Annotated in this window: 98 protein-coding genes and 2 tRNA genes (2 of these 100 only partly in view); 47 read left to right on the top strand and 53 right to left on the bottom strand. The window is 71.3% G+C overall.

Translation table 11 applies throughout. The features are described from left to right. From GQ466_RS13750 to purD, 6 genes are all read right to left on the bottom strand, one after another. Nucleotides 1-60 carry the 5' portion of a transcriptional regulator gene (locus tag GQ466_RS13750; protein WP_161103886.1) on the bottom strand. Its footprint begins 1,197 nt before the window's first position, so only the first 60 of its 1,257 coding nucleotides appear in the window; its start codon is at nt 58-60; its stop codon lies beyond the left edge, outside the window. A 567-nt stretch (nt 61-627) separates the two neighbouring features. Then, a complete protein-coding gene (murA, locus tag GQ466_RS13745) occupies nt 628-1,917 on the bottom strand; it encodes a UDP-N-acetylglucosamine 1-carboxyvinyltransferase (RefSeq protein WP_161103241.1) in 1,290 nt (429 codons plus the stop codon). 406 nt (nt 1,918-2,323) lie between these two features. Further along, the gene (locus tag GQ466_RS13740) at nt 2,324-3,106 is read right to left on the bottom strand and encodes an MOSC domain-containing protein (RefSeq protein WP_161103240.1); all 783 of its coding nucleotides are present in this window, start codon (nt 3,104-3,106) and stop codon (nt 2,324-2,326) included. A 24-nt stretch (nt 3,107-3,130) separates the two neighbouring features. Next, nucleotides 3,131-4,441: an adenylosuccinate lyase gene (purB, locus tag GQ466_RS13735; protein WP_161103239.1), complete on the bottom strand. Its 1,311-nt coding sequence runs from the start codon at nt 4,439-4,441 to the stop codon at nt 3,131-3,133. Next, complete coding sequence (locus GQ466_RS13730; RefSeq protein ID WP_161103238.1) at nt 4,438-5,586, bottom strand: low temperature requirement protein A; 1,149 nt, start codon at nt 5,584-5,586, stop codon at nt 4,438-4,440. Before GQ466_RS13730 ends, purB begins: the two co-directional genes overlap by 4 nt. 232 nt (nt 5,587-5,818) lie before the next feature. Continuing rightward, complete coding sequence (gene purD / locus GQ466_RS13725) at nt 5,819-7,063, bottom strand: phosphoribosylamine--glycine ligase (protein WP_161103237.1); 1,245 nt, start codon at nt 7,061-7,063, stop codon at nt 5,819-5,821. A gap of 383 nt (nt 7,064-7,446) precedes the next feature. Here purD and corA point away from each other — a divergent pair, with 383 nt between their 5' ends. Further along, on the top strand, nt 7,447-8,547 hold the full coding sequence (gene corA / locus GQ466_RS13720; RefSeq protein WP_161103236.1) for a magnesium/cobalt transporter CorA: 1,101 nt from the start codon (nt 7,447-7,449) through the stop codon (nt 8,545-8,547). Nucleotides 8,548-8,578: 31 nt separating this feature from the next. Further along, nucleotides 8,579-10,216, top strand: coding sequence for a ribosomal protection-like ABC-F family protein (abc-f, locus tag GQ466_RS13715; protein ID WP_161103235.1), 1,638 nt, complete (start codon nt 8,579-8,581; stop codon nt 10,214-10,216). A 1-nt stretch (nt 10,217) separates the two neighbouring features. Here the strand turns inward: abc-f and GQ466_RS13710 are convergent, their stop codons facing one another. After that, on the bottom strand, nt 10,218-10,829 hold the full coding sequence (locus GQ466_RS13710; protein WP_161103234.1) for a TetR/AcrR family transcriptional regulator: 612 nt from the start codon (nt 10,827-10,829) through the stop codon (nt 10,218-10,220). An 89-nt stretch (nt 10,830-10,918) separates the two neighbouring features. Here GQ466_RS13710 and GQ466_RS13705 point away from each other — a divergent pair, with 89 nt between their 5' ends. Both GQ466_RS13705 and GQ466_RS13700 read left to right on the top strand, forming a co-directional pair. Further along, on the top strand, nt 10,919-11,668 hold the full coding sequence (locus GQ466_RS13705) for a glucose 1-dehydrogenase (RefSeq protein WP_161103233.1): 750 nt from the start codon (nt 10,919-10,921) through the stop codon (nt 11,666-11,668). Nucleotides 11,669-11,759: 91 nt separating this feature from the next. Then, nucleotides 11,760-12,506: a glucose 1-dehydrogenase gene (locus GQ466_RS13700; protein WP_161103232.1), complete on the top strand. Its 747-nt coding sequence runs from the start codon at nt 11,760-11,762 to the stop codon at nt 12,504-12,506. Here the strand turns inward: GQ466_RS13700 and GQ466_RS13695 are convergent. Both GQ466_RS13695 and GQ466_RS13690 read right to left on the bottom strand, forming a co-directional pair. Next, nucleotides 12,503-13,069 (bottom strand): HD domain-containing protein, encoded by a 567-nt coding sequence (locus tag GQ466_RS13695; protein ID WP_161103231.1) that lies wholly within the window; start codon nt 13,067-13,069, stop codon nt 12,503-12,505. The genes GQ466_RS13700 and GQ466_RS13695 overlap by 4 nt on opposite strands. Beyond that, nucleotides 13,066-13,692, bottom strand: coding sequence for an SDR family NAD(P)-dependent oxidoreductase (locus GQ466_RS13690; RefSeq protein WP_161103230.1), 627 nt, complete (start codon nt 13,690-13,692; stop codon nt 13,066-13,068). Before GQ466_RS13690 ends, GQ466_RS13695 begins: the two co-directional genes overlap by 4 nt. Nucleotides 13,693-13,893: 201 nt before the next feature. On the opposite strand from GQ466_RS13690, the gene GQ466_RS13685 reads away from it, so the two are divergent. The 3 genes from GQ466_RS13685 to GQ466_RS13675 all read left to right on the top strand — a co-directional run bounded on the left by GQ466_RS13685 (nt 13,894) and on the right by GQ466_RS13675 (nt 16,746). Next, nucleotides 13,894-14,094, top strand: coding sequence for a hypothetical protein (locus GQ466_RS13685; RefSeq protein ID WP_161103229.1), 201 nt, complete (start codon nt 13,894-13,896; stop codon nt 14,092-14,094). 133 nt (nt 14,095-14,227) lie between these two features. Next, nucleotides 14,228-15,760: a thiamine pyrophosphate-dependent enzyme gene (locus tag GQ466_RS13680; RefSeq protein WP_161103228.1), complete on the top strand. Its 1,533-nt coding sequence runs from the start codon at nt 14,228-14,230 to the stop codon at nt 15,758-15,760. Then, on the top strand, nt 15,757-16,746 hold the full coding sequence (locus GQ466_RS13675) for a sugar phosphate nucleotidyltransferase (RefSeq protein ID WP_161103227.1): 990 nt from the start codon (nt 15,757-15,759) through the stop codon (nt 16,744-16,746). The genes GQ466_RS13680 and GQ466_RS13675 overlap by 4 nt, the downstream gene beginning before the upstream one ends. A 4-nt stretch (nt 16,747-16,750) precedes the next feature. Here GQ466_RS13675 and GQ466_RS13670 read toward each other — a convergent pair whose 3' ends face one another. Beyond that, the gene (locus tag GQ466_RS13670; RefSeq protein WP_161103226.1) at nt 16,751-17,695 is read right to left on the bottom strand and encodes an anti-sigma factor RsbA family regulatory protein; all 945 of its coding nucleotides are present in this window, start codon (nt 17,693-17,695) and stop codon (nt 16,751-16,753) included. A gap of 259 nt (nt 17,696-17,954) precedes the next feature. Next, nucleotides 17,955-19,133 carry a cytochrome P450 gene (locus GQ466_RS13665; protein WP_161103225.1) on the bottom strand — a complete coding sequence of 393 codons (1,179 nt, stop codon included), beginning with the start codon at nt 19,131-19,133 and terminating at the stop codon, nt 17,955-17,957. A 229-nt stretch (nt 19,134-19,362) separates the two neighbouring features. Here GQ466_RS13665 and pglW point away from each other — a divergent pair, with 229 nt between their 5' ends. The 6 genes from pglW to GQ466_RS13635 are packed head-to-tail and all read left to right on the top strand — an operon-like array spanning nt 19,363 to nt 37,403. Next, a complete protein-coding gene (gene pglW, locus GQ466_RS13660; RefSeq protein WP_202420423.1) occupies nt 19,363-23,919 on the top strand; it encodes a BREX system serine/threonine kinase PglW in 4,557 nt (1,518 codons plus the stop codon). Further along, a complete protein-coding gene (gene pglX / locus GQ466_RS13655; protein ID WP_161103224.1) occupies nt 23,916-27,488 on the top strand; it encodes a BREX-2 system adenine-specific DNA-methyltransferase PglX in 3,573 nt (1,190 codons plus the stop codon). Before pglW ends, pglX begins: the two co-directional genes overlap by 4 nt. Nucleotides 27,489-27,515: 27 nt before the next feature. Further along, nucleotides 27,516-31,775, top strand: coding sequence for a BREX-2 system ATPase PglY (gene pglY, locus GQ466_RS13650; protein ID WP_161103223.1), 4,260 nt, complete (start codon nt 27,516-27,518; stop codon nt 31,773-31,775). A gap of 8 nt (nt 31,776-31,783) precedes the next feature. Next, nucleotides 31,784-34,051 (top strand): BREX-2 system phosphatase PglZ, encoded by a 2,268-nt coding sequence (pglZ, locus tag GQ466_RS13645; protein WP_161103222.1) that lies wholly within the window; start codon nt 31,784-31,786, stop codon nt 34,049-34,051. After that, nucleotides 34,048-35,325, top strand: coding sequence for a BREX system ATP-binding protein BrxD (gene brxD / locus GQ466_RS13640; protein ID WP_161103221.1), 1,278 nt, complete (start codon nt 34,048-34,050; stop codon nt 35,323-35,325). Before pglZ ends, brxD begins: the two co-directional genes overlap by 4 nt. Then, complete coding sequence (locus GQ466_RS13635) at nt 35,322-37,403, top strand: DEAD/DEAH box helicase (RefSeq protein ID WP_161103220.1); 2,082 nt, start codon at nt 35,322-35,324, stop codon at nt 37,401-37,403. The genes brxD and GQ466_RS13635 overlap by 4 nt, the downstream gene beginning before the upstream one ends. A 99-nt stretch (nt 37,404-37,502) precedes the next feature. On the opposite strand, the gene GQ466_RS32765 is transcribed toward GQ466_RS13635, so the two are convergent. After that, nucleotides 37,503-39,680: a tetratricopeptide repeat protein gene (locus GQ466_RS32765; RefSeq protein ID WP_161103219.1), complete on the bottom strand. Its 2,178-nt coding sequence runs from the start codon at nt 39,678-39,680 to the stop codon at nt 37,503-37,505. Continuing rightward, nucleotides 39,677-40,174, bottom strand: coding sequence for a hypothetical protein (locus GQ466_RS13625; protein ID WP_202420422.1), 498 nt, complete (start codon nt 40,172-40,174; stop codon nt 39,677-39,679). Before GQ466_RS13625 ends, GQ466_RS32765 begins: the two co-directional genes overlap by 4 nt. 457 nt (nt 40,175-40,631) lie before the next feature. On the opposite strand from GQ466_RS13625, the gene GQ466_RS13620 reads away from it, so the two are divergent. Next, nucleotides 40,632-42,077 (top strand): sialidase family protein, encoded by a 1,446-nt coding sequence (locus tag GQ466_RS13620; RefSeq protein ID WP_161103218.1) that lies wholly within the window; start codon nt 40,632-40,634, stop codon nt 42,075-42,077. Between the two features lie 229 nt (nt 42,078-42,306). Here GQ466_RS13620 and GQ466_RS13615 read toward each other — a convergent pair whose 3' ends face one another. Beyond that, a complete protein-coding gene (locus tag GQ466_RS13615) occupies nt 42,307-42,882 on the bottom strand; it encodes a type 2 periplasmic-binding domain-containing protein (RefSeq protein WP_161103217.1) in 576 nt (191 codons plus the stop codon). 1,459 nt (nt 42,883-44,341) lie between these two features. Here GQ466_RS13615 and GQ466_RS13610 point away from each other — a divergent pair. Both GQ466_RS13610 and GQ466_RS33135 read left to right on the top strand, forming a co-directional pair. After that, the gene (locus GQ466_RS13610) at nt 44,342-46,495 is read left to right on the top strand and encodes a tetratricopeptide repeat protein (RefSeq protein WP_161103216.1); all 2,154 of its coding nucleotides are present in this window, start codon (nt 44,342-44,344) and stop codon (nt 46,493-46,495) included. Nucleotides 46,496-46,513: 18 nt separating this feature from the next. Next, nucleotides 46,514-46,801: a tetratricopeptide repeat protein gene (locus GQ466_RS33135; RefSeq protein WP_419866913.1), complete on the top strand. Its 288-nt coding sequence runs from the start codon at nt 46,514-46,516 to the stop codon at nt 46,799-46,801. Between the two features lie 119 nt (nt 46,802-46,920). Here the strand turns inward: GQ466_RS33135 and GQ466_RS13600 are convergent, their stop codons facing one another. After that, nucleotides 46,921-47,118, bottom strand: coding sequence for a DUF397 domain-containing protein (locus tag GQ466_RS13600; RefSeq protein WP_161103214.1), 198 nt, complete (start codon nt 47,116-47,118; stop codon nt 46,921-46,923). Then, complete coding sequence (locus tag GQ466_RS13595; RefSeq protein ID WP_161103213.1) at nt 47,115-47,945, bottom strand: helix-turn-helix domain-containing protein; 831 nt, start codon at nt 47,943-47,945, stop codon at nt 47,115-47,117. The genes GQ466_RS13600 and GQ466_RS13595 overlap by 4 nt, the downstream gene beginning before the upstream one ends. 117 nt (nt 47,946-48,062) lie before the next feature. On the opposite strand from GQ466_RS13595, the gene GQ466_RS13590 reads away from it, so the two are divergent. From GQ466_RS13590 to GQ466_RS33245, 4 genes are all read left to right on the top strand, one after another. Next, on the top strand, nt 48,063-48,506 hold the full coding sequence (locus GQ466_RS13590) for an ATP-binding protein (RefSeq protein ID WP_161103212.1): 444 nt from the start codon (nt 48,063-48,065) through the stop codon (nt 48,504-48,506). After that, a complete protein-coding gene (locus GQ466_RS13585; RefSeq protein WP_161103211.1) occupies nt 48,503-48,964 on the top strand; it encodes a hypothetical protein in 462 nt (153 codons plus the stop codon). Before GQ466_RS13590 ends, GQ466_RS13585 begins: the two co-directional genes overlap by 4 nt. Further along, nucleotides 48,958-49,137, top strand: coding sequence for a hypothetical protein (locus tag GQ466_RS13580; RefSeq protein WP_161103210.1), 180 nt, complete (start codon nt 48,958-48,960; stop codon nt 49,135-49,137). The genes GQ466_RS13585 and GQ466_RS13580 overlap by 7 nt, the downstream gene beginning before the upstream one ends. Nucleotides 49,138-49,433: 296 nt before the next feature. Continuing rightward, nucleotides 49,434-49,772, top strand: coding sequence for a helix-turn-helix domain-containing protein (locus GQ466_RS33245; RefSeq protein ID WP_161103209.1), 339 nt, complete (start codon nt 49,434-49,436; stop codon nt 49,770-49,772). A 142-nt stretch (nt 49,773-49,914) separates the two neighbouring features. Here GQ466_RS33245 and GQ466_RS13570 read toward each other — a convergent pair whose 3' ends face one another. Further along, complete coding sequence (locus GQ466_RS13570) at nt 49,915-50,817, bottom strand: LysR family transcriptional regulator (RefSeq protein ID WP_161103208.1); 903 nt, start codon at nt 50,815-50,817, stop codon at nt 49,915-49,917. A gap of 240 nt (nt 50,818-51,057) precedes the next feature. On the opposite strand from GQ466_RS13570, the gene GQ466_RS13565 reads away from it, so the two are divergent. Continuing rightward, nucleotides 51,058-52,182 carry an amidohydrolase family protein gene (locus GQ466_RS13565; protein ID WP_161103207.1) on the top strand — a complete coding sequence of 375 codons (1,125 nt, stop codon included), beginning with the start codon at nt 51,058-51,060 and terminating at the stop codon, nt 52,180-52,182. Between the two features lie 142 nt (nt 52,183-52,324). Here GQ466_RS13565 and GQ466_RS13560 read toward each other — a convergent pair whose 3' ends face one another. The 8 genes from GQ466_RS13560 to GQ466_RS13525 form a co-directional block, all read right to left on the bottom strand. After that, nucleotides 52,325-53,095, bottom strand: coding sequence for an ABC transporter permease (locus GQ466_RS13560; protein WP_161103206.1), 771 nt, complete (start codon nt 53,093-53,095; stop codon nt 52,325-52,327). After that, a complete protein-coding gene (locus tag GQ466_RS32325) occupies nt 53,092-53,772 on the bottom strand; it encodes an ATP-binding cassette domain-containing protein (RefSeq protein WP_202420421.1) in 681 nt (226 codons plus the stop codon). Before GQ466_RS32325 ends, GQ466_RS13560 begins: the two co-directional genes overlap by 4 nt. A gap of 536 nt (nt 53,773-54,308) precedes the next feature. Beyond that, complete coding sequence (locus tag GQ466_RS13550; protein WP_161103205.1) at nt 54,309-54,737, bottom strand: arsenate reductase ArsC; 429 nt, start codon at nt 54,735-54,737, stop codon at nt 54,309-54,311. Further along, on the bottom strand, nt 54,734-54,925 hold the full coding sequence (locus tag GQ466_RS13545; protein WP_161103204.1) for a hypothetical protein: 192 nt from the start codon (nt 54,923-54,925) through the stop codon (nt 54,734-54,736). The genes GQ466_RS13550 and GQ466_RS13545 overlap by 4 nt, the downstream gene beginning before the upstream one ends. Next, on the bottom strand, nt 54,922-56,019 hold the full coding sequence (gene arsB / locus GQ466_RS13540; RefSeq protein ID WP_161103203.1) for an ACR3 family arsenite efflux transporter: 1,098 nt from the start codon (nt 56,017-56,019) through the stop codon (nt 54,922-54,924). The genes GQ466_RS13545 and arsB overlap by 4 nt, the downstream gene beginning before the upstream one ends. Continuing rightward, nucleotides 56,016-56,303 carry an ArsR/SmtB family transcription factor gene (locus GQ466_RS13535; RefSeq protein WP_202420607.1) on the bottom strand — a complete coding sequence of 96 codons (288 nt, stop codon included), beginning with the start codon at nt 56,301-56,303 and terminating at the stop codon, nt 56,016-56,018. The genes arsB and GQ466_RS13535 overlap by 4 nt, the downstream gene beginning before the upstream one ends. Nucleotides 56,304-56,362: 59 nt before the next feature. Next, a complete protein-coding gene (locus GQ466_RS13530) occupies nt 56,363-57,634 on the bottom strand; it encodes an MFS transporter (RefSeq protein ID WP_337193454.1) in 1,272 nt (423 codons plus the stop codon). Between the two features lie 30 nt (nt 57,635-57,664). After that, nucleotides 57,665-59,194, bottom strand: coding sequence for an FAD-dependent oxidoreductase (locus GQ466_RS13525; protein ID WP_337193453.1), 1,530 nt, complete (start codon nt 59,192-59,194; stop codon nt 57,665-57,667). An 84-nt stretch (nt 59,195-59,278) separates the two neighbouring features. On the opposite strand from GQ466_RS13525, the gene GQ466_RS13520 reads away from it, so the two are divergent. Next, nucleotides 59,279-59,644, top strand: a complete 366-nt coding sequence (locus GQ466_RS13520; protein WP_161103200.1) for an ArsR/SmtB family transcription factor — start codon at nt 59,279-59,281, stop codon at nt 59,642-59,644. On the opposite strand, the gene GQ466_RS13515 is transcribed toward GQ466_RS13520, so the two are convergent. The 3 genes from GQ466_RS13515 to GQ466_RS13505 form a co-directional block, all read right to left on the bottom strand. Continuing rightward, nucleotides 59,628-59,912 carry a hypothetical protein gene (locus GQ466_RS13515; RefSeq protein WP_161103199.1) on the bottom strand — a complete coding sequence of 95 codons (285 nt, stop codon included), beginning with the start codon at nt 59,910-59,912 and terminating at the stop codon, nt 59,628-59,630. The two genes, GQ466_RS13520 and GQ466_RS13515, sit on opposite strands and share 17 nt — an antisense overlap. Nucleotides 59,913-60,021: 109 nt before the next feature. Next, entirely contained in the window at nt 60,022-61,233 is a 1,212-nt protein-coding gene (locus tag GQ466_RS13510) for a permease (protein ID WP_202420420.1), read from the bottom strand. 289 nt (nt 61,234-61,522) lie between these two features. Next, a tRNA-Leu gene (locus GQ466_RS13505) sits at nt 61,523-61,608 on the bottom strand. A 128-nt stretch (nt 61,609-61,736) separates the two neighbouring features. Between GQ466_RS13505 and GQ466_RS13500 the strand changes: the two genes are divergently transcribed. The 3 genes from GQ466_RS13500 (at nt 61,737) to GQ466_RS13490 (ending at nt 66,171) form a co-directional block, all read left to right on the top strand. Beyond that, nucleotides 61,737-63,035 carry a M20/M25/M40 family metallo-hydrolase gene (locus GQ466_RS13500; RefSeq protein ID WP_161103198.1) on the top strand — a complete coding sequence of 433 codons (1,299 nt, stop codon included), beginning with the start codon at nt 61,737-61,739 and terminating at the stop codon, nt 63,033-63,035. A 112-nt stretch (nt 63,036-63,147) separates the two neighbouring features. Continuing rightward, on the top strand, nt 63,148-63,870 hold the full coding sequence (locus GQ466_RS13495) for a flagellar biosynthesis protein FlhF (protein ID WP_161103197.1): 723 nt from the start codon (nt 63,148-63,150) through the stop codon (nt 63,868-63,870). A 144-nt stretch (nt 63,871-64,014) separates the two neighbouring features. Further along, nucleotides 64,015-66,171, top strand: a complete 2,157-nt coding sequence (locus tag GQ466_RS13490) for a chaplin (RefSeq protein ID WP_161103196.1) — start codon at nt 64,015-64,017, stop codon at nt 66,169-66,171. Between the two features lie 158 nt (nt 66,172-66,329). On the opposite strand, the gene GQ466_RS13485 is transcribed toward GQ466_RS13490, so the two are convergent. Beyond that, nucleotides 66,330-66,515, bottom strand: a complete 186-nt coding sequence (locus GQ466_RS13485) for a DUF5703 family protein (protein ID WP_161103195.1) — start codon at nt 66,513-66,515, stop codon at nt 66,330-66,332. Nucleotides 66,516-66,678: 163 nt separating this feature from the next. Between GQ466_RS13485 and topA the strand changes: the two genes are divergently transcribed. Together topA and tmk are read left to right on the top strand one after the other, a co-directional pair. Beyond that, entirely contained in the window at nt 66,679-69,375 is a 2,697-nt protein-coding gene (gene topA / locus GQ466_RS13480) for a type I DNA topoisomerase (protein WP_337193452.1), read from the top strand. A 25-nt stretch (nt 69,376-69,400) separates the two neighbouring features. Further along, the gene (gene tmk / locus GQ466_RS13475) at nt 69,401-71,386 is read left to right on the top strand and encodes a dTMP kinase (protein ID WP_161103194.1); all 1,986 of its coding nucleotides are present in this window, start codon (nt 69,401-69,403) and stop codon (nt 71,384-71,386) included. Here the strand turns inward: tmk and GQ466_RS13470 are convergent. Genes GQ466_RS13470 through GQ466_RS13460 form a run of 3 tightly spaced genes read right to left on the bottom strand, consistent with a single transcriptional unit; the run spans nt 71,383 to nt 73,473 of the window. Next, a complete protein-coding gene (locus tag GQ466_RS13470) occupies nt 71,383-71,991 on the bottom strand; it encodes a response regulator transcription factor (RefSeq protein ID WP_161103193.1) in 609 nt (202 codons plus the stop codon). The genes tmk and GQ466_RS13470 overlap by 4 nt on opposite strands. Next, complete coding sequence (locus GQ466_RS13465) at nt 71,988-73,070, bottom strand: sensor histidine kinase (protein ID WP_161103192.1); 1,083 nt, start codon at nt 73,068-73,070, stop codon at nt 71,988-71,990. Before GQ466_RS13465 ends, GQ466_RS13470 begins: the two co-directional genes overlap by 4 nt. A 10-nt stretch (nt 73,071-73,080) precedes the next feature. Continuing rightward, nucleotides 73,081-73,473, bottom strand: a complete 393-nt coding sequence (locus GQ466_RS13460; protein WP_161103191.1) for a hypothetical protein — start codon at nt 73,471-73,473, stop codon at nt 73,081-73,083. A 91-nt stretch (nt 73,474-73,564) separates the two neighbouring features. On the opposite strand from GQ466_RS13460, the gene GQ466_RS13455 reads away from it, so the two are divergent. The 5 genes from GQ466_RS13455 to GQ466_RS13435 all read left to right on the top strand — a co-directional run bounded on the left by GQ466_RS13455 (nt 73,565) and on the right by GQ466_RS13435 (nt 77,780). Continuing rightward, complete coding sequence (locus GQ466_RS13455; RefSeq protein WP_161103190.1) at nt 73,565-74,695, top strand: DNA polymerase III subunit delta'; 1,131 nt, start codon at nt 73,565-73,567, stop codon at nt 74,693-74,695. Nucleotides 74,696-74,758: 63 nt separating this feature from the next. Continuing rightward, nucleotides 74,759-75,238: a low molecular weight protein-tyrosine-phosphatase gene (locus GQ466_RS13450; RefSeq protein WP_161103189.1), complete on the top strand. Its 480-nt coding sequence runs from the start codon at nt 74,759-74,761 to the stop codon at nt 75,236-75,238. After that, on the top strand, nt 75,239-76,069 hold the full coding sequence (locus GQ466_RS13445; protein WP_161103188.1) for a fructosamine kinase family protein: 831 nt from the start codon (nt 75,239-75,241) through the stop codon (nt 76,067-76,069). It begins immediately after the preceding gene. 85 nt (nt 76,070-76,154) lie between these two features. Next, entirely contained in the window at nt 76,155-77,165 is a 1,011-nt protein-coding gene (locus tag GQ466_RS13440) for a hypothetical protein (RefSeq protein ID WP_161103187.1), read from the top strand. A 54-nt stretch (nt 77,166-77,219) separates the two neighbouring features. Next, the gene (locus tag GQ466_RS13435) at nt 77,220-77,780 is read left to right on the top strand and encodes a toll/interleukin-1 receptor domain-containing protein (RefSeq protein WP_161103186.1); all 561 of its coding nucleotides are present in this window, start codon (nt 77,220-77,222) and stop codon (nt 77,778-77,780) included. A 6-nt stretch (nt 77,781-77,786) separates the two neighbouring features. Here GQ466_RS13435 and GQ466_RS13430 read toward each other — a convergent pair whose 3' ends face one another. From GQ466_RS13430 to GQ466_RS13415, 4 genes are all read right to left on the bottom strand, one after another. After that, complete coding sequence (locus tag GQ466_RS13430) at nt 77,787-79,640, bottom strand: SPFH domain-containing protein (protein ID WP_161103185.1); 1,854 nt, start codon at nt 79,638-79,640, stop codon at nt 77,787-77,789. After that, nucleotides 79,637-81,025 (bottom strand): TIR domain-containing protein, encoded by a 1,389-nt coding sequence (locus GQ466_RS13425; RefSeq protein WP_161103184.1) that lies wholly within the window; start codon nt 81,023-81,025, stop codon nt 79,637-79,639. The genes GQ466_RS13430 and GQ466_RS13425 overlap by 4 nt, the downstream gene beginning before the upstream one ends. Before the next feature lie 6 nt (nt 81,026-81,031). Further along, nucleotides 81,032-82,480, bottom strand: a complete 1,449-nt coding sequence (locus tag GQ466_RS13420; protein WP_161103183.1) for a protein kinase domain-containing protein — start codon at nt 82,478-82,480, stop codon at nt 81,032-81,034. Nucleotides 82,481-82,821: 341 nt separating this feature from the next. Continuing rightward, on the bottom strand, nt 82,822-83,910 hold the full coding sequence (locus GQ466_RS13415; protein ID WP_161103182.1) for a sporulation protein: 1,089 nt from the start codon (nt 83,908-83,910) through the stop codon (nt 82,822-82,824). Between the two features lie 93 nt (nt 83,911-84,003). Between GQ466_RS13415 and GQ466_RS13410 the strand changes: the two genes are divergently transcribed. Continuing rightward, the gene (locus GQ466_RS13410; protein WP_161103181.1) at nt 84,004-84,459 is read left to right on the top strand and encodes a tellurite resistance TerB family protein; all 456 of its coding nucleotides are present in this window, start codon (nt 84,004-84,006) and stop codon (nt 84,457-84,459) included. 43 nt (nt 84,460-84,502) lie between these two features. On the opposite strand, the gene GQ466_RS13405 is transcribed toward GQ466_RS13410, so the two are convergent. The 3 genes from GQ466_RS13405 to GQ466_RS13395 all read right to left on the bottom strand — a co-directional run bounded on the left by GQ466_RS13405 (nt 84,503) and on the right by GQ466_RS13395 (nt 87,583). Continuing rightward, the gene (locus GQ466_RS13405; protein ID WP_161103180.1) at nt 84,503-85,633 is read right to left on the bottom strand and encodes a fatty acid desaturase family protein; all 1,131 of its coding nucleotides are present in this window, start codon (nt 85,631-85,633) and stop codon (nt 84,503-84,505) included. Between the two features lie 12 nt (nt 85,634-85,645). After that, nucleotides 85,646-86,722, bottom strand: a complete 1,077-nt coding sequence (locus tag GQ466_RS13400) for a ferredoxin reductase (protein WP_337193508.1) — start codon at nt 86,720-86,722, stop codon at nt 85,646-85,648. Between the two features lie 207 nt (nt 86,723-86,929). Then, the gene (locus GQ466_RS13395) at nt 86,930-87,583 is read right to left on the bottom strand and encodes a DUF427 domain-containing protein (protein WP_161103179.1); all 654 of its coding nucleotides are present in this window, start codon (nt 87,581-87,583) and stop codon (nt 86,930-86,932) included. A 132-nt stretch (nt 87,584-87,715) separates the two neighbouring features. On the opposite strand from GQ466_RS13395, the gene GQ466_RS13390 reads away from it, so the two are divergent. From GQ466_RS13390 to GQ466_RS13360, 7 genes are all read left to right on the top strand, one after another. Next, nucleotides 87,716-88,876 carry an efflux RND transporter periplasmic adaptor subunit gene (locus GQ466_RS13390; RefSeq protein ID WP_161103178.1) on the top strand — a complete coding sequence of 387 codons (1,161 nt, stop codon included), beginning with the start codon at nt 87,716-87,718 and terminating at the stop codon, nt 88,874-88,876. Then, on the top strand, nt 88,873-89,571 hold the full coding sequence (locus tag GQ466_RS13385) for an ATP-binding cassette domain-containing protein (protein ID WP_161103177.1): 699 nt from the start codon (nt 88,873-88,875) through the stop codon (nt 89,569-89,571). Before GQ466_RS13390 ends, GQ466_RS13385 begins: the two co-directional genes overlap by 4 nt. Continuing rightward, nucleotides 89,568-90,836, top strand: coding sequence for an ABC transporter permease (locus GQ466_RS13380; RefSeq protein WP_161103176.1), 1,269 nt, complete (start codon nt 89,568-89,570; stop codon nt 90,834-90,836). Before GQ466_RS13385 ends, GQ466_RS13380 begins: the two co-directional genes overlap by 4 nt. Before the next feature lie 19 nt (nt 90,837-90,855). Then, complete coding sequence (locus tag GQ466_RS13375; protein ID WP_202420417.1) at nt 90,856-91,551, top strand: hypothetical protein; 696 nt, start codon at nt 90,856-90,858, stop codon at nt 91,549-91,551. Between the two features lie 10 nt (nt 91,552-91,561). Beyond that, the gene (locus tag GQ466_RS13370) at nt 91,562-91,930 is read left to right on the top strand and encodes a PT domain-containing protein (protein ID WP_202420416.1); all 369 of its coding nucleotides are present in this window, start codon (nt 91,562-91,564) and stop codon (nt 91,928-91,930) included. A gap of 140 nt (nt 91,931-92,070) precedes the next feature. Then, complete coding sequence (locus tag GQ466_RS13365) at nt 92,071-93,534, top strand: alpha/beta hydrolase (protein WP_337193451.1); 1,464 nt, start codon at nt 92,071-92,073, stop codon at nt 93,532-93,534. A 58-nt stretch (nt 93,535-93,592) separates the two neighbouring features. Next, a tRNA-Thr gene (locus GQ466_RS13360) sits at nt 93,593-93,668 on the top strand. A 64-nt stretch (nt 93,669-93,732) separates the two neighbouring features. On the opposite strand, the gene GQ466_RS13355 is transcribed toward GQ466_RS13360, so the two are convergent. From GQ466_RS13355 to GQ466_RS13320, 8 genes are all read right to left on the bottom strand, one after another. Beyond that, nucleotides 93,733-94,911 (bottom strand): site-specific integrase, encoded by a 1,179-nt coding sequence (locus GQ466_RS13355; RefSeq protein ID WP_161103877.1) that lies wholly within the window; start codon nt 94,909-94,911, stop codon nt 93,733-93,735. A 2-nt stretch (nt 94,912-94,913) separates the two neighbouring features. After that, nucleotides 94,914-95,150 (bottom strand): helix-turn-helix domain-containing protein, encoded by a 237-nt coding sequence (locus GQ466_RS13350; protein ID WP_161103174.1) that lies wholly within the window; start codon nt 95,148-95,150, stop codon nt 94,914-94,916. A 412-nt stretch (nt 95,151-95,562) separates the two neighbouring features. Next, nucleotides 95,563-96,234: a GntR family transcriptional regulator gene (locus GQ466_RS13345; RefSeq protein WP_337193450.1), complete on the bottom strand. Its 672-nt coding sequence runs from the start codon at nt 96,232-96,234 to the stop codon at nt 95,563-95,565. 549 nt (nt 96,235-96,783) lie between these two features. Further along, nucleotides 96,784-97,341, bottom strand: coding sequence for a class IV adenylate cyclase (gene cyaB / locus GQ466_RS13340; protein ID WP_161103172.1), 558 nt, complete (start codon nt 97,339-97,341; stop codon nt 96,784-96,786). 59 nt (nt 97,342-97,400) lie between these two features. After that, nucleotides 97,401-98,483, bottom strand: a complete 1,083-nt coding sequence (locus tag GQ466_RS13335; protein WP_161103171.1) for an aldo/keto reductase — start codon at nt 98,481-98,483, stop codon at nt 97,401-97,403. 10 nt (nt 98,484-98,493) lie between these two features. Then, nucleotides 98,494-100,632, bottom strand: a complete 2,139-nt coding sequence (locus GQ466_RS13330) for a B12-binding domain-containing radical SAM protein (RefSeq protein WP_202420414.1) — start codon at nt 100,630-100,632, stop codon at nt 98,494-98,496. After that, nucleotides 100,629-100,832 (bottom strand): hypothetical protein, encoded by a 204-nt coding sequence (locus GQ466_RS13325; RefSeq protein ID WP_161103170.1) that lies wholly within the window; start codon nt 100,830-100,832, stop codon nt 100,629-100,631. The genes GQ466_RS13330 and GQ466_RS13325 overlap by 4 nt, the downstream gene beginning before the upstream one ends. Next, nucleotides 100,829-101,146 carry a hypothetical protein gene (locus GQ466_RS13320; RefSeq protein ID WP_161103169.1) on the bottom strand — a complete coding sequence of 106 codons (318 nt, stop codon included), beginning with the start codon at nt 101,144-101,146 and terminating at the stop codon, nt 100,829-100,831. Before GQ466_RS13320 ends, GQ466_RS13325 begins: the two co-directional genes overlap by 4 nt. Before the next feature lie 208 nt (nt 101,147-101,354). On the opposite strand from GQ466_RS13320, the gene GQ466_RS13315 reads away from it, so the two are divergent. Further along, entirely contained in the window at nt 101,355-102,875 is a 1,521-nt protein-coding gene (locus GQ466_RS13315) for a helix-turn-helix domain-containing protein (protein WP_161103168.1), read from the top strand. Then, nucleotides 102,872-103,354 (top strand): hypothetical protein, encoded by a 483-nt coding sequence (locus GQ466_RS13310; RefSeq protein WP_161103167.1) that lies wholly within the window; start codon nt 102,872-102,874, stop codon nt 103,352-103,354. The genes GQ466_RS13315 and GQ466_RS13310 overlap by 4 nt, the downstream gene beginning before the upstream one ends. 42 nt (nt 103,355-103,396) lie before the next feature. On the opposite strand, the gene GQ466_RS13305 is transcribed toward GQ466_RS13310, so the two are convergent. From GQ466_RS13305 to GQ466_RS13285, 5 genes are all read right to left on the bottom strand, one after another. Next, nucleotides 103,397-104,887 carry a relaxase/mobilization nuclease domain-containing protein gene (locus GQ466_RS13305; protein ID WP_161103166.1) on the bottom strand — a complete coding sequence of 497 codons (1,491 nt, stop codon included), beginning with the start codon at nt 104,885-104,887 and terminating at the stop codon, nt 103,397-103,399. Next, nucleotides 104,884-105,201: a plasmid mobilization protein gene (locus tag GQ466_RS32760; protein ID WP_161103165.1), complete on the bottom strand. Its 318-nt coding sequence runs from the start codon at nt 105,199-105,201 to the stop codon at nt 104,884-104,886. The genes GQ466_RS13305 and GQ466_RS32760 overlap by 4 nt, the downstream gene beginning before the upstream one ends. Before the next feature lie 432 nt (nt 105,202-105,633). Beyond that, nucleotides 105,634-106,371 (bottom strand): hypothetical protein, encoded by a 738-nt coding sequence (locus tag GQ466_RS13295; protein ID WP_161103164.1) that lies wholly within the window; start codon nt 106,369-106,371, stop codon nt 105,634-105,636. A gap of 684 nt (nt 106,372-107,055) precedes the next feature. Then, nucleotides 107,056-107,502 (bottom strand): hypothetical protein, encoded by a 447-nt coding sequence (locus GQ466_RS13290; RefSeq protein WP_337193449.1) that lies wholly within the window; start codon nt 107,500-107,502, stop codon nt 107,056-107,058. 201 nt (nt 107,503-107,703) lie between these two features. Then, nucleotides 107,704-108,444 carry a methyltransferase domain-containing protein gene (locus tag GQ466_RS13285; protein ID WP_161103162.1) on the bottom strand — a complete coding sequence of 247 codons (741 nt, stop codon included), beginning with the start codon at nt 108,442-108,444 and terminating at the stop codon, nt 107,704-107,706. Nucleotides 108,445-108,718: 274 nt separating this feature from the next. On the opposite strand from GQ466_RS13285, the gene GQ466_RS13280 reads away from it, so the two are divergent. Continuing rightward, on the top strand, nt 108,719-112,441 hold the full coding sequence (locus tag GQ466_RS13280) for an RHS repeat-associated core domain-containing protein (RefSeq protein WP_161103161.1): 3,723 nt from the start codon (nt 108,719-108,721) through the stop codon (nt 112,439-112,441). Nucleotides 112,442-112,449: 8 nt separating this feature from the next. Continuing rightward, nucleotides 112,450-112,860: a hypothetical protein gene (locus tag GQ466_RS13275; protein WP_161103160.1), complete on the top strand. Its 411-nt coding sequence runs from the start codon at nt 112,450-112,452 to the stop codon at nt 112,858-112,860. Between the two features lie 13 nt (nt 112,861-112,873). Here the strand turns inward: GQ466_RS13275 and GQ466_RS13270 are convergent, their stop codons facing one another. Then, complete coding sequence (locus GQ466_RS13270) at nt 112,874-113,713, bottom strand: LysR family transcriptional regulator (RefSeq protein WP_161103159.1); 840 nt, start codon at nt 113,711-113,713, stop codon at nt 112,874-112,876. A 90-nt stretch (nt 113,714-113,803) separates the two neighbouring features. Here GQ466_RS13270 and GQ466_RS13265 point away from each other — a divergent pair, with 90 nt between their 5' ends. The 3 genes in view from GQ466_RS13265 to GQ466_RS31540 are tightly spaced (at most 33 nt apart) and all read left to right on the top strand, a layout consistent with a single transcriptional unit that may run on beyond the window. Beyond that, a complete protein-coding gene (locus GQ466_RS13265; protein ID WP_161103158.1) occupies nt 113,804-114,535 on the top strand; it encodes an SDR family oxidoreductase in 732 nt (243 codons plus the stop codon). Between the two features lie 33 nt (nt 114,536-114,568). After that, a complete protein-coding gene (locus GQ466_RS13260; RefSeq protein WP_161103157.1) occupies nt 114,569-115,240 on the top strand; it encodes a ribonuclease H family protein in 672 nt (223 codons plus the stop codon). Beyond that, nucleotides 115,237-115,343 carry the beginning of a pentapeptide repeat-containing protein gene (locus GQ466_RS31540; RefSeq protein WP_161103156.1) on the top strand. It continues 301 nt past the right edge of the window, so 107 of the gene's 408 nt are visible here — the first part of the coding sequence; it begins with the start codon at nt 115,237-115,239; its stop codon lies beyond the right edge, outside the window. The genes GQ466_RS13260 and GQ466_RS31540 overlap by 4 nt, the downstream gene beginning before the upstream one ends.

Below are 115,343 nucleotides of genomic sequence, written 5' to 3'. Positions count from 1 at the left end.
GACCAGCCGCGACGGCACCGGGGTCGGGCCGTGCCCCATGAGCATGACGCGTTCGACCAGGTCATGCGGGCCGACGACGCCGATCGTGAGGTCGGGAGTGATCCCGCCCGCTCGCGCCGTGGTCATCGGTGACCGCTCGCTTCCCGGCCTGCCGGGGGGTCCCGCTCCGGCTCCGGCCCTGCGTTCGCGCACGCTCCGCCCAATGGTTGACTCATGGCTTTTCGCCCCTGCCTTGTGACCCAGCACCGCAGTTCCCGTGCGATTCGTTCCTCAGTGGACGGATCGGGCCAGGGTGCCAGCTCGTGGCGCCCGGACGCGAAATCGAATCAAGAGTGCGGCGAAAAAGTAACCTACGCGACCCCCTGGGAAGTAATTTGTCACCATTCGGCCAGCCTTGATCCTGCATCTTCGGGTGTCCGAAGTTAAAAGACAAGACCCGAAAACGTGCGAGGCGCCTGGCCCGGCCGTCATAGTGTCCGCACACGGCCGGTGGGAGGCCGATTCGGTCGGAGCGGACGCGGGCGACCGTCCATCCCGGCTTCGGTCACGGGAAAGAACGACGGATCCGCCCGGCGAGGTACGGTATCGCCCTCGCCGGGCGGTTAACACGGCTCTTGACCGGTTCTGTTAGCCGACTTCGCGTTCGATGTCGGCCCCGGCCTGCGAAAGCCGCTCGGCCGTGTGGGCATGGCCGCGGTCCAAGTAGTACGCGGACGTGATCGTCGTCTCGCCCTCGGCCGCGAGCCCGGCGAGGACGAGCGCGCTCCCGCACCGCAGGTCGTGCGCCTCGACCTCGGCGCCGCGCAGCGGGGTGGCCCCGAGGACCTTCGCGCGGTTGCCGTTGACCTCGATGTCGGCGCCCATCTTGCGGAGTTCGTCCGCGAGCTTGAAGCGGCCGTCGAAAATGCGCTCGTAAATGTAGGACGGGCCGTCCGCGAAGCAGGACACCGCCATGATCGGCGACTGGAGGTCCGTCGCGAAGCCCGGGTACTCGTCGGTGATCACGTTGATCGGGCGCAGCGGACGGTCCCGCCGGACGTGCAGCACCGCGCCCTGCTGGTGGAACTCGACGCCCATCTGCTCCAGCTTGTCCCCGGCGACGCCGAGGTGCTCCAGCGCGGCGCCGACGAGGTTCAGCTCGCCGCCGGTGATCGCCGCGGCCATCACGAAGACGCCGGCGTCGATCCGGTCCGGCATGACGGTGTGCTCGACCGCGCGCAGCCCGTCGACGCCCTCGACGGTGATGAAGCCCGTCCCGCCGCCGCTGATCTTCGCGCCCATCGCCTGGAGGAAGGCGATGTTGTCCAGGACCTCGGGCTCCAGCGCCGCGTTCTTGATCAATGTGGTGCCGTGCGCGAGCGCCGCCGCCATGATCAGGTTCTCGGTGCCGGTGTGCGAGGGGGTGTCGCAGTAGAGGGTGCCGCCGCGCAGGTCGCCGGCCTTGATGTGGATGACGCCGTCGTCGCCCGCCATCTGCTCGGTGACGGTCGCGCCCATGCGCTTGAAGCCGTTGTAGTGGAAGTCCAGGTTGCGGCTGCCGAGGTTGCATCCGCCGACGCCCTCGATGACCGCCTCGCCCAGCCGGTGCAGCAGCGCCGGGACGAACAGGAACGAGCCGCGGAACCGCGCGGCGATCTCGGCGGGCAGCACCGGGCTCGACAGCGTGGAGGCGTCGATGACCAGCGTCCGCTCGGCCTCGTGCAGCTCGGCCTTGGCCCCGAGGGCCTGGGCCAGTTCGACGGCGCGGCGCACGTCCTCGATGATCGGGACGTTGCGCAGCACGGTGCGTCCCTCGGACGCCATCAGCGACGCGCCGATCATCGGGAGCACGGCGTTCTTCGCGCCCTGGATGAAGACGGTCCCGTCCAGCCGCCGTCCGCCGCGGATCCGGTAGCGGACCTCCTGACCGGCGGTCACGCGGCGCTCCCCGCGCGCTCGCGACGCCGTCGCGCCTCCCCCGTGGCGGGCCTCCCGGCCCGGTGTGCGGCTCGGGCCTCCAGTCCACTGATGCGCATGTGACTCCTTAGCTGCGGGAAACGGATGCATGCCGGAGCGGGAAATCGGATCCGCCCGCCCGGCGCGGAAATCGCGGGCTCGGGATCGCGGGCGTGCCAGGGACGCCCCCTGCGGTGTGAACGCAGCCCCAGTAAACCACCGGATCGGTGGCGAAGCGCCCCGAGCGCGCCCGGTTTACCCACTCTCTGGTGTTTTCAGATGATCCGTGTACCTCGATCGTTCCGTTCTGTCCCGATCCGGACGGAACGGAACGCGAACGCGCTTCCCGCAGTCTAAGTTGATCATGAAAACGGACCCGCACCCGGGGTCAGGCGTCCAGCACCTCGACCGGGTCGCCGACCGTCAGCGTCCCGGACGACCGCGGGACGGCGTTGTGCCCGAACCGCAGGCCCTGATCCTGCATCCGGTAGGTCGCGAGCGTGCGCAGCGGCTCGCGCCCCCGCTCGGCGGTGCGCTGGTCGATCGTGGTGATCACGCAGCGGGCGGACGGCTTGACCATCTCGATCAACGCCCCGCCCACCCGCAGCCGCCGCACCCGATCCTCGCCGTACGCGCCGAGCCCGCGCAGCACGAGGTTCGGGCGGAACCGGTCCATGGGCAGCGGCGCGTCCAGCCGCGCGTTCAGGTCGTCCAGGGACTCTTCGGAGATCACCAGCAGCGGGTAGCCGTCGGCGAACATCAGCTCGCCGCCGCCCAGCGACGTCGCCCGGTGCCCGGTGAACCGGACGAGCCGGCAGTCCAGCCCGAGCACCGACCCGAACCACAGCGCGGCCTCGTCGCCCTGGTCGACGCCTGAGCAGTCCTTGCCGTGGACGGTCACCGCGCGCACCGGGCCGTCCGCCGTCGCCTTGTGGACGAGCGGTTCGGCGGCGCCCGGCGCGGCCACCGTCAAGGCCTCGCCGTCGAACGCGGGCCGCAGCAGCGCCATCTCCGGGGACGTGCGCTGGGACAGGAAACGGCCGTCGGAGTCGACGAGCATGAACTCCCGGTCGTGCCGGAGCCCCCGGGACACCAGCCCGGCGGTCGTCAGCGGAGTGCCCCCGCCGCTTTTCAGCGGGTACACGGTGAGCCCGGTGAGGGTCGCGGTCAACGGCCGTCTCCTGTTCCGGCGGGATTAGGTCAAGGCTGCCAAACGGTCGAACATCGGGGCCAGGCGCGCCACGAACCGCTCGGGACGCGACACCTCGTCCAGGCGCGCCTCGTCCAGCGCGAGCCCCGCCGCGGCGGCCTCCTCGCGCAGCGTCGCGCGGAACGGGACGCCCGTCTCCCAGGTGCGCATCGCGGCGCGCTGGACGAGCGGGTACGCCTCGTCGTCGCGGGACATCCCGGCCTCGACCAGCTCCAGCAGGACGGTGGACGTATAGATCAGCCCGCCGGTCGACTCCAGGTTCTCCTGCATCCGCGCCTTATCTACCACCAGGCCGGACATGAGCCGGTTCGTCAGGTTCAGCATGTAATCGAGCGCGATGGACGCGTCCGGCAGCGCGATCCGCTCGGTGGACGAGTGCGAAATGTCCCGCTCATGCCACAGCGGAATGCCCTCCATGACCGGGACGATCTGCGCCCGCACGATCCGCGCCATCCCCGCCAGCCGCTCGGAGATGATCGGGTTCTTCTTGTGCGGCATCGCCGACGAGCCCTTCTGGCCCTTGCCGAACGGCTCCCACAGCTCGCGGACCTCGGTGCGCTGCCCGTGCCGGACCTCCAGCGCGATCGCCTCGCACACCGTCGCCATGATCGCCAGCGCGGACGTCCACTCGGCGATGCCGTCGCGCAGCACGACCTGCGTGGACACGTCGGCGGGCTGAAGGTCCAGGCGCTCGGCGACGTGCCGCTCGATCGCCGGGTCGATGTTGGAGTACGTCCCGACGGCGCCGGAGATCGCCATCACGCCGACCGCCTCCCGCGCCCGCCGCAGCCGGTCCCGGGAGCGGGCCATCGCGAAGGCGAAGTCGGCGACGCGGTGGCCCCAGACGTCCGGTTCGCCGTGGATGCCGTGCGTCCGGCCCACGCGCAGCGTCGCGCGGTGCTCCAGCGCGTGGTCGCGCAGCGTCACGACGAGCCGGTCGGCCTTGTCCAGCAGGATGTCGGTCGCCTCGACGAGCTGGAGGGCCAGCGCGGTGTCCAGCAGGTCCGACGAGGTCATGCCGAAGTGGACGAACCGGGCGGCCTCGCGCGGCTCGGTGTTGTCCGCCCACGCCGACAGGAACGCGATCACGTCGTGCTGGGTGACGGCCTCGATCGCGTGCACCGCCTCCGGGGTGGGCGGCGGCGCGTTGCGGACGGGCTCCACGACGTCGGCGGGGATCGTCCCCGCGGCGGCGTGGGCCTCGACCACGAGGGTCTCCACCCGGCACCACAGCTCGTACTTGTGCGCGTCGCTCCAGACGCGGCCCATCTCCGGAAGTGTGTACCGTTCGATCACGGCTCGATTGTCGCAGGTTGTTCCGCGTGCTCGCGTCCGGCTCGATGCTCGGCGAGCAGCGCGATCACGAGCACCGCCGTGAGCAGGGCCAGCTCCGCGCCCGCCGCCCACAGCCCCGCCGGGACGGCCGCGAGGCTCGCGACCGCCGCGCCCAGCCTGATCTTGGACGGCCCGATCCCGATGATCCGCCGGAACAGCGCGTCGCCCGCGAGGTAGAGCGCGAGGCCGCCGCCGAGGGCCAGCGCGGGGCCGGTGTGCAGGTGGTCGGCCGCGTGCCCGACGGCCTTCTTGAGTCCGGCGGCCAGCACCAGGACGCCCACCAGCAGCGGAATGTGGGCGTAGAAGTAGCCGTACATCGTGAGCTGGACGCGGTGGACCTCGCCCGCCTCGGTCAGCTTCTCCTCGGCGCGCTCGTCGTCGCCGCCGAAGTACGTCCACCAGAGGGCGGCGGCGAGCGCGAGGCCGAGCAGGACGGCGAGGACGAGCCCCGCGTCCAGCTCCAGCGCCGCCGCGCCCGCGCCCATCGCCGCGATCGACTCGCCGAGCGTGATCATGACGAGCAGGCCGTGGCGTTCCACGATGTGCGCTGGGCGGAGCCGGAACCGTCCGCCCGCCGGGACGAGGTAGGGCTGCACGATCGGGACGACCAGCGCGAGCGTCCACAGCACCCACACCGCCGGGCCGTCCGCCAGCACGCCCGCCGTGACGATCAGCCCGCCGGCCAGGACGTTCGCGGGCAGCACCTTGAAGATCTGCGGGTTCTCCCGGCTGTAGAGCGCGGCGTGCGCGCTGACCAGGACGAGATAGCCGACGCCCCAGAAGATCCCGCCGCGTCCGAATCCGGTGGGGGTGGCGAGCGCGACCATGAAGAACCCGCCCATGCCGACGAGGACGAGCAGCCGCCGTCCGGGCGTCGTCGGCGCGAGCGTGTTGGTCAGCCACGCGTACCCGGCGTACATCCACCACAGGACGCCGAACATGATCACGATCTGCGCCAGCCCGGCCGGGTTCAGGTGGTGGGTGAAGACGCCGGTGAGCTGGGTGAGCGCGAAGACGAAGACGAGGTCGAAGAACAGTTCCAGGGTGGTGACCCGGTACGCCTGATCCTCGGCGTCGAGGGGAGGGACGGGGGTGTGCGAGGCCATGCGAAGCTCCGACCAGCGGGGTAATCATGTAATCGGGCGATCATCCCCGATCCGCACGCCCCCGGCAACGCCGCCCCCGCCCGCGCGGGGCGATCACCGCGCGAGGCCCGCCGCCCCCGCCCGCGCAGGTCAGCCCTCAGGGGCCCGCCGCCCCCGCCCCTGCGGGTCAGCCCTCAGGGCCTGCCGCCCCCGCCCGCGCAGGTCAGCCCTGAGGCCCCGCCGCCCGCGCGGGTCAGCCGACCGCCTGGGCGGCGATGTCGGTGCGGTAGTGGCCGCCGCGCATCTTCAGCTTGCCGAGCGCCGCGTAGGCCGCCGCGCGCGCCGCCGCGACGTCCGCGCCCGTGCCGACGACGTTCAGCACGCGTCCGCCGTTCGCGACGAGCAGGTTCTCGTCGTTCACGGTGGTGCCCGCGTGCAGCACGTACGCGCCGGCGACGGCGTCCGCCTCGGCGAGGCCCGCGATGACGTCGCCCTTCACCGGCGCGGCCGGATAGCCCTCCGCCGAGACGACGACCGTCACGGCCGCGCCCGGCGTCCACTCCAGCGCCGTCGACGGGTTGAGGACGCCGAGCGCGCACGCCTGGAGCAGCCCGCCGAGCGGCGTCGCCAGCCGGTCCAGGACGACCTGCGTCTCCGGGTCCCCGAACCGCGCGTTGAACTCCACGACCCGCACCCCGGCCGAGGTCAGCGCGAGCCCCGCGTAGAGCACCCCGACGTACGGCGTGCCCCGGGAGCGCAGCTCGTCCAGCGTGGGCCGGACGACCGTCGCCATCACCTCGTCCACCAGGCCGTCCGGCGCCCACGGCAGCGGCGTGTAGGCGCCCATGCCGCCGGTGTTCGGGCCCTCGTCGCCGTCCAGCGCGCGCTTGAAGTCCTGCGCGGGCAGCAGCGGGACGGCGCTGACGCCGTCGCACAGCGCGAACAGCGACACCTCGGGGCCGTCCAGGTACTCCTCCACGACGACGCGGTCGCAGGCGGCGGCGTGCGCGAGCGCGGCGGCGCGGTCGGACGTCACGACGACGCCCTTGCCCGCCGCGAGCCCGTCGTCCTTCACCACGTAGGGCGGGCCGTAGGCGTCGAGCGCGGCCTCGGCGTCGGACGTCGAGTCGCAGACCCGCGCGTCGGCGGTCGGCACCCCGGCGGAGCGCATCACGTCCTTGGCGAACGCCTTGGAGCCCTCGATCCGCGCGGCCTCGGCGTCCGGGCCGAAGCAGGCGATCCCGGCGGCGCGCAGCGCGTCCCCGACGCCCGCGACGAGCACCGCCTCCGGGCCGACGACGACGAGGTCGACGCGGAGCCGTCCGGCCAGCTCGACCACGGCGGACGGGTCGGTCGGGTCGATCTGGTGGTTGGTCGCGACGGCGGCCGTCCCCGGGTTGCCGGGCCCGCAGTGCAGGTCGGTGACGGCGGGGTCGCGGCGCAGGGCGCGGGCGAGCGCGTGCTCGCGGCCACCCGATCCAAGGACGAGTACTCGCACGAACGGGGAGCTTACCGACTGTCCGCACGGCCCCACGCCGCCGGGTTTCGCGCGTGCGCGCGGTCGCCGTCACGGACGGTCCGGTGTACGAACCGGAACGCCCGGATGAGGTCGGAGGCAACTTCCGCGTTGTCAACTGCGTCTCATATGTCGGCTGGTAGTGTTCGAGGAGTCTTGAGACGCTCGACGGTGGTGAAGGAGGTGGTCGGGATGAGTCCTGGTGATACGTGCAGTTCGCCGGAGAACCCTCACAGTCCGAGCGGGACTGTCGTCCGACCGACCGCCCTCCCACGGCGTCCGGCCGCACTCCCTCACGCGCGCTCCCCGCACTGACCGGGCCGGGCGCGCGCAGGCGCGTGCGACCGGGCGGTTAGGAGCACCTCATGGCCATGACGCGTGTACGTCCCGGGCGTACGACGATGTCGCTGTTCAAGCCCCGCAGCAGGCCCGAGCGGCTGACGCGCGCCGCCGTCCGCGACACCGCGGTGATCGACTGGGCCGCCTACATCGACGGGCACCGGGTCTGCACCGACTCGGTCGCCGACGCCGTCCGGCTCATCCGCGACGGCCGCCTCGACGCCGGCGACGAGGAGAGCGCCGGGTTCGTCTGGGTCGGGCTGCACGAGCCGTCCGCCGCCGAGCTGACCGAGCTGGCCGAGGTGTTCGGCCTGCACCCGCTCGCCGTCGAGGACGCCATCAACGCCCACCAGCGGCCGAAGCTGGAACGCTACGACGACACGCACTTCTTCGTGATGAAGACCGTCGGGTACGTGCGGCGTCCGCCGGAGGAGGCGGAGGTCGTGGAGACCGGCGAGCTGATGGTGTTCTGCGGCGCGGACTTCGTCGTGACCGTCCGGCACGGCGCGCACGGGGAGCTGGCGACCGTCCGGGCGCGGCTGGAGGAGATGCCCGAGCGGCTGTCGCTCGGGCCCGCCGCCGTCCTGCACGCCGTCGCCGACCGCGTGGTGGACGGGTACGTGAACGTCGCCGAGGCCCTCCAGGAGGACATCGACGAGGTCGAGGAGACGGTGTTCTCGCCCGAGCGCACCGACGAGGCCCGTCGCATCTACCGGCTGAAGCGCGAGGTCATCCAGCTCAAGCGCGCCGTCGGGCCGCTGGCGGGGCCGCTGCGCAACCTGACCGGGCGGCGGTTCGTCCCGGACGACATCAAGGAGTACCTGCGCGACGTCGAGGACCACCTGACCCGCGTCCGGGAGCTGGTGGAGTCCTACGACGAGCTGCTGAACCCGATCCTCCAGGCGCACATGACGCAGGTGACCGTCGCCGACAACCAGGACATGCGGAAGATCTCGGCCTGGGGCGCGATCTTCATGGTCCCGACCGCGATCGCCGGGATGTACGGCATGAACTTCGACCACATGCCCGAGCTGCACTGGCGCTACGGCTATCCGATGATCGTCGGCGTGATCGCCACCATCTGCCTGACCCTCTACCGGGGCTTCCGCCGCAACGGCTGGCTCTGATCGGGCTCACGCGTCGCCTACGATCGGGCTGATGTCCGGGACGCTCGTAGTCAAGAATCTCGCCGCGGGTCATGGCGACCGCGCGCTGTTCAGCGGTCTCGACCTCGTGGTGGCGCCGGGGGACGTGATCGGGCTCGTCGGGGCCAACGGCGCCGGGAAGTCCACGCTGCTGAAGATCCTCGCGGGCCTCGTGCCGCCCGAGGACGGCGAGGTGCGCCTGTCGCCGCCGTCCGCCGTCGTGGGGCACCTGCCGCAGGAGGCGCAGCGGCGCGAGGGCGAGACCGTCCGGGCGTTCCTGGCGCGCCGGACGGGCGTCGCCGCGGCTCAGGAGGCCATGGACGCGGCGACGCAGGCCCTGGTGGACGACGCCCCCGGCGCGGGCGACGCCTACGCCGAGAGCCTGGAGCGCTGGCTCGGCCTCGGCGGCGCGGACCTGGACGACCGCGCCGAGGCCGTCGCCGCCTCGCTCGGCCTGGCCGTCGACCTCGACACCCCGATGACCGCGCTGTCGGGCGGGCAGGCGGCGCGGGCGGGGCTGGCGTCGCTGCTGCTGTCCCGGCACGACGTGTTCCTGCTGGACGAGCCCACCAACGACCTCGACCTGGACGGCCTCGCGCGGCTGGAGGAGTTCGTCCAGGGCCTGCGCGCGGGCGTGGTCGTCGTCAGCCACGACCGCGAGTTCCTCACCCGCACCGCCACCAAGATCCTGGAACTGGACCTGGCGCAGCAGCAGATCACCCTGTTCGGCGGCGGTTACGCGTCCTACCTGGAGGAACGCGCGGTGGCGCGGCGGCACGCCCGCGAGAACTACGAGGAGTACGCCGACCGCCGCGCCGCGCTGGAGGACCGGGCGCGGACGCAGCGCAACTGGATGGACAAGGGCGTCCGCAACGCGCGCCGCAAGAGCACCGACAACGACAAGATCGGCAAGAAGTTCCGCGCCGAGGCGACGGAGAAGCAGGCGTCGAAGGTCCGGCAGTCCGAGCGGATGATCGAGCGGCTGGAGGCGGTCGAGGAGCCGCGCAAGGAGTGGGAGCTGCGGATGCACATCGCCGCCGCGCCCCGCTCGGGCGCGGTCGTGGCGACGCTGCGCGACGCCGTGGTGAAGCGCGGCGACTTCACGTTCGGCCCGGCGACGCTGCAGATCGACTGGGCGGACCGCGTCGCGATCACCGGCGCGAACGGGTCGGGGAAGTCGACGCTGCTCGGCGCGCTGCTCGGCCGCGTCCCGCTGGACGCGGGGACGGCCGCGCTCGGCCCCGGCGTCGTCGTCGGCGAGATCGACCAGGCCCGCGCGCTGTTCCACGGCGGCGAGAGCCTGCTGGACGCGTTTCGTTCGGCCGTCCCGGAGACCTCGCCCGCCGACGTCCGGACGCTGCTCGCCAAGTTCGGCCTGCGCGCCGACCACGTGACGCGTCCGGCCGCGAGCCTGTCGCCCGGCGAGCGGACGCGCGCCGCTCTCGCGCTGCTCCAGGGACGCGGCGTGAACCTGCTCGTCCTGGACGAGCCGACCAACCATCTGGACCTGCCCGCGATCGAGCAGCTGGAGTCCGCGCTCGACTCCTACACCGGCACGTTGCTGCTGGTCACGCACGACCGGCGGATGCTCGCAGCCGTAAGGACGACGCGCCGCGTCGAGATGGCCGCCGGGACGCCCGCCGAGCGCTGACCTACGGCGCGAACGTCGCGATGTAGGCGAGCGCGCCGTCCAGCGCGGTCCGCAGCGGATGCGACGTGCGCCGCACCTGGGTGAGCAGCAGCCCGCCCTGGAGCGCGGCGAGCAGGACGGTCGCGAGATCGTGCGGGTCGGCGTCCGCCCGCAGCTCGCCGCGCTCGCGCAACCGGGCGAGGGCGACGCGGATCGGCTCCTCCCAGCGCTCGAACGAGGCGGCCAGCGCGGTGCGCGTCTCCGGGCAGGACTCGGCCAGTTCGCTGGCGAGCGACCCGACCTCGCAGCCGCCGGCGCACTCGCGTCCGTCCTGGATCGCCACGGCGGCGTCGGACCACGCGCGCAGGTCCGCCAGGCTCTCCACCGTTTCCAGCAGCGGGCCCTGGTGGACGAGCGCCCGCTCGGTCCGGTACTCGATCACCGCGCGGACGAGGCCCTGCTTGTCCTTGAAGTAGTGGTAGATCTGCGACGCGCTGACCCCGGCGGCCTGCTGGATGTCGGGGATGCTCGTCCCCGCGACGCCCTTGTGGAAGATCAGCTCGGCGGCCGTCTCGACGATGCGCTCGCGCGTGCGGCGCCCGGGGGCGGTCAGGCGTGGCTCGGCGGCGCTCATGCCCTCGATCTTACCCGGACTGGAATTGACATTCCAATCTCGGCCCTGGTACTCCTGGAAAGGTCATTCCAACTACTGGGGAGTCCTCCGTGTCCTCTTCGCTCACCGGCAAGACCGCCCTCGTGACCGGCTCCACCAGCGGCATCGGCCGCGCCGTCGCCGACGTGCTCGCCGAGCGCGGCGCGCACGTCATCGTCTCCGGCCGGGACGCCGGACGCGGCGCGCAGGCGGTCGAGGCCATCCGCGCGGCGGGCGGCAAGGCCGATTTCGTCGCCGCCGACCTCACCTCGACCGACGGCGCCCGCACGCTCGCCCGCGAGGCGTCCGCGGTCACCGGGCGGATCGACGTCCTGGTCAACAACGCGGGCATCTTCCCGTTCGCGCCGACCGCCGGCACCACCGAGGAGATTCTGGACAGCGTCTACGCCGTCAACGTGAAGGCGCCGTTCGTTCTCGTCGCCGAACTCGCGCCGAAGATGGCCGAGCGGGGCGGCGGCGCGATCGTCAACATCAGCTCCGTCGTCGCGACCAAGGGCTCCAAGGACGCCGTCGTCTACGCCCTCAGCAAGGCCGCGCTCGACAACCTCTCGCGGTCGTGGACGATCGAGTTCGCGCCGTCGGGCGTGCGCGTCAACACCGTCAGCCCCGGCCCGATCGTCACCGAGGGCGCACGCGACCTCCTCAGCGCCAACCGGGAGACGTTCGAGGCGCGCATCCCGGCGGGCCGGCTCGGCGAACCGCGCGACGTCGCCGCGGCCGTCGCGTTCCTCGCCGCGGACGAGGCCGGGTTCGTCCACGGCGCCAACCTCACCGCGGACGGCGGCTTCACCGCGGCCTGACCGGAAGAGGACTGTGTCGGGACCGGGCGTGGCCTTTCCCACTTCGCGCTGATATTTCCGACACAGTCCGTCCACTCTCCCGGGGAGTTCCGTGTCCTCTCTCACCGGCAAGACCGCCCTCGTGACCGGCTCCACGAGCGGCATCGGCCGCGCCGTCGCCGAAGTCCTCGCCGAGCGCGGCGCGCACGTCATCGTCTCCGGCCGCGACGCCGAACGCGGCGCGCGGGCGGTCGAGGCGCTGCGCGCCGCGGGCGGCGCGGCCGACTTCGTGGCCGCCGACCTCGCCGCCCCCGGCGGCCCGGCCGCCCTGGCGCGGGCCGCGCTCGCGGTCACCGGGCGGGTCGACGTCCTGGTCAACAACGCGGGCATCTTCCCGTTCCTGCCGGTCGCCGACACGACCGAGGAGGTCTTCGACGCCATCTACGCCGTCAACGTGAAGGCGCCGTTCTTCCTGGTCGCCGCGCTCGCGCCGGAAATGGCCGAGCGGGGCGGCGGCGCGATCGTCAACATCAGCACGGTCGTCTCGCGGCAGGCGGCGAAGGACGTCGTCGCCTACGCGTCCAGCAAGGCCGCATTGAACAACCTGACGCAGTCGTGGACGGCCGAGTACGCGCCGTCGGGAATCCGCGTCAACACCGTCAGCCCGGGCGCGATCACCACCGAGGGCACGCGCGACATGCTCGCCGTCACCGGGGAGGCGTTCGCGAAGACCGTTCCGTCCCGGCGCATCGGGGAACCGCGCGACATCGCCGGGGCGGTCGCGTTCCTGGTCTCGGACGACGCCGATTACGTGCACGGCGCCTATCTCGCCGTGGACGGGGGCATCGGCGCGTTCTAGTCCCGGCCCAGCGCCCGGGCGAGCCAGTCCAGGCAGCCGGTCTCCAGCGCGCTTTCCGCGATGCGCTTCGCCGTGTCGGTGGTGAGCTGCGCGAGCGAGGTGTCGATCCACGGCTGGACGTTCCGATTGCCCTGGCTCCGGTATTCGACGGCCTGGAGCAGGCATTCGAGCTTGTCGGCGTCCCGGGCGCACACGGCCTCCGGGCTCGCCTTTCCCTCGTACTCGCCGACGGCCGTCCCGAGAAAGGCGGCCAGAACGTCCGGGAGGGCGCGCGTCTGATCCGCGGTGACCTCTTCGTTGCCGGCCTTCGTCACGTACGGACGCGACAGATACGGCAGATCCGTGAGCCGCGTCTCCTGCGTGTCGTGGAAAAGGGCGAGCAGCGCGGCGCGGTCCGGATTCGCGCCCTCCAGGACGGCGAGGACGGCGGCGATCACGGCCGTCCGCATCGAATGGTCGGCGATGCTCTCGGGGTCGGCGACGCCCGCGACGAGCCAGCCCGTCCGCTTGTAGCGCTTGAGCAGGCCGATCTCGAACAGGAAGTCGGCGAGCGGCCCGCTCATCCGTGGATCTCGCCGGTCGGTCCCGCGGCGTCCAGCGTGGCGAGCCGGACGGCGACCGCCGCGACGTCCGGCCGGTCCGGCGCGACCGCGTTCACCTTGACGTGCGTGCCGCGCAGCGCCTTGGCGTACTCCAGCGTCAGGACGTCCAGCGCGGCCCGCGACACGTCGGCGGCGGGGGTGCGCGCCGCGCCCGGCCCGGCGGACGCGTTGACGACCCGTCCCGCCGGGGACCGCAGCAGCAGCGGGAGCAGCGCCCGCGTCACCCGGAACGTTCCGAGCACGTTGACCTCCAGGGACCGGCGCAGCTCGTCCTCGTCCAGCTCGTCGAACGCCCGGTCGCCGGTGACGCCCGCGCTGTTGACCAGCACGTCCAGCCGCCCGTACCCGGACGCCACCGCGTCGGCCGCGGCGGCGACCCCGCCCGGGTCGGCCGTGTCCAGCAGCAGCGGACGGACGTCCAGCCCCTCGGCGCTCAGCTCCAGCGCCGCGGCCGTGGCCGGTTCCACCTCGGACGCGCCGAGCAGGACGTGCTGACCCCGCTCGGCGAGCCGCCGGGCGATCTCCCGTCCCCTGCCGCGGTCGGCGCCGGTCACGAGCGCGACCGTGCGCGGCGGTGCGTTCATCCAAGATCCTCCTTGGCCGGAACCTACCCCTGCCGGGAAAGCCGAATCTGTCGCCCCACCGGATTGCCGCCTGCCCGAAAAGGCGCGTCGCGGGCCGGTCACCGGTCACTTGCCCGGCGTCGAACTCCGCGTGACGACGCGATTGCCGTCCGTGCGCGCGGGCATCTCGCGAACGTCAGTCCGAAGGAAAGGAGTCTCCCCATGGCGAACCGGTGGACGTCCGCGCTGGCGGCGGGCGTGACGGCCCTCGCGCTGAGCGCAGTGCTCGCGGCGGTCCCGGCGCGGGCCGAGGTGGCCGGGCACGGGCACGGCGGCAACTGCAGCGACGCGGCCCTGCTGGCGATCCCGATCAACCTCGTCGGCAACCAGAACGTGGGCGCCTGCGCGGGCGACCGCGACTGAACACCCGGCCCCGCACCGCGCGGTGCGGGGCCGTCTTCGGACTTGATGAAACCAGTCAGGAGGGGTTCCCTTTCACGTCAGGAGATGTTTTATTCGGGACAACGCTCGTCCCGGCGCGTGACGCGGAGGCCCGATGGAACCCCCGACGACCCCCGCCACCTGCCTCGACGTCGCGGCGGCCGTCGCCGGTGCGACCGGGCGCGTCCTCGCGGTCGCCGGACGGCCGGTCACGCACCTCGCCGAGACGCTGAGCGGGCTGCCGGACTTCGAGTGGGCGGTCGGGGAGAAAAGTGCCGTCGAGTCGGCCGTCGGGCTGTCGGCGGCGGGGGTCCGGTCCTGCGCGGTGATGAAGCACAACGGGCTCGCGGCGGCGCTGGACCCGCTCGCGAACGCGGCCGTCCACGGCATCGGGGCCGGGCTCGTCGTGGTGTCCGGGGATGATCTCGACGCCGCCGCGTCCACGACGCTCAACGACTCGCGGGCGCTCGGGCGTCTCGCCGGGGTGCCCGTTCTGGACCCGGCGGGGCCGGACGACGCGCGCGCGGCGGTGCGCGACGCGTTCGCGCTCTCGGAGCGGACGGGCGTGCCGGTCATCGTCCGGGTGACGTCCGCGCTGCACGCCGACTGTTCCGGCGGCCGGGTGCAGGGGCGGCCCGGTCCGGCGGACGCGGACCGGCGTTCGATGGCGGCGGCACGGCCCGGGCGTCCAGGGCCGGATCCGGCGGACGCGGGCCGGCGGGTGGACCCGGTCGTCGCGCACCGGCTGACGAAACTGGGCCGCCACCAGCACCGGCGCCTGGTCGTCCAGCCCGCCGTCCAGGCCGAGGTGGACGGCCACGCCACCGCCGCGTGCTCGACGACCTGCGACGACGCCGTCATCGCGATCGGCGCGGCCCAGCGGCACGTCGCCGACGACGGATGCTGCACGCTCCGCGTCCGGGCGGGCTGGCCGCTGCCCGCGGCGGCCGTCGCGTTCGCCGACCGGCACGCCCGCGTGCTCGTCGTGGAGGAGCCGCTGCCGTTCGCCGAGCACCTGATCCGCGAGGGCGCCGCCGACCGGACGCGGGTGCGCGGTCGGCTCACCGGCCATCTGCCGCCCGAGGGCTCGCTGTCGCCCGCGCTGCTGCGCCGCGCCTGGGCCGACCCGCCCGGCGCCTGGACCGACATCGCGCGCAAACCGGACGACCAGCCGCCGCCGCGCCGCTACGCCACCCTCTACGCGGCGCTCGCCGGGCTGGACGTCTTCGTCGCCGCCGACGTCGGCTCGTCCATCCGCCTCTGCTACCCGCCGTACTCGGCCGCCGAGGTCGCGCTCGGCCTCGGGTCCGCCGTCGCGGTCGCGGGCGGCGCGGCCCGGACCGGACGGCCCGCGATCGGTGTCATCGGCGACTATGCGCTGCTGCACAGTGGCATGGAATCGCTGCTGGACACGGCCCTGCGGCGCCTGCCGGTGCTCGTGACCGTCCTCGCGAACGGGACGCAGGCGCAGACCGGCGGCCAGCCCGTCCCGCCCGTCGACCTGCGGCGGCTCGCCGGGGCGCTGTCGATCGGCGTCGTGGACGAGTGGGCCGACGCCGCGCTGGACGTCGCCGCGACCCGGCGGCGGCTGGCCGGGCTGCTCGCCGGGCCGCTGCCCGCGCTGGCCCTGGTCCGGGACGCCGCGTGACCGTGCACGTCGTCGTCCTCGCGGGCGGCGCCGGGACCCGGCTGTGGCCGCTCAGCCGGGAACATCGCCCGAAGTTCCTGCTCGACCCCGGCACCGGGCAGCCGCCGCTGGCGAACGTGCTGGCCCGGGCGGTGCAGCTCGCCGATCCCGAGAACGTCCGGATCGTGACGGGACGCGCGCACGCCGCCGACGTCCGCGCGCTCGCCGCGCCGTTCGGCGTGACGCGCGTGCTCGTGGAACCGCTCGCCCGGGACACGGCGGCGGCCGTCGCGTTCGGCGTCGCGTCGGTGGACGATCCCGGCGCGGTCGTGGTGTCCATGCCCGCCGACCAGCTCATCGCGTCCGGCGCGCAGACCTGGCGGGACGTCCTCGGGGAGGCCGTCCGCGCGGCGGCGGACGGCGCGCTGGTCTGCGTCGGGGTCGTCCCGGACCGTCCGGCGACCGCCTACGGCTACGCGCACGCCCCCGGCGGCGGCGCCGGCGCCCGCCCGGTCGCGGCGTTCCACGAGAAGCCGGATCTCGCGACCGCCGCCTCCTACCTCGCGGCGGGCGGCTTCTACTGGAACACGGCGATCATGGCGTTCCGGGCGGCGACGTTCGGGGGGCTCGTCCGCGACCACGCGCGCTATCTCCTCCCGGTGCTGAAGGGCGCCAGGACCTGGGACGACCTGCCGCGCGTCGCCGCCGAACCCGCGCTCGTGGAGCCCGCCGCGGCGGACGGGCGGGTGCTGCTCGTCCCGGCGCGCTTCCGCTGGAACGACATCGGCTCGTGGACGGACTTCCCCGGCGCGTCCGGCGCCGTCGTCGCGGTCGACGCCGCGGGCTGCCGCGTCCTGTCCGGCGACCGCCGCTACGCGCTGCTCGGCGTGCGCGACCTGCTCGTGGTGGACGCCGGGGACGTCGTGCTCATCGCCGACCGCGCCCGCGACCAGGACCTGCGCCGCCTCGTCGACGAGGTCGCCGCGCGCTGGCCCGACCTGCTCTGACGGTTCAGCGCGCGAAGAAGATCCGGACGGTCGTCCCGGCGGCGGTCGTGTGGACGCGCACCAGGTCCGCCATCCGGTTGACCAGCAGGATCCCGCGTCCGCCGGGCGTCAGCGGGTCCGCCGGGCGCCGTCCGGCCAGCGGATCGGCGATGTGCCCGCTGTCGCGGACCTCGAACACCGCGAGGTCTTGTTCCCGCCACGCGGCGAGAACGCCGGTGCCGCCGCCGTGGACGATCGAGTTCGCGACCAGCTCGCTCACGGCCAGCTCGGCGTCGCGTCCGCGCTCGTCGCTCAGCCCGGCCGCCGCCGCGCGGTCGAGGGCGAAGGCGCGGCAGCGCTCGAACGCGTCCCAGTCGAACGGGAGGTTCGGGGCGTCGGCGGGGGCGGGCGGGAGCGGACGGTTGTAGCCGTCCACCACGGCCTCGGGGGCGTAGTCGTCGCTGTCCCACTCGGCGTCGTGGTCGAGGAGGACGGGGTGGGTGCGGGCCGCGTCGGCGAGCGCGCGCCCGTCCAGGCCGTCGGCGTCGTAGGGGCAGAGGATCGCGACGTCCCGGCCGGTGAAGGCCATGTTGATCAGCGCCTCGTGCTGCGCGCAGGCCGGGTACTCCAGCTCGGAGCGGCCGTGCCAGATCGGCTCGCCGATGATCCGGACGCGCTCGTGCGGGTGACGGTCGGCGAAGTCGCGCAGGACGCCGGGGATGATCCACGCGGGGTTGCGTCCCGCGCGGCCCATGTCGAGGAAGCGGACGCGGTCGGCGTCTCGGCCGATCTCCGCGCGGAGCGCCTTCTGCAGCAGCGCGAGCCTTGCCCCGGGGACCGCGACGGCCACCGGGTCGCCCGCGAGGACGCCGTCCCGGACGAACGGGAGGCAGCCGTCGAGGAACTGCGCCTCTCCCCGGTAGAACAGCGCGGGGTGCCAGAAACCGGTCGTTCGCCTGGAGTGTCCCACCACGCTCGTCCCCGTTCTGGCGTCCCAGCCCCCACTGGGTTGCCTCTTTGGCCCACTCTAATGCAAAGAGTTAGTAAAAAACCCTCACCGGGGCGCATTCGTACTGGTAGCCGACCTCCCTTCGCGGCGGCCTGGGGCGGCGTCCCGGACAAAGATGCGACGTCCGAACACGTGCTGTAGTTCCGCCGAAATGCGCTCCCAGGGTGACCGCCACGGCACGGGCATGGAACGTTCCCAACCTGCCGGGCGCACCGATCGCTCAGTACTCGACCGGAAGCGTCGTCGGGCCGAGCATGAGCGACCCCGTGCGCCACGCGATCGAGCCGGGCGGGACGGCGAGCCGCAGCCGGGGGAACCGCGTGACCAGCTCGGTCAGCGCGATCTGGAGTTCGGCGCGCGCCAGGTTCGCGCCGAGGCAGTAGTGCGGGCCGCGCCCGAACGCGAGGTGGTCGACGGCGGGCCGGGCAATGTCGAACGCGTCCGGCCGGTCGAACCGCGCCGGGTCCCGGTCGGCGGCGGACGTGACGGCGAGGACGGCCTCCCCGGCGCGGACCCGTCCGGACGGCAGATCCACGTCCTCGGTCGCGACGCGCAGGAACGCGGCGTCGGCGGGCGGGTCGTGGCGCAGGATCTCCTCGACGGCGGCCGGCACGCGGCCCGGATCGTCCGCGAGGTCCGCGTACCGGCCGGTCACGAGCAGCCGGAACACGCCCCTGGACAGCGCCGCCGTGGTCGCCTCGTGCCCGGCGACGATGAGGCTGAACGTCATGAGGACGAGTTCGTCCTCGCTGAGCCGGTCCTCCTCGTCGCGGGCGCGGATCAGCGCGCCGAGCAGCCCGTCGCCGGGCGCGTCCCGCTGCCGCCGGATCATCTCGCGCGCGTACTCCTGGAGCTGTTCGAGCGCGGCGACGCGCTCCTCCAGCGGATGCGCCGACAGCGACACGTACGCGCTGGACCAGTCGCGGAACCGGTCCAGGTCGGTGCGGGGGACGTCGAGCATCTCGCAGATGACCAGCATCGGCATGGGGAACGCGAAGGCGTCGATGAGGTCGGCGGGGTTGGCCATCCCGTCCAGCAGCTCCGCGCAGACGGCCCGGATCCGGGGCCGCTGCCGCTCGACCAGCCGGGGCGTGAACGCGCCGGACACGAGCTTGCGCACCCGCGTGTGCTCCGGCGGATCCAGGTTGAGGATCGCGCCGGGGAGATCGGAGACGTCGAAGTCCGCCGCGACGCGCGGCGCGCCCGGATAGGTGAGGTTCCGGGTGAAGGCGCGGCTCGCGAGCACCGCGGCGACGTCGTCGTACCGCACGGCGAGCCACGCCCGGTCACCGCTCGGCAGCTCGACGGCGTCCAGCGGCGCCGCCCGCAGCCGCCGGACGAATTCAGGCGCTATTTCCCCTGCTCCGGCCCAGAACGGATAACGCTCCGCTGATCCCATGAGAACAATCCAAGCCCACCCGCCGCGCCGGTGGCAGTCACGCTTCCGTACCTTCTGGCCACCCCGATCTCGCTGCCGACGGCGGGGAAGCATAAGGCGTCCCATCGAGCAACCTGATCGGCAAATTTGTCCGCTGCCGGTCGACATATCGGCCTTTGTTGACATCGCATTGCTATGATCCGCTCGCCAACGCGGACCCTTTGTCACACTTTTGTCAATTATGACATAGATGGGCGGCTGTATGCGCGAGGGCCGGTGGACGACGGTCACCGAGTCGGAGTTCGATCACGAACGCCGTGGGCTCGAAGCGATCCGCGCGCTGCTGCCCGACGCCGACCCCTGGTACGCGTGGTCGAACTTCTCCTTCACCTCCCCGCAGGGCCGGGTCCGCGAGGTCGACCTGCTGGTCATCACGCCGAGCGGGCTCGTCATGGTCGAACTGAAGAACTGGCACGGCCGACTGAAGTTCGACGGCGGAACCTGGGTGCAGGTAAGGCCGTCCGGGTCGGAGCAGTACCACGGCAACCCTTTCCATCTGGTGGACCAGAAGTCCAAGGAACTGGCCGGGCTGATCCGCAGAAAGGGGGAGAAGGCGTGGGTCTCTCCTGCGGTGTGCTTCACGGAGAAGTCGCTGCGGATCGACCTCCCCGAGAATGACCGGAACGGGGTTCATCTCGGCGCGGACGCGCTGGTCGAGGCGCTGAACGAACGGCGCCGTGACGGTCGGCGCCATATTGACGGACCGGGTGCCAAGAGGATCAAAGAGGCGCTGGGTCGGGTCGGAATCAAGAAAAGCCTCGCCAATTTCAACGTCGGCCCATACCGAATGCACGGTAAGCCGCTGGACACCGGTCCGGGCTGGGTCGACTATGCCGCCCGGCACGGCGACCTGGAGGACCCGGCGCGCATCCGCATCTATCTGCGCAGGGACGAGCCGGTCGAGTCCGTCGAAGCGGTCGCGCGCCGGGAGGCGGCCGTCCTGCGCCGGTTCCGGCACCCGGGCGTCGTCCAGTTCCGCGACTTCTACGTGTCCGGACACCGCGCCGGCCCGGCGCTCGCTTTCGACTACACGCCGGGAACGCTCCGACTGGACGACTACCTCGCCCGGTACGGCGACCGGCTCGACCTGCTGGACCGGCTGGGCCTGGTGCGCCAGCTCGCCGACGCCGTCCGGTCCGCACATATCTCGCGCGTGTGGCACCGAGCGCTCGCGGCCGGATCCGTCCACGTCGTTCCGTGCGCGGACGACGGCACCGACCCGACGGGCGACGCGGCCTGGCTCAAGCCCCGGCTGCAGATCTCCGAGTGGCAGATCGCCCTGGCGCGGGGCCGGAGGATGTCGCGGCTCGTCCCGTCCTCCCTGTCGTCGTTCCCCGTCGCGGACGACGCCGAGCCGTACCTGGCGCCCGAGCTGACGGCCCTGCGCCCCGACCCGGTGATGATCGACGTCTACGGCCTCGGCGCGCTCGCCTACCTGCTGGTGACCGGCCAGGCGCCCGGCGCGAGCCAGTCGGACGTGATCGGGCGGCTGGAGGCGTCCGGCGGCCTGCGGCCGAGCGCCGTGCTGGACGACCTGGGCGCCGACCTGGACGACTTCATCCACCAGGCCACGCACCGGAACCCCGACGAACGACCGTCGACGGTCGATGAGTTTTTGGGCCTGCTCGACGTGGTCGAGGAGGCGCTGACACGTCCGTCCGACGACCCGGTGCGCAAGAACGAGCCGGACAAGGACCCGCTGGACGCGGTGACGGGCGACGTCCTGGCCGACCGCTGGGAGGTCCGCCGCAAGCTGGGCCGCGGCGCCACGGGACTCGCGCTGCTCGTCCGGGACCTCGCGCACGACCCCGCGCGGCGCGGCTCACGACCGTACGCCGTGCTGAAGGCGGCGGTAACGGATCAGGCCGCCGAAATGCTCCGCCGCGAGGCCGAGGTGATGGGACGGCTGGACTCCGCCACGGGGATCATCCGCCTGATCGAGCCCGAACCGCAGGTCATCGGAGGCCGGACGGTCCTGGTGATCGAGTACGTCGGCGACGAGCGCGGCCTCGACGACGACTCCGGCACGGGAAGCAAACCGTCCCGCTTCCGCTATGAGACCGTCGGCCGCCAGATCCAAGCGCACGGCCGACTGCCGGTCGACCAGCTCGAATCCTACGGCGACTACCTCTTCGCCGCCGTGGACTCCCTGGAGAGCGAAGGAATCTGGCACCGCGACCTCAAGCCCGACAACATCGCCATCCGCGTGCGCCGCAACCGCTCAAAAGAACTCCTGCTCATCGACTTCTCCCACGCCGGCCTACCCGCCAACGAGATCGAGTCGGGCACCGATGGCTACCTTGACCCGTTCCTCGGCTCCATCACCCGCTCGTCCTACGACGGACACGCCGAGCGCTACTCACTAGCCGTGACCTTGCACTACATGGCGTCACGAGAAATGCCGGAATGGGGCGGCGGCCGGGTCGTCGCAACGCAGACCGACGCGGACGAGTGGCCGTTCCCCACCATCGCGACCGAGGCGTTCGACCCGGCGATCCGGGACGGCCTGACGACGTTCTTCCAGAAGGCGCTGCACCGGGACGTCGGCGAACGCTTCAGCGACCTCAAGCCGATGCGGGACATGTGGCGCCGCGTGTTCCTGGACGCCCGCAGCACCACTCCGTCCACCCCGATCGGCGCGGAGGCCGAAGAAACCGAGACGGTCGAGCAGCTGCGCGACCGGCTGGCCGAGGTAGCGACCCGCGACACGAACCTGGCCTCGTCGGGCCTGTCGGAGGTAGCCCAGTCCATCCTGTTCGGCCTGGGCCTGACGACGGTCGGCGACCTGCTGGACTACTCCCAGCGCACGCTCGTCAACGCACGCGGAATGGGCCCGAAGACCCGGACCGAGATCCAGCGCCGCCAGCGCGAATGGGGCGACCGCCTCGGCCGGAGCGTCCCGTCCCCGATCTCCAGCGAAGGCCGCGCCGACGCCCGCCGCGAACGCGCCGAAACCGAATCGGCCGACAAGCGCGTAGCCGGAACCGACACCGCGGACGCCGCGCTGAGATCGCTGAGCCTGGACCCGCTCGTCGCACTTTTCGTCCCGGAACTGCGAACGAACGGCGTCAACCGCAACGAACGCGAGATGGTGCGCCTCCTGCTGCGCATCCCCGACGAGCAAGGCGAGCCGGCCGACATCCCGGCATGGCCGAACCAGCGGGAGGTGGCCGAGCAGATCGGTCTGAGCACCGGCCGCGTCCCGCAGATGCTCAAAGCCCAACGCGCCCGCTGGAAGAAGGCGCCAGAAGTTCGAGACCTGCGAGCCCAAGTAATCGAACTGCTAGAAGAACACGACCGAATCGCATCGGTAGCCGAGATCGCCGACGTTCTGGTCCGCGTCCGAGGCACCTGGCAGGTAGGAACGAACCGACGCGCGATGGCCCTGGCCGCCGTCCGCGCGGTGATCGAGGTGGAACAGATCAACCCGGACGCGGCCGAGTTCCGCCACGTCGCCAACCGCCGCGCGACCGACCCGGCCGTAGCGGCGGGCCTGCTGGCACTCGAAGTACGCAACACCGACGACCCGGACACCCCATCAGCACCAGGCCTCCTCGACTACGCGCAGCGCCTGGGCAAGGTCGCCGACCGCCTGGCAAAACTGGACAGCATCCCGACGGCGACGACCGTCCTGGCCGAACTCAACGCCATCACCCGTCCACCCGGCACCATCACGTGGGAAGACGCAAGGCTGGTACAGATCGCCGCCGCCGCAGCCTCGAACGCCGCTGCAACCCCCCGCCTGGAGATCTACCCACGCGACCTACCGCTCGTAAGAGCCCTACGCCTGACCCAGGCTGGCCTGGTCTCGCTGGTACCGGGAAGGCCGTCCAGCCAGCAGCCGGGACTCACCGCCGAGCAGATCCACGAACGAGTCCTGGCGCGCTTCCCCGAGATCACCGGAGGCCGTTCCCTCCCAACCGGCCCACCCCTGACGAAGGAACTAGCCGAAGCCGGCTTCAACCTCAAGCTGGGCACCCACGCGGACACGGGCCAGACGCGTTACCTCCCCGCAGACCTGGACGATCGCTCAACAAGCTGGGCGAGCAACCTCCGACGCGGCCCCACCGCCGCCACCCGGATAACCCGCTACCACAGCGACCCCGCATTGGCCGCAGCAGCACGAGCCGAGGACCAACTCGCCGACGCAGCCTCACGCGACGGTTTCCGCGTCCTGACCGTCCGAATGATGCTGTTCCCAGAAGCGCTCAAAGAACTAACAGGCCGCTCCACCGACACCCCAGACCAGCAGAACACCCCAGGCGGCCGGTTCGGCGGCACCCCAGTATCCGCGACGCGCCTGTTCCTGGACGCCCTGCGCAGCCTCACCGCCCCAGGACGCAGGCCGACCTGGGAAACGATCCTGCGAGCCGACGCCGCCGAACCGAACGAAAAGTCCGCACACAAGTTCGCCGAGTACACAACAACCGCACTAGGCAGAGTAGAACCCCATCTACGCAACCTCCTGGCATCAGGAAAAGGCCCGATCATCCTGACCGATGCCGCAGTGTTCGCCCGCTACAACGCAATGGACACGCTCTCCCGCGTGGCAGACGCAGCACGATCAGGAAATCGCGGCCTATGGCTCCTGTGCCCGCAAAGCGACCCAGCCCGCGAACCCCGCCTAGGCCGCCGCGCAGTCCCCTACCAACCTGCGCTCTCCGAGTGGGTTGAACTAAACGACTCTTGGATCGAAAATGCGCACAGATCCGCGTGTGGATCTCCGGGTATTGGGCAGAGCGCATGATTGAGCGAAAGTTGCTGCTAAGTGATCTAAAAAAGCAGGTTGGAGCGGTCGAAGCCGACCTGGCGTCGCAGGTGGTGAATCTACCAGGAATAGCGCAGCGATTGAAGGTCGAGCATGAAATAGCGGTTCGGTTAAATCGAACTGCCGCAAATTTTTCGTCCTGGTTGGCCGAGCGAATCACGCAAGCCGGAGTCGCGTGGGTACTCGGAACAGTATTCGTCAGGTTCTGCGAAGACAATGGACTGATTCCCCAGCCGTACCTGACCGCACCCGGCCAGGACCGGCACGACGTTGCGCAAGCCGGGTACGAAAATTTCGTCGAGTCGGATGATAATCCCACCTACCGGGGCTGGCTGGAAAAAGCGTTTGCAGAACTAGGTCAGGGCCAGGCAGGGAAGCTACTTTTCAACCGCGACCATAATCCGCTTTACCAAATCCCGATCTCGCACGATGCGGCTCGCCTACTAGCGGACTTCTGGCGCCGCCGCGATGAGGACGGCAGGCTTATCCATGATTTCACCGACCCGCTGGGCGAAGACGGCACTTCCGGCTGGGACACACGCTTTCTTGGCGACCTGTACCAGGACTTGTCGGAGTCGGCCCGTAAGACACACGCCCTCCTCCAAACGCCTGAGTTCCTGGAAGAGTTCATCCTCGACCGGACGATGAGACCGGCGCTCGAAGAGTTCGGTTACGAGAACCTGAAAATGATCGACCCGACTTGTGGTTCGGGCCATTTTATACTCGGCGCCTTTCGCCGTCTGGTTAGGTTGTGGGCAGAAAACCCGCGTGGAAAAGATTTGTATGCGCGAGTGTACGCAGCGCTGGAATCTGTGCACGGAGTGGACATCAACCCGTTTGCGGTAGCTATTGCTCGCTTCCGTCTACTCGTCGCTGTGATGGCAGCCGCAGACATCCGTACGCTAGCTGAGGCGGCCAAGTTTGAATGGCCGATCCGGATTGCGGTAGGCGACTCTTTGATTAAAGAACGCCAGCTCGAGGTGACTCTGGTCGGAGAGGCAGAAGACGAATCGATTGCGAGTCACTCGTATGCGACTGAAGATATACACGAATTTCCGAGGATTCTCGAAAAAGGTCGCTACCATGTGGTCGTAGGTAACCCGCCGTACATCACGGTGAAAGATAAGAAGCTTAATGAAATCTATCGAGGACTGTACCCCGCATGTGCCGGTACCTATGCAATGTCAGTTCCTTTCGCGCAGCGGTTCTTTGAGCTAGCGAAGCGCGGCCGTCCTGACGGATCCGGCTACGGGATGGTCGGCCAGATCACTGCAAACTCGTTCATGAAGCGAGAGTTCGGCACCAAGCTGATCGAAAGGTTTTTTGCAGATGAGGTGGAGCTTACTGAGGTCATCGACACTTCTGGTGCCTATATTCCCGGCCATGGCACGCCGACCGTCATCCTGGTAGGGCGCCCGCAATCAGGCAAAAACCGCGGAAAAACCATCCGTACGGTCCGAAGTGTACAGGGGGAGCCGAGCTTGCCCGCTTCTCCAGAGGCTGGAGTGGTGTGGAGTTCTATTGTGCGGCACATCGATTCTCCCGGCTACGCGGATAGCTGGGTATCGGTGGATGACCTCGACCGTACGCGCTACTTCGGTCGGCAGCCATGGATTTTGGCGGACGGTGGACTCGAAATGGTTGAGCAAATAAATAAACTAGGATCACTTATGGCGCATACTGTGGCACTTCCAATCGGAAGGGCCATCCGGGCGGGTGCGGATGAGGCATATATTCGTCCGCTGAGAGAATCTTATATTGCAAAGTTTGCTGGCCAAAGCCTCCGCCCTCTCGTCGTCGGTGAGGCTGTTCGTGACTGGCGATGTTCTCCGGAAGAGTCTATCTGGTTTCCATATTCGGGTGATGCCGTAGCCGGCCTTAAGGATGAGTTGTGGTTTCTGCGGCGAATTCTTCAGGCGCGACGCACATTCCAAGGTGACATGGAAAAGGCGGGCCTCTCTTGGTGGGATTATATGCAGTACACGGATTCTGCTTACGAAACACCGATGTCGATTTCTTTTGCATTTGTAGCCACTCATAACCATTTTGTGCTGGATCGTGGTGGGAAAGTTTTCAAACAATCGGCTCCCGTCATCAAACTTTCCGAAAGGGCTGGCGAGGAGGAGCATCTAGGCCTACTTGGGCTGCTGAACAGTTCTATGGCCTGCTTCTGGCTTAAGCAGGTGAGCCACAACAAGGGCAGTACCGTCGATTCACTAGGCGCGCGACAGTCGACTGTTCCTTTTGAAGATTTCTATGAATTTACTGGTACCAAGCTTCAGGAATTTCCAGTTCCATCTGCGCGGCCTCTTGGTATAGCTGCTGCACTCGATCGGCTAGCGCAAGATTTTTCCGCGTTGATTTCGTGTCTTTTGACTAGTGCGCGATGCTGGAATACGGTTTCTCTCGACGATGAACGTGCTCGGTGGAAATCAGTTCGGGCTCGGATGATTGCGTTGCAGGAAGAGTTGGACTGGCAGGTGTACTCGCTGTACAAGCTTTTTCCTGAGGACCTTCGGGCGGCTGAGGACGATGTGCCGGAGCTGGCGTTGGGGGAGCGGGCGTTTGAGATTGTGCTTGCTCGTCGGGTTGAGGCGGGGGAGGCGTCTGATGAGTGGTTCAGGCGGCATGGGTCTACGCCGATCACTGAGATTCCTGAGCGGTGGCCGGAGGGGTATCGACGGGTTGTGCAGAAGAGGATCGACGCTATTGAGTCCTCTCGCGCTATTGGGATGATCGAGCGGCCCGAGTACAAGCGGCGGTGGGCCACTGAGGGATGGGACTCGCTGCAGGACAAGGCTCTCCGAGGGTGGTTGCTTGATCGGATGGAGGGTCGGGAGTACTGGTTCGAGGACGGGTTGCCGGTTATTCGTACGCTGTCGCAGCTTGCGGACATGCTTTCGCGTGATGACGAGTTCGTTTCTGTTGCTCTTATTTTTGCGCCGCGTGAGGAGTTGCGGGGCGTCGTTGGCAAGCTCGTTTCTGGTGAGCATGTGCCGTTTCTTGCGGCGTTGCGGTACAAGGCGTCGGGGCTCAAGAAGCGTGCGGACTGGGAGCATGTCTGGGATCTTCAGCGGCGGGAGGACGCAGCCGCGGACGAGATCGCCAAGAGGCGGATCCGGGATGCCACGCCTGTTCCGCCCAAGTATGCGCCTGCGGATTTCTTGCGGCCGTCGTTCTGGCGGGCTCGGGGGAAGCTTGATGTTCCTAAGGAGCGTTTCATTTCTTATGGGGAAACTAACGTTGCTACGCCGAACCTTTACGGCTGGGCTGGGTGGGATCACAAGGAGCAGGCTCAGGCCCTTGCCGCCCACATCGCTGAGCAGGATCTGAGCAGCGAGGAGATTCGGCCTTATCTCGCGGGGCTGCTGGAGCTTCAGCCGTGGATCCAACAGTGGCATGACGAATTCGACGACCTGTACGGCGGCTCCCCGGCCGCGTTCTTTGCCGGCTACCGCGTCCAGACGCAGGGCGAGCACGGCCTTACCGACGACGACCTGCGGGCTTGGCGGCCTCCGGCGGCGCGTGGGCGCCGTGCGAAGCGCTAGTCCGTCCCGAAGGAGGAGGAACACCTGATGGCAGAGCCGCCCCTGCTGCACGATGTCATCGACATCAAGGAGACGATCTCCACCTCGGACTACGTCCTCAAGCTCGCCGACGCCGTCACGCCCGAAGGTGCGGAGCGGGCGCTGGCGGACTATGTCGTCACCGACCGGCTGGTGGACAACTTCGACCAGGCGCTCGGGCTCATCAAGGCGGCGCTGGACGGTGGGTCGTCGAAGGCCGCCTATCTGCACGGCTCGTTCGGGTCCGGTAAGTCGCACTTCATGGCGGTGTTGTTCGCGTTGCTGTCGGGGAACCCGACCGCGTTGCAGCGTGAGGAGTTCGATCGGCTGCTCGTCCGGCATGACTGGCTCACCGAGGACGGGCGCACGTTTCTCCTGGTGCCGTACCACATGCTCGGCGCGAAGACGATGGAGCAGCGCGTGCTCGGCGGGTATGTCAAGCACATCCGCAGGCTGCACAGCGACGACGTCCCGCTGCCGGCCGTCTACCGCACGGACGGCCTTTTCGCCGACATCCGCGCGATGCGCGAGCGGTTCGGCGACGACGCCGTCATCGGCGGCCTCACCGAGGACGCCGGCGAGGACGACGAATGGGGCGACTCCTTCACCTGGACCACCGAGAAACTCGACATCGCGATGGCGGCGCCCGAGCACTATGCCGACGTCGACGGCGTCGAAAGCCTCGACCTGACGCATCCCACGGCCCCCCACGAACTGCGCGCGAAACTCGTCCAGGACGCGGGCACGACGCTCTTCCCCGGCTTCACCCGCAGCGCCGCCGAGGACGAGGGCGGATTCATCTCGCTCGACGCGGGCCTGACCGTCATCGCCGAGCACGCCAAGTCCCTCGGCTACGACGGCATCGTCCTCTTCCTGGACGAGCTGATCCTCTGGTTGACCACGCTCATCAACGACGAAAAGCGCGCCACACTGGAAGCAGGGAAGATCACCAACTTCGTGGAGGGCGGCGACGCGCGCCGGGCGATCCCGATCGTGTCGTTCATCGCCCGCCAGCGCGACCTGCGCGAACTCGTCGGCGAGAAGATGTCGGGCGCGGCGGAGACGTCGATCCAGGACACGCTGAACCTGGCGTCCGGACGGTTCGACAAGATCACCCTGGAGGACCGCAACCTCCCCCAGGTCACGCACAGCCGCCTGCTGCGCCCGAAGGACGACGCCGCGCGGAAGCTGATCGACGAGGCGTTCCGCAGGACCAAGCGGCAGGGCGTCCGCGTCTGGGACATGCTGCTCGGCTCCGACGAGAGCGTCACCGGCGCGGACGAGGACGCGTTCCGCCTGACCTATCCGTTCTCGCCCGCGTTCATGGACACGCTCGTCCACCTGTCGGCCGCCCTCCAGCGCAACCGGACGGCGCTGAAGCTCATGGGCGAGCTGCTGGCCAAGCACCGCGACCGGCTGCGGCTCGGCGACCTCGTCCCGCTCGGCGACCTGTACGCGGAGATCGCGCAGGGCGGCGACCGGCCGTTCGTGGACTCCCAGCAAGTGATCTTCAACAACGCGGACAAGCTGTACCGAACCAAGCTGCGTCCGTACCTCCTCAACTCCAACGAGGTGACGGAGGACGACGTCGAGCGGTACCTGCGGCGTCCCGAGGACATCGCCGACGCCACCCTGGCGGGCCGCTGCCGGTCGTTCGTCGCCGACGACCGGCTGGTCTGCACGCTGCTGCTGTCCGCGCTCGCGCCGGGCGTGCCGACGCTCAACGACCTGACCGTCCGGCGGCTCGGCGCGCTCAACCACGGCGTGGTCACGTCGCCGATCCCCAACGCCGAGCGCGGCATCATCGCGACGAAGGTCGGCACCTGGGCCGCGCAGTTCCCCGAGATCAAGGTCGGCGGCAGCGACGCGATGCCGACCGTCCGGCTGGAGCTGGACGGCGTCGACGTGGACGGCGTCATCGCCAACTCCGAGGTCAACGACAACATCGGCAACCGCAGGTCGCTGATCCGGCGGCTGCTCGCGGCCGAACTGGGCGTGGCCCGGCAGGACGGACGGATGGGCGCCGACGAGCTGTCCTTCGTCTGGCGCGGCACCGAGCGGACCGTCGAGATCGTGTTCGGCAACGTCGCCGACACCGATGAGCTGCCCGACCACGACATGCAGCCGTCCCTGCCCGGCCAGTGGCGCATCATCGTCGACCTGCCGTACGACGAGGGCGACTTCGGCCCGCCCGAGGACGTCGACCGCATGCGCAAGCTGCGCGAGCGGCAGGGCGAGCCGACCCGCACGCTCGCCTGGCTGCCGACGCACCTGTCGGCGCGGCGATACGCGGACTTCCGCCGGCTCGTCAAGATCGACAAGGCGCTGGAGGACGAGCAGCGCTTCCACCACCACTACGCCGCCCACCTGAACGCCGACGACCGCGCCCGCGCGAAGGGCATGCTGGAGTCGCAGCGGGAGGCGCTGCTCAAGCAGCTGCGCGCCGCGTTCCGGCAGGCGTACGGGCTGGCGCAGAAGCAGCCGGCCGACGTCGATCCCAGTTTCAGCGACCATCTCGTCGCGCTGCCCGACCTCGGCGACCTGCCGCTGTCGATCGGCCAGCCGCTGGACAAGGCGCTCCGGGACGTCGCCGGACGCCTGCTCGCCCACCAGTTCCCCTCCCACCCCGACCTGGACCCGAACCGGACCGGCGTCGCCGTGAGGCCGGCCGAGGCGCGCACCGTCCTCGCGCACGTCCGGGCCGCCGCCGAGGCCAAGGACGGACGCGCCGAGATCCCGCCCAAGGACCGCAGGATCATGGACCGTCTCGTCGCGCCGCTGGAACTCGGCGAGCAGATGGAGGTCTACTTCCGGCTGTCGCACCGCTGGGCGGACCACTTCCGCCGACTCGCCCGCCGCGACGGCGTCACCGGCGACCACACGGTGGCCGCGCTGCGCGGCTGGCTGGACGAGCCCGAACCGCGCGGCCTGCCCGGCTTCCTCGCCGACCTCGTCATCGCGGCGTTCGCCGAGACCGACGACCGGGTGTGGGTGCGGGCGGGCGCGCCGCTGGAGCCGCCGCCCGATCTCGGCCGCGTCCAGAACGCCGACGCGCTGCGCGACCAGCCGCTGCCCGCCGAGGACGTCTGGGACGCGGCCCGGGAGCGCTACGAGGAGATCTTCGGCGCGAAGGCGCCCGTGCTGCGGCGCGGACGGATCGTCAACCATTTCGCCGACACGGTCGCCGAGGCCGTCCGCCGGTACCGGACGTCCGCCGAGGACCTGGTGCGCCGACTGGAGGAGCACGCCGGGTTCCTCGGGCTGGACGACGCCAAGGACGGCCGGCTCGCCATCGCGCGCCGCGCCCTGGACCTGCTGCACGAGGTCCAGGCGACGCGGGAGCGGGGCGGCAGCGCCAAGCGCGTGGTCGAGGTGTTCGGCGGGTTCGACCTCGGCCCGGTCGAACCGGCGCGGTACGGGACGTCCGTCAAGCGGGCCGAGCACGTGACCCAGGCGCTCGTCCTCGCGCCGTGGGACACGCTCGACCTGGCGAAGGGGCTCGGGCCCGAGGGGCACGAACTGCTGGAGCGCCTGCGGCGGGCGGCGCGCGCCGACGAGCGGACCGTCCCGCTGGCCGACGAGCTGCGCGGCGTCCCGACGGCGATCAACGCGCTGATCAAGCGCAACCAGACGCGCAGACCCGCGCCGCCGGCGAGCGCACCGCACGCGCCACCCGTGAGCGCGCCGCCCGCGGGCGTGCCGCATGTGAGCGCACCTCCTGCGGGCACGCCACCCGTGGGTACCCCGTCCGTGGGTGCGCACTCTGTGGGTGCGCCGCCTCTGAGCACGCCGCCCGTGGGCGGGCCTCCTACGGGTGCGCCACCTCCGGGCACGCCGCCCGTGGGTGTGCCCTCTGTGGGTGCGCCACCTCTGGGCACGCCGCCCGCGGGTGCGCCGCCCGCGGGTGCGCCGCCCGCGGGTGCGCCGCCTGTGGGTGCGCCGCTCGCGGGCGCGTCGTCCGTGGACGCGCCGCCTCTGGGCATGCCGCCCACGGACACGCCGCCCGTGGGTGCACCGTCCATGAGCGCGCCACCTGTCGGCGCGCCCTCTGCGAGTGCGCCGTTCGTGGGTGCACCTTCCGTGGGCGCCCTGCCTGTGGATGCGTCGCCTGTGGGCGCGCCGGCCGGTTCGGTGGGGGCGCGGCGGGGGCGGCGGCGTTCCGGCGGGGGGCGGACGACCGCCGCGCGGGCCGCCGCCGAGCTGTCGGCCGAGTTGGCGGGGCTGGAGCCAGGCGCGACGGTGGAGATCACCTGGCGGGTCGTGGAGTGATGCCGGTCATGAGCGCGCTGCGGTTGACCGTCCCGGCCGTCAAGCAGTACCTGCTGTCCTCGAAACGGCGCACGGTGTTCGCGGACGGGAAGCGTGAGGTCGTCCTGCTGCGGTCCGCGCCGCAGTGGGACGGCCCGGCCGACGTCGACCTGGGCGGTGGACGGCGGATCCGTGTCGTCGCGGCCGTGTCGGTACTGGCAATCCATGAACTGGTACTCGACCACCTGGCCGGGCAGGACGGGCCTGCGGTGCTGGTCGTGCTCACCGATCAGGAGCCGTCCGACCTGGACCAGGCGATCCTGGCCCGCACCCACAGGTACCGAATCCACGCGGTGGACGGTTGGAAGGTCGTACAGGACAAGTTCGGTGCGTCAGCGGTGGATCCCAGACTGCGCGCCCTGCCGTGGGCGGCCGAAGCCCTCCTGGACGCCACTCCGCCCGAAGGCTGGCCGCAGGTGCCCGGCGGCGTCCTGTCGAGCCGGACGGCCCTGTCCCTGCTCGCGCAGCGACGGCTGCGACTCGGCCGGTACGCGCCCGCGGACGAGCCCGCCGACGCGACGGGCATCGACGTCCACGCCCTGCTGCGCTGGTCGCTGCGCGACGGGGCGCCCGCGACGCTGCTCTCCCTGCGCGCCCCCGAACGCGACGGCCTCACCGCCTTCCTCGGCGAGGACGACCAGGCCGGGACGGCGGCGCGGGCGCTGCTCGCGCTGGTCGCCGCAGGTCACGGGCCGGACGCCGTCCCGTTCGGGCTCGTCTGCGCGGCGCTGTGGCGGCATGCCCCGCTGGACGCCGGCACGCTCCGCGCCCAGGGCCGCGCGGAACGGTGGTTCGGCGACGAGCCGCCCGCGTCCGGCACGGCGTTCGACGAGCTGGTCGGGGCGTTCGGCCGGGCGTGCGAGGAGTTCGTCGTCTCCGTCCGCGACGGGACGGTCCTGCGCCGCGCGGCGACCCTGACCCGGCAGTTCGCGGCGGAGACGGCCGCGCGGCACAGCCCGGTGCTGGACGAAGGGCTCGCCGCCCGTTTCGCGACGCTCGGCGCCGCGCTCAAAACCCTGGACGCAATGCGCTCCGACGCCGCCCTGCGCGACCTGGCTGACCACCGCCGCGCCGACGAACCCGGCGCAAAGCCCCGGATCGGACGGGCCGCGATGGCGGTGCGGCTCGTCCGGTGGCTCGGCACTGAACCGTCCGCCGACATCCCGACCGTCGGGGCCGGAATCGAACGGCACATCACCGAGACCGGCTGGGTCGACCGCGCGCTGACCCACCTCACGGTCGGCGACCCGGAACTCCAAGCCGCCTACGACCGGATCGCCGGACGCGTCAGGGAGCGCCGCACGGCGATCGACCGGTCCTTCGCCCTCGCGATCGCCGCCGGACCCGGCCCGGCGCTGACCGCCGGGACGTTCCCGGACCGCGTCGTCCGTCCGCTGACCACCGGCCGTTCCGCGCGGCGCGTCCTGCTCGTGCTGCTCACCGGGACGGACGCCGCGTCCGCCGCCGAGGCCGCCGACGAACTCCGCCGCGAGTGGGCCGAGTTCGACCCGGTGCCCAATTCGTCCGGATCGACGCCGCGTCGCCGCGGTATGTGGGCCGACGGAACGCCGCACCTCCCCGAACCGGTCGGCGATCTCGCGGCGGCGCTGGACGACCCGGAACGCCCCGTCGTGGTCGTCCGCGACGAAGGACGCCTCGACGGCCTCGCCGCCCTGCTCCGCGCCGCCGCCGACCGGGACCGGGCCGTCCTGCTGACCGGCGCCCCCGCCGCGCCCCCGGACGGCCTGGCCGGCGCGGCGGTCCCCGTGCTCGCGTTCCTGCCCTTCGGTGCCGACCCGCCGAAGGGCTGGCGCGAGCTGGGCGACCAGCGGCCGGCCTGGTGGCGCGACGAGGCACCGCCCCCGCCCGCCAGGCCGAGGTCCCGGCGCCGACCCGTCCCGCCGCCGGGCGCCGCGCCGCTGTTCGACGTCGCGGCCCCCGATCCGGTCGACGCGCTGCTCGCCTCGGAGATCTTCACCGGGCAACTGGAGCTGGTCGCGCGCAAGCCGTCGCTCGCCAAGTTCCGCACGGCCGTCCAGGCGCTGCTGGACGACGGCACGCTCCCGGTCACCGCGCTCGCCCAGCGGATCGGGCTCCCCGCGTCCCGCGCGCCCGGGTTCGCGGCGATCCTCGCCCAGGTCCTCAACTACGACGGCGCGCAGGTGCTCGAACGGCTGCCCGACGGACGGACCGTCCGGCTGAACCGCGCGCTGCTGCGCGAGCAGTTCGAGCTATGACCGGCGCCGCGCGGCGCCGGGCCGTACTCGACGCGCTGCGGCGCGGGGCCGTCCCCGACGCGGGCCTGGACCTGCTCGCCACCGGGCTGGACCGCTTCGCGCCGGAGCTGGACGCCGAACTGGACGCGGTCGCGTCCGGTTCCGCCGTGTTCAAGGCGGTACGCGGCGAGTACGGGTCCGGGAAGACGTTCTTCACGCGCTGGGTGGGCGAGCGCGCGAAACGACGCAACTTCGCCGTCGCCGAGATCCAGGTCTCGGAGACAGAAACGCCGCTGCACCGACTGGAGACCGTCTACCGGCGGCTGACCGAACGGCTCACCACCACCGGCTCCCCACCGAGCGCGCTCGGACCGATCGTGGACGCCTGGTTCTACGCCCTGGAAGAGGACGCGCTCGCCGCCGGAACCCCCGAGGACGACCTGCCCGCCGCGACCGAACGGCTGGTGGCCGCGCGGCTGGCGGAGGTGTCCCGGCACGCGCCGTCGTTCGCGACCGCGCTGCGCGGCTACCGGTCCGCGCAGCTCGCGGGGGACGACGCCGCCGCGTCCGCCGTCCTGGCGTGGCTCGGCGGGCAGCCGCACGTCCCGGCGGCGGCGCGCCGGGCCGCCGGGGTGCGCGGCGACCTCGACCACTTCGGCGCGCTCGGCTTCCTCCAGGGGCTGTTGACCGTGTTGCGCGACTCGGGGCATCCGGGACTGTTCGTCGTGCTGGACGAGGTGGAGACGCTGCAGCGCGTCCGGTCCGACGCGCGGGACAAGGCGCTCAACGCGCTGCGGCAGCTCATCGACGAGGTCCACGCGGGCCGCTTCCCCGGGCTCTACCTCATGATCACCGGGACGTCCGCGTTCTACGACGGGCCGCAGGGCGTCCAGCGCCTCCCGCCGCTCGCGCAACGCCTGGCGACCGATTTCGGCACCGACGCCCGGTTCGACAACCCGCGCGCCGTGCAGCTCCGGCTGCCGGGGTTCACCGCGACGTCGCTGGTGGAGCTGGGGATCCGCGTCCGCGACCTGTACGGCGGGCGCGGCGCGGCCGTGGTGGACGACGTCTACGTCGCCGACCTGGCCGCGGCGGTCGGCGGCGCGCTCGGCGGGAAGGTCGGCGTGGCGCCGCGGCTGTTCCTGAAGAAGCTCGTCGCGGACGTCCTGGACCGCGTCGACCAGCACCCCGACTTCGACCCGCGCGTCCACTACGCGCTGACCGTCCGGTCCGCCGAGCTGACGGACGTCGAACGCAACCTCGTCCTGCCCGACGACGTCGTCCTCGACCCGTGAGCGAGCTGGACCCGGTCGTCCTGCACCACGTCGTGAACTCGCTCGGCTGGCCGGGGCTGCGTCCGGCGCAGCGCGCGGCGGTCGAGCCGGTGCTCGCCGGACGGGACGTGCTCGTCCTCGCCCCCACCGCCGGCGGCAAGACCGAGTCGGCCGTGTTCCCCCTGCTCACGGCCATGGCGCGGGACGGCTGGACGGGCCTGTCCGTCCTCTACGTCTGCCCGCTGCGCGCGCTGCTGAACGGCCTCGGCCCGCGCCTGGAGACCTACACCGGCTGGCTGGGGCGGCGCGCGGCCGTCTGGCACGGCGACGTGTCCGGCGCGCGCCGCCGCGCCCTGCGCGCCGACCCGCCGGACGTGCTGCTCACCACACCCGAGTCCATCGAAGGCATGCTGATCGGTACGGCGACCGAGCACACGCACCTGCTCGCCGGCGTCCGGGCCGTCGTCGTGGACGAGGTTCACGCGTTCGCGGACGACGACCGGGGCTGGCATCTGCTGGCCGTGCTGGAACGGCTGGAACGCGTCGCCGGACGCCGGATCCAGCGTGTCGGGCTGTCGGCGACGGTCGGCAACCCGTCCGCCCTGCTCACGTGGCTGCAGGGCGCGCGGGCGCGGGACGGCCTCGTGGTCGCGCCTTCCTCATCGTCCTCGTCTCCTGTTGAGATCACGCTCGACCACGTCGGCTCGCTCGCGAACGCGGCGAAGGTCGTCGCGGCGCTGCACCGGGGCTCGAAACGGCTCGTGTTCTGCGACTCGCGGCGGCAGGTCGAGGAGCTGGGCGCGGAGCTGCGGGCGCGCGGCGTGACGGTCTTCCTGTCGCACGCGTCGCTCGCGGCGGACGAGCGGGCCCGGTCCGAGCGGGCGTTCGCCGAGGCGCGGGACTGCGTGATCGTCGCGACGTCCACGCTGGAACTCGGCATCGACGTCGGCGACCTCGACCGGGTGATCCAGATCGACGCGCCGTCCACGGTGGCGGCGTTCCTGCAGCGGCTCGGGCGCACCGGGCGGCGGGCCGGGACCGTCCGGAACTGCCTGTTCCTCGCGACGACGCCCGCGGCGCTCGTCCAGGCCGCCGGGCTGCTGTCGCTGTGGGCGGACGGCTGGGTGGAGCCCGTCGTCCCGCCGCCCGAACCGCGCCACCTCGTCGCGCAGCAGCTCCTGGCGCTCGCGCTCCAGAACGGGACGGTGGGGGACCGGGTGTGGGCGTCCGAATGGAACGGCCTGGCCCCGTTCGACACGTCCGCCGAACCGATCGTCCGGCATCTCATCGACCAGGGTTATCTCGACGTCGACGGTGGCCTGCTGTTCATTGGCCCGGAGGCCGAAAGGCGGTTCGGACGGCGTCACTTCATGGAACTGACCGCCTCGTTCACGGCGTCGCCGCAGTTCACCGTCCTGTTCGGACGGCAGGAGATCGGGCGCACCGACACGACCGTCCTGACCGAGCGCCGCGAAGGCCCCCGCCGCGTCCTGCTGGCCGGACGAAGCTGGCAAGTCCGCCACATCGACTGGAAACGCCGCCGGGCGTTCGTGGAACCCGTGGCCGCCGGAGGCGTAGCCCGCTGGAACCAGGGACGGCACGCGCCCCGCTCGTTCACGCTGGTCCGCTCAATGCGCTCAGTCCTGCTGGGCACCGACCCGCCCGTCACGTTGACCCGCCGCGCTCGGGACACGCTCGCCGAGGAACGCGCCCGCGTCCTGGTCGACGCGACGGCCGCCCCGGACGCCACCACGATCGTCCGCGCGTCCGGCGACATCCGCTGGTGGACCTGGGCCGGTCACCGCGCGAACGCCACCCTCACCGCGACGCTCAGCTCCGTCGCCGACCCGGCACAGCAACCGAACGACCTCTGGATCCGCCTGCGCCAGGACCTCACCCCGGCCCTCTGGCACACCGCGCGCGCGACGAACGAGCCGCTCACTTTGCCCGACGTGGACCCCCGAGCCGTCCACGGCCTGAAATTCGCCGCCGTCCTCCCACCCCGCCTGGCCACCGCCACCCTCGCCGCCCGCCTGGCCGACTTCCCCGCCGCAACCCGCGTCCTAGCCGAACGAACAATCCTCACCGACCTGGCATAGCCCCGCACCGTCGGGGACCCTTACGCGCGCACCCCCTCCACACCGGAATAGTCGAAGGCGTTCGGTCGTCTGGCCCCGGACCCTGATGGGCGGGTATAGCTAGTGTCCGTCTGGAGCGGCGCTGGCTTGTGTCGTCTCTTCGAGAGATTGGCGGGCGATGGCTTCGCTGTACTCATCGCCTACCTCAACGAAGGCCCTCACAGCTTCCTGCCCTGCAGCGAGCGCCTCGTCGAAGCGCCGCACCTCCCGCAGTGCGAGTCCCAGGTTGTTCGACGCCCGGCCTTCGCCGTGTCGGTCGCCGGTTTCGCGGTAGATGGCGGCGGCCTGTTGGTGGGCGGTAATGGCCTCGTCGAAGCGCCGCACCTCCTGCAGCGCGATCCCCAGGCTGTTCGACGCCCGGCCTTCGCCGTGTCGGTCGCCGGTTTCGCGGTAGATGGCGGCGGCCTCTTGCTGGGCGGTAATGGCTTCCTCGAAGCGCCGCACCTCCTGCAGTGCGATCCCCAGGCTGTTCAACGCCACGCCTTCGCCGTGTCGGTCGCCGGTTTCGCGGCAGATGGTCAGGTCGTCATGGTGGGCGGTGATGGCCTCGTCGAAGCGTCGCACCTGCCGCAGTGCGAGCCCAAGGTTGTTCAACGCCATGCCTTCGCCGTGCCGGTCGCCGGTCTCGCGGAAGATGTCGGTGGCCTGTTGGAGGGCGGTGATGGCTTCCTCGAAGCGCCGCACCTCTTGCAGTGCGAGTCCCAGGTTGTTCATCGCCCGGCTTGTGCCGTTTCGGTCGCCGGTGTGTTGGGCGGTGTCGCGGGCCAGGGTGGACAGGGTGATCCAGTCGTTGAACAGCCGCCGCCACTCCAGGAAGCGCGCCAGGTTCAGGGCGAGGGCGATGGTGGTGTCGGGGTGGCCGGTGTCGGCGGCGGTGCGGGCGGCGGCGGTGAGGTTGGGCAGTTCGGTGTCCAGCCACACCAGCGCCTGCTCCCGGGCGGTGAACTCGCGCGCGGTCGGGGTGGTGGCGGTCGGGTCCAAGCGGGCGTTTGCCGCCCACGTGGTGGCGTCGTAGTGATTGAGCAGACGGTGGAGGGCTTGGTCGCGGTGGTCGGTGTCGGCGTGCTGCAGGCCGAGGGTGGTGGCGTACTGGCGGACCAGGTCGTGCATGCGCCACCGGTCGGGGCCGGCGGCGCGCTCGATCAGGTGCGCGCGGGCGAGGTCCTTCAGCTGGTGGCGGACGGTTGGTTCGTCGTGGTCGGTGAGGGCGGCGGCTGCGGCGGTGGAGATGTTGGGGCCGGGGTTGACGGTCAGAATCCGGAACAGGCGCTGCTGGTGGGGGGTGAGGGTGCGGTAGGACAGCTCGAACGCGCTGCGGACACCGTCGCGCCCGTAGGCCAAGCCTTCAATGGGCTGGACTTGGCCGAGTTCCCGGGCGAGGGCGGCGGGGGTGTGGTCGGGGTCTTCGGCGAGAAGGGCGGCGGCGATCCGCAGCGCGAGCGGCAGATGGCCGCACGCGTCGGCTAGCGCGGCGGCGCCGGTGGGGTCGGTGGGGATGCGGGTGTCGTCGGGGTCGGCGATGCGCAGTGTTTCGTCCAGCATCGCGAGTGCGCCGTCGGGGTCCAGGACGTTCAGGTCGAGCAGCCGGGCGTTGAGCATGGCCAGGGTGTGCCGGGAGGTGACGATCGCCGCGTTCACCCCGTCGGTGGGCAGCAGCAGCTCGGCTTGGCGGGCGGTGTTGGCGTTGTCGGCGACCACCAGGATCCGCCGTCCCCGTGCGGCGAACTCGGCCAGGACCGACCGCAAGAGCCGGGAGCGGTCCTGGGTGTGGGCGGGGATGTGCTCGCCCGGGACGCCCAAGGCGCCGAGCATCCCTTCCAGTACCTGGCCGGGGTCGCGGCGGCGGTCGTCGTCATAGCCGAACAGATCGGCGAACAGCACCCCGCCGGCGAACCAGCCGCGCCGCAGCGCCGTCCGCGCCGCTTGGACGGCCAGCTCGGTCTTGCCGACCCCCGCCAACCCGCCGACCGCGGTCACGACCACTGCCCTGGCCGCCCCCGCGTCGTCGTCCGCGGCTCCGTCGTCGCTGGCGGGTGGGTTGAGGCAGGCCAGCAGCCGGTCCAGGTCGTCCTGCCGTCCGGTGAACGCCGGCGATCCGGCGGGAAGGCCCGAGGTCGCCAACGGAACCTGGGCCGGCAGCCGCAGGGTGATATCGCGGCCGAGAATGGCGGGGCCGATGACGATCGCGTCGTTGATCTCGTTGTGGGTCCGCCCCGGTGCGGCGCGCGGATCGGTCACCGCGCCGGGGGCTGTTCTTTTTCCGGGTTCCCCGTTTTCGCCTCGTCGGCGGCCGGGGCGGGGCCTGGCGACCCGATGGTGACGGGGCCGGTGAAGTCACGTCCCTGAATCACCGGGCCGTGCACCGTGCTGCCGGAGATGGTGTTGACCGTCGACCCGGCCGACAGGGCATCGGCGGCGGCCAGCTCGTCCAGCCGCGCGACCAGCGCCTCCAACTCGGCCGCGAAACCAGGGTCGTCCAAAGCGGCTTGGGCGATGGCGTCGCCCGAGCGCCGCACCGTCAACGCGGTCGGCTCGGCGCCATCGGCGGCCTCGGCCTCCAACCGCCGCAGGACGTCGTCCTGCCCCAACCGCCGGGTGACCGCGTCGTGCAAGGCGTCCATGCCCTCGTCCAGCGCACGGTCGACCTCGACGTCGGCCCGGCCGCCCACCCGCCGCAACTTGCGCACCAGATACCCCACCGCGACCCCGGCCAGCACCTCGACACCGGTCACCGAACCTCACCGCCCCTGCTCGCATCCCGGACCACCTCGCCGCGCAACCCGGACGTGGGTCGCCGCAGTTGAAGGCCCGCCGCGCCCCGAGCCCGTCCGCGCTCGGTCCGTCTTCTGTCAGGTGTACCGGGTGCCAAGCGGCCGGCGCCGCACACCCCGCAAACGGCCACAAACGGCCGAACCCCTCCTGCTCCTGACGATTACGGAGGGCGATCCCGGGACGTGAATTGGAGCCTTGTCGAATGGTGGCTTGGCAGACCTTTTCCTGAGCCGTTTCTTGGGTGCCGGAACCGCGTTTACCACGGTGCGGCGCAGTGCGCCAGAGGGCTTCCTGTCCATGGGCGGTCAATGAAGTGCGTGATCAGTTGCGAGTCGGCAACAAATTGTCGGTGATGTTGATGGGCGGTTCTGTTGAGCGGACGTTGGCGCTGTACCGTCCCGTTCCAGAGAGGCCCCCATGCATCTTTTCTCTCGGCGCCGCCCGTGGCGTGCCGTCGTCGGCCTGGCCGCGGCCGTCGCGCTGTTGCTCGGTGCGAGTCCGGCAGTCGCGAACGTCACCCTCACCACGATCGGGTCCGACCCGTTCACCAACTCCACCAGCCAGCACAAGACGCAGGTCGAGCCGGACACGTTCTCTTATGGGAGCACGATCGTCTCGGCGTTCCAGACCGGCCGGTTCTTCGACGGCGGCGCGTCCGACATCTGCTTCGCGACGTCCACGAACAGCGGCGGCAGCTGGACCCAGGGCTGCCTGCCCGGCGTCACCAAGTTCCAGGGCGGCGGCATCTACGACCGGGTCAGCGACGCCGCCGTCGCCTACGACGCCCGCCACAACGTGTGGATGATCTCCACGCTCGCGCTCACCGACACCGGCGGCGTGGTCGGCAAAGCCGTCCTGACCAGCCTGTCGACCGACGGCGGCCTCACCTGGCCGACGGTCGTCACCACGCGGCTGGCGACCGGGAGCGCCAACCTCGACAAGAACTGGATCGTCTGCGACAACACTGCCACCAGCCCGTTCTACGGCAACTGCTACACCGAGTACGACGACAACGGCGCGAGCAACCGCATCCACATGTCGGTGTCGTCCAACGGCGGGACGAGCTGGACCGACCACACCCTCACCCAGACGGGCCTGGGCGGCCAGCCGGTCGTCCGCCCGAACGGGACGGTCATGGTGCCCTACGAGAGCAACAGCGGACAGATCCGCTCGTTCCGGTCCACCAACGGCGGCTCCACCTGGAGCAGCTCGGTGACCATCTCCACCGCCCAGGTCCACACCACCGCCGGCGGCCTGCGCACCAGCCCGCTGCCGTCCGCGGAGATCGACGCGGCCGGCACCGTCTACGTCGTGTGGCAGGACTGCCGGTTCCAGTCCGGGTGCGCGGCCAACGACATCGTCCTGTCCAAGTCGACCAGCGAGACGACCTGGAGCACCGTCACCCGGATCACCAGTGACGGCGGAGACCACTTCATCCCCGGCATCGCCGTCAACCCCGCCACCTCCGGCGGCTCCGCGGCCCTCGCCGTCGCCTACTACCGCTACGCCACGCCCAGCTGCTCGGCGAGCACCTGCCAGCTGACCGTCGGCTACACCTCATCGGCCAACGGCGGGACGTCCTGGAGCGCCCCGACCCAACTGGACGGCCCGTTCGGCCTGTCCCTCATCGCCGACACCAGCCAAGGCCGGATGGTCGGCGACTACATCTCCGTCTCGATCTCCGGCGGCCTGGCCTGGCCGGTGTTCATGCACGCCCAGACCCCGTCCGGCGCCGCCTTCGACGAACACGCCGTGGCCCCCTCGACCGGCCTCCCCGTGACCGGCGGCCCCATCGCCGCCGCCGACGGCCCCGTACAGGTCAACGGCGGCCACAACCTCCCCGTCACCGGCCACAAACACTGACCGCCCACCAGTGAGCGAGACCCGGCCGGAAACCGCCCGGCCGGGTCTCCGCTATCCGCCCAGGTGCCAGCGAGCCTCGCCTCGGCCGCAGCGAACTCCGCGTCGCGGTGTCGGGCTCGGGGCGTCAAACGCCGGTCTGGTAATGCCTGGCGGGTTTGGCCGTGCCGCCGACGCTGACGTCCCCCGATTCTCATCGGATCTCGCCGGAACGGGCATGTCCCCGGAGCGCTCAAGTTTCGAGAGGGGGCCGAGGTTCGGATTTCCGGGCGTGGCTGAGGAAGGCTTTGACCGGGCCGGATAGTTCGTCGGTCCGGCTGATGATCAGCAGTTCCGGGCCGGAGGTGATGGTGAGCTGCCGGTAGGTGATGTCGGGCAGGTCGATGCGTTTCACGGCGGCGGGAACCACGGCCACGCCCATCCCGGCGGCGGCGAACGCGAGGGCGGCGTCGGCGTAAGCCTCGATGATTTCGGTGGTCGTCGCGGCCGTCACCCACACCAGCACTTCAACCCGCCCGGTAGTCCACTGGCGGCGCGCGTAGTCGGCGGCGAGCTGGGTCTTTCCCACCCCACCTGTCCCGGTCAACACCACACCGCGCAGCGCGCTGCCGATGTCGGTTGTTTCAAGCGCGTCCAGCTCGGCCGTGGCTTGACGGTCTTGGAAGCAGCCAGCGGGCTGCGGTATCACCCCGACCAGGCACCGCCCTCTCACCTGGGTGTCAAATGCCGGGGCGGACGCGGGCGGATGGACATGCACGTCCCCGGTGATGGACCCGGCCATCACGACCGCTTCCGCCTGCCCCGACATCGCGATACTCGACCCGCCTCCAGTCCCGGGAGACGCGACAGCGTGTGACGGCGGTGGGGCAGTGGGCGGTGCAGCGGTGGGACGTCCGCCGCGGCTGCCGCCCGTGCGGCGTTCGGCTCGTGCTTCGGCGCGGAGCCGCTGCCACCAGGTAAGAGGGCGCTGACGGTAGTGCGGGTCGTCGCGGATCCCAGGGCGCGAGAGCAGATGGCTGACGAGGAAGTTGAACGCTCGGCTCTGTGCGGGGATGGTCTTTCCGGTGAGCCAGTCGCTGACGGTGGAGTTCGCCAACCTCACCGGTGGTTGTTGCGCCGCGGCTTGCCGTCCCAGGATCCGGTACTCCGGTGTGCCGGCCGCCGCATGTAGACGCCGCAGCTCTGCCGCGAGCAGCGCGGCCTTACCTACCGGGTTCAGTAGGCCCTGGGGGTCGGGCACGGGGCGTCCACTCTTCTCCGGATCCAGAACGGATCAGCGCCGGACACCATTTTCCCGCCGCTGAACGCCCGGTCATCCAGCATGGCCGACTTCATCCGGACGCGGGGTGGGTCGCCGGAAATCGGCCGGACTGCCGCAATGGGCGCCGCCACGTGGCATCCGTCGCAATCACTCGATGTTCGCTAGGAGCCCGACCGTGCAGACCGACCGCACTAACGCCACGCTCAGCTCGCGTCCGTGCCACCGCAAGGTCCGCCGACTCGCTCGGGCCGCACTGTTCGCCGGCGTCCGGGGCTTGGCCTATGGCACCGGAACCGCTCTCAGTGCGACCGCAGTCAGCGCGGTCGTATGGTGGACCATCAACCGCTGACCCACGCCGGACGGGTATCGGTGCGGTTCAACCCTGAGGTTGTGGGTGCTGTTTGGGGCGGCTTTTCGTGACGCAGCGCTGAACGTAGGTCTCGGTGCCTCGGTTGCGGGCGTGGTGTTCGGCTCGGCGCCGGCGCGAGACGTGCCCACGGATCTGGTTGATCGCGCTGAGCGGGTTGGCGGCGCGCGGTCGTGTTCCCGGACGGGCTCGTCCTCGTTAAGCCGAGCCCGCGTGTGCCATGCAGGGCGACATGGTCGGCCGGGTTTTGCCGCCTCAGAGGCCGCTCCGGACACTGCCTTTTGCGTCCGGTCGCTATGTGCGGGCTCGGCGCCACATTTGCGCGCTGTAGCACGGCCATCCGGGGGGTGCCCGGCTTCCGGGGTGCCTTTTGGAGTGCTGTCCTTTGCGGTAGACGGTGATTGATCTGAGTCGATGCCGGCGGTGGCCGATGGCGGCCGTGGTTCGGGTTTTGGTGCGGTTGGGCGGCGGTGGTCGGATCGCTGTCCGTAAGGTCGCGGTGTGGAGGTCCCTGCCCGGTCTGTTCCGCCCGACGAGTCGGACAGGCCAGGACGGCTGGGTCCGGTCGGTTCTGCGGGCCGGATCGCTGGTCGGGGCGGTCGGGCGCGTTGGGTGTGGTTGCTGGATGCTGTTTCGGCTGTGCTGGTCGTGGCGGTTGGGGTGGCGGTCAACCAGATCCTCAACGACGGCCGGTGGGCTTGGTGGTGGCTGGTCATCGCGCTCGCCCTGGCCGGGACCGCCGCCGTAGTCACCCATAAGGCCGCCGGTGCCCGCACTCCCGGGCGTCGGCCACCGGCGAGTCCGGCGGGGACGCGCAACGAGTTCTCGGGGCCGGCGTCGCAGGTGGTGCAAGCGCGGGACGTGACGTTGAACCAGACGTTCCCGTGGTCCGCTCCGCCACCGGGGGCGTTGCCGCCGGTGGCGCAGGTCGAGGGGGCCGGGCTGGTGGGACTGCCCCGGCAGCCGGCGCGGGTGTTCGTCGGTCGTGACGAGGCGCTGATGACGGTTCGGCGCACGTTGACGACCGGCGGGGCGGGAGTGATCGCCCAGTCCGTGGTGGGGCTGGGCGGGGTGGGCAAGAGCGAACTGGCCCTGCAGTACGCCCATGAGCGCCGCGGTGACTACTGCCTGGTGTGGTGGCTGCTGGCCGAGACCGGCGACGACATCGACGCCGGTCTGGCCGAGCTGGGCCGGGCGCTGGCCGCGCCGGTCGCCTCGGCGGCGGCCGCCCAGGCTCCTGCCTCCGAAGCGGCGGCATGGGCGCTGGCCTGGCTGGCCTCCCATGACGGCTGGCTGCTGGTCTTCGACAACGCCGAGCACCCTGACGACCTGCAGCCCTATCTGGGACGGCTGAGCACGGGCCACGTCCTCATCACCAGCCGCCGCGCCACCGGCTGGGGTGCGGTCGGTACCACCGTGCTGCGGCTCGGGGTGCTCAGCGACCACGACGCCGCCGACCTGCTCGCCCGCGCACTCGACGAACCCGACGCGTCCCCGGCCGACGATCGGGCGGCTCGGCGCGAGCTGGCCGTCGAGCTGGACGGGCTGCCGTTGGCGTTGCGGCAGGCCGCCGCCTACATCGCCGCCACCCCCGGCATGAGCGTCCGCGAGTATCTGCGGCGGCTGCGCGACTCTCCGCAGTGGGCACTGGCCGCCACCCCCACCGACTCGGATGGCTCGGGGTCGGCGAACCGGTCGGTACGCAGTGACCAGCACGTCGTCGCCGCCACGTGGCAGGTGACCATGGCCCGCATCGGCCAGGACCACCCGGTCGCGCCGCGGGTGCTGCGGCTGATGGCCTGCTTCGCCCCCGACGCCCTGCCCGTCCATGTCCTGTACCGGCTGCCCGCCCACAGCGCTGCCGTCACCGACCAGATCCAGATCGAGCAAGCCCTGGCCGCCCTCATTACCTACAGCATGATCGATCAGGCGCCCGGCCGCAGTCACGTGAGCGTGCATCGCCTCGTCCAAGCCGTGACCCGCGCCCAGCTGAGCCAATCCGAACGCGACGAGGACCAGGCCACCGCCGCCACCCTCCTCGACCAGGCACTGCCCGACGACCCCCGAACCAGCACCTCCTGGCCGGCCTTCGCCGAACTCCTCCCACACGCCGTCCATCTCCTGCCACCCGACTCGCCCACCATGCTCCCCGTCCTTGACTACCTCGACGCCAGCGGTAACTACCGCACCGCACGCGACCTCCAACACGCCCGCACCACCGCCCTGCACCACCTCCACGACCCTGACCACCCCAACACCCTGACCACCCGCCACAACCTCGCCTACTGGACGGGGGCGGCGGGCGATGTGGTGGCGGCTCGTGATCTGTTCGCTGAGCTGTTGCCGATCCGCGAGCGGGTCATGGGTCCCGACCACCCCGACACCCTGGACGCCCGCCACAACCTCGCTCGCTGGACGGGGGCGGCGGGTGATGTGGTGGCGGCTCGTGATTTGTTCGCTGAGCTGGTGCCAATCTGCGAGCGGGTGTTAGGTCCCGACCACCCCGATACTCTGACCGCCCGCCATGAACTCGCCTACTGGACGGGGGCGGCGGGCGATGTGGTGGCGGCTCGTGATCTGTTCGCTGAGCTGGTGCCGATCCGCGAACGGGTCATGGGTCCCGACCACCCCGAGACCCTGGACGCTCGCCACGACCTCGCTCGCTGGACGGGGAGGGCGGGTGATGTGGTGGCGGCTCGTGATTTGTTCGCTGAGCTGTTGCCGATCCGCGAGCGGGTGCTGGGTCCTGACCACCCTGACACCCTGATCGCCCGCCATGAGCTCGCCTATTAGACGGGGGCGGCGGGTGATGTGGTGGCGGCTCGTGATTTGTTCGCTGAGCTGTTGCCGATCTTCCAGCGGGTGTTGGGTCCCGACCATCCCGTCACGCTGATCGCCCGCCAACACCTCGCTCGCTGGACGGGGAGGGCGGGTGATGTGGTGGCGGCTCGTGATTTGTTCGCTGAGCTGTTGCCGATCCGCGAGCGGGTGCTGGGTCCTGACCACCCCGCCACCCTGACCGCCCGCCGCGACCTCGCCTACTGGAATCGGAGGGCGCGATTCCGTCGACGCACTCGCCGGGCTCGGCGCACCCACTGATCCAGTGCGGACAGAGGGTGGTGAAGACCACGAGGGATGAACCAGCGTGGGGGAGTTGCTGCGTCTGGAGACGCCGACGGCCCCGCGCTGGGGCGAGGCCGTGTCTCTGATGCGGGGGCTCAGGCGTGGTCGAGAGTGCCGCGCTTGATGTGGGCGAGCAGGCCGCTGAAGTTGGCGGGGGTCAGGGACAGGTGACCCAGGGAGGGGTTCTTGCTGTCGCGGACGCCGACCGCTTGGGTGGACAGGTCTGCTACCTCGACGCAGGCGTTCCGCTCGGTTCCGCTGCGGCTCGACTTCCGCCACGCGGGGTGCGTCATTTGCAGTCCTCCATGAGTCGTCGGATGAGGTCCGCTGATGCGCCCTCGTCGAGCGCCTTCGCGCTGATGCGCTCGTACCTTACGCCATACCCACGCACCTCGGACGGGGCCGACACCAAACGCCCGGCCCCTGCCGCCTCCGTGTAGACGACCTCACCGAAGTCGTCGCCGCTGAGCAGCTGAAACGCTCCGTTCAGGCCCTGATGTGCCCCTACCGACCACGATCGCGGGACCACTCTGAAGATCACATTGGGCAGTGCCGCCATCTCCAAGAGATGAGCGAGCTGCGACCGCATGATCTCTGGTGAACCGATTGGCCACTCAAGAGCGTTCTGGGAGACGATGATGGTCGCATGGGATGCGTGGTTCCGGCTCAGGAGCCCCTGTCGTTCCATGCGCTCTGCGAGAACCATGTCCGGGTCGAGCTGGGTGCCAGCAAGCAATAGTGCTCTTGTGTAGTCCTCCGTCTGGAAGAGGCCGGGGACGACGCTCTCCTCGTAGATCCTGAGATGTTCTGAGCGCTGCTCGAAGCGCACGTACTGCGCGAACCACTGCGGGTCGTGGCCAATTGCGGCATACCACACCAAAAGGGTGTAAAGCTTCCCGGTGTCCCAGGCTTTGTCGATCGCGGCGGCCTGTTTCGAGTCCATGCGGTCATCTCCCGTTTCGAGGCGGGAGACCGTGGACTTGCTGGCGCCGATGATCCGTCCCATCGCGTCGCCCGACAGGCCGCGCTGGTTGCGCTGGTACCGCAGGATGACGGCGATGAGGTCCCACATGTTCTGCTTGGGGTCAGGCAGTTCCTCGGGGCGCCGCTTCGCGGGCATTGGGGGGACTCCTCTCCCGGGATGTTCCGGACTTGGACCGTACACGTGCGGCCGGTCGGGATGAGGGCCAATCTGTGATTCCGTTCACGGATTTTCCCCAAGGGGGTGTGGTGGGCGATGTCAGCAACGTCCGCCGTTCTGGCGGTGACCGGGCAGTTTCCGACATCGACGTCGGCTGTCGGCCTCGCACCCGATCGGGTCGGAAATGCCCTGGTTCGCTGGAATTGCTCCGAACTCGTCGCCGATGCGATCTTGATTGTAGGGGAGCTAATGGCGAATGCGATCGAAGTGTCCGGCGTCCTGGACAGGATCAAGGTCCACGCGCGGGTCGAGGGACGAAAAGTGATTCTGGCGGTGTGGGACTGCGATGTCGCGCTCCCTTGCCCGCAGCAGGTGGAGTTGTCGTTGGAAACGCTGGACCTCAGCGCGGACAATTGGGACGACAACGGCGGCTGGGGTCTGACGATCGTCCAGAGCCTGAGTTCGGCCTACTGGGTCGAGCGGACGCCACCGCGCGGCAAGTGGGTCTGCGCGGCTCTCGCCTGCGGGCGGCCCCGGTGACTCATCCCGACGGGCATCTGCTCGTGCTCCTGCGCAGCTTCTTCCCGCGCTGGCGGTTGGCGATCGACGCCGACGGGATGTGGCTCGCCCACTCCCCGGCCGAAGACCGCGTCGCGGTGTCGGGCCGGGGCGCGCTCGAACTGCTCGACGCGCTCCACGACGTCGACCCGGACGCGTTCGACCTGATCGCGGAGCTGCTCAGCCGTCCCGCCGATCCGGCCGGTGCCGCGCCCGAGGACGACCCCGAGTTCGTCCGCGCGTGGGAGTTCACGGCGCAGCGCGTTTCCCGCGGCGCGGTGCGTCCCGTGTCCCGGCCTGCTCCGCCGATCGTGCGTCGGCGGGCGGTGCACAGAGCAACGGCCGGGCTCGGGGTGCTCACGGTGGTCGCGGCCGGTGCCTGGCTGTGGTTCCGGACGCACGGGACGTCTCTCGTCACGCCCCGTGAGGAATCGTGCTGACGGCGTCGGGACCGGCCGCGATCGCCGTCCGGGTGACGGTCGGGATCGCCTTCGCCGTGGCGTTCGGCTACCTGCTGGGCGCGCTCACCCGGCCTGCGGTCCGGCGCTGGGGTCGGCGGGCCGCAGGCCGTCCGCGCTCCCGGAAGCGCCGTCCGCTCGGCCGCGGCTCCTGATCGCGCGCCGCGCTTCTCCCGCGCCGTCCCGCTGGGCGGGGACGGGACGGCGTCGGAGTCCCCGGGGCCGCCGGGCGCCCGCGCAGAGAGCCGGACGCCTGGCGGCCCCCTACCGAATCGACCCGGGCAGAAGATCAGCCCCCGGCGGGAGAGCCAGGATCACTGCCCGCACGTCCCCTGCGGGCCGTGTGCGAGGAAACAGAGCGCGAACCGCTCGGTGAATCGACAAGGCCCGGCAGGTCCGTCCAGAACGAACGTCCGAAGAAAGATCCGAACCGAGAACCGGAACAACGACCATGGCGAAGAAATCCAAAGAACCGCAGCAGCCGACCCTGTACACCCCGGCGGAGGTGGCGAACTTCTTCCGCGTCGATCCGAAGACGGTCACCCGCTGGGCCAGGTCGGGAACCCTGAACCCGGTCACCCTTCCGTCCGGGCACCGCCGGTACCACGCGGAGGAGATCCACGAGCTGTTGCAGGGCAAGAGCGCGACCGCGCCGGAAAACGACGTCGACCCGGCCGAGGAGCCGAGGCTCGCGGTGACCGGACGCGCCCGCGCCGTGCTGCGCGGTGTCGTCCGCGACTACTTCGACGGCGACGCCGGCGCTGCGATCCGCGTCCTCAGCGGGGGATGACACCGGCACGATGACGCGGAAACGGTCCGGGTCGAGGAACGTCGGCCCGGACCGGCTGATCGGGCATGCATCCGATCGTGGGTCAGCAGGGTGTCCCAAAGCTGTCACGGCCAACGCCGGAACGGGCATGTCCCCGGAATGCTCACGTTTCGAGGGGCGGCCGGGGCTCGGCCTTCCCGCCGTGGCTGAGGAAGGCCCGGACGGGGCCGGACAGTTCGTCGGTCCGGCTGATGATCAGCAGGTCCGGGCCGGAGGTGATGGTGAGCCGCCGGTAGGTGATGTCGGGCAGGTCGATGCGATTTACGGAGGCGGGAACCACGGCCACGCCCATCCCGGCGGCGGCGAAAGTGAGGGCGGCCAGGGTTCCGGTGACCGTATGGACGCGGGAGCGGGGCCGATCGGTCTCGGGCCCGAGCTGGGCGAGCACCTGTCCTTCTTCTTCCCTGGTCGCGTAGATCACCAAATCCCAGTGGGCCAGATCGGCGACCGAGAGGGCGGACGCGGCGGCCAGCTCGTGGTCGTGCCGCAGCGCGACCGACAGCGGGGTCGCGGCGGCGCGGGGCCGAAGGGCGAGCCCATCGGTGTCGCCGAGTCCCAGGCGCGGGCAGTATCCGACGTCGAGTGTGCCGTCGCGTACGGCGGTGACCTGGGCCGCGGGGGGAAGTTCGGTCAGGGTGAGTTCCGTGGCCGGGTTGGCCTGGTGGAAGGCGTGCATGTCCGCGATCAGATGTCCTTGCAGGACGGCGACGCCGGAGAAGCCGATTCGCACCAAGCCCGTCTTGCCCTGGATCGACTGGCGGGCGACGTGCAGGGAATGGGCTGCGTGGGCGAGCGTGTGGCGGGCGTGGGTGAGCAGGAGTTCCCCTGCCTCGGTGAGTTCCACGCGTCGGCTGGTGCGGCGGAGCAGCGGGCCTCCGACCTCGCGCTCCAGCGCCTGCACCTGGGTGCTGAGCGTGGACTGCGTCACGTGCAGCCGCTCCGCCGCGCGGCCGAAGTGCCGCTCCTCGGCGACCGCCACGAAGTAGCGCAGGTGACGCAGCTCCATGGCGCTCCATTCTTTCGCCAAAACGATTGATTCATCGTATTCATCCATTGGACCGATCGGTCGCCCCGGCGCAGAATGGGGGCGTGCCGGATGGCCCGCATCCTCGCCACCAAGGGCAGCGAGCTGGAGAAGGACGTCGAGCAGTCCGCGTTCGACCGGCCGAAGCGAACGTGACGGCCGCGCCTCTGGCCGACCTCACCACCAACAGTTCGAATGCCCCACGCGCTTGATGGAGTTGTCATGCAGGACGCAGGCAGTACGACGATCACCAACGTCCGGGTCTTCGACGGCCATCAGCTCACCGGCCCCCGAACGGTCTCTGTTGAGAACGGACTGATCCGCGACGAGATCACGGCACCCGAGCAGGTCGTGGACGGCTCCGGGGCGACGCTGCTGCCCGGGCTGATCGACACGCACGTCCACGTCGAGACCCTGGAGGACCTGGAGACCTACGGGCGCTGGGGCGTGACCACCGTCCTGGACATGGCCTCCCCGAACCCCGAGTCGCTGCTGAAGCTCCGCCATTGCGACCGCGTGACCGATCTCTACAGCGCCGGGTACCCGGCCGTGGCGCCGAAGTCGACGCAGACCAGGAAGATGGGCTACCCCGAGTCCATGGCGATCGCCGACGTCGCGGACGCCGACCGGTTCATCGACGACCAGGCCCGCGATGCCGTCGACTACATCAAGATCATCATCGAGGACCCCAAGCAGCCGGGCACCAACGCGCTGCCCCCCGACGTGATCGCGGCGCTGGTCGAGCGCGCCCACGCCAGGGGCCTCAAGGTGATCGCCCACGCCCTGACCCCGGTCTCGATCCGGACGGCCGTCACCGCGGGCGTCGACATCCTCACCCACGCCCCCATCGCCGGGGCGCTGGACCCCGGAGTGGCGAGCGAGGTGGCGGCCAAGGGCATCGTGGTCTCGCCGACCCTGACCATGATGCGCGGACTGACCTCCACTCTCGGCCGACGCCCGCTCTTCCGCGCCCTGGGAGCGGTCAAGCTGATGCCCAAGCTGGAATACGCCAGCGCCCGCAACTCCACCGCCGCCTACCTCGCGGCAGGTGTGACGATCATCGCCGGCACCGACGCCAACCAGGACCCGACGGCGCCCTTCTCCCCACCGGCGGGGAAAAGCCTGCACGACGAACTCGGACTCCTCGTCGAAGCCGGACTCACACCGGTCCAGGCCCTGCGCGCCGCGACCGTCACCGCCGCCGAGGTCTTCGCACTCCCCGACCGAGGCACCATCGAGCCCGGCCGCCGCGCCGACCTCCTGCTCGTCGACGGCGACCCCACCCGGGACATCACCGCGACCGCCCGCATCAAAGGCGTCTGGATCAAGGGACACCGCATCCGCTGATTCTTCGAGAGGACGCACCCGCGCGGCGCGGCGCCGTCCCCGAAGAGTGGGACGCTGCGGCGGCCTGGAGACCGCGCCGGTTCCGCCGCCTGGGAGGTGCATAGCGCCGACAGAGCGTCCGCGTCATCGCTGAGCCGCCGTGTCAGCGCAGGTCGCGCAGCCGCTCGGCGTCGTCGAACAGGACGGCGTCGGCCAGGCGGGCGGCGGTGAACGCGGCCAGCGCCGCGGCGGCCAGGAGCATGTACATCACCACGATCTGGTACCGGATCGCGGTCACCGGATCCACGCCCGCCAGGATCAGGCCGGTCATCGCGCCGGGCAGGCTGATCAGCCCGACGACCTTGGTGGCGTCCACGGACGGGATCAGCGCGGTGCGCACGGCGCGGCCGGTGTGCGGGGCGAACGCCGCCCGCGCGCTCAGCCCCAGGCTGAGACGCGCCTCGATGGCCGGACGGCACGCCGCCGCTTCGTCGCGGAGCCGGGCCAGGGTGAGGGCGGTGGCCTGCATCGCGGTGGACACGACCATCCCGCCCACCGGGACCAGCACGTGTGGCCGCAGGTCGATGACGGCCAGCGACGTGAGCGTGGCCAGGGTGCCCGCGGTGCCGGCCGCGACCGCGAGCGTGGCCACGCCACGGGCGCGCGGCAGACCGCGCGCCCGCCGGGCGGCCACCTGCCCCGCGACCACGACCATCACCGCGATCCATCCGGCCGCGCCCGGCAGGCCGCCATGGGCGAACAGGGCGGCGAGGACGGCGCCGACCGCGACCAACTGAACCGCCGCCCGTACCGCCGCGACGACCAGTTCACGCGACATCGCGAGCCGGGCGCGCGCGGCGGCCAGCGCCGCGACCGCCACCAGCGCGGCCGACGCGGCGACTCCCGGCCAACCGGGCACGGCCGGGGCGGTCACGCCGCCGTCCCCGGATAGTCCAGGGAACCGGGCTCGCCGCACTCCACCAGGCGGCCCGCTCGCAGCACGAGCGCGAACCCGCTGATGCGGAGGGCCTGGTCGAGATGGTGGCTGACCAGCACCGCGGTCCCGCCGTCGGCGACGAAATCCGTGATCGTCCGGTTGATGGCGCGGGCGCTGACGCCGTCCAGTGCGGACGTCGGCTCGTCCAGGAGCAGCGCCTGCGGGTCGACCGCCAGCGCACGGGCCAGGCAGACCCGCTGGGCCTCGCCGCCCGACAGTCCCGAGGTCGCCCGATCCAGGAAGCTCTCGTCCAGCCCGACTCGCGCGAGCACCTCCACGGCCCGGTGCCGTACGAGGTCCGGGCGGCCGACCCGCAGTTCCGCGGCGACGTCCTCGGTGAGCAGGGTCGGCCGCTGGGCGACCAGGCCGACCCGTCGGCGCAGCGCCCGCACGTCGTAGGCGGGCAAGGGCGTGCCGTCCAGCAGCACCCGGCCGGTGTCGGGCTCCTCCAGGCGATTCAGCAGGCGCAACAGGGTGGATTTTCCTGCCCCGCTCGGCCCCACCACGGCGGTGCACATCGCCGCCGGGATCTGCGCGGACACCTCCGACAGGATCTGTACCGCGCCCTTCCGGACGCTGACCTGGTCGAGCACGAATCCCACGACGGCGATCACCGCCCTCCATACCTTCAAAGGTCATGTAACCATGCACGGCGGCCACCACTCCGGCCCCTACGCGTCCGGGGGGTGCGGCGGTCCGGTCGGTCACGGGTGCCCAAGCAGTACGAGGACCATTCCAGACACGGCGGGCACTGCAGCGGCCCGGGCGGGGGCGAGACGGCCGCCGGGGCGGTCGGCCGGGCGCGGTGGGACGTCAGCGGCTCTCGGCCGGGACGATGACGCGGCCGTCGGCGGTGAGGATGAGCGGGGCTCCGGCGTCGGCGCCGGTGACGATGAACGGCCGGATCGACGCCGGTCAGGCTGACGCGGGCGGGAGTCCTTGCGCGGCCGGATGCGTGGACGCCCACAGGGCGCTCGGCCTGAAGGTGGCCCACTACTCCCGGAAAAAGCTTGCGGAGGCTCGGATTGTTCGGGCCTCCACATGCGCAAATGGTGTGTCCGAGCGCCGTCACGAACCGCTCGCCCAACGTGCCGGATTTCACGCTCGACCCGGCGCCGTGAGGTGGGTCGTCCGCCGATCGGGAGTTCCGTCAAGCTTGCGGTGGTCGGCGGGTCGCCGGGTCGGTGAGTTCGGTGATCAGGGTCTGGACGCGGGTGCGGATCTCGTCGCGGATGGGGCGGACGGCGTCGATGCCGTGTCCGGCGGGGTCGTCGAGTATCCAGTCGAGGTAGCGCTTGCCGGGGAAGATGGGGCAGGCGTCGCCGCAGCCCATCGTGATGACGACGTCGGAGGCTCGGACGGCGTCCGCGGTGAGGACCTTGGGGGTCTCGGCGGACAGGTCGATGCCTTCTTCGGCCATCGCGGCAACGACGGCGGGGTTGATGTGGTCGGCGGGTGCAGAGCCTGCGGAGCGAACGTCGACGCGGTCGCCGGCGAGGTGGGTGAGGTAGGTGGCGGCCATCTGGGAGCGTCCGGCGTTGTGGACGCAGACGAACAGGACGCTGGGCTTGTCGGTCATCGCGTTCCTTGCTGATCGAGGTCGGCGAGCAGGTCGGTGACGAGGTGGGTGTCCACGCGTGCGTGGGTGCGCAGCCGGTCGTAGGAGTCCACGACCAGTCGCCGGGCGGTTTCCGCCGAGACCGGGCCGTGGAGGCGTTCGGTGAGCCAGGCGGCGATGCGGTCGAAGACCGGATGCGCGGTGGTCACCGTGGATCCGGCGCGGGCGGGCTCGTTGCCGCGGGGTAGCGGCGGCGCAGCCACAGTGAGACGTAGACCAGGGCGACCAGGACGGGGACCTCGATCAGCGGCCCGACGACGCCGGACAGCGCCTGCCCGGACGTGACGCCGAAGGTGCCGATCGCGACGGCGATGGCGAGTTCGAAGTTGTTGCCCGCCGCCGTGAACGCCAGGGTCGCGGTGCGCGGGTAGGGCAGGCCGATGGCGCGTCCGAGGGCGAAGGAGCCGCCCCACATGAGGGCGAAGTAGGCCAGCAGGGGGAGGGCGATGCGGGCGACGTCCCCCGGCCGGGAGGTGATCGTGTCGCCTTGGAGGGCGAACAGGACGACGATGGTGAACAGCAGCCCGTACAGCGCAGCGGGCCCGATGCGGGGCAGGAATCGCGCCTCGTACCAGGCGCGGCCCTTGGTCTTCTCGCCGACGCGGCGGGTGAGGTACCCGGCCAGCAGCGGGACGCCGAGGAACACCAGCACGTTCACGACGATCTTGCCGACGGAGAAGTGCAGGTCGTCTTGGGCCAGGCCGAGCCAGCCGGGGAGCACGTCGAGGTAGAACCAGCCGAGCCCGCCGAACGCGACGACCTGGAACACCGAGTTCAACGCGACCAGGACGGCGGCGGCCTCCCGGTCCCCGCACGCCAGGTCGTTCCAGATGATCACCATCGCGATGCAGCGGGCGAGCCCGACGACGATCAGGCCCGTCCGGTAGGCGGGCAGGTCGGGCAGGAAGATCCACGCCAGAGCGAACATGACGGCGGGGCCGACGACCCAGTTCAGGACGAGCGAGGCGAGCATCAGCCGCCGGTCGCCGGTGACGGTGTCGAGCCGGTCGTAGCGGACCTTGGCCAGCACCGGGTACATCATGACCAGCAGCCCGAGCGCGATGGGGACCGAGATCCCCCCGGCCTCGACCTTGCTCAGGGCGTCGTCCAGGCCGGGGACGGCGCGTCCGAGTCCGAGCCCGGCCGCCATCGCGGCGATGATCCACACCGGCAGGAACCGGTCCAGGACGGACAGGCCCGCGACGACGTCCGGCGCGGTGCGCGCCTGCTGCGTTCGGGTCACGTGCAGGGCCTCTTTCGTGCGTCGGCGCGGACGGCGCGCGCGGCGTCGGCCAGTTCGGTCATCCGCGCGGCCAGCTCGTCCAGCACGTCGGGACGCAGCCGGTAGTAGGTGAAGCGTCCGCACGGCTCGGTGTCGACCACGCCCGCCTTGCGCAGGGCGCGCAGGTGGTTGGAGATGTTGGTCTGCTTGGCCCCGGTCATCTCGATCAGATGGCAGGTGCAGAGCGCTTCGCGGGCGAGCAGGGACACGATCTGCGCGCGCAGCGGGTCGGCCAGCAGCCGCAACACATCACTTTCCACTGATATCACTGGAGGATGATATGAGGTCGGTGTGCGATTCTCCACTACTTCCGCTGGTGGGGAGGACGTCGGCCGGCCGGGCGGGCGGGGATGCTGCCGACGGCAAGGAGCGCGGCTGCGGCGGCGATGACGGTGAGGGCGGCGAACAGGCGCGGGTAGCCGCCGAGCGCGGTGGCCAGGGCGGCGCCTGCGGCGGGGGCTATGGCCCCGGCGACGGTGACGGGCGCGCTGAGCAGGCCCGACAGGGTGCCGTAGGCGGCAGGGCCCCACCGGTCGGTGACGGCGGTGGCCTGGAGCAGGGTGGTGACGCCGCGCGTGGTTCCGGCCAGGACCGCCACGGCGATGAGCAGGGCGGTCGGGCCGGGAAGGGCGGCGAGAGCGGCGGTGGCGGCGGCCGAACCCGCCAGGATTCCCACGGTCCGGGACCGGACGGTGGTGTGCCGGACGAGGCGCCGGTGGCCCAGGCGTCCGGCTACCTGCCCGGCGCCGCCCAGGCCGAGCGCCCACGCGGCGGTGGCGGGGCTGGCGCCGCGGCCAATGAGCAGGGGAATGAGGTTGGTCAGGACGGCGTACGTCGCGAACGCCGACAGGGTGAGCGCGGCGGCCAGCACCCAGAACGCACGACTGCGCACGATCTCCCGTACACGGCTTCGCGCGACGTCTTCGTCGCCTCCCCTGTGATGGGTTTCGGGTGCGGGCCAGGGGCGGCGCAGGGCGAGGGCGTGCAGCGGGACGGTGACGGCGGCCAGCACGGCGGCCAGGACGAGGTAGGTGCCGCGCCAGGTCAGATGATTGGCCAAAGCGCTGGTGAAAGGCGCGAAGACGGTGCTTGCCAGACCTGCGACGAGCGTCAGGGTCGTGAGGGCGCTCAGGTGGCGGGGCGCGTGGTAGCGGGTGAGCGCGGCGAAGGCGGGCTGGTAGAGCACGGCGGCCATCGCGGTCCCGGCCAGCAGCCACGCCGCCGCGAACCACAGCGGCGTCGGGGCGAGCGCGACGGCGACGACGGCCCCGGCCGCGACGACCGACCCGGCCGTCATCAGGACGCGCGGCCCGCGCCGGTCCAGGACACGGCCGACGGGGATGCCGGTGAGCGCGGCGACGACGAGCGCGGCGGAGAACGCGGCGGTCACGGCGGGCGCCGACCAGCCGGTGTCGGCGGTGATGGACGGGGCGAGCACCGTGAACGCGTAGTACAGCACGCCCCAACTGGTGATCTCGGTGACGCACAGGGCGACGAGCACACCGTTCGGGCCGTCGACGACCCGCCGAACCCGGCCCGGTCGGCGGGAACCGGGCGGGCCGGTGGCATCGGCCACCGGCCCGCGGATCTCCGGCGACACCGGGGGTCAGGCGTCCCCGGAGCGGCCGTGCGCCTGCCCGGTCGCGAACCCCACGCCCACCGGCGCGCCGACGCCGATGGTGACCGGTTCGGCGGCCGACCCGCAGCACGCCGACTCCTCGTCCGCGCCGGACGGATCGGTGGAGCAGACACCGGTCTCGGGCAGGTCCAGGTGGACGGTGTCGGCCGCCTCGCGGTCCCCGGCCAGCGCGGCGACGATGGAGCGGACCTGCTCGTACCCGGTGGCCAGCAGGAACGTCGGGGCGCGGCCGTAGCTCTTCATCCCGGCCAAGTAGAACCCGGTCTCGGGATGGGCCAGGACGCGTTCGCCGTGCGGCGGGACGGTCCCGCAGCTGTGGAAGTTGGGGTCGATGAGCGGCGCGAGCCGCACCGGTGCCTCAGTCGCGGGGTCCAGCTCGACGCGGACCTCGCGCAGCAGCTCCAGGTCGGGCCGAAACCCGGTGGCGCCGACCACGGTGTGCGCCGTGACGACGCGTTCTCCGTCCGGGGTCGTGCCGGTGACGCGGACGGTGTCGCCGTCGGCGGTCAGGCCGGTGACGGCGAACCCGCGGACCAGCTCGACCCTCCCGGCGGCGACGGCCTCCTTCAGCCGGGTTCCCAGCGCGCCCCGGGCGGGCAGCTCGTCGGCGTCCCCGCCGCCGTACAGCCGTGCGACCGACGTGCCGCGAACGGCCCAGGTGATGCGGGTGCCGGGCTCGGTCTCGGCGAGTTCGGCCAGGGCGAGCAGCGTGCCGGCGGCCGAGTGACCCGCGCCGACGACCAGCGCGTGCCGTCCGGCGAAGCGGGCGCGGTCGCGGCCCGGCACGTCCGGCAGCGGCCCGGCCAGATACGGCGCCGCGTCCTCCTCACCGGGCGCGGGGAGCCCGGAGTGCCCGATCGGGTTGGACCGCCCCCAGGTGCCGGAGGCGTCGATGACCGCGCGGGTGCGCACGTCCCGCACCGTCCCGTCGGCGTCGCGGACGCGGACCAGCAGCGGATGCTCGTCGCGGCCGATGCTGCGGGTGGCGTCGGCGCCGTCGCGGGAGATCGCGACGACCCGCGCCCCGGTGCGGATCCGGTCGGCCAGCGCCGGGACGCGCGACAGCGGCACCAGGTAGTCGCGGACCAGGTCGGCGCCGGTGGGGAGGTCGTCAGCGGGCGGCGCCGTCCAGCCGGTGGGCTCCAGCAGGCGCCGCGCGGCGGCATCGGTGTCGTACCGCCACGGCGAGAACAGCCGCACATGCCCCCACGCGGCAACCGCCGCGCCGACCCGATCGCCCGCCTCCAGGACGAGGAACTCCAGCCCCCGCTCGGCCAGATGCGCGGCGGCGGCCAGCCCGACCGGCCCGGCCCCGATCACCACGACCGGCAGCGCGCCGCGGTCGTCGGCGTTCACGCAGCCGCATCCGGCGTCGGTCTTGGCCTCCAGGACGGTGCGGCCGGGGTCGGCGGCCTGCTCGGCGTCGGTGCAGCAGGCGTTCACCCCGCAGCAGCTCGCCGCGTCCCCGGAGGCCTGGGGGTCGATGGTGTCGCTCACGGTGTCTCCCGCCATCCTGCTTCGATATCTGTCTAATCAAGGCTCAGTTTGCATCGGAGGATAGATGGATGTCAAATTAGAAGTATGTCGAAGTCGCTCGGGTTGGAAGACGTCACCGCTCGGTGCTGCGCACCGCTGTCCGGCCCGGTCATGGACGAAGCCGAGGCCGCCGACCTGGCCAAGGTCTTCAAAGCCCTGTCCGACCCCGTCCGGCTGCGGCTGCTGAACCTCATCGCGTCCCACGAAGGCGGGGAGGCGTGCGTCTGCGACCTCACCGGACCGTTCGACCTGACCGCCCCGACGATCTCCCACCACCTGAAAGTCCTGCGCCAAGCCGGCCTCATCGAAGGCGAACGCCGCGGAACCTGGGTCTACTACCGCCCGATCCCCGCCGCGCTCACCCGCCTGTCGGGACTGTTCGCGCTCCCGGCTCTCACCGGAGCCCGATGAGCAGGACAACGGCCTGCGCGAGCGGCCGGACGGCCGCCGGAAGGCCCTCGATGGCGAGCGCGGCCTCGATCGCGTAGCGAGGACGGCGCGACCGATCCGGCGCTTCGCGTCGCCGGCCGACCCGTAGGCCATGCTCGACCAGTCCGCGACGCTCGGCCACTTCGCCCACCAGGACCTCGCGCTGCTCCGTCAGACGGCGCAGGACGCCTGCTCGGGCCTGACGCTCTATGCCTGCGCCCAGGCCGCGATCACCCTGCCGCACCGTCACCCAGTACAACGTGGAACCCACGTCACCCGGCGCGTTCCTCCCGGGCGACCTGCTCGCCGGCCGTCCGACATTCGGGATGACCCGCCTGATACAGCGCACCGTCCTTCGCCTAGCCATCGCGGTGGGTGCGATCGGCCTGCGCCGCTCCGCCCTGTTCCGCGTTCCCTTGATGCTCGTGGTGGTCGGCGCCGGGGGAGCCGCCCATCATCTTCAGCATCGGGACGCCGCCCGTGCGGACGAACCTGACGACCAGGACGGCGGCCAGGGTCAGGAAGGCGAAATTGAGCCAGGTCGTGTAGTTCCACTCGAAGTGGGCTTCCATGACCGCGGTGGCGTTCCGCTCGCCGGGAACCAGATGGGCGGCGCCGAAGAGGATCTCGACGGCGTAGCCGGCGGCGACCATGGCGGCATAAAAGGTGGCGGTGATGAACAACGCGGTGCGCATGCCGTAGTACTTACGGTAGATGTTCACGATCGGGACGATGATGAGGTCGGCGAAGATGAAGGCGACCACGCCGCCGAAGCTGATTCCGCCGTTCCACAGCACCGCGGCCAGCGGGACGTTGCCGATCGAGCAGACGAACGACAGGACCGCCACGATCGGGCCGATCAGCGGACCCCAGATCTCGGCCGCCACAGGGTGACCGGTCAGGAAGAGCGCGTTCCAGAACGAGTCCGGCACCCAGGCGGCGACCGCACCGGCGATGAGCAGACCGAGGACCAGGTCACGGAGGATCGCGGCCCATTCCATGACGAACACATGGGCGACCGAGGTGAAGCCGTCCCCGGAGACCAGCCGGTTCCAGAAGCCGCCCTTCTTCCGGACGGACATGTCCATGGCGGCATGCCCTTCCATCGACCCGGCGAGCCCGCACCCGGCCTGCTCGCGCGCTTCGCGCAACAGCTTGTCGCGCAGAAAGAGCCGGAACAGCAGCGCCAGAAACACGATCATGATCGGGCCGCCGACGAACTCGGCCGCAGTGAACTGCCAACCCATCAACAGGCCCAGAATGACGCCCAGCTCGATCACCAGGTTGGTGGAGCCGATCTCGAACGCCATCGCGGCGGCGAAGCTCGCCCCCTTGCGGAACAGCGACCGTGCCAGCGCCACGGCGGCGTAGGAGCACGACGAGGAGGCCGCGCCCAGCCCGGCCGCGATCGCCAGCGTCCTCGGCCGGCCGTCCCCCAGCAGCCGGACGACCGTCGATCGACGCACGACCGCCTGCACCACCGCCGACAGCGCGAACCCCAGAATCAAAGCCCAGAGGATCTCCCAGGTCATCGACCCGGCGAGCTTCAACGCATCCCCGATCGCGCCCATCACGACTCCCGACGTCGTCCACAGCAACGAATGGATGCCCGACCGCGGCATTCCCATGCGGAGAGCGGTATTCACCGGTGCCTTGCCGGACGAGCGGGCCGCCGCGTTCGAGACCGTCCTGCGGCCCCACCACCCACGGCCCCTGCGAACGCGTGACCGTCCTCACCACGACGACCGGGCCACCCGCCGCCGCGTGATCATCCGACAAAGCAGAAACGGCCCGGGTCGAGAGGAACATCGACCCGGACCGGCTGATCGGACATGCGCCCGATCTTCGATCAGCAGTGTGTGTCCGAGGGGGGACTTGAACCCCCATGCCCCGTAAAGGGCACTAGCACCTCAAGCTAGCGCGTCTGCCTATTCCGCCACCCGGACCGGGGTGCAGGCCGCAGTGGGCTGCGGCGCGGCTTCACCATACCAAAGCTCGTGAGTCGCGGCGACGTCGATAGAGCGGGCACCATGGTCGTGTAGGGGACAGTCGCCCAGCCTGAAGGTGATGCCTGATGACCGCCGAGGACGAGGTCGTCCAGTTCTGCCAGGAACTCATCCGGATCGACACCAGCAACCCCGGGGACAACTCGGGGCCGGGGGAGCGGGTCGCGGCCGAGTACGTTGCCGAGAAGCTTGCCGACGTGGGGGTCGAGGCGCAGCTTTTCGAGTCGCATCCTGGGCGGACGAGTCTTGTCGCCCGCATCGAGGGTGAGGATCGGTCTCGGGACGCGCTGTTGCTGCACGGGCATCTGGACGTTGTGCCCGCGAAGGCCGCCGACTGGACGCGTGACCCATTCGGCGGGGAGATCGCCGACGGGTGCGTGTGGGGGCGCGGCGCCGTCGACATGAAGGACATGGACGCCATGATCCTGGCCGTCGTCCGGGATCGGATGCGCTCTGGACGGCGTCCGCCGCGCGACATCGTGCTCGCCTTCCTGGCCGACGAGGAGGCCGGCGGGGCGTGGGGGGCGAAGTGGCTCGTCCAGGAGCATCCCGAGCTGTTCGAGGGCGTCGGTGAGGCGGTCGGGGAGGTCGGCGGGTTCAGTCTGACCGTCCCGGGCGACAAGCGGATGTACCTGATCGAGACGGCGGAGAAGGGCATCGCCTGGATGAACCTGACCGCCAAGGGGACGGCCGGGCACGGTTCGATGGTGCATCCGGACAACGCCGTCACCGCGCTCGCGGCGGCCGTCGGACGGCTCGGGCAGCACGAGTTCCCGATCCGGCTGACCAAGACCGTCCGGGCGTTCCTGGAGCGGGCGTGCCTGGCGTACGGCGTCGAGTTCGACCCGGACGACCCCGAGAAGGCCCTCGCCGACCTCGGCCCGCTCGCCCGCATGATCGGCGCGACGCTGCGCAACACGATCAACCCGACGCGCCTGGACGCCGGCTACAAGACCAACGTCATCCCGCAGGAGGCCACCGCGCAGGTCGACGGGCGCTTCCTGCCCGGCCACGAGGACGAGTTCTTCGCGACCGTCGACGGCCTGCTCGGCCCCGGCGTCGAGCGCGACTTCGTCTACCACGACCAGGCGCTGGAGACCGACTACGAGGGCGCGCTCGTCGCGGCGATGGAAGAGGCGCTGCTCGGCGAGGACCCGGACGCGCTGCCCGTCCCGTACTGCCTCAGCGGCGGCACGGACGCCAAGCACTTCGCCAAGCTCGGCATCCGCTGCTTCGGGTTCGCGCCGCTGCGCCTGCCCCCCGACCTGGACTTCTCCGGCATGTTCCACGGGGTGGACGAGCGCGTCCCGGTGGACGGGCTGCGCTTCGGCGCCCGCGTCCTCGACCGGTTCCTCGATCTCTCCTGAGAAACTTCTCCGAAATGCCACCACTAGAAGTATCCGTGGTGCTACGGTCACCTTGCGTTAGGGCGGGCGACCCGCCCTTGGGAATCAGGTGACTCGTCTTTAGGAGAAGCCGGTGACGTTCGGGACGATGCGCAGGGTGGTCTCCGCCCTGCTGCGACGCCCCCTCGTCCGGCGGCTCCTGGTGGTCGCGGGCGTGCTGACGGCCGGCTGGCTGCTCGGCGGCGCCTCCGCGCAGGCGGCGCACGCCGACGAGCCGGCCCCCGGGAACGACGTCGTCGGCGTCGTGACCGAGGCGCCCGTCATCGGGGACGCGATCCGCGCGTCGCAGCAGGTCACCGCCACCGTGCCGCGCCCCGTCACGGGCCTGCCGGTGGCCGACGCGCCGCACGTCGACCCGATCCGGAACATTGTTCCGGACGTGCCGGGCGTGACCCCGCCGGACCGGCCTCGCGCCGAGCGTCCGGCCGCGCCGCGGACGTCCGCGACCGAACTCGCCGCGCGCAGGCCCGCTCACACCGAGCGGGCGCGCGGCACCGCCCCCGCCCCCCGCGCCGTCCAGGCGGACGCCGGGGACGCGACCGGGCACGCACCGGCGCACGCGCGGTCCTCCGCCACGAGGCCCGCGGCGCCCGGCACCTCGATTCCCGCGCCCGACCAGACGGGCCAGGCGCTGCCGGGAACGACCGCCCTCCCGTTCGGCGGAGTCGGCGGGCCGACGACGGCACGCCGTCTCGGGGCGCACCCGCGCACCCGAGCGCTCCCGGCGCACGCCCCCGGCGTGCTGCCCCCGGTCGTCCGCACCGCCGCGGACGAACCGTCCTTCGCGCCCGACTAGGTCGAGCCCTCCCGCGTCCCGCATCCGAGCGGCTCGGATCCGGACGCCCTCCCATGCCCTGACCGCGGCATGTCCCTTCCCTGGACCGGCGCCTCCGCGCGCCCGTCCGCTCCCTTCCACTCCTTGAATTGGAGCTTCTTCACCATGCGTTCCTGGGTTTCCGGCACGGCTCGTGCCACCTTCATCACCGCCGGTTTCGTCGCGCTCGGCGTGACCGTCCTGCCGAACGCGGCGCTGGCGGACACGACGTCCGGCGAGCACGGCGTCCTGTCCGGCAACCAGCTCAACGCGCCGATCTCGGCGCCGATCAACATCGGCGGCAACGGCGTCAACAGCGTCTCCGGCTCGCAGGGCGGGTCGACCGTCCAGAACAAGGGCGGGCAGCACACCAGCGGGCGCCACGGCGTCGGCTCGGGCAACCAGGTCAACGCGCCGGTCTCCGTGCCGGTGGACGTCTGCGGCAACGGCGCCGCGGTCCTCGGGAACGCGCTGACCGGCTGCGAGGGCGGCTCGAAGGTCGCCAACGGCGGCGGCGGGCAGCAGACGTCCGGGCACAAGGGCGTCCTGTCCGGCAACCAGGCGAACGCGCCGATCTCCGCGCCGGTGGACATCTGCGGCAACGGCGCCGGGGTGCTCGGCGACGCCCTGACGGGCTGCGAGGGCGGCGCCAAGGTCGGCAACGGCAACGGCGGCAACGGCGGGTACAACGGGTACGGCGCGCGCGCCGCGAACGGGCACGAGAAGCTGCCCGCCGACCCGTCCGGCCTGCTGGGCGGCGTCACGGGCACGGTCGGCAACCTGCCGGTCGTGGGCTCCGGCGACGCGCAGAAGCTCGTCGGCAACGTCACCGAGCCCGCCACGCGGCTCGTCGGGGGGCTCACGGCCCACAACGGCGGGATCGTTCCCGCCGGTGCCCGGACCGCGGACCTTCCCCCGTCCGGCCTCCCGATCGTCGGCGACGTGACCGGTCAGCTCCCGGTGCAGCCGGGCGCCGTGCTCGGTCAGCTCCCCGTCCAGCCGGGCGACGTGACCGGCAAGCTGCCGGTGCAGCCGGGCGACGTGGCCCGCAAGCTGCCGGTGCAGCCCGGCCAGGTGATCGGCCAGCTCCCGGTCCAGCCGGGCAACGTGGTCGGCGCGCTGCCGGTCAAGCCCGGGGACGTCACGGGCAAGCTCCCGGTGCAGCCGGGCGACGTCGCCGGCAAGCTGCCCGTCAAGACGGGCCGCGTGGCCGCCGCGAACGCCCGCACGGCGCTGCCGTCGGGCCTGCCGGTCCAGCTCCCCGCGCCGGTCAGCGACGTGACGGCGAAGCTGCCCGTGCAGCTGGGCGACGTCACCAGCAAGCTGCCGGTGAACGTGGGCGATGTGACCGCCAAGCTCCCGGTCCAGCCGGGCGACGTGACGGGCAAGCTGCCCGTCAACGTCGGTGACGTGACGGCGAAGCTGCCCGTCAACCTGGGCGGCGTCGCCGCGCAGCGCACCGCGACGGGCCTGCCGTCGGGCCTGCCGGTCCAGCTCCCCGCCCCGGTCAGCGACGTCACCGCCAAGCTCCCCGTCCAGCTGGGCGACGTCACGAGCAAGCTGCCGGTGAACGTGGGCGACGTGACCGCCAAGCTCCCGGTCCAGCCGGGCGACATCACGGGCAAGCTGCCCGTCAACGTCGGTGACGTGACCGCGAAGCTGCCCGTGAACCTGGGCGGCGTCGCGACGCAGCGCACGGCGACGACGCTGCCGTCGGGCCTGCCCGTCCAGCTCCCCGCCCCGGTCGGCGACGTGACGGGCAAGCTCCCCGTCCAGCCCGGTGACCTCACCGGCAACCTGCCGGTGCAGCCGGGCGACCTGACCGGGAAGCTGCCGGTGCAGCCCGGGAACGTCACGGGCAAGCTGCCCGTCCAGCCGAAGAACGTCCTCGGCAAGCTGCCCGTCAGCACCGACGGCGTCACGAAGACCCTGCCGCTCGGCCGCGTCCACGCGACCGACCTGAAGACCGTCGAGAGCCTGCCGCTCGTCGGCCGCCCGGCCGGTGAGACGGTCCGGACCGTCGCCACGACCCCGCTGGTGGACGGCGTCACGGTCGGCGGCACGCTCGGCGACAAGCTGCCCACGGGCGGCGTGGTCGGCGGCGAGCGGTCCCGCGTCCCGGCGAAGCACGAGGTGAGCCTCCCCGCGGACGCCCTGAAGACCGTCTCGGCCGACACCCCGACCGGCGGCGCGAACCGCAACTCGATGCTGGTCCTCGTGGCCGCCGCGTTCACCGCCGCGGCCGGCCTGGCCGGCATGGCGCGCGGCCTGCGCCGCCGCTGACCCCGCCCGGCCGGGCGTGACCCGGTCGAGCGATACGAGCAGCTTTGCCCGTCCCGACGGCGCGGTCCGGGGCGGGCAAAGCCCTGTTCGAGGGCGGGGAATGATTACGACCCGTCAGGGCTTTCCTACCTAGTGCTACGCTCCGGGCGGGAAGCGGGTCAGAACGTCCGCACCTGACGGATGACTTTGCGGCGCAGTCGGATTCTCCGGCTACCGTCGGGGTAGAGGCGCAACCGGTCGAGTTCCCAGCCGCCGTGTTCGGCATGCTCGGTGAGCATCCGCCGGGCGGTGTCACGGGTGGTGCCGCGGGGCAGACGCAGGACGAGGTAGGTGTACTCCACCATTGCATCCATTATGACGTGCGACGGCCGGACGGGAGCCACGCGGTCCGTGACACGGGCGGTGACGTGTCATCCTGTCTGGGCGCGGTGGGACGCGGGATCCGCCCGGTCGAGAACGGCGGAACCGCTACGTGCATGAAGAACAGACGGTGAGGTTGGAGCGACTGTGCCAGCCAAGAACGGCACTGCGAAGCGCGGCGAGTCGGGGGGCGACGGCACCCGGCTGGTGATCGTCGAGTCGCCCGCGAAGGCGAAGACGATCGCCGGATACCTGGGCCGCGGCTACGTCGTGGAGTCCAGTATCGGCCACATCCGGGACCTGCCCGGGAGTGCTTCGGAGGTGCCGGCCAAGTACAAGGGCGAGGCCTGGGCCAAGCTCGGCGTGAACGTCGAGCGCGAGTTCGAGCCGCTGTACGTGGTCAACGCCGACAAGCGCGCGCAGGTCGCCAAACTGAAGAAGCTGCTGGCCGAGGCGGACGAGCTGCTGCTCGCCACGGACGAGGACCGCGAGGGCGAGGCCATCGCCTGGCATCTCCAGGAGGTGCTGAAGCCGAAGGTCCCCGTCCACCGGATGACGTTCCACGAGATCACCCCGGACGCGATCCGCGCCGCCGCCGCCAACCCGCGCGAGCTGAACCTGCGGCTGGTGGACGCGCAGGAGACGCGCCGCATCCTGGACCGGCTGTACGGCTACGAGGTCAGCCCGGTCCTGTGGAAGAAGGTCATGCCGAAGCTGTCGGCGGGCCGGGTGCAGTCGGTGGCGACGCGGCTGGTGGTGGAGCGGGAGCGGGAGCGCATCGCGTTCGTCCCGGCGCACTACTGGGACATCGCGGCCGAGTTCGACACGGGCAAGCCGGACGAGCCGACGCGGTTCAAGGCCGGCCTCGTCGCGGTGGACGGACGCCGCGTCGCGCAGGGCCGCGACTTCGCGTCCGACGGCACGCTGAAGACCCGCGACGCGCTGCACCTGGACGAGGACGCGGCGCGCGGCCTGGCCGGGCGGCTGGAGAACCGCCCGTTCGAGGTCAAGTCGGTCGAGAGCAAGCCGTACACGCGCAAGCCGTACCCCCCGTTCCGGACGACGACGCTCCAGCAGGAGGCCAGCCGCAAGCTGGGCTTCTCGGCGAAGTACACGATGTCGGTGGCGCAGAAGCTGTACGAGAACGGCTTCATCACCTACATGCGAACCGACTCCATCACGCTGTCGGAGACCGCGATCAACGCGGCGCGGCGGCAGGCGGGCGCGCTGTTCGGCGGCGAGTACGTCCCGGACAAGCCGCGCGTGTACGCGTCGAAGGTGAAGAACGCGCAGGAGGCGCACGAGGCCGTCCGCCCGGCGGGCGAGACCTTCCGGACGCCCGGCGAGACGGGGCTGTCCGGCGACCAGTTCCGGCTGTACGAGCTGATCTGGAAGCGGACGATCGCGTCGCAGATGAAGGACGCGGCGGGCCGCAGCGTGTCGATCCGCGTGACGGGCGAGTCCACGTCGGGCGAGACGGCCGAGTTCGGCGCGTCCGGCAAGACGATCACCTTCCACGGGTTCCTGAAGGCGTACGTGGAGGGCGCGGACGACCCGTCCACCGACCGCGACGACCAGGAGCGGCGGCTGCCGAACCTGGAGCAGGGCGACGGGCTGACCGCGCACTCGGTCGCGGCGGAGGGGCACTCGACGCGTCCCCCGGCGCGGTACACCGAGGCGAGCCTGGTGAAGGAGCTGGAGGACCGGGAGATCGGCCGTCCGTCGACGTACGCGTCGATCATCGGGACGATCCTGGACCGCGGCTACGTCTTCAAGAAGGGCACGGCGCTGGTGCCGTCCTTCCTGGCGTTCGCGGTGGTCAACCTGCTGGAGCAGCACTTCGGCAACCTGGTCGACTACGACTTCACCGCGCACATGGAGGACGGTCTCGACGAGATCGCGCGCGGCGAGGCCGAGCGGGTGCGCTGGCTGAGCCGGTTCTACTTCGGCGACAACGGCGAGGAGGGCCTGCGCGAGCTGGTCGGCGACATCGGCGACATCGACGCCAAGGGCATCAGCTCGTTCCCGATCAAGGGGACGAACATCATGGTGCGCGTCGGCCGCTACGGTCCCTACCTGGACCGGGACGGCGAGCGCGTCAACATCCCCGAGGACATCGCGCCGGACGAGCTGACGGCGGAGAAGGCCGAGGAGCTGTTCGCGCAGCCGTCCGGCGACCGGGAGCTGGGCACCGACCCGGAGACGGGCCGGACGATCGTCGCGAAGTCGGGTCGGTTCGGCCCGTACGTCACCGAGATCATCCCCGAGCCCCCGGCGCCCGCCGAGGGCGAGAAGAAGAAGCGCACCAAGAAGGCGGACGCCAAGCCGCGCACCGGCTCGCTGTTCAAGTCGATGTCGCTGGACACGGTCACGCTGGACGACGCGCTGAAGCTCCTCTCCCTCCCGCGCACGCTCGGCGAGCTGGACGGCGAGCCCGTCACGGCCCAGAACGGACGGTTCGGTCCCTACATCAAGCGGGGCACCGACAGCCGGTCGCTGGGCTCGGAGGACGAGCTGTTCACGGTGACGCTGGAGCAGGCGAAGGAGCTGTTCGCGCAGCCGAAGCAGCGGGGCCGCCGGGCCGCCGCAGCCGCGCCGCTGCGCGAACTCGGCGAGGATCCGGCGAGCAAGAAGCCGGTCGTGGTGAAGGAGGGCCGGTTCGGTCCGTACGTCACCGACGGCGAGACGAACGCGAGCCTGCGCAAGGGCGACGAGGTCGAGTCGATCACGATCCAGCGGGCGGCGGAACTGCTCGCCGAGCGGCGCGAGAAGGTCGCGGCGACCGGCGGGAAGAAGAAGCCGGCACCGCGACGGCGAACGTCAGCAAAGTCGGGCTCCTCGTGACATCTACGCCGATACTCTGACCGACATGACCAGAACGGGCGTCACCCGGCCGGACCCCGCCGCGCCGCCGGGCGATTCGCCGAATCTGCGGCGGCTGCGAACGGCGCTCGCGCTGTCCGGCACCGGCCAGTGGCTGAGCGTGGGCGCGCTCACCGCGATGGCCGGCGTGCTGGCCCGCGACGACGCCCCGCTGGACCGGGCACCGGCGATCGGGCTCGTCCTGGCGCTGCTGCTGGCCCCGGCGGTGCTGCTCGCGCCGCTGGTGCCGGTGGTCGGACGGCTGGACCGCCGGACGGTGCTGGTCGCGGCGGATCTCGTCCGGCTGGTGCTGCTCGTGTCGGTGCCGCTCGTGGACGCGCAGGTCTGGACGGCCGTCGCCGCGTTCCTCGTCGGGCTCGCCGCGCTGCCGTGGACGACGGTCGTCACGACGACGGCTCCCGCGCTCGCGGGCGCCGAGCACGCCGAACATGCCCGGACGGCGGCGCTGCGGACGGTCTTCGGCGCCGCCCCGGTCGCCGGGGTGCTGTTCGCGGTGCTGTCGCTGGTCGCGGACGCGGTCGCGGGGGCCGCCACGCGCGCCGACCTGGTGCTCTACGTGACGGCCGCCGTGTTCCTGGCGTCGGCGATCGCGGTGGTGACGCTCGGGGACCTGCCGCGGGGGGCGGACCCGGTGCCGTCGCCGCTGGCCCTGCTGTTCCGCAACGGGTCGGCGGCGGGGCTCGCCGTGCTCGGGCTGGCGCTGGCGGGCGGCGCGATCGTCGCGGTCGCGCAGGTCGAGGCGGTGACGCTCGGCGCGGGGAACCCCGGCTACGGTTCGGTGCTCGCCGGTCTCGCGATCGGTGTCGCGTTCGGTGCGTTCGAGGGGCCGCGCGTCCTCGCGGTGTTCAGCCGGGTGCGGCTGCTGGGGCTCGCGGTTCCGGCCGGGGCTCTGCTGCTGCTGGTGCTGGCGCTCGTCCACAACCTGGTCGTCGTGGTGTTCCTCGCCGGGTTCTTCGGCGTCGCGGCCGGGATCGCGTGGTCGGCGGCGCGGTCGGTCGTCCCGGAGCGGATCGGGCATCTGCGGTCGGCGGCGCTGGTGGGCGCGCTGGTCGCGGTGGCCGTCCTGCCGCCCGTCGCGGCGGCGGTCGGGACGCACCGGGTGAACGACGACTACGTCTTCACCGGCGCGCAGGCCGTCCTGCTGACCGGGGCGGTGCTCGCGGCGCTGCTCGGGCTCGTCGCGCTGCGGCGGCTGGACGACCGGCGCGGCATCCCGCTCGTCCCCGACCTCGCGGCGGCGCTGCGCGGCGAGCGGTACACGCCGCCGCTGGAGGAGGCGAGCCGGCCGCTGCGCCCGGCCGAGCGCGGCGTGTTCGTCGCGTTCGAGGGCGGCGAGGGCGCGGGCAAGACGACGCAGGCGCGGCTCGCGGCGATCTGGCTGCGCGACCACGGGTACGACGTCGTCACGACGCACGAGCCCGGCGCCACCAAGATCGGGATGCGGCTGCGGGCGATGCTGCTCGACCGGGACACCACCGGGCTGTCCCCGCGCGCCGAGACGCTTCTGTACGCGGCCGACCGCGCCGACCACGTCGCCAACGTGATCCTGCCCGCGATGGCGCGCGGCGCGATCGTCGTCAGCGACCGGTTCGTGGACTCCTCGCTCGCCTACCAGGGCTACGGGCGCAAGCAGCCCGTCGAGGACATCGCGAAGCTGAACGGCTGGGCGACGCAGGGCCTCGTCCCGGACCTGACCGTCCTGCTCATGGTGCAGCCCGAGGCGGGCCTGCGGCGGCTGCCCGCGCCCGCCGACCGCATCGAGTCCGAGCCGGCCGAGTTCCACGAGCGCGTCCGCGACGGGTTCCTGGCGCTCGCCGAGGCCGAGCCGGACCGCTACCTGGTGCTGGACGCGAGCCGTCCGCAGAGCGAACTCAGCCGCCAGATCCAGGACCGCATCCGCGAGATCCTGCCCGACCCCGTCCCGGCCGCGGCCGAGGACGTCACGAGCACCTTCCCGGCGATCACCGACTAGAGCCAGCCCCGCTCGTCCGCGACGCGCGCCGCCTCCACGCGGTTGCGCGTCGCGGTCTTGGCGATGGCCGCCGACAGGTAGTTGCGGACGGTGCCCTCCGACAGGAACAGCCGTCCGGCGATCTCGGCCACCGAGGCCCCCGTGCGCGCGACGCGCAGGACGTCGCCCTCCCGCGCCGTGAGCGGCGACTCGCCCGCCGCGAGCGTGGCGGCGGCCAGCACCGGGTCCACGACGCGCTCGCCGTTCACCACGCGCCGGACGGCGTCCGCGAGCGCTTCGGCCGGAGCGTCCTTCACCACGAACCCGACCGCCCCGGCCTCCATGGCGCGCCGCAGGTAGCCCGCGCGCCCGAACGTCGTGAGAATGACGACCCGGCAGCCCGGAACCTGGTCGCGCAGGACGCCGGCAACCGTCAACCCGTCCATCCCGGGCATCTCGATATCGAGCAGCGCCACGTCCGGCCGATGCTCGCGAACGGCCCCCAGGACCTCGTCCCCCCGCCCCACCGCGGCGACGACGCTGAAGTCGTCCTCCAGATCCAGCAGCGCGGCGAGCGCGGTGCGGATCATCTCCTGGTCGTCGGCGAGCAGCAGCCGAACGGTCATTCCCCGCCTCCCACGCTCACGCACAGCCGCCAGCCGCGCGGACGCGCCGGCCCGACCTCGATCCGCCCGCCCACCGCCGCGACCCGCTCCCGCAACCCCGCCAACCCGCTCCCGGACGGCGCCGCCGTGGCGCCGGGGCCGTTGTCGCGGATCTCGATGTGGGTCGCGGACAGCGTGATCGTGCAGTGGGACGCGCGGGCGTGGCGGACGACGTTCGTCAGCCCCTCGCGGACGACCCAGCCGAACAGTTCGCGGTGCGCGGCGTCCACGACGTCCACGGACGCGGGCAGGTCGGCGGCGATTCCGGCGGCGCGCAGCAGTTCCCGGCCGCGCGCCAGCTCCCCGGCGAGCGTCACCTGCCGGTAGCCCGATACGGCCGCGCGGACATCGGTCAGTGTCTGCCGGGACAGGGTTTCCACCTCGGCGATCTCGCGGACGGCTCGGTCCAGGTCGGACGCGGCGAGGCGGCGCGCCAGGCCGCTCTTGACCGTGATGACCGTGAGCGAGTGGCCGAGCAGGTCGTGCAGGTCGCGGGCGATGCGGGTCCGCTCGGCCTCGGACGCCAGCCGGGCGACCTCGGCGCGGGCCGCGCGCAGCGCCGTGTTCGCGGCGGCCAGCTCGGTGAACGCGTACACCGCCGCCGCCGTGAAGACGATCAGGACGGCCTGGAACCAGCCCGGGTCGTCCCGCCACACCGCCCACGGCACCACCAGGCTCCCGAGCACGCCCGCCGCGACGATCACCACGGCGTACCGGGGCGCGAACGCCGCCGCGGCGGCGACCACCACCGCGCCCACGTAGAAGGCGTAGACGTGCGTGAACGGCAGCTCGGCGAGGAACAGCGCGGAGAGGACGCCGAGCAGCGCCCAGAACGCGCGCGGGGCGCGGCGGGCGGCGGCGAGCGCGGCCACCGGGTAGCAGACCGCGAACGCGACGGCGAGCCCGTAGCCCGCGACGACCCCGCCGCCGCGCGCGTACGGCGCGACCCCGACGGCCGTCGCCGCCGGGTAGGCGAACATCCCGGCCGACAGCAGCAGGCGCCGCCGGCCCCGCGTCCACGGGGACGCGCTCTCGTCCATGGGCGGCACGCTAACGCGCGGCGGCGAACCGCGACCGCACCGGCTCGCGGTTCACCAGCGCGACGACGCCGAGCAGCAGCAGCCCGCAGACGCTCTGCTCCAGCCGCATCCAGAGCGGGAACAGCCCCGGCAGCGCGACGAGCACGACGACGGCCGCGAGCGTCACCGCCGAGATGATCCGCAGCCTGCGGTAGGCGGGCCGGGAGCCGCGCGCGGCCCGGACGGCGGCGGCGAACGTCACGGCCGCGCTGACCGTGACGATCGCGCCCCGCGTCCAGACGGCGTCGGTCACGAGCGAGGCATGGTGGCGGAGCAGGACGGCGGCGGCGAGCGTCAGCACGCAGAGGCCGAGGTAGAGGGCGGTGAGGAGGCGCGCGGCGCGGAGGGCGGCGGTGGCGTTCATGCGTCTCATCGTCGGCGCGGCACCGGGGGCCGGGCAGTGCCGTCGCGTCATCGCCCGTCCATGACATTTGTCAGGCCGGTAACCTGGACGTATGAGCGTGTGGGACGACGTCGTCGGGCAGGACCACGTCGTCGAGGGGCTGCGGCGCGCGGCCGAGGGCGCCCCGGCGCACGCGTGGCTGTTCACCGGGCCGCCCGGGTCGGGACGGTCGGCGGCGGCGCGGGCGTTCGCGGCGGGGCTGCAGTGCGCCGAGGCGCCGCGCGGCTGCGGGCACTGCGCGTCCTGCCACCAGGTGCTCCAGGGGACGCACGCGGACGTCGAGGTCGTCCGGCCCGCCGGGCTGTCGTTCGGCGTGCGGGAGACGCGGGAGCTGGTGCTGCGGGCGTCGTCGTCGCCGTCGGGCGGGCGGTACCAGATCGTCCTGTTCGAGGACGCCGACCGCGCCACCGAGGCCGCCGCGAACGCGCTGCTCAAGGCCATCGAGGAGCCGCCGCCCCGGACGATCTGGCTGCTCTGCACGCCGTCCCCCGAAGACCTGCTGGTGACGATCCGCTCCCGCTGCCGCCTCGTGACGCTGCGGACGCCGCCGGTCGCGGCCGTCGCGGCGACGCTCGTCCAGCGCGACGGCGTCGACCCCGCCACGGCCGAGGAGGCGGCCCGCGCCGCGCAGGGCCACATCAGCCGCGCGCGGCGCCTCGCGACCGACGCCGACGCCCGCGCCCGCCGCGCCGAGGTGCTGGCGCTGCCGCGCCGCCTGACCGGGGTCGGCCCGGCGGTGACGGCCGCCGAGGCGCTGGTCAAGGCGGCCGAGGCGGAGGCGAAGACGACGGTCGAGGAGCTGAACGAGTCCGAGACGTCCGCGCTGCGGCAGGCGCTCGGCGAGAGCGCGAAGGGCCGGATGCCGCGCGGCACGGCGGGCGCGCTGAAGGAGCTGGAGGACCGGCAGAAGTCCCGCGCGACCCGCATCAAGCGCGACGCCCTGGACCGCGCCCTGCTGGACCTCGCCTCCTATTACCGGGACGTCCTGGCAATCCAGCTCGGCGCACCGAACGACCTGGTGAACACCCCGCTCATCGCCGAACTGCGCACGGCCGCCGCCGGCGCGCCCCCGGAGGCCACGCTCCGCCGCCTCGACGCGATCATGGAGTGCCGCGACCGCATCGACGCCAACGTCAACCCCCTGCTCGCGGTGGAGGCCCTGACGCTGGCGCTGCGGAGCTGATCGTCCGACCGTCGTCACCGGGCGTTCATCGAAGGGGTGGTTCCGGTCGGGCAGGATGGGGCCATGCCGTTCCGCGTCACGTTCGTCTGCACCGGCAACATCTGCCGGTCGCCCATGGCCGAGCACGTGCTGCGCCACCACGTCGAGGAGGCCGGGCTGGACGTCGTCGTGGACAGCTCCGGCATCGACGGCTGGCACGTCGGCGAGCACGCCGACCGCCGGACGGTCGCGGCGCTGCGCCGCGCGGGCTACGCCACGTCCCACACGGCCCGCCGCTTCGACCCCGAGTGGTTCGGCCGCTACGACCTCGTCCTCGCGCTGGACGAGGGCCACCTGCGCGACCTGCGGACGATGGCGCCCGACGCCGCCGCCCGCGCCAAGGTGCGGATGCTGCGCGAGTTCGACCCCGTCGCGGGCGAGGACCTGGACGTCCCCGACCCGTACTACGGCGGCACGGACGGCTTCGACCACGTCCTGAAGCTCATCGAGGCGGCGATGCCGGGACTGCTGCGCGAGATCAAAGCAGGCGTTACCGTCGGCTAGGTGGAATCGCTCCTGGGCACCGCCGTCGAGCGGGAGACCGCGCTGGGCTCCGAGCACGACGCGTGGACGCTGCACCGCGTCCTGCTGGCGGACGGCCGGGAGGTCCTCGTCAAGCGGGCGGCGCGCCCCGGGCTGTTCGCCGCCGAGGCGGCCGGGCTGCGCTGGCTGGCCGACGCGGGTCCGGTGGCGCCGGTCGCGCCCGTCCTGGACGTCGCCGACGACCTGTTGGTGCTGCCGTGGCTGGAGCCGACGCGTCCGGACGCGTCCCTGGCGGAGCGGTTCGGCCGCGAGCTGGCCGGGACGCACGCGGCGGGCCCGGGCGAGTACGGCGCCGCCTGGGACGGCCTGATCGCCGGCCTGCCCCTCGACAACACGCCCGACCCCGGCCCGTGGGCGCGCTGGTACGCCGAACGCCGCCTCGCGCCCTATCTGCGCGCGCCGGGCCTGGACGGGCCGACGATCCGGCTGGTCGAGCAGGTGATCGAGGACATCGACGCGCTCGCGGGCCCGCCGGAACCGCCGTCCCGGATCCACGGCGATCTGTGGTCGGGCAACATCGTCTGGACGGCCGAGCGCGGCGTCATGATCGACCCGGCCGCGCACGGCGGCCACCGCGAGACCGACCTCGCGATGCTCGCGCTGTTCGGCGCGCCCCACCTCGGCAGGCTCCTCGCCGCCTACGACGAGGCCGCCCCGCTGGCCGGCGGCTGGCGCGACCGGGTGCCGCTGCACCAGCTGCATCCGCTGCTCGTCCACGTCGCGCTGTACGGGGAGTCGTACCGCGAGGCCGTCGCGGACGCGGCGCGCCGGGCCCTCGCCGCGCGGTCGTAACGCCCGAACGTGTAGGTAACGGACCACCGAATGCGGTAGAAACGACGGGCGACAGCGCGGACGAGAGGCGGAAGGCGTCACCCACATGGACGGCAACGACAACGGACCGGCTCGCGGCGCCCGGCTCGGGTCCTGGCGCGGCCTGATCCCGCTGAGCGCCGCCGCGCTCGCGGCCTTCGCGGTGGCGGGCGGGCTGGACGCGGTGGACCGGCACCAGAAGGCGGGCGCCCGGGAACGTTCCGCCGCCGCCGCGTCCGCGCACGAGCGGGTGAAGCTGAAGAAGAAGCGCGCCGCCGAGCCGAAGTACGTGGTGGGCGTGCGGCGCACCGGGTCCGCGCTGGTCGTCCGGGACGCCCGGACGGGCCGCGACGTCGGCCTGCCGGTCGCCGCCCCGCCCGGCGCGACGTTCCAGCGGGTGGCGTCCTCGGGCGACGGGACGTACGTGGTGGCGTCCGCGACGCGCCGCGCGGTGACGTTCAGCCGCCTCAAGCTGGACGCCAAGGGCCGTCCGCAGGCGCTGACGGAGATCGCGGGCACGTCCCTGCCGGGCCGCTCCACGCCCTGGTCGGACCTCGCGGTCGCCGCCGACGGCCGCATCGCCTACGTCACCTACACCGGCAAGACGGGCCGCGTGGACGTCGTGTCGCCCACCGGGCGCAAGGCGTGGACGACGCGGTCGGCCGCCCGGATCTCCAGCCTGTCGTTCGCCGGTGACACGCTCGCGTTCGTGTGGAACCCGGTCGCCGCGCCGTCCCGCCACCAGGTCCGCACGCTGGACACCAACGGAGCCCCCGGCGACCTGCGGACGAGCCGCGCGGTGTTCGTGCTGCCGCCCGGCGGCGGCCCCGCGCTGCTGAGCCGCGACGGCGCGACGGTCGTGGCGAGCATCGTCGCCGACGCGTCCACGACCCTGCGGGCCTTCTCGGTGCAGACCGGCAAGCCCACCAGGGACCTGTGGAAACAGAAGGCCGAAGTGGACGCGCTGACCCCCGACCCCACCGGCGGCCACCTGCTCGCGGCGACGTCCGACGGCGCCCTCTTCGGTGCGAAGCGTCTCCCCGTGCAGGGCGCCGACCTCTCCGACGTCGCCTGGTAGCTGACCGCATCCGGCCGACGGCCCGCCGCCGGTCGGTCGCCTAGGGTGGCTGGCATGGACCCGGTGTCGCTGATCCTCACGTTCCTCGGCACGGCGGCCGGGCTCGTCGGCACCGTCTACGGCGTCCGGCAGTTCTACCGGCCGGCGCCCGTCCCGCCCCCGCCGCTCCCGGCCCCGCACCCGCCGCCGGGCGACGACGACGCGGGCCGGGACGTCTTCGTCTCCTACGCGCCCGACGACCGCGAGTGGACGCGCGCGCTCGCGGTCCGGCTGGAGGCGGCGGGCCTCAGCGTCTGGCTCGACGAGTGGGAGATCGGCCCGAGCGACGTCGTCCTGGACCGGATCGAGCAGGGGATCGGCGGCGCCCGCAACGCGGTCATGGTGCTCAGCCCGCACGCCGTCGCCAGCCCCCGGGTGCGGCAGGAGTACGCGGCGCTGATGACGCGGTCGATCGAGCGCGGGCTGCGGTTCATCCCGCTGCTCTACGGCACGTGCGACGTCCCGGAGTTCCTCGGCACGCGCCGCTGGATCGACTTCCGCGACCCCGGCGCCTTCACCGAGCGGTTCGACCTGCTGGTCCGCACCCTGCGCGGCGAACGGCCCGTCCGCGCCTGATCGGGCTCACTGTCCGGCTCCTTCGGCGTCCGGGGCCGCCTCGCCCGCGTCGTCCGCGCCGCTCTCGACGACCTCGGCCGCCGTGCCGTCCGCGACGGCCGCGTCCCCGACCTCCGCGACAGTGTCCATGTGCAGGCCCTGCATGCGTTCGAGCACGTTGCGCACCACGTTCATCGGCAGCGACTCCAGATACCCCGCCAGGTCGCCGCCGATGTGCGACGGCACCGGCAGCTTGGACATCTCCTCGATCACCCGGACGAACCGGGCGTGCCCCAGCCCGAGCAGTTCGGCCTCGGCCTCGATCGCCAGGACGAGCCGCTTCTTCTCGACCACCATCTTCCGGAGTTCGATCTCGATCTCGATCGCGGTGTTCTCCTGCTTCTTCTCGAGCACGTCCCCCTTGTTCTCGGCCTTGAAGACCTTCTGCCGCTCGTCGTAGTAGACCTCGTCCATCGCCGTGACGCGTTCGATGTTGGTGCGCACCGCCTCCACGCCCCACGCCTTCAGCGCGTTGCGGACCTGCGAGCTGAGGTTCGTGCGGACCTCCGAGATGTCCGACAGGAACTCCTTCACCGTGGAGTTCGCCGTGATCTCGACGAAGTAGGTCTCGACGGTCGCGCCGAGCACCCGCTCCACGAACCGCTGGACGGGCTGCGGGTCGTCGACCACCGCGCCGGCCGCCGACCGGCCCGCGTCGGGGTTGCTGCCGAACTCGCTGACCAGGCGCGGCGCGACGGCGGGCGGGATGCGCAGCGACTGGGAGACCTCGACCCACAGCCGGATGCCCTGGCTCGTCATCACGGCGAGCTGGTCCAGGCGGGCGTCGTAGTTGCCCTTCTTGGCGGCGTCCTTCTTGTTCCACTCCATGTTCAGCAGGTACGTCGGGACGAGCAGGACGCTCACGAACCACGGGTTGAGCGTGCACACCGACCCTTCGGCGAGAATCTCCTGCTGGACGCCGCGCCGCCCCTTGCGCGCCACGAAGACCCACGGGAGCTGGAAGTTGCGGTGTCCCGCGACGACCGGGCCGAGCTTCTCGTCCGGGGCGGGCTCCGCGCCGTCCGCGGTGATGACGACGCCGACGTGGCCCATCGGGATGAACGTCGCCCGGAGCTGCGCGGCGGTCACGCCCTCCTCGTCCGCGCCGATGTTGTCCACGGTGATCACGTCGAAGAGCTCGGGGTTGATGTCGTAGTAGGTGCCGCCGGCCAGGACCGCGTACTGCGGGCCCATCTCCCCGCCGCCGCGCAGGAACGCCGCGCCGTCCTGGAAGTCGTCGCAGGGGACGTGCGCCGCGAACGGCCGGCCGGGCTGCCGGACCCGGCCCGCCTTGGCCCGGACGAGCCCGACCGTCCCGTCCGGCACGTAGGTGCGCGGCACGATCTGCACGTCGAACAGCTCGGTGTTGATGGAGTAGTAGGTGCCGCCGGGCAGCGTCACCGCCTGCGGGCCCATCTCGCCGCCCTTGAGCAGGAACGTCTGCCCGTCCTGGAACTGGCGGCAGTCCACGCCCTCGGGCAGCAGCGCCACGCTGCGGCCGGTCGGACGCTGCCGGCCCTCGCGCGCGGTGACGACGCCGAGCATCCCGTCCGGGACGTGGAGCCGCGGCACGTACTCCACGGTGTAGAACCACGGGTTCAGCCATATCGGGCGCAGCGGGAGGAGCGTGCGCGCGAGGACGCCCCGCGCGTCGTAGGGCACGACGTGCTGGAACGCCGCGTCGATGTGCTGCCCGCCGCGCACCCGCCGGACGATGCCGACGTGGCCGACGGGCACCACGTGACGGCCGAGCCAGTAGACGCGGCCCGCGCCGCCCGCGCCGGCGGCCAGCACCAGCAGCGTCAGCAGGAAAGTGGTCATGATCGCGCTCCGTGGTCGCGTAGGCGTGCGTGCACGGTCAGGACCGTGCGGGTCCACTGGTCGTACCAGTCCATGTGCCGCTCGCTGCGCGGGTTGCGCAGCGTCGGGAAGAAGCCCGGCCGGCCGGCGGCGCGGGCGGTGAACGCGCGGTAGGCGGGGACGGCGTCGTCGGCCGTGGCCCGCCAGCCGAGCCCGGTGGAGAGCGCCAGGAAGTCGGCGTGCCGCTCGCCGGCGACCGGCGCGCGGGACCGCTGGGCGGTGAAGCCCATCCGGCCGCCGGTCGCGGCGGACCACAGCGCGTCCACCCCGGCCAGCAGCGCGGTGGGCAGCGCGGCGCCGTCCCGGCGGCGGAGCCAGCCCGTCTCCAGGCGGTCCGCGGCCTCCAGGAGCAGCGAGGTCGTGAGCAGGTCGGCGTGCTCGGTCTCCCGCTCGGCGAGCGCGGCGCGCAGCCGCTCCAGCGACACCGACGCGGGGACGTGCATGGACGGGATCACCGCGGACGGTTCGGGCAGCACGTCCGCCGGCGCGACCGGGCGTCCCGTCAGCGCCGCCTCGTGGAGCCGCCGGAGCTGGGCGAGCGCCGTGCCGTCCAGCGCGCCGCCGGTCCTGGCGTCCGCCCACCACAGGTTCGCCAGCAGGTAGTGCCGGTCGCCGTCGAGCAGGACGGGGAAGAACAGCCGCTCGTGCCACTGGCCTTCCAGGATCATGCGGGTGACGTCCTCGGAGTCCTGGGCGGCGGGCGACATCACCACCACGACGACCGTCGCGTGGCGGAGCTGCCGGCGGATCGTCCAGACGTGCCGGTCGCCGGGCCGCAGGCTCCGCACCGACCACACCGGCAGCCCCGCCGCGCCGACGCGCTCGACCAGCCGCCGGCCGTACTCGGCGTCGGCGGGCGCGTAGCAGACGACGACGGAGCGCCGCGCGGGCTCGGTCAGCGGCCGGGACGGCTCGGTCAGCACGTGCCGCTCGGGGACGCCGTCGCCGCGCGCGCCGTGGCCGCCGAGCGCGTGCGCCAGCTCGGCCGCCCGGGCGTCGAACGCGTCCGGGTCGCCGAAATCCATCCACACCCAGTCGCGGGCGAACGGCGGAATGGTCGCGCCGCCGTACGTCACCGGGACGAACGGCAGCCCTTTCTCCGCGCACGACCGCAGCAGCGCCGCGTATTCGGTGAGCGCCCAGCCGTCGTTCTGCGCTCCGGGGCCGAACACCGCGATTCCCGCGCTCGTGTCGCGGACGGCCTGTTCGAGCGTGTGCACGACGGTCGCGCCGGGCGGGACCAGCTCGTCGAAGAAGACGCGCAGGCCGTGCCGGTCGAGGCGGTTCCAGAGTTCTCGGGTCCAGGCGGCGTCGCCGCGTCCGTAGGCGAGATAGACATCGGTCATGGCGGCCTATCCGATCAGCAGGAATCCGACGCGGCCGGGGCCGTTCCCCGAATAATTTCCGGCCGGATCGTATTCCGTGACGTACACGTCGAATCTGGTGCCGGGGAAATGCGCGTAGAAATCGGGTCGCGGGATGGGGAGGCGCGCGCGGAAGCAGCCGCCGGAGTCGGTCCGCGCGGTGCCCATCGTGTCGGCGTAGAAGTGGATGCGCACACTGCCGTTGGCGACGACGCCGGTGCCGCGCACGGTGATCCGGGTTCGGGTGCCGCCGCTGCTCGGCGTGATCGTCAGGCCGTCTCCGGCGGGGCACGACGCGGCCCGGTGCGTCGCCCGATGGGTCGTCTCGTGGGCCGTCCGCTTGCGGCGCGGCGTGCGGTGCGCCGTCCCGGACGCGGTCGTGCGCCGCGCCGCGGCCTCCGGGTCGGGCCGGTCGCCTCCGTGCAGACCGCGCAGAGCGGCCATGACGACGACCACGACGCTCACCGCGACGGCCACGGCGGCGACGGCCGCGGTGACGTCCCGCGCCGCGCGGGGCCACGAAGGCCTCCACGCGGCCGGCGACGGCGTTTCGATCGGCCGCGGCGTCGTGTCGAACGGCCGGACGAGCGCCGCCGCCCGGTCGCCCAGCGCGCGCCGTCCGCGCGCCGCCCAGTCCGGCCCGCACGCCGCCGCGGCGAGGTCGGCGACCGCTGCGGGTTGGAGGCCGCGCGGCGGGTCCTTCGCCAGCAGCGCGGCCAGCACGGGACGCACCGCCGAGGGCAGCGCGTCCAGCGGCGGCGCGGCCGTCAGGTGCGCGCCCATCAGGCTCGACGGGGCGCGGCGCGGGAAGGGCGGGCGTCCGGTCAGGCACTCGACCAGGACGCAGCCGAGGGCGTAGCGGTCGGTGGCCGCCGAAGCGGATCCGCCGCGCCACAGTTCCGGGGCGCGGCGCGCGAGCCCGGCGTCCTCGACGCCGCCGAGCGCGAGCCCGGCGAGCAGGACGCGGCCGTCGGCGGTGACGAGCATCCGGCGCGGCGCGACCACGTTGTGCCGGACGCCGCGCGCGTGCGCGGCGGCGAGCCCGGCCGTGGCGTCGGCGGCGACCGCCAGGACCGCCTCAAGCGGCAGCGGCCCCGTGCGGTCGAGCAGCGTCGCGAGGCCGACGCACTGCACGGCCTCGTACGCCAGCGCCGCGCCGTCGCCCGTCCCGACGTGCCGGTGCGGGCGGTCCAGCCGGGGATCGGTGACCAGGTGCCGCAGGCGGAGGACGTGCGGGTCGGCGACGCCTTCCAGGCGGGCCGCGTCCGCCAGGAACGCGGCCCGCTGCGCGCGGTCGGCGAGGGCCCGCATCGGGACGTACCGGAGGACGACGGGCGTTCCGGTGACGCGCTCGGCGGCCAGGACGACGGCCGCGCCGAGGCGCGCCTCCTCGTCGTATCCCGCGGCCCTCCAGGGCCGGGCTGACCGCTGCGGCACCGCGCGACCTCCTCGTTCACCCAGTGTCGTCCGGGTGCGCCCGCCATGTCCGCCGGTGGCCGCATCGGGCCGGACCGGCAGGCGACACGAGCATGCGAAAGCCGCCGGGCGGCGCCACGCGGCCAGGGCGCGGCGGCGCCGGGTGGGCCGGACGCCGCCGGGCGGCGTCGCGTGGTGATCAGGGTTGGGATGCGGGGCGTCCGGTCCGCGGACGGCGTCGCGCGACCGTGCGGGGTTGGGGTGTGGCGGCGTCGGGTGGGTCGGAAACCGCCGGGCGGCGTTGTGCGGTGGTCGGGGTCGGGGTGGGGCGGCGTCCGGCGGGTCGGACGCCGCCGTGCGGGTCAGTCCTCGTCGCCGTACAGTTCGGCGGCGTCCTCGTAGGCGTCCTGGTAGGCGTCGGTGTACGCCTGGTCGACGGCCTGCTCGTACGCCGCCGCGTAGGCGTCCTGGCGGGCCTGGTCGGCGATGGCCTCGGCGAGCGGGTCGTCGTCGCCCTCGTCATCCTCCTCGTCGTCGTCCAGCATCTCGCTCACCGCGTAACCGGCGACGGCGCCGACCGCCAGCCCGCCGGCCGCCCCGGCGGCGACGCCGCCCCAGCCCGGGCCGCCGTGGTGGCCCCCGTGGTGGCCCCCGTGGTGACCGTCGTGGTGCGCGGTGTGGTGGTCGTACGGGTCGGGGACGGCGTAGTGCGAGCCGAGGGACGCCAGCCACCGGTCGATCTCGGCCTCCCAGCCGTGGTGCAGCGCGCTCACGTGGTCGACGTCGAAGCGCCCGTAGGAGTCGCCGCCGCCGTGGTCGGCCTCCAGGACGATCGCGAGGCCGTCCGGACGGGTCACGAACGTCAGCTCGACTTCAGAGACGTGTCCGGCGTGCTGCGGCGGTGGGAAGAACTCGATCTCCTGGTAGAACGGCAGCTCCTGGTGGACGCCCGCGATGTGCCCCGCCTCCAGGTCCGCGCCCTTGAGCGTGCAGCCGAGCGCGGCGAACGCGTCCAGCACGCGCTGCTGCGCGGGCAGCGGACGCACGGCGAGCGGGTCGAGGTCGCCCGCGTCGCGTCCGCCGGCGACGTCCAGCGCGGTGCGGACGCCGAGGACCGTCCCGTGCAGCGGCCCGCCGTACGCCTCGGTGACCGGCAGCTCCCAGGGGAGCGGGACGGAGAACGGGATCACCTCGTCGCGTCCGGCGCCGAGCACGAACGGCCCGGTGATCGCGATCTCGTGGAACTCGTGGGCGGTCGCGTGCTCGTGGTCGCCGTACTCGTCCTCCACGCGCGCGACCAGGCTCAGGATCACCTGGTGGACGTGGACGTCGCGGTCCCCGCCGCGCAGGTGGACCTGCCCGTCCAGATGCTCGCCCGGACGACTCGCCGGCGTCCGCAGCACCGTGTCCACCGAAGGGCCGTCGAGCCCGAGCAGCCGTTTGAACACCATGCGTCCTCTCTCCCGCGGTCAACTACTACACTTGTAGCAGTTCGGCCGGGCGCGAGACGGCCGCTCGGCGGAAAGCGGACACGGAGGTTTTCGATGGCCCTGTGGAACAGGCTGCGCGAGTCCACCAAGACCATGCAGGCACAGCTTCTCGCCAAGAAGAACGAACTGACCAGCGGCGCGTTCCGGGACGCGAGCATGGCGATGTGCGCGCTGGTCGCCGCCGCCGACGGCACGGTGGCGCCCGAGGAGCGGCGCCGGACGGCCTCGCTCATCACGGTGAACGAGGTGCTCCAGAACTTCCCGGCCGAGGACCTGCGGCAGCGCTTCGAGACCTACCTGTCCCGGCTGACGTCGGACTTCGCGTTCGGCAAGGTCGGCGTCCTCCAGGACATCGCGAAGGTGGGCAGGAAGCCCGCCGAGGCCCGTGCCGTCATCCAGATCGGCATCATCATCGGCGGCGCGGACGGCGACTTCGACGCCACCGAGAAGGCCGTCGTCCGCGAGGCGTGCCACGCGGTCGGCCTCGACCCGGCCGAGTTCGACCTCTGAATCCGCAACCGCCCCGGCCGCGCGGGCCGGGGCGGACCGCCGGTCAGGCGGCGACGGGCTCCTTGCTCTTGGCGAGCGGCGCGCGCGGCGGCGCCGGCGTCCGGCTCGGCCCCGGCAGCGCGTACCGGACGATCTTCTTCCACGTGCTTCCGGCCTGCTTGCGCAACGAGCCGGTGTGGTACGGCAGCCCGTACTTCTCGCACAGCGCCCGCACCCGGGGCGCGATCTCCGCGTACCGGTTGCTCGGCATGTCCGGGAACAGGTGGTGCTCGATCTGGTGGCTGAGGTTCCCCGTCATGAGGTGGAACAGCTTGCCGCCGGAGATGTTCGCCGAGCCGAGGATCTGCCGGACGTACCACTCGCCGCGCGTCTCGCCGTCCAGCTGCTCCTCGCCGACCTCGAACACGTCGATGTCGCCGGGGAAGTGCCCGCAGAAGATGATCGTGTGCGCCCACACGTTCCGGACGATGTTCGCCGAGAAGTTCGCGGACAGCGTCGACAGGAACTGCGGCCCGCTGAGCAGCGGGAACGCGATGTAGTCCTTGGCCCACTGGCGGCGGACCTTGCGGCCGATGTCGCGGAGCTTGGCGCGGGTGACCTCCCGGTCGTCCTCGCCCCGGCGGATCTTCTCCAGGTCCAGGTCGTGCAGCGCGACGCCGTACTCGAAGAACATCGCGAGCAGCGCGTTGTAGAACGGCTGCGCGAGGTAGACCGGGTTCCACGGCTGCTCCGGCGTCACGCGCAGGATGCCGTAGCCCACGTCGTTGTCCTTGCCGAGGACGTTCGTGTACGTGTGGTGGACGAAGTTGTGCGAGTGCTTCCACTGCTCGGCGGGGGAGACGTTGTCCCACTCCCACGTCGTCGAGTGGATCTTGGGGTCGCGCATCCAGTCCCACTGGCCGTGCATGACGTTGTGCCCGATCTCCATGTTCTCCAGGATCTTCGCGACGGACAGCGTCGCGGTACCGGCGAGCCAGGCGGGCGGCAGCGACGAGGCCATGAGCATGGCCCGGCCGCCGATCTCCAGGTACCGCTGCCAGCGGATGACCTTGTGGATGTACGCGGCGTCGTCGTCGCCCAGCTCGGCGAAGATCTCCTCGCGCAGGTCGTCCAGCTCGCGCGCGATGGCGTCGTAGTCGGCGGGGGTGAGGTGGGCGGTGGGGTCGTGAGTCATCGGGGGCCTCCTTCAGAGGTCGATTTCGACGGGTCCTGCGGCGGCGGAGACGCACGTCTGGATCATGTGGCCCTCCTCGCCGTGGACCTCGCCGGTGCGCAGGTCGCGGACCTGGCCGGAGCGGAGGCGGCCGACGCAGCTGTAGCAGATGCCCATCCGGCAGCCGCTCGGCAGCAGGGCGCCCGCGCCCTCGCCCGCGTCCAGCAGGGGGGTCGCGCCGTCGGCGTCGACCTCCACGCCGCTGGAGCAGAACCGCACCCGGCCTCCTTCGCCGCCGGTTCCCGCCAGGACGACGCGGAAACGTTCCGTGCGGAGTCGTTCGGCGAGTCCCGCCGCGTCCCAGTGCGCCTCGGCGTCGTCCAGCAGCTCCGCCGGGCCGCACGCCCACGTCTCGCGCTCGGCCCAGTCGGGGCAGACGCCCGGCAGGTCGGCGACGGCGAGCCGGCCGTCGACGGCGGTGTGCCGCTCGACCAGCGTCAGCGCGCGGTGCCGGCGCGCGAGGGCGCGCAGCTCGTCGCCGAAGATGACGTCGCCGGGGGTGCGGGACGAGTAGACGACGACCGTGTCCGGAAACGTTCCAGCGGCGTCGAGACCGCGCAGCATCGCCATGATCGGCGTGATGCCGCTGCCCGCCGCGAGGAACAGGATCTTGTCGGGGACCGGGGACGGCAGCACGAACTCGCCGTCGGCCGTCTCCAGCCGGACGATCGTCCCGGGCCGCGCGCGGTGGACGAGGTACCGGGACACCAGGCCGTCCGGGGTGGCCTTGACGGTGATGGTGAGCCGTCCGTCGGGGCGCGGCGGGGACGACAGCGAGAACGTCCGCCAGTGGCGCACGCCGTCGATGTCGACGCCGATCTTGAGCCACTGGCCGGGGCGGTGGCCGTCCCACTCGACGCCGGGCCTGATCCGCAGCGTCGCCACGCCGGGCGCCTCGCGCCGGACGTCCTCGATCCGGCCGCGCGGCTCGACCGTCGACCACAGCGGGTTGACGAGGCCGAGGTAGTCCTCGGGGAGCAGCGGCGTGGTGAGCCACCGCGCCGCCTTCGCGAGCCGGCGCACCGGCGAGCGGGACGGGAGCGCGTGCACGGACAAGGGGCCTCCCCGGCGGGTCTAACTTACGTTGCCGTAACCTACGGTGCCGTAAGTTCTGGTCATATTCAAGGCTGTTCCCGGCAAAGCGACCGGCATCACACCATCGCACGATGTCTCATTGACTTATGTTGACCAGGCGCACAAAAAGAGCCCCGTGTTACGTCGTCCGGTGAGGACGAACCACGGGGCTCTGAGCGGGGGCTATTGCCGGACGCCGTCCACGTAGACGTCGACCTTCTCGTCGTAGAACGCCACCAGGCCCTGGACGCGCGTGCTCTCCGGCAGCGGCGCCGCATAACCCCAGACGATGTCTTCGTGGGTCGTGTCGCCCACGCGCACCGACCAGTACTCGGCCGTGCCCTTGTACGGGCAGGTCGTGACCGTGGCGGTGGGCTCCAGCAGGTCCATCCGGACGTGCGTCTTCGGCAGGTAGTAACGAACGGGCAGGTTCGTTTCGAACAGCAGCGTGGGGGAGGACGACTCTGCGATCGTCACGCCGTCCACCTCGATGCGGACGTGGCGCGAACTCGGCAGGACGTCCACCCGGTGATAGGGGTCGCGGGGGTGGGAGAACACCTGCTCGTCCTCTTCGAACCAGTCGAACGCGCTCGCTTTCAGGCGTACGAGGCCGTCCAGTTCGCCTGTGCCGTGCTGGGCCGCGTCGGGTGCCTCGGCGTCGCCCGCGCGGACCGTGGCCCCGTCCAGCTCGGCGCGGACGTCCTCCGCCGGGACGTAGTAGATCGGGAAGTAGCCGTTCTCCCACACCAGGACCGGGCTCGTCGTGTCGGCCACCAGGTTCCCCCCGAGGTAGGCCCGGACCCTCTTGGCGCTCCGCTCGAACCGCACATCGGACATGTCGGTTGCCTTCCGGCTCGGTGATCGTCCGGTCCGAACAACCGGGGCGCGGGGGCGGCTATTTCGCCCGTCTCATCGAATTCTCATGTCGGGCTCACCCGTCCCCCAGACGGCGCCGCGAGCCTTCTCGGCATGAAACTGATCCCCCGCCGGACGCTGCTGGTCAACGGCGCGCTCGGCGCGCTGTTGCTCGGCGGCGCCGGGGCCGCCTATCTGACGCTCGCCGACGACGGGCCGGACGCGTCCGCCGCCACCCGCACCGCGCGGGTCGCGCGCGGGACCGTCGCGTCGTCGGTGTCGGCGTCCGGGTCGGTGGAGAGTTCGCGGACGCGGTCGCTGTCGTTCGGCTCGTCCGGGACGGTCACCAAGATCTACGCGGTGGTCGGGAAGAGGGTGGCGGCCGGGACCGTCCTCGCGCGGCTCGACGCGACGGCCGCCGAGGAGGCGTATTCGCAGGCCAAGGCGGATCTGGTGGTCGCGGAGGCGGGGGACACGACGTCCGACAAGGGGTACGCGAGCTATCTCAAGGTGAAGAACGCCTACAGCGCGGCGTTGCGGACGTTGAACGGGACGGTGCTGCGCGCGCCGATCTCCGGGACGGTCACCGCCGTCAACGGGACGGTCGGCGGCAGCTCCAGCGGGTCGGGCGGCGGGACGTCCTCGGGCTCGGGGTCGGGCTCGGGGTCGGGGTCGGGGTCGACGTCGTCCAGCACGACGACCTCGTCGTCCGGGTCGGGCTTCATCGAGATGGCCGACACCGGGAAGCTCCAGATCACCGGGAACTTCACCGAGTCCGACACCACCAAGCTCAAGGCCGGCCAGAGCGCGACGATCACTTTCGACGCGCTGCCCGGGACGACCGCGACGGGCAAGGTCGCGGACGTCGGGCTCGCGCCCACGACCACCGACAATGTCGTGAAATATCCGGTGACGATCAGCCTGACGACGGTGCCGTCCGGCGTCCGCCTCGGCCAGACCGCGACCGTCGAGGTGTCGGTGTCGCGGGCGGAGGACGTCCTGTACGTCCCGAGCGCGGCGGTTCGCACGGCGGGCGGGCAGAGCACGGTCACGGTCGTCCGGGACGGCAAGCGCTCCACGGTCGTCGTCGAGACGGGCGTCACGGGCGACCAGGGCACCGAGATCAAATCCGGGCTGCACGAGGGGGACGAGGTCGTCCTCACGGCCGCGTCCGGGACGGGCCAGACCGGGCAGCGCGGCTTCCCCGGCGGAGCCGGCGGCCTGCCGGGCGGCGGCGCGGGCCTCCCCGGCGGCGGGGCCGGAGGACGGCGGTGACCCCGGTTCTGGACGTCCGGTCCGTCACCAAGGTCTACGGCTCCGGCGACACGGCCGTGCACGCGTTGCGCGGGGTGTCGCTGCGGGTCGAGCGCGGGGACTATGTCGCGATCATGGGCGCGTCCGGCTCCGGGAAGTCCACGCTGATGAACATCGTCGGCTGCCTGGACGTCCCGAGCGCCGGCCGGTACCGCCTCGACGGCCACGACGTCGGCGGCCTGGACGAACGCCGCCTCGCCATCCTGCGCAACCGGCGCATCGGGTTCGTGTTCCAGTCGTTCAACCTCATCCCCCGGATGAGCGCGCAGGCGAACGTGGAGCTGCCGCTCGCGTACGGCGGCGTCCGGGCGGCCGCGCGGCGGCGCCGGGCCGTCGCGGCGCTGCGCGAGGTCGGCCTCGCGGACCGCACGCGCCACGAACCGAACGAGCTGTCGGGCGGGCAGCAGCAGCGCGTCGCCATCGCCCGCGCGCTCGTCACCGCCCCGACGCTCCTGCTCGCCGACGAGCCGACGGGCGCGCTCGACAGCCGGTCCACCGCGGACGTCCTGCACCTGTTCGACGGGCTCAACCGCGCCGGGCGCACCCTCGTGATCATCACGCACGAGGCGGACGTGGCCGCGCACGCGCAGCGGATCGTCCGGCTCGTGGACGGCCGCATCGTGGAGGACCGGCGCGTGGCGGGGGCCGTCCGGTGACGCCCGCCGAGATCCTGCGGTTCGCCCTGCGCGGACTCGCCGCCAACAAGCTGCGCAGCGCCCTCACCACGCTCGGGATCCTCATCGGCGTCGCGTCGGTGATCGTGCTGGTCGCGGTCGGGAACGGGTCGTCGGAGGCGGTGAAGAAGAGCATCCAGCGGCTCGGCGCGGACGCGCTGACCGTCACGCCGTCCACGACCGGGAGCGGACGGCGCGGCGGCGGGTTCTTCCCCGGCGGCGGCGCGGCGGGGCCGCAACAGCAGCAGCAGACCGGGCCGCGCACGCAGGCGCACGACCTGACCGTCGCGGACGCCACGGCGCTCGGCTCGTCCGGGCAGGCGCCGTCGATCAAGAGCGCGTCGCCGGTCGTGACGAGCCAGTCCGTGACGGCGAGCTACGCGGGGACGTCCGCGACGATCGGCCAGTTCGTCGGGACGACGCCGACCTACTTCGCGGCGGCTAACAAGACGCTGGCGTCCGGGTCACTGTTCTCTTCCGGGGACGGGAAGACGGTCGTGCTGGGGAGCACCACGGCGTCCGATTTGTTCGGGGTGGTCAGTCCGATCGGCAAGAAGGTCGACGTCGGCGGGATACGTTTCACGGTCGTCGGGGTGCTGAAGGCCACGGGCTCGTCGTCGTCCAGCTTCTCCGACCCCGACAGCATCGCCGTAGCGCCGCTCGCCGCCGTCCAGGAGAGCCTGACCGGGTACGGCGGCCTGGACCAGATCATCGTCCAGGCGACCGGCTCCGACGCGGTGGACGCCGCCCAGGCCGAGATCACCGCGCTGCTCGCCCAGCGGCACGGCGTCGGGACGACCGGGACGGCCGACTTCACCGTGTCGAGCCAGGCGAGCGTGCAGTCCGCCGTCAGCGACTCCACGCGGACGTTCACCGTGCTGCTCGGCGCCGTCGCCGCGATCTCGCTGCTCGTCGGCGGGATCGGCATCACCAACATCATGCTCGTGACCGTCACCGAACGGACGCGCGAGATCGGCATCCGGAAGGCGATCGGCGCCCCGCGCGGCGCGATCCTCGCCCAGTTCGTCGTGGAGGCCACCGTGCTCAGCCTGATCGGCGGCCTGCTCGGCGTCGCGGTCGGCATAGCCGGAACATTGTTCCGTATCGCCGGGGTGCAGCCGGTGCTCGTCCCGTCGTCCATCGCGCTGGCGCTCGCGGTGTCGGTCGCGATCGGCCTGTTCTTCGGCGGCTTCCCCGCCGGCCGCGCGGCCCGGCTCCGCCCGATCGAGGCGCTGCGCCATGAGTGACCGCACCAGGGAGGACCCCATGCCCGAGAACCCGCAGCCCGGCGTCCCGTACGCGCAGACCGGGCCGTCCGTCCCGGGCCCGCCGCCGAACGACGCGGATCTGCTCGCCACGTCCCGGCAGAGCGGGCCGTCCGTCCCGGCGCCGCCGTCGAACGACGCGGACCTGCTCGCCACGTCCCCCTTCGAGGACGACCTGGACGACGCGCTCGCCGCCGTCCCGCCCCGCCGCGCCCTCCCCGGCCCGACGCTCTACCTGGCCGCCGGGGTGCTCCTCGTCGTGGGCTTCCTGGGCGGCGTCCAGGCGCAGAAGTGGAACTCCGGAACGTCCACCGGCACCCCGGCGGCGCAACCCGGCCGCGGCGCCTTCCCCGGCGGCTACGGCGGCGGCCAGGGCACCGGCGCGCGGGGCGGCTACGGCGGCGCACCGGGCGGTGGCTTCGGCGGCGCACCGGGCGCGGGCGGTGGCTTCGGCGGCGGACTGACGACCGGCACCGTCACCAAGGTCTCCGGCGACACGCTCTGGGTGAAGACGCCCGACGGCAAGACCGTCAAGGTCAAGACCGGCGGCTCCACCAGCGTCAACATCACCCGCGAGGGCTCGCTGAAAGACCTCGGCGAAGGGGCGTCCGTCGTCGTGCGCGGCTCGGCCGGCGACGACGGCACCGTGACGGCGACGCAGGTCACCGAGGGCGGCCGACCCGGCCGCGGCAACTGAGGAGGAAGCGATGCGACGCGAACTCACGGCCGTGGCCGCCGCAGCCTCGCTCCTGCTGGCCGCCGCGTGCGGGGACGGCAAGACCGCGTCCGGCGGCACGCCCTCCGCAGACCCGATGGCAGCGTTCCGCGCCTGCCTCCAGAAACAGGGCGTCACAATGCCGGACCGCACCGGCCGCCCACCCGGACGTCCTTCGGGCCGCCCGACCGGCCGCCCATCCGATCGCCCGACCGGCTGGCCCAGCGGAGCCCCCGCGGACCGCCCGACCGGACGGCCGTCCGCTCGCCCGAGCCGCCCGGCGGCCGAGCAGAAGGCGATGGAGGCGTGCCGCTCCCTGGCCCCGAACCGGGCCCGAGGCGGCGCGCCGCCCGCCCCCTGAGACGTCGGCGGGCGGGCCGCCCCCCGCACCCGCCCGCCGACCCCGCATTTCCGCCCGCCGCGCACGAGATGCGACCATGGCGGTTCATCCGACCGGCCGACGAACGGGGCGCTGTGCGGGCCAAGACGATCAGCGGAGCGGTGACGGCGCTGGTGCTCGCACTGGCGTCCGCCTGCACGAGCGACCCGAAGGCCGCACCCCTGCCCCCGTCCACGTCCCCCTCCAGCCAGGGCCTGGCGTGGAAGGACTGCGGAGAAGGCTTCCAGTGCGGCACGGTCCAAGTCCCGCTGGACTACGCGCACCCGTCCGCCGGGACGATCGGGATAGCGATGATCCGCCTCCCCGCGTCCGACCGGTCCGGCCGCATCGGCTCCCTGTTCACCAACCCGGGTGGACCAGGCGGCTCAGGCATCGAGTTCGTCCGCCAGGCGGCCCGCAGCTTCGGCGCGGACGTACGACGCAAGTTCGACATCGTGGGCTTCGACCCCCGCGGCGTGGGCCAAAGCGACCCCGTCCGCTGCCTGACGGGCCCCCAACTCGACACGTTCTTCAGCACGGACGCGTCCCCCGACGACCGAGCCGAGATCGACGCGTTCGCAGCCCAGAGCAAGAACTTCGCAGCGTCCTGCGCCAAAAGGGCCAGCGCGCTACTACCCCACGTATCCACCCGAGACGCAGCCCACGACATGGACCTGCTGCGCGCAGCAGTAGGCGACGCAAAGCTCACGTACTACGGCGCGTCCTACGGCACCTACCTCGGAGCCGTCTACGCAGAACAGTTCCCCACCCACATCAGAACCCTGGTCCTGGACGGAGCCCTGGACCCCAAGGTCTCGTCGGCAGAGGTCCTAGTACAACAGGCAAGAGGCTTCGAGACAGCGTTCCGAGCCTTCGCGGCAGACTGCGTCCAGTCACCGGGCTGCCCCCTGGGCACCACAGTAGAAGGCGCCCTGACCCGCCTCTCAGCCTTCCAGAAGCAACTCGACCGTACGCCCTTGGCGAACACCCGAGACACCCGCAAAGTCACCGAAGCATGGGCGACGATGGGCATAGCGACGGCCCTCTACGCCAAGGAGAGCTGGCCCTACCTACGCCAAGCCCTGAGCCAGGCGTTCACCCAACACGACGGCACCCTCCTGATCACGCTCGCCGACACGATGGTCGAACGCAAGCCGAACGGCACCTACAGCAACGAGACCGAAGCCAACATGGCCGTGAACTGCGCAGACAAGCCCAACCCCCCAACCCTCACGGCCTACCAGTCCTACGCAGACAAGGCCCGCAAAGAGTCCCCCCGCTTCGGCCCCTTCGTAGTCTGGGGCGGCCTCCCCTGCATCTACTGGCCCACCCAGACCAAGCAGACCCCCCACCCCATCAAGGCGACAGGCTCCCCACCCATCCTGGTAGTAGGCACGACGAGAGACCCGGCAACCCCCTACCAGTGGGCCGAAAACCTGGCATCAGAGCTGGACAACGGCGTCCTCCTGTCCCTGAACGGCGACGGCCACACGGCCTACCTGCAAGGCGACCCCTGCATCACGTCCGCGACAGACCGCTACCTCCTCACCGGAACCCCACCCCGAGACGGCACGCACTGCAACTGATGCACATACCGGCCCAGAGACCCGCTAGACTGCTACCCGCGCCGTCCTCACACGGCACGCCGCCTTAGCTCAGTCGGCAGAGCGATTCACTCGTAATGAATAGGTCATCGGTTCGATTCCGATAGGCGGCTCCAGCTAGAAGGCCCCTTCCGAAGCTTCGGAAGGGGCCTTCAGCGTGCTGGGTGACTAACTGGGTGACTAAGCCGCTCGATCGTCTCCGGGGAAGATCAGGTCCATGGCCGTCGCGCCTTCCTCCAAGACCGGCCTGAGCTGCTTGCGGTAGACGGCCTCGGTCACGGCGGTGCCGTCGTGACCGACCAGCCGGGAGATGTGCTCGATCGGCACCCGCGCCTCGTTGGAGAGCAGGGAGACGAAGGTGTGCCGCAGCTCCCGCACAGTCCACTCGGCCGGGTTCAGACCGGCCTTACGGTAGACGACGCGGACGTCGCGTAGGACGTTGGTCACGTTGCGCTGCGTGCCGTTCCGCGTGCAGAAGACCAGCCTGGTGTCCGACCACTCCTCGCCCTCCTTCTTCGCCGCCGCCATCTGCCGGGCCTTGAGCGACCGCAGCGCCTCAACGCATCTCATCGGCATGGCCAGGGTCCGCCGTGACTTCTTCGTCTTGGTCTCGCCCTTGGCCCGGACCGAACGCCAGACGTTGATCGACGGCGGCTCCATCGGCATCCCGCGGGCGGCGGGCCGGCCGTCGAGATCGACATGATCCCAGGTGAGCGGGCGTAGTTCCTCGGGTCGGGCACCGATCAAGATCGAAAGCACGATGTATGCCTCAAGAGATGACCCCACGGCCGCCTTCAGCACCGCTTCGGCTTGGTCCAGGTTCATCGCCTTCGATGGGCGGCCGTCGCGTCCCTCCGGGATCTCAGCGAGCTCGACCACGTTCCGCTTGACCTTGTCGCGTGCCATCGCCTTCTTGACGGACTGGTTCAGGATGGAATGGAGCTGCTTGAGTGCGTCGCTTCCCAGCACCTCGGTCTTCGACTCCAGCCACTTCTCTACGTCTTCCACCGATAGCTCACGGAGCTTGCGCGCACCGACCGCAGGGATCACGTGATTGTCGATCAGGCTTCGGTTCTTCTTGATCGTCCCTCCGGCGCGTCCCTTCTTCGCCATGAGCGCGAACCAGTACTCGACCGCCTCAGCGACGGTGTAGTTGTGCGGCGCGATGGCCAAGCCGTCCTCGTAGTCGCGCACCTTCTCCTTGAGCTTCCTCAGCGCCTCCGACTTCTTCGGATCGCTGGCCTTCCTGACGATGCGCTTACCGGCGGGGGTATATCCCACGGTCACCGAAGCGATCCAGCGCTGACGGCTCTCGTCCCAGTGCAGTCCACCGTCGCCCCGGCTGCGTCGCTTGGTCATCGTCACGCCCCCATGGCTTCCTGCTCCAGGAGCTCGACGAACTGTGCGATCGCCCGAGTGGTGACGCGGGTCGAACGTCCGGACTTCACGGTCTTCAAGCGGCCTGCACGGATCTCCCGGTACAGGTGGGCGCGGCTGAACGACAGGACGACGGCAGACTCCTCGACCGTGTAGAGCTGCTTGTCGGCGGGCGGATCGGTCTTCGGGAACCCGGGGTTCTCGGCGCGGCGTGCGGTCATGATGGTGTTGCTCCTTCGCGAGAGGGAGCGGCGGTCCCGGGCGCTGCTTTGGTCGGTAGAGACCCGGGGCCGTCCGCGATGTCAGTTGCTCGGTGTGCCGGGAGTGGAGTCGCCTTCGCGGGATGCATGGGGCGCACAGGCGGTGGGCCATGAGGATCGGGCCGCGGGCGGCGGTGTGGGAGGGCGGCTCCTTGGGGGAGGGCGGGTCTGGTGGCGGTGGCCGGTCGGCCTGGCACAGTGATCTCCGATCGATTCGGCAGAGATGGAGACTCAACCGAACGAAGGGCGCCGGGGCGGCAACTGTGACATCAGGTCGCAACAGACCTTAAGTATTTCTGTACTAGAAATAGAGAACATGTCTACCTTGGGAATGTCAAGTCCCGGAGATGTCTCACCGTGAATCCTGGCGGGGCTACTCGTCGCTGACCGTTGCGGCGAGTACATGACGCCCTCGCCCGGGACGGTTCTCGATCAGGCCCTCGGCCTCCAGTACGGCAAGAGCCCGCCGCACGGTGACCCGGGCCACGCCGTGTTCTTCGGCCAGCGTCAGTTCTCCCGGCAGCCTTCTGCCGACCGGGAATCGCCCCTGGGCGATGGCTGCGCGCAGCCGCCCGGCAACAGCCGCCGTCCGGTTCGCCTCGGCGCCGAGATCGCCGGCGAACCACGCCTGCCCGTGAACCGGCGTGACCAGACCCTCAGCAGCCAGCAGGACCAAGGCGCGTGTTGCCGTCCCCGGCGAGACCCCGAACTGGTCCGCCACCTCGCCCGCGGTGCCGACACGCCCGCCGGCGGGCACCTCACCGGACGCCAGCAACCGCCGGACCTCGTCCACGACCTGCTCGTACTTCTTCTCCACCCGCACTGCATCAGGCACTCCGTCGCCCGCACGGACGAAGCGTCCACGACCGGGGACCACTTCGATCAGTCCCTCGTCTTCCAGCAGGGACAGCGCCCGGCGGACCGTCATCCGGGCCACCCCATGCCGGTCCATCAGCTCAGACTCCGAAGGAAGAGACCGGTCCGCGCCGATCTCCCCCGCCTCGATGGCCCTGCGCAGACCATCGGCGATATCCCGGAACCCCACCCTCGACACGGTCCTGGCCGCTCCTGACGCATAGGGGCCGACGCCCTTGCCTGACAAATGCGCAGAGCACATCGTAAGCACGCCCCGCCTGGAAGCGCCCTGCACTCGTTCCCCTGAGCCGACTTGCCTACCTTGCCCGGATCGTTGCCCGGCTTGCCTACCTTGCCGGGATCGTTGCCGACTCGCTTGCCTTGTCTCGGTGCTGCCGCCGGGCAAGGGATGACGCAGGGTGGGCAAGGTCAGGTCTCATCTGCCCTGCGCACTACACCGTTTCCGCAGGTCAACCGTTAGGCAAGGTCGCCGTGCGACCGGCGCCCCGGTCTTTGCCGCCTTGCCGTAGAGGGGCTCGCGCTGGGACGCACCAGCGGGTTGCTCAGGGCTTCGCGGAGGAAGGGGTCGCGTTGGTCATCCCACTGCTCGCGCATGGCCTCGGGCATCGGCTACATCCTTTGCCGGGACCGAGGGCACCTTCTCCGGGACAACGCGTCGGGGCGCGGTGCGTCGCGCACCGCGCCCCCCTTCGGGATGGTGTGACGGCTGTTTCGGGAGTCAGCGTTCGCGGCCGAGGAGCATGTGAGGGTAGCCCCGGTTGATCCGGTCGCCGAGGCTCACGTCGAGTCCGTCGATGAACGCTTGGAGACGCGTGATGGCCTCTTCGGCGTTCTCGGCATCGCCCTTGAACTCGAACTCGACGAAGTGCCCGGCGTCGGCCACGGTGTCGAACGCGACGACGACCTCACCGGGGATGGTCCACTCTTCACGGGTCTTGTCCACCGTGGTCAGCTTCGTGAAGTCGAGCGCGACGAGGGTTCGGCGCAGGGCCTCGACGTCCTCGACGGGCGTCTCGTACTCGTCACAGTGGGTCTTGATCTCGGCGTCCTCGGGAAGCCACCGCTTGTAGTTGACCGAGGCTCCGTTGTCGGTCTCACGGAGACGCAGCCACTCGGAGATCGCGGCGGGGGCGAGGAAGTCGCGGTGCGGGGCGTTGTAGTAGGTGTCCACCTGCCGGATGGCCGGTGCGGGCTTGCCGCCGCGTTCCTCCAACTGCTTCTTGAGCCGGTCCGGCTCGGTGAGCGCGAACTTCTGCTCGACCTCGATGTACTTCACTGTCGCCTCTCCTTGGAAGGTGGGGGAAGCCGTCCCACGGGCAGCGTAGGGACGGCGGGTCATCGCACGTGGTGTTTCGCCGTACGAGCCGCGAACGCGTCGCGAAGCGGCGCGAGCGAACGGCGCAACCAGGTGATCTCGTCGTCGGCCAGCGGCTCGCCGAGGCTCGTGATGGTGGTGTTGATCTGCTCGGCGTCGCGGAAGCCGACCAGGACGGGGACGGTCGGGTCGCGGGCGAGGGCGTACCTCAGTGCGAGGCGTGCCATGTCCGGCACGGTCGCGCCGTAGCGCTCCCGTACGGGGGAGAGGCCGCGATGAACCTCGCGCAGAGCCTCGGGGGTGAACGTCGGGTCTTGGCGGCGGTGGTCACCGCGTCCGAACGTACGGGGGTGGTCGGGGTGATGAGTGCCGAGCAGGATGCCTTGCCCGAGGGCCTGCTTGATGATGACGGCCACTCCTTGCGCCTTGGCGAGGTCGAACACGTCCGTCTCGCCGGGGGCGTACAGGGGCGACAGCAGGTTGTATCGGACGGTCAGCACGTCGGGCCGGATCTTCTGGTACAGGTGCAAGAACCGGGCGGCCTCGTGGCACCGATGGTCGTGGCTTGGGCCGGTCGCCCATTCGAGTGCGAACGTGTGCGGAGCACGCATTCCGATCGCGCGGACGAGGCCGTGTTCGACGAACGCGCGCATCTGCTTGACGGCGCGCGCCAGGTACTGGTCACCCTCGCCGAAGTCGGTGGAGTGGAAGAAGTACAGGTCGAGGTAGTCGATTCCGAGGTGGCGGAGAGTGCGTTCAAGCTGGCGTCGCATCTGTTCGGCCGCGTAGGGATGAGCGGCCGAGGCGAAATAGCCGACCTTGCTGGAGACCGTGACCTCGTGCCGAGGGACGTGGGCGAGCAGGCGGCCGAGTAGCCGTTCGGAGTGGCCGAGGCCGTACACGTCGGCGGTGTCGTAGAGGGTTACGCCCAACTCGTGCGCCCGTAGCAGTCCGTCGAAGGCGCGTGCGCTATCGACGCCGTCCCATCCGATGGGTACGCCTCGGTTGGTGGCCGCGCCGCCGATGGTCCAGCAGCCCGCGCCGAGGCTGGACACGGGGCGGCCGAGGCCGCGCAGGTAGCGGGTTTCCGGAATCGTGCTCATGGGGGCCTCGTCAGGTTCCGCAAGGGTCAGCGGCGTTGATCAGGCGCCATGCATCGGTGTTGGCCCAGTGGGCGTGCTCTGCGAGCAAGATCCCGGCGTCAGCCGGCGGAAGATCACGGGCGAGTGCGGTCACGGCATCGTCTATGCGGGCGCGTAGCCGGATCATGAGGGTGTCGGCGAATTGCGCGCACGCCTCGTCGAGTCCGGCTCGGTGGGCGGTGTCGGGAGCGGTGCGGTCCAGGAGCGAGAGCATTCCGCCGAGCAAGGAGTAGCCCGCGCGCTTGAGGATCGCGCGTGTGTCCCGGATCGCGTGGCGGCGGTCGCCATCGGCCAGTTTCTCCAGCGACTTGAGGGTGTAGTCGAGGGCGAAATTACGATCGACCCACAGTTGTGCCCGATGAGAGAGGACGCCGATACGCCAGTCGAGGTACTGGGCTTCGACGCGCCCCATGGACGGATCGGGCGCCCCGGCGAGTCCGGCCGCATCGACGGCGCGCGTATAGGCGGCGCCGATGAGGCATTCCATTGAGACGAGCATGTAACTGATGGCCTCGTAGAACGGCTGGCCGGTGGCGTGCTCGGCGACGAATGCCTCATTGTGAACGCCGTCGATGATCTCGGCGACGCTCAGGTGCGGTAGCGGGCGGAGGATCAAGTCCGTTCTTCCTTGGAAGGCATAGGTGGAGCGCAGTTCCTCGGCGTTCATCAGGTGATCGAACGTGATGTAGGTGAAGCGGGTCGGCACCCCCAGCGCCGAAAGAGTGCGCACGGCGAGTGCGTTCTGTTCTCCGCTGGTCTCCTTGTTGAAGCGGTCGAGGATCGAGGTCACTCCGGACTCGACGCCGAACAGGCAGCGCCGAAGCCCGCGCTCGACCAGCCCGCGCCACATCTGCCCACGCTCGACGTGCCAGGCCCGGTCGCGATCGAGCCGCGCGACCTGGTCCACACGGCACGATGTCTCCCAGCCGAAGCCGCGCGAATGAAGGAGGTCGGCGACGGCCAGGGCACGCGGGACGGCGCTTTCATCGCGGCCGATGAACTCCTCATCGACCAGGTACAACGTCCGGGAAACGTCGGGGTGCTCGTCGAAGACCTCGGCGAACGCGTCAAGGACCCATCCGAGCGACTCGGGGGCTGCGCCCGACCATGTGCCCTTATGACCGCGCGGGCAGAACGAGCAGTAGTTCGTGCAGCCGCGGGACGTCTCAAGCTGGGCAACGCCCCGATAGCCGAACGTGCGCGGGAGAAGGTCCAGCTCAGGCCAGATGTCGTGTTGCGTCCGATTGGCGACGGTGGCCGTTCGGCGGGCACGCCCCACGGCCAGGGTTCCTTCGCCGCGCGCCGCGCCCCGGTAGCCGATTCCGCGCACCTGGTCACGGTCGAGATCGCCGTGCCAGTGCGCGAGCACGTCGGCGATGGTCGCCTCACCCGGGCCCCGTGCCACGAGCAGATCGGGGTAGCGGTCCAGGAGCAGCCGTTCGTTTCGAGCCGTCAGGCTTCCCCCGACCACCACCAGTGGGCCGCCCTCCTGCGCGGTGATCTCGTCCAGGACTGACGTCATCAGACCGTGCTGACCGAAGGTCGCGGAGATTCCCACGATGTCGGGCCGCCCGGTCACGATCCGCTCGATGATGTCGCGAAGGCCGGCACCGAGCTGCATGTCGATCAACTCGACGTGCCCGAGCAGGGTTGCCCGTGCGGCGCGGGCAAGATCGGAGATGCCCAACGGGAAGCGGGGCAAGGGGAAATGCTCGGGATGGTAGAGCGCTGCCAGCAGCACCCGAGGGCGCGTGAGCCGATAAATCCCGGCTGTAGTGATGCGCGCACTTGAGATCCACGAGGACGGCCGATCAAGGGCAAGGGCGCTCTCGGTCCAAGTCGGCCAGTCCCGGGAGTCGTGAGGCGCCCCCGACAGATCAGCGACCGTCCATCCATCGCGGTCGGTGTTCTCGATGAACACGACGCGGCGGTCCAAAGTGCCGACCACGATGGCGCGGGCCCCGAGGCTCTGCTGTAGTGCCTCGGTCAGGGCGCCGGGGTCGGTCAGTCGTGCCTCGCCGAGGTCGGCCCTCGTGCCTGTGGCGTGCTCGGTCGCCAACAACAGCCGGTCGCGAGGGTGGGTGATGGTGGGGACTTCCGCACCGGTCATGAGCGCTCTCCTTTGGACTGCATGAGTACGTGCAGTTGTTCGGGGTTCCGCGCGACCTCGATGCGTGCGCGTCCGCGCACCGCGACCCAGACCGAGGCCAACGGGTCGTACATGAACGCCCAGTGCGGGAAGTCGCGCCGGAGCCGGGCGAGCCAGTCGCCCGGGTCCGGAACGAGGTCCTCGGCGGCGAGGCCGATCACGACCGCACCGTGAGAACCCGTTCGAGCGCGGACACGGCGCCCTTGATGTCGTCGGCCGGGCCGAGCACGTCGCCCCACGACCAGACCAGGGACCACACCTCGTCGAGCAGGTCGCACCTGAGGTCGTCCTTCAGGTCCGGGACGATCGGGTTGACGACGTGCAGAACGGCCGGCCCGGATGGGGTCGTCCTTCGTATCTGCGCGCGAAGCTCCGTCCTGGCTCCGACCGCCTTGGCCAGGCGTTCCAGGTGTCTGCGGCGCGGGTCGGCCGGACGGGCCGCGCTGGGCGCGGCGGTGTTGGGGGCGGCAGGCATGACGGTGTCCTCCCGGAAGTCCTGACGAATGCGCTCGCGTCGCGGGCGCTGATGCCGTGGGACTCACTGTCGGGACGCAGGAAGGCGGAAGGAATCCGCAGGACCTATCGGTGAACGGGATGACCTCCCGCTGGCGGGGGTGTCATCCTGGCCTGACGCCGGGGAGGCCGACCATGAAAACGCAGCGCGCGGGAGGGCGACCGTTCGCATGAGACGTGCCAAGGGACCACTTGAGGTGCCCGTGTGGACATGGCGACTCGACGCGATGCGCCAAGCGCTACATGAGCGCGATATCGGCGCGGTTTTCAAGGTGCTGAAAGACCACTTGGGCGCCAGTCAGACACAGGTCGGCATTGCCGTTGCCATGTCGCAGGGCTACGTGAGCGATCTGATGCGCGGCAAGGCCAAGGTCACCGAACTTGAGGTCTACGAACGCATCGCCGACGGTCTCACGATGCCGAGCGAGGCACGCGTCAGGCTTGGCCTCGCTCCCGTCGCGGACGGCGCGCGGGAGACCGTGAACGACCGCACACCCCTGATGGCCGAGCCCGAAACGGATGCGTCAGGTCCCGCGCTGTGGACGCCCACCCGTACCGTGGAAGACATCACCCGACTCACCTTGATGGATCTGATGTTCGACCGACGCGAAGCGAACAAACGCATCGGCGCCCTTCTCATCGGTGCCCGTCTCACTGAACCGCTCGAATACTGGATTACCAGCGATTCCGTTCCACCGTTCCGCCGAGTGGCATCCGGAACGATCTCCGACGAGGAGATGCGGAATATCGAGACGGTCACTCATGCACTCCGACACTGGGACAACCGGTTCCGCATGGGCATCCGGCGTAAAGCCGTCCTCGGTCAGATGAACGAGGTCGCCGACCTGCTCAACGCGCATCAGCCCGCCGATATCACGCAGCGCTTGTTCGCCGTGCTCGCCGAGCTCGCGAAAATCGTGGGCTCGATGTCGTACGACGCCGGGCTACATCCGATCGCTCAGCGGTACTACCGCGAGTCGCTGCGCGCAGCCCATGCCTCAGGAGAGTCGGGACGCATGTTCGGGGCGAACGTCCTCGCCGCCATGGCTAGGCAGATGCTCGACCTCGACCAGCCCGGCGACGCGCTCGACCTCGTGCGGCTCGCCCTCGATGGTGTCGGCTCGGATGCTCCCGGCCGGGTCCGCTCGATGCTGCGCACCCGCGAAGGATGGGCCTACGCGAAGACCGGGCGTGTGCAAGCCTTCCACCGTGCGGTCGGCCTGGCCCACGAGGACTTCCACAAGGGCAAGGGCGAACACCTGCCGTACTGGGTCGCCGCATTCGATGCCTCCGAACTCGCCGGGGTCGTCGGCGCCCGCTATCGAGACCTCGCCCTCGCCCAAGCACAGCAGGGCCTCGCCCACGACGACCTGGCCCACCGCGCCGTCGAGCACATCGCGACCGCGCTCCGGCTCCGCGCACCCCGCCGAGTCCGGAACCGGGCGTTCGATCTCATCGGCCTCAGCCGGACCTACCTGCTGCTCGGCGAGTGCGAGGAAGCGGCCCGCGTCGTGCGGGGCGCGGTCGAGATCGAGGACACGATCAAGTCGGGCCGCGTCCAGCGCCGCCTGTACGACTTCTACACCGAGGCCGCCCGCTTCAACGACGCCCCGCCCATCGCGGACCTCCGGGCCGAACTGACCGAGCGTTTCAGCAAGAAGCCCCTCGCCACGTTGAAGGAGACCGCGTGACCCGGATCGGCATCACCGGACATTCGAACCTGACCGAGCGTGCGGCCGAAGTCGTACACGCGGCACTCCGGGACGCGCTCGTGCCCTATGCGGGCGCTGAGCTGGTCGGCGTCACGTGCCTCGCCAAGGGCGCCGACCAGATCTTCGCCCGCGCCGTCTTGGACGTGGGTGGCCGGGTCGAGATCATTCTTCCCGCACCCGACTACCGCGAGGAGAAGGTCAAGCCGGACAACCGCGCCGCGTTCGACGAACTGCTGATCCAAGCCGCGTGCGTCCGCTACATGCCGTTCTTGACGTCCGGCCGTGAGGCGTACATGGCGGCCGGCGAAGAAGTCCTCAAGAGGGTCGACCGCCTCATGGCCGTGTGGGACGGCAGGCCGTCCGGCGGCCTCGGCGGTACCGCCGATGTGGTCGAACACGCGCGCCTTCTCGGAACGCCCGTTGATGTGATCTGGCCGGACGGCGCTGAGCGTTCCTAGGTCGGGGCATCCCGCGCTACACCGCCTCTGAACCATTGCGAACTATCCGATTCCGAAGCCCGCATCTCGTCCCATCATTCGCGCGGGGCGTCCCATCGTGGACGCGGAGCTGATTCCCAGGTCGGTTTGTCGGGTGAGTGCGTGAAGTCGTTCGCGTGAGGTGTTGGCGCTTGCGATGGCTTGCAGGGCTCGGGTTCGGGCGTGGTTGGCGTCTTCGATGGCCTGGACCAGTTGGAGCATCTGCCGGATGAGCATGATCTGTGCCCAGTCGCCGTTGCTGTGGCTGGTGGCGGTGGCGACGGCCTTGGCGACCTTGCGCAGGTCCCGTGCTTGTCGGGGAATTCGGGGCGGTGGTTCGTCGTAGCGGGTGCGGGCGGCTTGGGCGAGCGCGTCGGCAACGAAGGCAAGGTTGCCCGGTCGCCTGCCCTCGACGCGCACGGACCAGATCGACAAGATGCCCGACATCTCACGCGCCACCCCGGCCCACGCCGCGTGGTCGTCGGCGGGGACGGACCGGAGCTGGTCTCCGACCTCGGCCAAGACCTTCGCCGCCGTGGTAGCCCAGATCGGCGTGTAATAGGTCGCGGAGACAGCGGAGACGGCACGCGGCTGGGTGGCTTGCCTCCACGCTGCCAATGCTTGCCCATTCTCGATGCTGCCGTCGGGCCAGCGTTGCCGCAGGGTGGGCAACGTCAGATCCCGGCCCAGCCGTCCGCCCCCAAACCAGACCGTTTCCGCAGGTCCGCCGGTAGGCAAGGCCACCGAATACCCGACGACCTGATCCTTGCCCCCGCTGCCGTAGCGGGGCCGGACCAGCGCTCCCAGGTCGCGCAGCCGGTCCACGAAGTCGGCTTCGTGGTCGGCGGCGGTGGTCGCGCCGCGCACGATCCGGGCAAGCAGCACCCGGTCCGGCTCCCGCCCCGGCCGACGCGCCGCCCGCTCCAGTTCAGCGCGCGACAACCCGGGAGCGCCGGCGCCGCCGCGGCCTTGCACGACGCGCAGCCCGTAGCGCTGTTCGAATTCGGCGCACAGGCGGCTGAGCTTGCGGCGGTCGTTCCAGGTACTGGCGAGGGTGCCGTCCTCACGGACGAGGTTCACGGCCAGGTGGACGTGTTCGTTGCCGCCTGCCGACGTGCCGTGGTGGACCGCCAGCCACCGGCACGGCGCCGCCTTCCCGTCCTCAAACCCCAGCCGGTGAACGGCGGTCCGGACGATCTCGGCCCACTGGGCGTCGCTGAGCCTGCGCGCGGGCGTGGAGTCCTCGGGCGGCAGGGAGATCGAGCAATGCCACACGTGCCCGCCCGGGACCTGGATACCCATCGCCTGGCGAAGGCTGTCCAGCGCCCGCCCCAACTCGGTGATCTGCTCGCGGTCGGCGCGGTGGTCCAGCCGCAGCCCGTCCGGCACGGCCAGATCGACGGACGCGGCGATCACCCGCTGGCGGGTGTGCTCGTTGCTGCGACCAGGTCCGAACAGATAGCGGACCAAGCCGACGGTACTGGTTCCCCGCTTGGGCGAGATGAAATTGTTCACCGGCGCGACCCGTCCAGCGCCGCGACGGCCGACTCGGCCCGCGCCAGCACCCGCGCTGCGGCCTCCAGCACCGCCGGAAGCTCGCGGGGCTGCTGCCCAGTGGCATTTGCAGCCCGCGCCAACTGGTTCACGTTGTTGCCGATCGCCAGGGCAAGGCGCTTGACCGCCGCCAGCTCCGACATCTGCCCACGCCGCTCACTGACCGTCCGAACCTCGTCGGCGAGGGAGGCTTCGACCATCAGCCGCGGCACGCTCAGTCCGGCGCGCGCCGCCCGCTCGGTGAGCGCCCGGTGCTCGGCGTCCGTCACCCGCACCAGAAACGCCCGCCGACGCCCTCCCGCTTGCCGCCGCTGCCGACCCCCACCGGGCACTGCCCCACTGCCGGTCTTCGGTCCCGCCATGCGATCACGACCCTCACGCGTAGATTTCCGCTTCGACCAAGAGGAAGAAGCAGAACTCTGCGAACGTGACCACGGGCAACGGCCCGCCCTACACGGCCAGCGCCTCAGCACAGCGACCGCCCCTGAAGGGTGGGACCTCGTGCGGCGCACGACCGCGTCCACCAGGACGCCGTGATCGGATTATCCGAGCACATATCTTGCTCAACCGGGGCAAGGTGGGCGGAAACACTTTGGATGAGATGCGCGCGGAAGGCTTGCGCTAATGCGACTGTGTCGGCCACGCTCGCACCCGAAAAGCTAGCGCTCCCATTCCATAGGCTCGCTCGCCCCACGCAGAGGTGTTGCTCAGAGCTCGATCCAGTCCGCCTCGATCAGGCCGCAGGTCAGCGCTCCCGCTTGGAACGCCTTGGCGAGTTCGTCCATGATCGCCATCGGGTCTCGGTCGGGAAGCTTGTGGATCTCGGTCAGACCGGCGAACAGGGCAATTTTCCCAGTTGCCTTGACCGCCCGTGTCCAGGCGCCTTGGACCCGGATGCCGATGTCATCGACCACTGTTATCGGCTCGTGCGGGGAGCCGAGCCGAGATCGGATGGTGAGGCGCGTCTGGCCGGGCGAATCGCCGGGGACCAGCCAAGCCTTCCAGCCCGGCGTTGGGGGAGGTTCCTCCAGCAGCGCATCAAGAGACAAGACCAGGTGGAGACCATCCTCCAGCCACCTGCGGATCTGTGAATTCGACTGGAAGTCAGAGGTTCTGGCCGGGAAGTACGGAGCGATCATCAGTGCGGCGGAGCCGGTAGACCCGAACATCAGCGGAAGTACGTGGACCCGCTCCAGGCCGGCGCGCACCGAAGGGTCGTCCTTCCAGGTCAACGCCGAGTCTGAACACCAGGCATGTGCGAATACCACGTTGACTACGCCGGGATAGGCGTACACCACCACGCTCGTCGGCTCGGCGTCGGCGTCCCCCGGCGCCGAACACTCGCAGCATTGATAGACCCCCGGGTCAGGGCCGTCACGGAGTTGCCGGATATGAGCTGCGCTGAGCCTCGCAGCGACCTCGGTGCTAATCCGGATGTCGCGCATCAACCGCCTCGCTAGTCTTCTCCGCCCACCTGGCCCGGAGGACGGACCGCCCGGGGACGATCTCGATGCCGCTGTCCGCCGGAGCCATTCCCACCGTACGCGCGCTGGGTCTCGGGTGACACCAAAACGGCTGGCCATGGATCGACGCCGAACGGTTGATCGGTCCCAACCTCGTCCTCTCGCCGCTGCGGGCTTCCAAATCGGCCTCCGGGTTCGCCTCCTACCAGGGCTCCGGCGACATCACGATCGTCCGCCCCCGGCGCGGCGAGATGGCTCGATCCGTATCCGAACTCCCAACGCCAATGGCCTTGGGCAGCGTCTGCGGGTGAGGATCGTGGGTGACTATCTGGGTGACAACCGCAGGCACCACAGAGAGATTCTGAGAGGCCCCAGTAGAAGGTCCGACCGAGCTGGTGAATCTGGTGGCCACGCTATGGGAGCGCTCGTAATGAATAGGTCATCGGTTCGATTCCGATAGGCGGCTCCACCACCCAGGGCGTCCACACACTCAGTGGACGCCCTGACCCGTTGAGAACAGAAATCCCTCTCGGCTCTCGCCGGGAGCGCGTACAACGCCGTCGGCCTACGCGCCTGACAAGTTGTCGGGCGCAGACGAACTGAGCGGCCCACTCGGCTGGCCCGCTTCGCCCATCACCCGCTCCGGCTACTTATGTAGCGGTGTGTTTACGGAGTGTCCCACCAGCGGGGCGCTTCATTGTCTGGGGTCTGCGGACTTGCGAAATGGAAGGGAACACCGAGCCGTTCAGCCAGTGTCCGTCCGACCGTGGTCGCCTCCTCGGCCTCTGGCCAGGGTGGAACCGTCCCGTTGAACAGGCGCAGGTCCGTTCCGTGCTGGACGATGGCAAGGTGGTGTTCTGCTCTGGGGTCGAGCGTGATGGCGAGGAGGAGGACGAACCAGCCCTCGCTGTCCCCGTCCCAGACTGCTTCGATGGCCGCCGGCCGATGGGGTAGTGCCTGGACCTTGGCTGTCAGGGCATCGAGATCAAGCGGCGCGGTCGGAGAACGGTGGAACCGCTTGCCGAGGACCGCGTAGCGTTCGGCGACAAGAGCCAGGCACTCATGAAGACCAGGGCGAGACGTGCCGTCGACGCCTTCTCTGATCACCTGCACGGCTCGGAGCTTACGATCCATGGTGACAAGTGCATCCACCTGGTCCTGGAGTTCAGGCGCGAGGGCGACCCACAATCGGCTCTGCATTCCCGTATTCAACCGCAGGGGCCGCCGGCCGTCGGCCGGGTGGCGCCGTCGCTGCGCACGGCGGCGAGTGGGGGCAGTCCGTTTGGCTTGTTCGGGTTGACGGTGCGGTGGTGGTTACGGTTTGTGGGTTATCCAAAGCATTTCGGCTGGCCAGCGGTTTGCCCAGTCGGGTGGGTCGGTCTTGTTGTAGCCGTTGAGGGTTCCGGGGTCGGGGCGCGGCTCGATGAGGTCGTCGATGATGAGGCCCGCGGTGCGCAGAGTTCTGATCCAGTCGCCGTAGGTGAGTTGGTAGCTGGATGCTCCCTGGTCTTCGGCGATGGTGTGGAGGCCGAAGTAGTTGCGCTGCAAGGTGGTGGTCACGCGGCGGGCTTCTTCGTCGTAGCAGGCTTCGAACCATGGGCTGGCGACGTTGAACACCAAGCGCCCGCCACGGCGGAGGACTCGAGCTGCCTGCGGTACGGCCAGGTGTGGAGGTGCCCAGGTGAGCCCGCCGTGGTCGCAGAACACCACGTCGAAGCTTTCGGCGGCGAACGGGAGGCGTTCGGCGGCGGCTTGCACCAGCGGGTAGCGGGGCGTTCCCATTGCGCGGGCTGCTGCAGCGAGTTGGGTTTCGGAGAGGTCGAGTCCGACCACGTTGGCGCCCTCGGCGGCGATTGACCTGGACCACTGGCCGGCGCCGCAGCCCAGTTCGAGGACGCGCTTGCCCTTGACGTCGCCCAAGGCGTTCAAGTGCGCGTCGGGGATCGCGTACATGCCCCACAGCCTGGGTGTCGCGCCAATCTGCGGGTCGTGCTCGTCCTGGTAGGTACGGCTGATCTGGTTCCAGAAACGCCGGTTGGCCGGGATGCTGTCCACGTGCCGACTCCAGCACCGCACCCCCGGGGCGGTCAACACGATAAGGGCACGTCCCGCACAAGGGGTGGGCGTGGGGGCTGGCTGGGCGCGGATGTCTGGTTGGTCTTGTGTGCGAACATATGTTCCGCCGTGGCCGGGGTGCGCGGGGGTCGGGGCATGAGCGTTCGCGCGGCGTGGGGTCCGTCTGGGGTATCGGAGTCGTGGTTTGGGCAGGCGTGGGCACGGTCGCGGGCATGGTGGGGCCGCCAAGGGGGCACGGGGGATCATCGCCCGAATGGCGGGTGACTCTTTTCGGGTTCCCAAGGGACGGCGCCGGGGCGGGCATGGCGGTCCGGACGGCGGTGGGCGGCGGAGGCCCGGCAAGAAGGGGCGGGACGGGTCCGATCCCAAGGCGGCCAGCAGGGAGCCGGGCAAGCGGTCCACCACCAACGACCCGATCGACATTGTCACGGGCGAGGTTCTGCTCGTTCACACCGATGTCGAACTGCCGGGGACGCTGCCTCTGACGCTGGGCCGCACCCATGTCTCGTCTTATCGGGACGGTGCGCTCTTTGGGACGTCCTGGGCCTCTTCCCTCGACCAGAGGCTGGAACTCGACGCCGAGGCCGTCCATTTTTTCGCCGACGACGCCACCGTTCTTTCGTATCCGCACGCGTCGCTGCCCCATGTCCAGTTCCGCCCGGTCGAGGGAAGGCCGTGGCCGCTCGTTCTCACCGCGGCCGGCGGCTACACGATCACCGACACCGCGCGGGGCCGCACGCTGCACTTTCCGCCTCCGGGCGAGGAGCACGGCTGGGCCCGGCTGCCGCTCACGGCGATCACCGACCGCAACGGCAACCGCGTCGACCTCGTCTACGCGGACGGCACGCTGACCGAGCTTCGGCACTCGGGCGGCTACCGCGTCAAGGTGACCACCGCGCCTGTGGACGAGGAGGGTGACGACCGCCGGGTCACCGCCCTGCACCTGGCCGCGGACGAGGGCGACATCGCGCTCATCCGGTACGGCTACGACGCCGACGGCCGCCTCACCGAGATCGTCAACTCGTCCGGCAGGCCGCTCAGGCTCAGCTATGACGAGGAAGGCCGACTCACCGCCTGGCACGACCGCAACGGGTTCGCGTACCGCTACGAGTACGACGACCAGGGCCGGGCCGTTCGGGGCATCGGCACGGACGGGTTCCTCAACGTCCACCTCCACCACGACCCGGCCAACCGCACGACCGTCGTGACCGACGCGCTCGGTCACGCCACCGTCCACCGTTACAACGAGCAGTACCAGGTGACGACGGAGACCGATCCGCTCGGCAACACGACGTCCTTCACCTGGGACCGGCACGACGACCTCCTGTCCCGGACGGACGCGCTCGGTCGCACCACTCGTTTCGTCTACGACGAGCGCGGCAACCTGGTCGAGACCGTCCGCCCGGACGGCGCGCGCTCCACCGCCGAGTACGACGACCTGAATCTGCCCACCGTGGTGACGGAGGCGGACGGATCGGTCTGGCGGCAGTCGTACGACGAGCACGGCAACCTGGTCGAGTCGGTGGACCCGTCGGGTGCGGTGACCCGGTACGGCTACCACCCCGGCGGACATCCGGCGTCGGTGACCGATCCGCTCGGGAACACCGTCCGCTTCGCGGTGAACGCGGCCGGGCTGGTGACCGCGATGACCGATCCGCTGGGGAACACGACCCGGTACGGATACGACACGGCGGGTCGGCCGACGAGCGTCGTGGATCCCATCGGCGGCGTCGTCCGGCGGGGTTGGACCCCCGAAGGAAGGCCGGCCTGGCACACCACGGCGGACGGACTGACCGAACGCTGGGACTACGACGCCACCGGCAACCTCGTTGCGCACACCGCGCCGACGGGCCTGGCCACCCGTTACGAGATCGGCCCGTTCGACCGTCCGGTCGCCCAGACCGGCCCGGACGGGGCGCGCCTGGAGTTCGCCTACGACGCCGAGCTGCGGCTGCGATCGGTCACGAACGCGAGCGGGCTGGTCTGGCGGTACGAGTACGACGCCGCCGGAAACCTGGTCGCCGAGCACGATTTCGACGGCCGCACCCAGACCTACGCCTACGACGCGGCGGGGCGGCTCGTCTCGCGCACGAACGCGGCGGGGCAGACCGTCGCGTTCCGCCACGACGCGATGGGCAACGTCGTCGAGAAGCGCGCGGGCGAGCAGGTCGCCACGTTCGCCTACGACCCCGCAGGCCGCCTGGTCGAGGCGGTCAACGCGGACGCCCGGGTCGCGTTCGTCCGCGACCCGCTCGGCCGGGTCACGGCGGAGACGTCGCACGTCGGGACGCTGAACAGCGCCTACGACCGCGCCGGGAACCGGGTGCGGCGGCGGACGCCGTCCGGTGCGGACAGCGTGTGGACCTACGATCCGGCGGGCCGTCCCGTGCGGCTGGACGCGGGCGGCGCGGTCCTCGCGTTCGAGCACGACGCCGCGGACCGCGAGGTGCGGCGGCGGATCGGCGCGGGCGCCCAGCTCGTCCAGCAGTGGGACGCTCGGCACCGGCTGACGGCGCAGACCGTGTGGGGCAGGCCCGCCGCGCCGGACGCGGGCGAGCCCCGGCTGCTCCAGCACCGCACCTACGGCTACGACCCGGGCGGCGACGTGGCGGCGCTCGGCGACCGGCTGGGCGGCGACCGGCGGTTCGAGCTGGACGCCGCCGGACGCGTGACGACCGTCCACGGACAAGGCTGGACCGAACGGTACGCGTACGACCCGGCGGGCGACATCGTCGGCGCGGAGTGGCCGGCCGCGGGCGGGCCGGACGCCGAGGCGACCGGATCGCGGGAGTACGCGGGCACGCTCCTGCACCGTGCGGGCCGTGTTCGGTACGAGCACGACCGACAGGGACGGGTCGTCCTGCGACAGGAGCCGCGCCTTTCGTCCCGGCCCGCGTCGTGGCGCTACCACTGGGACGCCGACGACCGCCTCGTCGGCGTGGAGACCCCGGACGGCTCACGCTGGCGCTACCGCTACGACGCCCTCGGCCGCCGTGTGGCCAAGCAGCGGCTCGCGGAGGACGGCGCGGGGATCCTGGAACAGACGGACTTCGTGTGGGACGGTCCCGTCCTCGTCGAACGGGTCCACCGCGTCTGGTCGCCCGGGGACAACGCCTATGTGGGCGACGGAATGGTCTGGGAGTACGAGCCGGGAACCTTCCGTCCCGTCGCCCAGATCGAGCGCGAGATGGCGCCGGAATGGGTCGACCGGCAGTTCTACGCCATCGTCGCGGACCTCGTCGGCAGCCCGGTGGAAATGGTCGACGAGGCCGGAGACGTCGCCTGGGCGCGCCGTTCGACTCTGTGGGGCGCCGCGCTCGGCGACGCGTCCGGCCGCAGTGACTGCCCCCTGCGGTTCCCCGGCCAGTACCATGACGCCGAGACGCGGCTGAATTACAACCACAACCGCTATTTCGACCCGTCCACCGGCCGTTATCTCAGCCGCGACCCGCTCGGCCTGATGGGCGGGGTCAATCCCTTCGCGTACGTCCCCAATCCGTGGACCTGGTACGACCCGCTCGGATTGACGCCGCGCCGGGGCGGCGGGCACACCACGCACAGCGCCCTCGCCAACGGGCAGGGCGTCACGCACGGACGGACGTACACCGCGATCGGCGACGACCCCGTGACCCACGCGAACGCCGGACGCCTCGACAACGGCTCCTATCCGACGCGCGGCAACGCCCATGACGTGATCGTGCACGGCTCCCGCGACGGGTGGCCGATCCCCGGAAACGGTCACAAGACCCATCCGGCGCAGATCGCCGAGGCCATCGCGAACAATCCGAACTATCAGGGCGGGCCGATCCGGCTGCTGTCCTGCCACTCCGGCAACCGGCGCGGATGGGCGCAGGAGCTCGCCAATACGATGGGCGTTCCGGTGTGGGCGCCGACGAACCGAGTGCGTGCGCTGCGCAACGGCGACACCGAAATCGACCGGGGCGGAAAGTGGAAGAAATTCTGTCCGCAAGGATGAGTGGGGCGATGCAGCTGAACGGATTCAAGATCGTGGGTTTCTACCGCGAGCTGGGGCATTTCCGGGGCGTGGATCTCCCTTCGATTCACGAGGCGCGGCGCGGGGTGCGGCTGGACGACGCTGCCGAGGTCTGCCAGTACCTGATGGGCGCCGAATGGGTGACGATCGTCATGGAGGCGAGCGCGGACGCGATCACGGGGCGCCTCGTGCCAGGGGCGCAGGAGCTGGCGGGCGGCCCGTCGCTCCACAGCGACGGAATCTGGGTGTGGCCGCAGGACCTGGCCTATTACGTCCGCGTTTACGGCCTGGCGTTGCCCGACGATTTCCTGGCCGAGATCCGCGAGCGCGGCCACCGGCCCCCCGAACTGACGCGACTCCAGCATATGAAGCTCCGCCAATGGCAGTCGCGCCTTTACTGACCGCGTGGGCGGGTCAAAGGCGGGTGGCGGTTCGGATGAGGGTGGCCAGAGCGCGGGAGCGGGCGTGCGGGGGCCAGGCGATCACTGTGGTGACGGGCGGGGCGTCCAGGACGGGGATTGCTGCTACGCCGGGCGGCAGGGTGGCGCGGCTGGATTCGGGGAGGATCGCGGCGGCGCGGCCCAGGGCGATGAGCTGGTAGAGCTGCGTCGTGTCGTGGGCTTCGGGGCCGGGGCCGTCGGGGTAGGTGCCGTTGCGGCCGGGCCAGCGCGGCAGGGGGAGGTCGGGCAGCGCGGTGACGTCCGCCGTCCGCAGGTGCGGGCGCATGGTGAGGGGATGGCCGGCGGGGATGATCGCCACTTGGCCTTCGGTGTGCAGGTCTTCGGTGTCCAGGCCGGCCGTTGAGTCGAAGGGGCGGTGGAGGAGGGCCACGTCGGCGCGGCCGTCGCGGAGGACTTTCCCTTGCTCGCCTATTCCGCAGAGGAGGACGTCCACCGTGACCGATCCGGGTTCGGCGGCGTAAGCGTCGAGCAGTTTCGACAGCAGTTCGCCGGCCGCCCCGGCTTTCGTGACGAGGACCAGGCCCGGACGGCCGGTGGCGGCGCGGCGAGTGCGGCGTTCGGCGGCGGTTACCGCGTCCAAGGCTGCCCGGGCCTCGCGGAGGAGGACGGAGCCGGGCTCGGTCAGGGTGATGGTGCGGTTGGTCCGCTCCAGGAGCGTCACCCCCAGGCGGCGTTCCAGTTGCTGGATCGCCCGGGAGAGTGGCGGTTGCGCCATGCCCAGCCGTTGCGCGGCGCGGCCGAAGTGCAGCTCTTCGGCGACGGCGACGAAGTAGCGCAGCTCGCGCGTTTCCATGTCCGCCACCGTATGCGATACCCGGCGGGTATCGTCCGGCACCGAAACGGTGTTGGCGCTCTCGCCGGGTACGCGGACAGCATGGTGGGCATGAGGGAGCAGACGATTGCGCTGGTGACCGGCGCTAACAAAGGTATTGGGTACGAGATCGCCCTGGGGCTGGGCGCGCTCGGTTGGAGCGTTGGCGTCGGCTCCCGGGACGCCGAGCGCGGGGACGCCGCCGTGGCGAAGCTGCGCGCGGACGGGGTCGACGCGTTCGCCGTCCCGCTCGACGTCACCGACGACGCGAGCGTCACGGCCGCCGCTGCGCTGGTCGAGGAGCGCGCCGGACGGCTCGACGTGCTCGTCAACAACGCCGGGGTGACCGGCGGGATGCCGCAGATGCCGTCCACGGTCGATATCGAAACGGTGCGGACGGCTGTCGAGACCAACGTGCTCGGCGTCATCCGCGTCACCAACGCGATGCTTCCGCTGCTGCGGCGCTCGGCGTCGCCGCGGATCGTGAACATGTCCAGCAGCGTCGGGTCCCTCACCCGGCAGACCGCCTCGGACGACCCCAACGTCACGGGGCCGGTGGCGGTCGCGTACTCGCCGTCGAAGACGTTCCTCAACGCCGTCACCGTCCAGTACGCCAAGGAACTGCGCGGCACCGGCGTCTTGATCAACGCCGCCTGCCCGGGTTACTGCGCGACGGACCTCAACGGGTTCCGCGGCGTTCGCACCGCTGGGGAGGGCGCGGCGATCGCCGTCCGGCTCGCGACGCTGCCCGACGACGGGCCGTCCGGCGGGTTCTTCGAGGACGCCGGGGTCGTGCCCTGGTGATCCCGGCGGGGCCGATCCTGGCACGATGGGCGGATGGCGAATCGTGTCGTGGCCGCGTGTGACGGTGCTTGCAAGAACAATCCCGGCCCGGCCGGGTGGGGCTGGGTCATCGCGGATCCCGATGAGCGCGTCGTGCGGTGGGCGTCCGGTCCGCTGGGCCGGGCGACGAACAACATCGCCGAGCTGACGGCCTTGCGCGAGCTGCTGGGCGCCGTCGATCCGGCGGCCGATCTGGAGATCCGCATGGACTCCACCTACGCCATGCAGGCCGTGACCAAATGGCTGCCGGGATGGAAGGCGCGGGGGTGGATGACCGCGTCCAAGAAGCCCGTCGCCAACCGGGAGATCATCGAGGCGATCGACGCGCTGCTCGTCGGCCGGACGGTCCGGTTCGTCCACGTCGCGGCGCACCAGGTGGACGGTGACGTCCTCAACGCGCTCGCCGACCGGGCGGCGAGCGCGGCGGCGACCACCCAGCAGGCCGACGGCGGGACCAGCGCGGACGACGTTCCCGAGGCGCCCGACGAGGTCGCTCCCCGGCGGGCCGCGGTGCCCCGCCAGGCCGCGCGGTCGGGGGGCATCACCGCCAAATACCCCGGGACGTGCGGTTGCGGGCAGCGGTTCGCGGCCGGGGAGAAGGTCGTCAAGCACGCGAACGGCAAGTGGGGACATCCGGCCTGCGCGGAGTCCGCGGCCACGCGGTGAAACAGGTGCTGTCGTCGCTGGGGTACGGCGCGCGGGTCGAGCGGCAGGTCTTCGACGGGCTGGACCTGACGTCCCTGCGGACGCAGCGGTTGTGGTTCAGGCG

It is taken from the genome of Actinomadura rayongensis (genome assembly GCF_009831215.1).
Taxonomy (GTDB): Bacteria; Actinomycetota; Actinomycetes; order Streptosporangiales; family Streptosporangiaceae; genus Spirillospora; species Spirillospora rayongensis.
This window is presented reverse-complemented; position numbering and strand designations above follow the sequence as displayed.

What these genes read in the sequence shown, in the direction of transcription:
- GQ466_RS13730 (WP_161103238.1), bottom strand. Translation starts at nt 5,586, where the DNA reads ATGGCCTCGCACACCCCCGTCCCTCCCCTCGACGCCGAGGATCAGGCG.
- corA (WP_161103236.1), top strand. Translation starts at nt 7,447, where the DNA reads ATGGCCATGACGCGTGTACGTCCCGGGCGTACGACGATGTCGCTGTTC.
- abc-f (WP_161103235.1), top strand. Translation starts at nt 8,579, where the DNA reads ATGTCCGGGACGCTCGTAGTCAAGAATCTCGCCGCGGGTCATGGCGAC.
- GQ466_RS13710 (WP_161103234.1), bottom strand. Translation starts at nt 10,829, where the DNA reads ATGAGCGCCGCCGAGCCACGCCTGACCGCCCCCGGGCGCCGCACGCGC.
- GQ466_RS13695 (WP_161103231.1), bottom strand. Translation starts at nt 13,069, where the DNA reads ATGAGCGGGCCGCTCGCCGACTTCCTGTTCGAGATCGGCCTGCTCAAG.
- GQ466_RS13690 (WP_161103230.1), bottom strand. Translation starts at nt 13,692, where the DNA reads ATGAACGCACCGCCGCGCACGGTCGCGCTCGTGACCGGCGCCGACCGC.
- GQ466_RS13685 (WP_161103229.1), top strand. Translation starts at nt 13,894, where the DNA reads ATGGCGAACCGGTGGACGTCCGCGCTGGCGGCGGGCGTGACGGCCCTC.
- GQ466_RS13680 (WP_161103228.1), top strand. Translation starts at nt 14,228, where the DNA reads ATGGAACCCCCGACGACCCCCGCCACCTGCCTCGACGTCGCGGCGGCC.
- GQ466_RS13665 (WP_161103225.1), bottom strand. Translation starts at nt 19,133, where the DNA reads ATGGGATCAGCGGAGCGTTATCCGTTCTGGGCCGGAGCAGGGGAAATA.
- pglW (WP_202420423.1), top strand. Translation starts at nt 19,363, where the DNA reads ATGGGCGGCTGTATGCGCGAGGGCCGGTGGACGACGGTCACCGAGTCG.
- pglX (WP_161103224.1), top strand. Translation starts at nt 23,916, where the DNA reads ATGATTGAGCGAAAGTTGCTGCTAAGTGATCTAAAAAAGCAGGTTGGA.
- pglY (WP_161103223.1), top strand. Translation starts at nt 27,516, where the DNA reads ATGGCAGAGCCGCCCCTGCTGCACGATGTCATCGACATCAAGGAGACG.
- pglZ (WP_161103222.1), top strand. Translation starts at nt 31,784, where the DNA reads ATGAGCGCGCTGCGGTTGACCGTCCCGGCCGTCAAGCAGTACCTGCTG.
- brxD (WP_161103221.1), top strand. Translation starts at nt 34,048, where the DNA reads ATGACCGGCGCCGCGCGGCGCCGGGCCGTACTCGACGCGCTGCGGCGC.
- GQ466_RS13620 (WP_161103218.1), top strand. Translation starts at nt 40,632, where the DNA reads ATGCATCTTTTCTCTCGGCGCCGCCCGTGGCGTGCCGTCGTCGGCCTG.
- GQ466_RS13615 (WP_161103217.1), bottom strand. Translation starts at nt 42,882, where the DNA reads ATGTCGGGGCAGGCGGAAGCGGTCGTGATGGCCGGGTCCATCACCGGG.
- GQ466_RS13600 (WP_161103214.1), bottom strand. Translation starts at nt 47,118, where the DNA reads ATGACGCACCCCGCGTGGCGGAAGTCGAGCCGCAGCGGAACCGAGCGG.
- GQ466_RS13595 (WP_161103213.1), bottom strand. Translation starts at nt 47,945, where the DNA reads ATGCCCGCGAAGCGGCGCCCCGAGGAACTGCCTGACCCCAAGCAGAAC.
- GQ466_RS13590 (WP_161103212.1), top strand. Translation starts at nt 48,063, where the DNA reads ATGTCAGCAACGTCCGCCGTTCTGGCGGTGACCGGGCAGTTTCCGACA.
- GQ466_RS33245 (WP_161103209.1), top strand. Translation starts at nt 49,434, where the DNA reads ATGGCGAAGAAATCCAAAGAACCGCAGCAGCCGACCCTGTACACCCCG.
- GQ466_RS13570 (WP_161103208.1), bottom strand. Translation starts at nt 50,817, where the DNA reads ATGGAGCTGCGTCACCTGCGCTACTTCGTGGCGGTCGCCGAGGAGCGG.
- GQ466_RS13565 (WP_161103207.1), top strand. Translation starts at nt 51,058, where the DNA reads ATGCAGGACGCAGGCAGTACGACGATCACCAACGTCCGGGTCTTCGAC.
- GQ466_RS13550 (WP_161103205.1), bottom strand. Translation starts at nt 54,737, where the DNA reads ATGACCGACAAGCCCAGCGTCCTGTTCGTCTGCGTCCACAACGCCGGA.
- GQ466_RS13520 (WP_161103200.1), top strand. Translation starts at nt 59,279, where the DNA reads ATGTCGAAGTCGCTCGGGTTGGAAGACGTCACCGCTCGGTGCTGCGCA.
- GQ466_RS13510 (WP_202420420.1), bottom strand. Translation starts at nt 61,233, where the DNA reads ATGGGCGCGATCGGGGATGCGTTGAAGCTCGCCGGGTCGATGACCTGG.
- GQ466_RS13500 (WP_161103198.1), top strand. Translation starts at nt 61,737, where the DNA reads ATGACCGCCGAGGACGAGGTCGTCCAGTTCTGCCAGGAACTCATCCGG.
- GQ466_RS13490 (WP_161103196.1), top strand. Translation starts at nt 64,015, where the DNA reads ATGCGTTCCTGGGTTTCCGGCACGGCTCGTGCCACCTTCATCACCGCC.
- GQ466_RS13485 (WP_161103195.1), bottom strand. Translation starts at nt 66,515, where the DNA reads ATGGTGGAGTACACCTACCTCGTCCTGCGTCTGCCCCGCGGCACCACC.
- tmk (WP_161103194.1), top strand. Translation starts at nt 69,401, where the DNA reads ATGACCAGAACGGGCGTCACCCGGCCGGACCCCGCCGCGCCGCCGGGC.
- GQ466_RS13470 (WP_161103193.1), bottom strand. Translation starts at nt 71,991, where the DNA reads ATGACCGTTCGGCTGCTGCTCGCCGACGACCAGGAGATGATCCGCACC.
- GQ466_RS13465 (WP_161103192.1), bottom strand. Translation starts at nt 73,070, where the DNA reads ATGGACGAGAGCGCGTCCCCGTGGACGCGGGGCCGGCGGCGCCTGCTG.
- GQ466_RS13460 (WP_161103191.1), bottom strand. Translation starts at nt 73,473, where the DNA reads ATGAACGCCACCGCCGCCCTCCGCGCCGCGCGCCTCCTCACCGCCCTC.
- GQ466_RS13455 (WP_161103190.1), top strand. Translation starts at nt 73,565, where the DNA reads ATGAGCGTGTGGGACGACGTCGTCGGGCAGGACCACGTCGTCGAGGGG.
- GQ466_RS13450 (WP_161103189.1), top strand. Translation starts at nt 74,759, where the DNA reads ATGCCGTTCCGCGTCACGTTCGTCTGCACCGGCAACATCTGCCGGTCG.
- GQ466_RS13440 (WP_161103187.1), top strand. Translation starts at nt 76,155, where the DNA reads ATGGACGGCAACGACAACGGACCGGCTCGCGGCGCCCGGCTCGGGTCC.
- GQ466_RS13435 (WP_161103186.1), top strand. Translation starts at nt 77,220, where the DNA reads ATGGACCCGGTGTCGCTGATCCTCACGTTCCTCGGCACGGCGGCCGGG.
- GQ466_RS13430 (WP_161103185.1), bottom strand. Translation starts at nt 79,640, where the DNA reads ATGACCACTTTCCTGCTGACGCTGCTGGTGCTGGCCGCCGGCGCGGGC.
- GQ466_RS13425 (WP_161103184.1), bottom strand. Translation starts at nt 81,025, where the DNA reads ATGACCGATGTCTATCTCGCCTACGGACGCGGCGACGCCGCCTGGACC.
- GQ466_RS13415 (WP_161103182.1), bottom strand. Translation starts at nt 83,910, where the DNA reads ATGGTGTTCAAACGGCTGCTCGGGCTCGACGGCCCTTCGGTGGACACG.
- GQ466_RS13410 (WP_161103181.1), top strand. Translation starts at nt 84,004, where the DNA reads ATGGCCCTGTGGAACAGGCTGCGCGAGTCCACCAAGACCATGCAGGCA.
- GQ466_RS13405 (WP_161103180.1), bottom strand. Translation starts at nt 85,633, where the DNA reads ATGACTCACGACCCCACCGCCCACCTCACCCCCGCCGACTACGACGCC.
- GQ466_RS13395 (WP_161103179.1), bottom strand. Translation starts at nt 87,583, where the DNA reads ATGTCCGATGTGCGGTTCGAGCGGAGCGCCAAGAGGGTCCGGGCCTAC.
- GQ466_RS13390 (WP_161103178.1), top strand. Translation starts at nt 87,716, where the DNA reads ATGAAACTGATCCCCCGCCGGACGCTGCTGGTCAACGGCGCGCTCGGC.
- GQ466_RS13375 (WP_202420417.1), top strand. Translation starts at nt 90,856, where the DNA reads ATGCCCGAGAACCCGCAGCCCGGCGTCCCGTACGCGCAGACCGGGCCG.
- GQ466_RS13370 (WP_202420416.1), top strand. Translation starts at nt 91,562, where the DNA reads ATGCGACGCGAACTCACGGCCGTGGCCGCCGCAGCCTCGCTCCTGCTG.
- GQ466_RS13355 (WP_161103877.1), bottom strand. Translation starts at nt 94,911, where the DNA reads ATGACCAAGCGACGCAGCCGGGGCGACGGTGGACTGCACTGGGACGAG.
- GQ466_RS13350 (WP_161103174.1), bottom strand. Translation starts at nt 95,150, where the DNA reads ATGACCGCACGCCGCGCCGAGAACCCCGGGTTCCCGAAGACCGATCCG.
- GQ466_RS13335 (WP_161103171.1), bottom strand. Translation starts at nt 98,483, where the DNA reads ATGAGCACGATTCCGGAAACCCGCTACCTGCGCGGCCTCGGCCGCCCC.
- GQ466_RS13330 (WP_202420414.1), bottom strand. Translation starts at nt 100,632, where the DNA reads ATGACCGGTGCGGAAGTCCCCACCATCACCCACCCTCGCGACCGGCTG.
- GQ466_RS13320 (WP_161103169.1), bottom strand. Translation starts at nt 101,146, where the DNA reads ATGCCTGCCGCCCCCAACACCGCCGCGCCCAGCGCGGCCCGTCCGGCC.
- GQ466_RS13315 (WP_161103168.1), top strand. Translation starts at nt 101,355, where the DNA reads ATGAGACGTGCCAAGGGACCACTTGAGGTGCCCGTGTGGACATGGCGA.
- GQ466_RS13295 (WP_161103164.1), bottom strand. Translation starts at nt 106,371, where the DNA reads ATGCGCGACATCCGGATTAGCACCGAGGTCGCTGCGAGGCTCAGCGCA.
- GQ466_RS13280 (WP_161103161.1), top strand. Translation starts at nt 108,719, where the DNA reads ATGGCGGGTGACTCTTTTCGGGTTCCCAAGGGACGGCGCCGGGGCGGG.
- GQ466_RS13275 (WP_161103160.1), top strand. Translation starts at nt 112,450, where the DNA reads ATGCAGCTGAACGGATTCAAGATCGTGGGTTTCTACCGCGAGCTGGGG.
- GQ466_RS13270 (WP_161103159.1), bottom strand. Translation starts at nt 113,713, where the DNA reads ATGGAAACGCGCGAGCTGCGCTACTTCGTCGCCGTCGCCGAAGAGCTG.
- GQ466_RS13265 (WP_161103158.1), top strand. Translation starts at nt 113,804, where the DNA reads ATGAGGGAGCAGACGATTGCGCTGGTGACCGGCGCTAACAAAGGTATT.
- GQ466_RS13260 (WP_161103157.1), top strand. Translation starts at nt 114,569, where the DNA reads ATGGCGAATCGTGTCGTGGCCGCGTGTGACGGTGCTTGCAAGAACAAT.